Source organism: Paraburkholderia nodosa DSM 21604, from assembly GCF_000519185.1.
In the GTDB taxonomy this organism is placed as follows: Bacteria; Pseudomonadota; Gammaproteobacteria; order Burkholderiales; family Burkholderiaceae; genus Paraburkholderia; species Paraburkholderia nodosa.
In genome coordinates, this window is record NZ_JAFA01000002.1 from 342,347 (window position 1) to 431,002 (window position 88,656).

Consider the following 88,656-nt stretch of genomic DNA (forward strand, 5'->3'; position numbering starts at 1 on the left):
CTCGGCACGGCGTTCGCGATCACGTCCGCAAGCGTAGCCGGCAGGGTGGCTTGCGTCGTCATGCGCCCTCCCCAGACGCGTCCAGGGGCGTGACGTCGATTTGCACGCGCAACTCGGGCATGTAGTCGATGACCACGCTCGCAGGCTGGCCGGATTCGTCCACGCACGCGAGCGCTTCGAGCAGCGGCAGCACGCGCGCGGCGGGATTGTTGGTGCGCAGCGCTTCGAGTTCGGGCGAAGCGAGGTGCGTCGCGAGCGCTTCGGTGAGCGTCACGTCGAGGCGCGCGAGCGTCGTCGCGCTCGCCTGCGGCGCGAGCACGAGCGCGACGCCGAACGCATCGGCCACGGGACGCAACGCGTGCAGCGGCTCGGGATAGTCGGCGTCGTAGGCGATCAGCAAGGTGGGCACGCCATCCACGGCCACCTGGCACGCGCTTTCGAGCAGCCCCGCTGCAAAGCTGCCGTCGTGCGCGCACAGCACGTTCGACGTGGCGCGGTCGCGCGTCGCGATGCTCCAGTAGCCCGCGGGCGCGTTGTGCACCGAGTTGTGAAAACGCGTGGGCGAAAGCAGGCGGTCGTCGCCGGCAAGCGCGTCGCAGATTATGTGGCAGTTCTGACCATCTCCACCCGAGGCCGCGAATACGGCGGCAAGCGTCGTCGCGTCGCGGCCGCTCGCCGCGACGGCTTCGTGGCCCACGGCGAGCGCGGTCTTGACGACGGCCCCGGTGCGGCGGCGCTCGGCCGCCGGCAGCCCCTCGGGCGGCGGCAGCACCGTGCGTGCGCTCGCGTAGGGCGTACGCGCGGCGAGCACGTCGGCCGTTTGCGGCCAGTTGGCGAGACCCGGACCGATCACGCCGACGCTTTCGATGAATGCGGAAAGTCTCATGGCGGTCATCCGTGATGTGCGCGGTCCGCGCGGCCGAACAGGAGGCTGCAGTTCGTCCCGCCAAAACCGAATGAATTGCTCAGTGCGGCGCCCACCTGCGCCTCGCGGCTCTCCAGCACGTAGTCGAGGCCGAGCGCGGCGTCGGGTTGCGTGGTGTTGACGCCGGCGGGTACGAAGCGATGGCGCAGCGCGAGCGCCGCGATCACGGCTTCGAGCGCGCCCGCCGCGCCGAGCGTATGCCCTGTCGCGCCCTTGGTCGAGCTGCACGGCGTGCGCTCGAACAATGCATTGATCGCGCGGCTTTCGGCGACGTCGTTGGTCGGCGTGGCTGTGCCATGCAGATTGATGTAGCCGATGTCGCTGGCGGCCACGCCCGCGGTGGCAAGCGCCTGCGCCATCGCGGCGCGCGCGCCGAGCCCTTCGGGATGCGGCGACGACATGTGATGCGCGTCGCTCGATTCGCCCACGCCGAGCAGCAGGATGGCGTCGTCGTCCAGCGTGTCGGGCGTGCGCTCGAGGAAGGCGAACGCCGCGGCCTCGCCAATCGAAATGCCGTTGCGGTTCACGTCGAACGGGCGGCACGGATCGCGCGACAGCAGTTCGAGCGAGTTGAAACCGTACAGTGTCGTCAGGCACAGCGAATCGACGCCGCCCACCACGGCCGCATCGATCAGCCCCGCTTCGATCATGCGGCGCGCGGAGCCGAACACCTTCGCGCCCGAAGAACAGGCGGAGGAAATCGACGTGGCCGGCCCGCGCAGACCGAAGTACGCGCGCACGAACGAGGCCAACGCGAACGGGTTGTGCGTCTGCGCGTAATGAAAGCCCGGCTTGAGCGCGCCGCTTTCCAGGTCGCGCTGCCGGTAGGCGTTTTCGGTTTCGAGAATGCCCGAGGTGCTGGTGCCGACGAACACACCCACGCGCTCGGCGCCATACCGCGCGACGGCGGCCTCAATGTGTTCGGCGAAACCATCCTGCGTGAAGCCGATCTGCGCGAGACGGTGGTTGCGGCACGCGTAGTCCGCGAGATCGGCGCGCAGCGTCTCGCTCTCGAGGCCCGCCACCTCGCCTATCCACGTATCGAGGTCCGCGCGCGCGAAGTCGCAGCGCGCGAGGCCCCCGCGCTTGCCGCGCAGCGCGTCGAGCGTCGCGTCGAGCCCGCGCCCGAGGCAGCTGGTAGCGGTGAAATGCGAAAGGATCAGTGGTTTCACGTCAGTCGTTCCGTTGGCGCAGCGGTGGAATCAGGGTTGACCGGCTTCGCCGTCGAGGCACGCGCGCAGTGTGGTCCACTGCAGCTGGCGTTCGGCGGCGGCGCTCAGGAGCGGCGGCAGCACGTCGAGCACGAGCGGCTTGCCGCGCGCGTCGCGCGCCGCGTGGCCGTCGTGCACGAGCAGGATATCGCGCGCAGCGAGGCCATCGAGCAAGCGGTGCGTGACCTTGCCGGCGTCTTTCGCGCAGGTGTCGAAGCCGCGCCGCGTCCAGCTCGCGAGGTGCAGGCCGAGGCCGCACAGCACCGGCTCGAGGAACGGATTGCGCAGGCCCGCCGGTGCGCGGAAAAAGCGCGGCGGCGTACCCGCGATTTCGGTGAGCGTGCGCTGCGCCGCCGCGATCTCGCGCTTCATCACCAGCGGCCCCGAGAGCGAAAACGTATGCCGATGGCGCTGGCTATGGTTCTCCACGGCGTGGCCGCGCGCCACGATCGCTTCGACCAGATGCGGGTAGCGTTGCGCCAGCTCGCCGATACAGAAGAACGTTGCGCGCGCGTCGAAACGATCAAGCAGGTCGAGCACGCGCGGAGTCACTTCGGGGTCCGGACCATCGTCGATGGTGAGCGCGATGCGCTGCCCCGCGTGTTCGGGCAGGCGCGTCCAGTTCGGGCCGAGCAGCGCGCTGCGCGGCCACAGCCCCGCGGCGGTCAGCGCGAGATGCGAGGCCACCACGCTGCCCGCGGCCCACGGCCACGCGTGCGGCTGCGCGACCAGGGCGGCGGCCGCGCCCGCATGCAGCGCCGCCGCGCCGCCAATGAAGGGCGACGGCTTCCAGCGGCGCGCCGTGGCGGACGCGGGCGTCACACGCGTAGCGGGCAACGAAGCCGAGTTCATGCGCGGCCTCCGTGCGGGTGGGTCATCTGTGCGCGTTCGGTGCGCGGGCGCGCGGGCCGCTGCTGCTCAGGGGTATCGGCGGCCACGTGCGCCTCAGCGCTGCTGCGCACGAGCGGCGGCGCGAGAATCGCCGCGAACACGAGCGCGAGCATCGCGCCAGGCCCGACCGTCAGCCCGAACGTTTCGAGCAGCGGCACATGAGACAGCGAGAGCAGGCCGAAGCCCGCCACCGTTGCGAGATTGGCGACGAGCAGCGAGACGAGCGTGCGCGGCGTGATGCCCGCTTCGCCGTCGCGCTTGCAGAAGAACAGCGCATAGTTCGAGCCCACCGCGACGATGAGCAGCATGCCGACCAGATGCAGAATGGTGAGCGATACGCCCGCCAGCGCGAATCCCGCCGCCACGACCAGCACCGCCGCGACGAGCGGCGCGAGCGCACGCGCCGCGCGCGAGACCGAGCGCAGTGCGAATACCAGCAGCGCGACAATGACGACGAAACCCGCGAGCGAGAGGCGAATATCTTCGTGCACATAGTCCACGTACATGCGGTCGGCTTCGGCCTTCATGTCGACGAAGAGTGCGCCCGGCACGTCCGCACGGGCGACGGCGTCGCTCACGGAACTGGCGTCGAGGCTCGGCGTATTCACGGCCTGGGCGGCCTGTGCGCTTTGTGAATGGCGCGGCGCGCGCAAGGCGAGCATGGCGCTCCATTGGCCGTCGCGCTGGGTCAGGAGCGCATCGACGGCGAGCGCCATCGACGTGTCCTTGAGGTCCGCGCGCGTGATGAGCGGCGCGTTGCGCGCCGCCTCGACGTCGGCGAGGAACGGCGTGAAGGCGTCGGGCCTCACGTCCACCGGCTGGTTCCTGATCGCCGCCTGCAGGCGCGCCGCGAGCACGTCCTTGCCGGGCAGGCTCGCGAGACGCGCACGCTGGGTGGCGTCGCTCGGCAGGTAGCGCGCAGGGCTCTCAAAGCCGCCCAGCACGCCACGGTCGACCAGCGGCTGCAACTGCGCGCCGACCTTCTCCGCGCCTTCGAGCGCGGCCTGCTCGCTCGCGGCCGGAATCACCACGAGATAGCGCACGTCGGGCGCGCCCACGTCGGCGCGCAGGCGCGTATCGAGCGCCTGGCTCGCGGCGGGCACGGGGCTCAAGGAGGAAAGCTCGTGGCTCCAGAGGTCGTCGCGATGCAGCCAGAGCGACGCCAGCGCGGCGAGCACGAGCGCCGCGAGCGGCCAGCGCAGGCGCGGCGCGGCGTGAGCCAGGCGCGCCAGCGCCGCGCCGATGCGCGACACATCGCGGATCGCGACTGCGCCGCCACACAGCCGCGGCAGCACGAAGCGCGTGACGAGCGCGGCGCTTACGAGGCCCGCAATCGAATAGAGCCCGAGTTGCACGAGGCCGGGGAAGCCCGAGAACAGCATCGTCGCGAAGCCGCACACCGAGGTCAGCACACCAAGGCGGATGGTCGGCCAGTAAGCGGCGAGCCAGGCGCGCATCGTCTCGCGGCCCTGCGGTGTGCCGCGCGGGCCGCCCTGCGACGACTGCACGAACAGATAGATCGAGTAGTCCACCGCCTCGCCCATCAGCGTCGTGCCGAAGCCGAGCGTCAAGCCATGCACCGTGCCGAACACGAGCGAAACCGTGGCAATGCCCGCCGCCACGCCCGAGAACACCGGCAAGAGCCCGAGCCCCAGCGTGCGCGGCGAGCGGTACAGCGTGAGCAGCAGCGCGACGATCAGCACGAGGCTCAGGGTGGAGAGGCGTTCCACGTCATGGCGAATGGCGTCGCGCGTGGCGACCCCGAACACGCCCGGCCCTGTCAACGATACCTGGTATGCCGAAGCATTGGGCAAGGTGCGCGTGGCGGCGGCGAAGGCGGCGCGCACGGCGTCGATGGCGTGGGACTGGGCGTCGGTGTCGGAGCCGGCGGCCGCCGTTTGCGCCACCAGCACGGCGCGCCGGCCGTCGCGCGAGGCCCATACGCCGCCGCGGCTCGCAGGCTGCGCCGCGCTGTCGAGCTGGCCGACCATCGCCGCCACTTCGCCCGTCGGGTCGCGCGGCAGCAGGTCCTTGGCAACCAGCCCCGCCGACGAAGTCAGCAGATCGAGGCTCTCGCCCAGCGCCTCGTGCAGCCCCTGATCCGTGAAGTGTTGCGGCGTGACCGCGGGGCTCAGCACATAGCGGTGCGCGAACATGAACTGCTCGTCGCGCGCGTCGTTCTGGCCCGAGCCGTTGTGAATCGCCACGAATTGCGGGTCGGCGCGCAAGCTCGCCGCCACGCGGCGCGAGAGCTCCGCGCGCGTGCTCTCGTAGCCGCCGTCGATACCGATGAGAATGAGCCGGGAAGCCAGACCGTCGCGCAGTTGATCGACGAGCACTTGCTGCGTGGGGCTCGGCGAGCGCGGCAGAAACGCCGAGAGATCGGCGGTGAAGTTCGCGCGGCCGATCGCCACCGCGCACGCGACGAGGCACAGCAGCCACACCGCAACGGCGCGGCGCTGCACGAGCGCGAAGCCGCGCGCAAGGACCGGATGGGCGCGCGGGTCCATCAGTTCGCGTCCGCGGTAAGGGCGTGCAGGCGCATCACCGAATGATCGCCGTCTGCCTGCTGGATCGCGACGCTGCGCATCGCGTCGCGCGTGCCGTCTATCGTGATCGTGCTCACCACCTTGCGCATGCGCGAGTCGAGCGGCGTGAGCGTGAGCGTCCAGTCATCGCCCTCACCCGTGAGCGCGACCTTGTACACCTGCTCCAGCGCGAAGCGGTTGCCCGCGAGCGTCGCACGGATGCTCTCGATGAACGCGCCCAGCTCCGGATAGCGCGCGAGCGCCAGCGTGTATTTGTGGTTCTCGCGCTGCACGGTCAACATGTCGCCATCCACCACGAGGTGCTCGGGCTTCGGGTTCTGCGTGATCTTTTCCAGATGATCGGGCGCGACGAACACGAGTTCGCCCGACGACTCCACGGGCTGCGTGGCGATCGAGAGGTACTTCGTCTCGGTGAAGCTCGCGCGGCCGGACTTGTGCTGCGCGAGCGTGGACATCAGGCGGTCGAGCGTCCAGGCGGGCTGCGCCGTTTCGGCAGCCTGTGCCGGCACGACAGGCGCGGCCGCCGTCATAATGGAAGCGGCGATGAAAGCGGCGCTCGCCAGCACACGCAGGCAGCGCGCGCGCAAGGTTGCGAAACGGCGGTTCGCGCTCATGCGTCGGTCACCTCGCGCACGGGAAGCTCGGCATGGGGGCGCGTCTCGCGGCGGCGCAGCGGGGCCGGCGCCGGCGCACGGGGCGCAACGCTTGCCGGTGCCGGCGCGGGTGCCGGTGCGCCAGCCTTCGCGCCCTGCATGCCGCCCTGCCAGAAGTCGTAGTAGTTGAACCAGTTGTACGGCGCCATGCGGCAATAGCGGTCGAGCAGCGTGACGTAGCGCACGAGCGCCGCGTCGATGGCGCGCTGGCGCGACTCGCGCGGCACGTCGGTGAAGTCCGCCAGCGTTTCGAAGTGCACGTCGTAGCGGTTGCCGCCGCGATACAGGCCCGTCATGAAGAGCACCGGGCGCTTGAGCATCGCCGCCATGTAGAGCGGCCCGAGCGGGAACGCCGCCGGCTCGCCGAGAAACGCCATGCGCCGCATGGTGGCGGTGTCGCCGGCGAGCAGCGTGCGGTCCGCGAGCATGCCCACCATGCAGTTCTGGTCAAGACGCTCGTGCACTTTCAGCATCGAACCGACCTGGCCGAGCCCGATCACTTCGGGCTTCGCCGCGGGATTCACGGCGGCGAGTGTCGCGTTGATCTTCTGCGCGTTCTCTTCGTACATCGTCACGACCACGCGCAGGTCGGGCCGCGTGCGGCCGAGCGCACGCACGATCTCGAAGCTGCCGAGATGCGCGCCCATCAGGAACACGCCGCGCCCCTTGGCGAGCGTCTCGTCCACGAGCGTATGGCCGTGCGGGCGGATATCGAACATGTCGAAGCGCGCGTTGGCCAGATAGATGCGGTCGTGGATCGTCGAGGCAAACGTGAACACGTGTCGGTACACGTCGCGCCAGTGCGCCGGGCGGCCCAGCACGCGGCGCAGGTAGTCGCGCGAGGACGCGCACGCGCGCGGCGAAAACAGCACGAAATACAGCGCGATCAAATGCAGCAGCGCGCGGCCCGCGCTGCGGCCGAGGCGCAGCGAGAGCCACGTCATGACGCGCAGGAGCAGCGTGTTGCTGCGCTCCTGCTGGTTCGCCCAGTCGGTGCGCTTTGTCATGGCTGCGCTCCGGTTTGCGCGGTTTGCGTGCTCGCGCGCGTGATCGGCTCGGCGCCGGGTGCGTCGGCGGGTTCGTCGCTGATGACGCCGCTCGCGACATCGCGCGCGCCCGCACGCAGCGTGAAGCGGATCGCGCCGCTCGCCGCCGCGTCCCAGGCGAGGTCGAGCGTTTCGCCGGGCGCGGCCGGGCTCAGGAATTTCGCGGTGCTGAGCTTGAACGTGGTGAACGGCCGGTTCAGCGCGTCGCCGATCGCGTCGATGGCGTGATCGAGCAGCACGACGCCGGGCACGATCGGGTGGCCCGGGAAGTGGCCGGGCAGTGCGGGATGATCGGCGGGAATCGTGAACGAAAGCGTGGACGCCGGTTTGGCCAAAACGTCGCCCGCTACCTTCGCGGCCGGCGCGAGGCCGCCGCGCATCTGCCGCGCGACGAACGCCGCGAGCACGTCGTGCGGCAGCTTGCCGGTGTCGTTGCGCGGCAGCGCATCGACGAACAGCAGCGGACGCGGCAGAAACGCGCGATCGATGCGCTCGCGCAGCGCGCGCTGCAGCCCGGCGAGCGCAAGCGTCGGCGCGACCACGAGCGCGACGAGGCGCTGCACGACGTCGTGGCCCGTGTGCGCGTCGTGCTCGAGGTGGTCAGGCATGAAGAACACGCCGTCCACCACGCCCGGAATCGCGTTGAGCTGATGGTTGAGGTAGGCGAGCGAGGTCCGTTTGCCCGCGATGTTGATGAGGTCAGCCTTACGCCCGTGCAACAGGAAACGCTGCGCATCGAGCAGTTCGATGGCGTCGCCCATCGGCACCGGCGCTTCCACGTGGCCGCCCGAGACCCACATCGTCGGGCCTTCGTCGTCCGGAGCCGCGCTTTCGCGCGCTTCGAAACGAACCTTCGGGAACAGTTGCCACGTCGCCCCCTTCGCGGTGCGGCGCGTGGCAATCTGGCCGGTTTCGGTGCTGCCGTAGATTTCGACGAGCGGCGCCTTCAGGCGGGCTTCCGCTTCGAGCGCGAGCTTTTCCGAGAGCGGCGCGGTGGCGGAGAGCACCAGCTCGGCCTGCGGCAGCGCGTGATCGGTGGCGAGCAGCGCACGCAGATGGATCGGCGAGGTCACGAGCACGCGCGGGTGCGGCACCGCTTCGAGTTCATCGCGGATATCGACGGGATAGAACGGCAGCCGGTTGCTGAACGCGAAGCCGCCGATCAGCGGGAGCAGCACGGTCACCTCGAAGCCGTACATGTGCTGCGGCGGCACCGTGCCGACGATCGTGCAGTCGTGCGCGCCCACCAGGCCGTGCCGCTCGGCCGCCGCGCGCACGCCCGCCACCAGCACGCCCCACGTCTTGCCATGCGGCACCGGCGCGCCGGTGGACCCCGACGTGAACACGTAGGCCATGACGCGCGAGGCGTCGATCTGCGGGACGACGAACGGCGCGTCCCCGTCGGCTTCCTGCTGGGCTTCGGGCCAGGCGAAACGCGGCAGGTCAATCGCGCAATCGGGCGCGTCGTGCAGGCAGAACGCGTCGGGGGCGAACGCGGCGAGCTGGCGCACCGTCTCCGGCGTCTGCGTGGAGGGCAGCAGGCTGATGCGGCCGGAGACGAGCGCCGCGCACAGGCCCACGGTGAAGCGGTAGCGGTCGCGGCAGACGTTGAACACGTGGCCGCCCGCCGGCAGCGCCGCGGCCACACGCGTGACATCGGCGAGGAACGCGCGCACCGTGACGGGCGCGCCGTCGCGCCAGGCAATGACCTGGTCGGGCGACGTATGAAAAACGAGCGGATGTGTCTGCATAACTTCAGTCAATACGGATTCCTGCGTTGTTCCCTGCCTGGCCTCAGGCTGGCGAGCGGCATCCATGATCAGGAATGCTCCGCGTGCGCCTGGCTCGTCTGCCGGTATGCGCGAATCGCGTCGAGCATGCCGGCATTCGGCTCGCCAGGCAGCACGAAACGCCTGCATGCGTGCTCGGCGACGAACATCACCGCCACGAGCGGCAACGCCAGATAGTTGGCGAATGTCGACCAAGCGACGATCGGTGCAACCGCGAACATCAGCGTCGAAACGCCGGCAATCGCGACGAAAAAGAGCGTCCACGCGAGCGTGATCTGGCGCGTATAGCGCGCGACGGCCGGCGTCAGCGCGCCGCCGTGGATCATCGACGCGAACTGCGTGCAAAGCGGCACGCGCCCCGCCGCGAGCGTGCGCCCGAACAGCAGCGCCATCGCGAGGTTGAAGCTGACATGCTCCAGATACAGTCCCCATTCAAAGTGCAAAGCAAGCGGCGTGCGCATGAACCATAGCGCGAGCACCACGAGCGTCCAGAGCGGCAGCAGCCACGCCCGGCGCGGCGAGCTCGCGGCGGCGGCCAGCGCGATTGCGAGCGGGGGCACGAGCGCCATGGCAAGGCCGAAGCCGTGCGCGCCCGGCGTCGCCACCGCGTAGTGCGCCCCGACTTGCCAGGCGGCCACCGCCGCCACGCCAAGCGCCGCGCGCGCCACCGCAGCCACGGCGCTCATCGCCCGCCTCCGCGTACGCGCGCGCCAGCCTGCCGTGCGCACGGCGCCGGCGGGCGTATGGCCCCGGTGCGCCCCAGGGCGGTCTGGCTGAGCGAAGAAGGCATCTGGCAAATATCGCAAATGAAGTCGTAAGTGAATCGTAGGGTGTGGCAAGCGCCACGAAACATCATAAGAAAGGCAAGTATCGGGCCGGTTTCTTGCAAGCCTGTTCGGGCACGCACATTTTAAGATTGGCGGGACCCGATCACCTGTCCTGCCAGACGCCGGTTTGTAACTGAATGTTCGGAATCGCGCCAGGCAGGGCTTTTGTCCGATCCAGACAGGCCCGAAGCCGTGCAAGCGTCTCGCGCGTTCCGATCCCAAAAATGCGCGCCGCCTGGCACCGACCCTCTGTAACCCTTTCGTCTGGGAGCACGGTATACGCACCGATACCCTTCACTTAGAATCCTGGTAACTTTTACATCAAACGAACCCTAAAAACGGGCGGCCGCCGCTTTTGGCCCGCACGCCCGGAGAGCCCACGCATGATGAACGCACTGGAACAAGAGCTCGCCACGCAGATCGTGAAAGAGCTGAATCTCGAAGATGTCTCGCTCGACGAAGTGAGCGCCGACACCCCGCTCTACGGCGAAGGCTTCGGGCTCGACTCGATCGACATTCTGGAAATTGCGCTGCTGATCTCGAAGAAGTACGGCTTCGAACTGCGCTCGGACAATCCGGAAAACGAAAAGATCTTCGCGACGCTCGGCACGCTGGCCGCCTATGTCGCGGCGCACCGCGTGCGCTGACGTGCGCGGCGCGCGGTGCCATGACTGCCGGCGCTGGCCAGCACCTGGCCAGGATTGAGGGAGGAAACCCCATGCGTGCACTCGTGACAGGCGGCAGCGGCGCACTCGGGCAGGCCATCAGCGTTGCGCTCGCGCAGGCGGGCCACGAGGTCTGGGTGCACGCGAACCGGCGGCTGGCCGAGGCCGAGGCCGTCGCGCAGCGCATCGTCGCGGCGGGCGGCAGCGCGCACGCCATTGCCTTCGACGTGACCGACGCCGACGCGGCCGAAGCCGCGCTCGCGCGGCTAGTGGAAGACGCGCCCGTGCAGATCCTGGTGAACAACGCGGGCATTCACGACGACGCGCCGCTAGTCGGCATGCGGCGGGAGCAATGGCACCGCGTGATCGACGTCTCGCTCAACGGCTTTTTCAACGTGACCCAGCCGCTTCTCATGCCGATGATCCGCACGCGCCGCGGACGCATCGTCAACATCGCCTCGCTCGCCGGTGTGATGGGCAATCGCGGCCAGGCGAACTACGCGGCGGCGAAGGCCGGCCTGATCGGCGCGACGAAATCGCTCTCGCTGGAGCTGGCTTCGCGCGGCATCACCGTGAACGCCGTGGCGCCCGGCATTATCGCCACGCCGATGGCGGAGCACGCGTTTCCCGCCGAGCGCATCAAGCAGCTCGTGCCCGCGCAGCGCGCGGGCCAGCCGGCGGAAGTCGCGGGCATGGTGGCGTACCTGGTGTCCGACGCGGCCGCCTACGTAACAGGGCAAGTGCTCTCGATCAACGGCGGCCTGGCTTGAACACGCGGCGCGTTTTCCGCTGCTGCATCCTCTGAGGAAATACGAGTGTCTGTGCAACCCTTCGACGCAAAGCGGCAGTCGCGCTCCGCGCCCGGCACAAGCACGGGCGCGAGCGCCGAAGCATCCGGATACGAAGTCCCCGCGCACGATGCGCCGGACGCCCGCCCCGGCGGTTATGCGCGCGCAGCGGCGCGACCTAGAATTTTTTCAGGGTCTCACGCTGTAGAGGCGCCTGCTGCCATGTCCACGCCTTCGTCCACGCATCTCGTCCTGATCCCGAGCTACAACCCGGGCGCCAAGCTCGACGAGACCGTGCGCGGCGCACGCGCGCAATGGAACCCCGTGTGGGTCGTGGTGGACGGCAGCACGGACGGCAGCGCCGCGCGCCTGCAGGCCATGGCCAACGACGACCCCGGCCTGCACGTCATCGTGCTGCCCGACAACCGGGGCAAGGGCGGCGCGGTGCTCGCGGGGCTCGAAGCCGCCGCGGCGCGCGGATTCACGCACGTGCTGACGATGGACTCCGACGGCCAGCACCCCGCCGCGCTGATTCCCGAATTCATGGCCGCCTCGCAGGCCGCGCCCGAAGCCATGGTGCTGGGCCTGCCGAAGTTCGACGCGAGCGCGCCGCAACTGCGCGTGCAGGGACGACGCCTCTCGAACCTCTTTGCCGACTTCGAGACGCTGTGGGCCGGTATCGGCGATTCGCTTTACGGCTTTCGCGTGTATCCGATCGCGCCGCTCAAGGCGATCATGCACAGCCAGACGTGGATGCGCCGCTTCGACTTCGATCCCGAGGCCGCCGTGCGCCTGTGCTGGGCCGGCGTGCGGCCGATCCAGATCGAAGCACCGGTGCGTTATTTCGGCGCCGATGAAGGCGGCGTTTCGCATTTCAACTACGTGCGCGACAACCTGCTGCTCGCGGGCATGCATCTGCGACTCGTGAGCGGTTTAGCGCTGCGCCTGCCGCGCTTGATCGGCAGGCGCCTGCTGCCCTGATTCCTTGTTGGCCGGTTACGCCGTGGCGCGCTGCGTGGCGCTGGTGCGGTAGTCGGCCAGCAAGCGCTCCTGCTTTTTCCCGGCCGCCGCGAGATTGCGCGCCTTGACGTGGCCGAAGCCGCGAAACTCGTCGGGCAGCGCCGCCAGCTGCAGCGCGGCGGGCAGGCGCTGCGCGTCGAGGCTCGCGCAGAATTCGTCCACGAGCGCCACGTATTGCGCAATCGAGCGGCGTTCGTCGCGACGCTCTTCGGTCTTGCCGAACACGTCGAACGGCGTGCCGCGGAGCCCCTTCATGCGGGCCAGCGTGCGCAACACCGGCAGCACCCACGGACCGAAACGGCGCTTCACGAGATGACCGTGCTCGTCGCGCTTCGCGAACAGCGGCGGCGCGAGCCAGAAGTTCAGCTTGTAGTCGCGTCCCGGCTCGCCCTCGAACTGCTCGCGCAGCTTCTGCAGATACGCAGGATCGGCATACAGACGCGCGACTTCGTACTCGTCCTTGTAGGCCATGAGCTTCGCGAGATTCACGGCGACGGCGCGCGTGAGCGGCAGCTTCGCGTCGCCGCCGAGCGCCGTCTCTTTCACACGAATGCGCTCGATCACACGGCGATACTGCTCCGCATAGGCGGCGTTCTGATACGCGGTGAGCAACGCTTCGCGCGCGGCAATCAGCTTGTCGAGCGATTCGGGCATGCGCAGAACGATGGCTTGCGCTTCTGCCGGTGTTTTGGTGAGCGCGCGCACGACCGCCTCGCCGTGATGCGCGACGTAGCGCCCCCAGTTGAACGCCTGCTGGTTCTTTTCCACGGCCACGGCGTTGAGTTCGATCGCACGACGAAGATGCGCGAGTTCGAGCGGCAGCCAGCCCTTTTGCCACGCATAGCCCAGCAGCAGCGGGTTGCTGTAGATGGTGTCGCCGAGCAAGGCCAGCGCGAGCGCATTGGCGTCCACGAACGCACAGCCCTCGCCGATGCTCGCGCGCAGTTCATCCTCGGTTTGTGCGCCCGGGAACGTCCACTTGGGGTTCTTGACGAATTCCGCAGTCGGCGTCGCGCCGCTGTTGATCGCCGCGACCGTCACGCCATGCTGGGTGCGCGAGAGCACGTCGCCCGAAGCGGAGACGATCGCGTCGCAGCCGATCACGAGGCGCGCCTCGCCCGTGGCGATGCGCGTGGCGTGCAAGGCGGCGGGCGTCGCCGCCACCTGCACGTGGCTCAGCACGGCACCGCCCTTTTGCGCGAGCCCGGCCATGTCGAGCACGGTCACGCCCTTGCCCGCAAGATGCGCGGCCATGCCGATCAGGCCGCCGATCGTCACGACACCTGTGCCGCCCACGCCCGTCACGAGAATGCCGTAAGGCTTCGCCAGTTGCGGGAGCACCGGCATGGGCAACGCGTCGAAATCGATCGATGCGGCGCTGGACACATTCGCCGCGCGCGGCTTGCGCAACTGCGCGCCCTCGGCCGTCACGAAGCTCGGGCAAAAGCCCTTCACGCACGAGAAGTCCTTGTTGCACGACGACTGGTTGATCTTGCGCTTCGTGCCGAGCGGCGTCTCGAGCGGCTCGACGGAAAGGCAGTTCGACTGCACCGAGCAGTCGCCGCAGCCCTCGCACACGGCGTCGTTGATGAACGCGCGGCGCGCCGGGTCGGGATAGGCGCCGCGCTTGCGGCGGCGGCGCTTTTCGGTGGCGCAGGTCTGGTCGTAGATCAGGACGGTGGTACCGGCGATTTCGCGCAGCGTGCGCTGCACGCTATCGAGCTGGTCGCGATGGTGAACATCCACGCCTGCCGGCAATACGATCTTCGCGTCGTATTTTTGCGGCTCGTCCGTGACGATGACGATGCGCTTCGCCCCTTCGGCATGCACCTGATGCGCGATCTGCGGTACGGTGAGCACGCCGTCCACGGGCTGGCCGCCCGTCATCGCCACCGCGTCGTTGTAGAGAATCTTGTAGGTGATGTTGGCGTTCGATGCGATGGCCGCACGAATCGCCAGCAGTCCTGAGTGAAAGTAGGTGCCGTCGCCGAGGTTCACGAACACGTGCTGGTCGCCCGAGAAGTGCATCTGGCCGAGCCACGCCACGCCCTCGCCGCCCATCTGGCTGAACGTTTCGGTCTTGCGGTCCATCCACATCGACATGTAGTGGCAGCCAATGCCCGCCAGCGCACGCGAGCCTTCGGGCACGTTCGTCGAGGTATTGTGCGGACAGCCCGAGCAGAACCACGGCTTGCGCTCCACCGTCACGCGCGGCTTCGCTGCCTCGCGCTCCTTCGCCTCGATGATCGCCACGCGCGCGAGCATGCGCGCGCGCACTTCCTCGGGCACGTCGGCGCGCGCGAGACGCCGCGCAATCGCCTTGGCGATCAGCGCGGGCGAGAGTTCGTAGTGCGCGGGCAGCAGCCAGTTGCCGCGCGGCACCGACCATTCGCCGCCTTCGTTGTCGCGCTCGTCGAATTTGCCGTAGATCTTGGGGCGCACGTCTTCGCGCCAGTTGTATAGCTCTTCCTTGAGCGCGTATTCGAGAATCTGGCGCTTTTCCTCGACCACGAGAATTTCTTCGAGCCCGGTGGCGAAGCCGCGTGCGTCCTGCGCATCGAGCGGCCACACACAACCCACCTTGAGCACGCGCACGCCGATCTGCGCGCAGGTTTCGTCGTCGAGGCCGAGGTCGGTGAGCGCCTGGCGCACGTCGAGATACGCCTTGCCCGCGGTCATGATGCCAAAACGTGCACGCGGCGAATCGATCACCACGCGGTTCAGGCGGTTCGAGCGCACATAGGCGAGCGCGGCGTACCACTTCTCGTCGAGCAGGCGCGCTTCCTGAGCGAGCGGCGTGTCGGGCCAGCGGATATTGAGGCCGCCTTCGGGCACGGTGTAGTCGGCGGGCGTGACGATTTCCACGCGGTCCGGGTCGAGGTCGATCGACGCGGTCGATTCGATCACGTCGGTCACGCACTTCATGGCGACCCACAAGCCTGAGTAGCGGCTCATGGCCCAGCCGTGCAAACCGTAGTCGAGATACTCCTGCACGTTCGCGGGATAGAGCACGGGGATGCCCGCCGCGATGAGCGCGTGCTCGGACTGGTGCGCAACCGACGACGACTTGGCCGCGTGGTCGTCGCCCGCGAGCACGAGCACGCCGCCGCGCGCGTCGCTGCCCGCGGAGTTGGCGTGCTTGAACACGTCACCGGTGCGGTCGACGCCGGGGCCCTTGCCGTACCACATGCCGAACACGCCGTCGCGCTGCGCGCCGGGCCAGAGATTGATCTGCTGCGTGCCCCACACGGCGGTCGCGGCGAGGTCTTCGTTCACGCCGGGCTGGAACACGACGTCGTGGGCCTGGAGATGCTTTTTCGCCTTCCAGAGCGACTGGTCGAGCGCGCCGAGCGGCGAGCCGCGATAGCCGGAGACGAAGCCCGCGGTATTCAGGCCGGCCTTGCGGTCGCGCGCCTTTTGCAGCATGGGCAGGCGCACCAGCGCCTGGGTGCCGCTGATGTACACGCGGCCTTTTTCCAGCGTGTATTTATCGTCGAGCGAAACGGATGCGGCTAGCGATGCGGCGTCTACGGCGGCACGGTCTGGGGCGTTCATGGCGGGGCTGTCTCCGGAATCGGTACTTCATCGGTACGTTTTCCGGGCGAGTATAGGAAGCCGATATGCCATCGTAAAATCACAAATTGGCAACGCTGGTATGCGAAAAACGGATGGCTGAACGCGATGGAGGTCGCGCATCGAGGGGCGCTTGCTCAAGCGCCTCGGGCATTTGCCGTTAACACACGGGACCAGCAACCCCTCATTCCGGAGTCCCGCTTGCACGCGAAACCACGCGCTCTGCCATCTGCATCTGTCTTGTTCGGAACCCTGGCCGCAACCGTGCTGATCAGCGGCTGCGTCTCAAGCCCCCGCGTCGCCACCGCACCCGCGCGCCCCACGACCGTGGTCGTCGCTCCCTCGCCGCCGCCCCCGCCTGTCGTCGTCGCGCAACCCGTTTATGTGCCACAGCCGTACGACGCCTACGTTTCGGTCGTGCTCGACCGCGACGTGGTCTACGCCGGCGGCAGCACGTATATCTGGATCGCGGGACCGGACGGCCACCGCCAGCGCCGCTACTATGGCCGCGGCGACCTGCGCGGCGAAGTCCTGCACCGCCGCGCGGAACTGCGCGTGGTGATGGCGCACAACGAAGGCCATCTGCCGATGCAGCACGCGCGCATGCCCGAGCCCCAGCGCGTGCGCGTGACGATGCAGCCGCACGGCGCGCCGCCCCATGGCTACCGCCCGCAGCCGGGCGGGCATCCGCCGGCGCACACCGCCCAACATCACCCGCCGCCCGCGCCGAACCGCAACGCGAACGCCAGCGCCAATGCGAATGCGAATACGAATGCCGGCCATCATCGCCGCCCCGATGGTCACCCCAACGGCGCACCTGCGCCGCGTTTCGCGGGCCAGCCGCCGCATGCGGTTAATCCCGGCTAAGACCGGCTGAAGTTCGAACCGTCGGCCAGCGTTCGCTGGCCGGCCTCAAAGGCGTCCCAGGCCCCTCTGGCGGCGCTTCCCCCCTTGCCTCACCTGCCGCCCTCCGCTGTGCGGCTATAGTTGCGTCCCCAAAAATTCCCGCCTGACGCGCATCCTCGGTACAACACCGCCGCGACGAAGTGTCGCGATATATATCACATCGCGATATAATCCCTCTTCTTTGGGCGGCGCCGAGCCGTCTGCGCTCCCCATCCGTTTCAAATCCGTTCCGAATCGTGTCACGCTTCAAGGTCCTTCGCTGGCTCACCCGCTTCACCCCCTCCAGGGTCACCATCACATGGCGCGAGCGCCTGCGCTCGGGCGGCGGCGCGCTGGTCGGCATCGCGCTGACGGGCGCGCTCGCGCACCGGCTGCCTGGCGGCGATCCGAGCATTCCGTACCTGATCGCCCCCATGGGCGCCTCCGCGGTGCTGCTGTTCGGCGTGCCCGCCAGCCCGCTCGCGCAGCCCTGGTCGATCATCGGCGGCAACCTCGTTTCCGCCACCGTGGGCGTGACCGCCGCGATGTGGATCCATGACCCCGTGCCGGCCGCCGCCGTGGCCATCGCCGTAGCCATCGTCGCGATGTTTACGCTGCGCTGCGTGCATCCGCCTTCGGGCGCGGTCGCGCTGACCGCGGTGCTGGGCGGCCCGGCCGTGCATGCGCTCGGCTATGAATTCGTGTTCGTGCCCGTCGCGCTCCAGTCGTTCCTGCTGCTCGGCGGCGCGCTCGTCTATCACGCCGCCACGGGGCATCGCTACCCGCACGCCGCGCGGCGGCCGCAGGTAGCAGGTCCCGCCCCCGCGCAGGCCGGCTTCACGCGCGCCGACCTCGAAGCCGTGCTGCGCGAGCGCGACGAAATGCTCGACATCGACACCGACGACCTCGAAGCCGTGCTCCAGGACGCCGAAATCCGCGCGTACGCGCGCAGCTTCGGCGAACTGACGTGCGCCGATGTCATGTCGGCCAATGTGGTGAGCATCACACCCGCGACGACCGTGGGCGAAGCACGCTCGCTGCTCAAGCGCCACGACGTGAAGGCGCTGCCCGTGGTGGACGCGCATCGTCAGGTGAAGGGCATCGTCACGCGCGCCGACCTCGCCGCCGACGGACGCGAACGGCACCCGCTGCGTCTCATGCTTTATGCGATCGCGCGCCTGTTCCGGCCGCACGCCGAGTCCGGCCAGAACGTCGGCACGCTGATGACCACGCATGTGCTGACCGTCGCGAACACGACGCCGATCGTCGAACTCGTGCGTATTTTTGCGGGCCGCGGGCACCATCATGTGCCGGTGGTCGATCACGAACGCAGGCTCGCGGGCATCATCACGCAGGCCGACTTGATCTCGGGGCTCTATCACCAGGCGAAGGCGCCGCAGCAGGCGCCGGCCTGAGCCGGTTAGCGGCCGGACTTGTGGCCGGCATCGCGGCCATACACCTGGCCGCGATGCTGATGTGGCGGGCGTTTTCGGGAAGAAATATCATATCGTGATATATTAGGAGACTAAACCGTTCCAGGGACTCCCGATGAAAAAAAGCGCGCGCGACCTCGACAAGGTCGACTTCGAACAGCTGTCCGAATTTCGCTACCAGATGCGCCGCTTCGAGCGCTTCTCGGAGCAGGCTGCGCAGGTCGAGGGCATTACGCCGCTGCAATACCTGCTGCTGCTGCATGTGAAGGGCTACCCAGGCCGCACGTGGGCGACCATCGGCGAGCTGGCCGAGCGTTTGCAGGCGCAGCATCACGGCGTGGTGGCGCTCGTCTCGCGCTGCGAGGCGATCGAGCTCGTTGAGCGCCGCGTGAGCGAGCGTGACCGCCGCCAGGTGGAAGTGCATCTGCTCGCCGCCGGCGAAAAGCTGCTCGCGCGCCTGGCCGAACTGCATCGCGCCGAGTTGAGATCGCTCGACGGCGCATTCACCATTCCGCATATCGATCTTTAGGGCCTGCTCACATGAATAACGGGCTTGCGAACATACCTTGCCGGCTGCGGTGCAAGGAGCGCGACGCGCCGTTTGGCCGAGCCAAACAAGCCACGCGCGACGCCGCAATGCGGCCGGCAAGGTACGTTCCCCAAACTAAACAATTTCATCCCAGGGGCTGGCCGCCAGAAGGGCCGATCGCTGCGTCATGCTCCTCACGAATACGTCGAGTATTCGTTTCGTCGCAATCCTTGCGTTCGGCCCTTCTGGCGGCCAGCGCAAGCGCGTTATTCATGTGAACAGGCCCTAGAGACCATGCATTCCGACGATTCCCACAAGCGCGACTTTTCGGCGAACGCACGCCTGCCCGGCATCAGCGTGCTGGCCGCAGTGATCGGCGCACTGGCCACGCTCGCGGCGTTCGTGCTGCTGAGCCTGATCCACTGGTTCACGAACCTGTTCTTCTTCGGCCAGTTCTCGTTCGCCGACCGCTCGCCGGCGCTCAACACGCTGGGACCGTGGGTCATCGTCGTGCCTGTGATTGGCGGGCTGATCGTCGGGATGATGGCGCGCTTCGGCTCCGAGAAAATTCGCGGCCACGGCATTCCCGAAGCCATCGAAGCCATTCTGTTCGGCAAGAGCAAGATGTCGCCGAAGGTGGCCGTGCTCAAGCCGCTTTCGTCGGGCATCGTGATCGGCAGCGGCGGCCCGTTCGGCGCGGAAGGCCCGATCATCATGACGGGCGGCGCGCTCGGCTCGCTGCTCGCGCAGTGCGTGCGTGTCACCTCCGCCGAGCGCAAGACGCTGCTCGTGGCGGGCGCGGCCGCGGGCATGACCGCCGTGTTCGGCACGCCGGTCGCAGCCGTGCTGCTCGCCGTCGAACTGCTGCTGTTCGAATGGCGCCCGCGCAGCTTCCTGCCCGTGGCGCTGGCGTGCGCGGTGGCCGGCTTCGCGCGCTCCGTGTTCTTCGGCACGGCGCCGCTCTTCCCCATGCAGACCCTGCCGCCGCACGCGGTGGCGCTGTTTTCGTGCATCATCGCCGGGCTGCTGGCGGGCGCGCTTGCGTCGGGGCTGTCGGCGGCGCTCTACAAGGTCGAGGACCTGTTCGGCCATCTGCCGCTGCACTGGTCGTGGTGGCCGGCCATCGGCGGGCTCGTGGTGGGCATCGGCGGCTTCATCGAGCCGCGCGCGCTAGGCGTGGGCTACGACGTGATCGGCGATCTGCTGCATCAGCACATCATTCTTCAGGTCGCCATTGCGATTCTGGTGGTGAAAGCCGTGATCTGGGTCGTGGCGCTCGGCTCTGGCACCTCGGGCGGCGTGCTCGCGCCGCTGCTCATGCTCGGCGCGGGGCTCGGCTCGGTGCTCAGCCACGTGCTGCCCGGCAGCGACCCGGCGCTGTGGCCGCTCGTGTGCATGGCGGCGACGCTCGGCGCCACGCTCGGCGCGCCGCTCACGGCCATCGTGTTCGCATTCGGCCTCACCCACGACACCAATGCGCTGCTGCCGCTGCTCACGGCCACGCTGGTCGCGCACGGCTTCGCGACGGTCGTCATGAAGCGCTCGATCATGACCGAGAAGATCGCGCGCCGCGGTTATCACATCTATCGCGAGTACGGCGTCGATCCGCTCGAACGCCATTACGTCGATGAAGTGATGACCCGTACCGTCGATACGATCGACGCGAGCGTCACCGTGCGCGAAGCCCTCGACCGCTATTTCGGTTCGACGCAGCAGCGCCGCGCCTTCCCGGTGCTGCGCGACGGCGCCGTGCTCGGCGTGGTGGATCGCGCGATGCTCGACGCCGTGCGCGCGAGCGCCGCGATCGAGGAACTCGACACGCCGCTCGGCTCGTTGCTCGCGCAACGTTCCCCCGACATGGCGCTGCCCGCGGAGACCTGCCGCCAGGTTGCCACGCGCCTCGCGATTCATGGGCTCGAACGCCTGCCCGTGGTGGCCGACCGCGAATCGCGGCAGCTCGTGGGCATCGTCTCGCGCAGCGACCTCGTCAAGCTCTCGCTCTCGCACTTCGAGGAAGAGCACAAGAAGGAGCGCTTCCGCCGCATTCCCATGGGCAACAGCAAGCGGCGCTTTCCGCCGGTGCGCAAGGCTGGGTGAGACAGACGGCGCGCGTCTACTGATGCAGCGCCAACCCCTTCACGGCCTTGTCCACCGCGTTTTTCGGACCGTATAGCGCGATTCCCACCAGATCGGGATTCTCCGGGTCCTCGGCGCGAAAGACCTCGCGGTTCGCCGCGTCGTGGCCCGTCGAAAACATGGCGTGCACATACGGCACGATCGTGAGTTCGCGCGACACGCCGCGCCGCAGCGCCGCCTGCAGACCCTCGACATCCGCGCCATAGATCATCATCGGCTGGCCCAGCATCCTGCCGTAGCGTTGCCCGCGCGCGTCTTCGTAGGGCTCGCCAAGCGCTTCGGGCACCGCCGCCGCAATGCCCGTGGCGAGAAACGCGGTCACATTGAGCTTCTGCCACACCGCGAGGTTTTCCCGCACGACCAGCGCGACTTTCGTATCGAACATGCTGCCTCCTTTTTCGAGGCAGTCATGATCCGCGAGACGCGGCGGCGAGTCTGGAACGTTTGTGCACGGCGGCGGCGTCCGCAAAGCGCGCGTCTCAGTGCAGATGCCGCAGCTTGTCCGGATTGCGCATCACGTAGATGGCCGTGACCTTGCCGCCTTCGATCTCGAGCGCGGTGGTCTGCAACTCGCCATCGGCCTCGCGCGTGACAAAGCCGGGCAGTCCGTTGATGAAACCCGCGCGCACGAACGTCGAGCCATTCTTGCGAAACAGGTCGGCTAGCTGCGCGTGCAGCTTCATCACACGCTCGAAGCCGAACACCGGGTGGCCGAGCGCCGGGCGCTTGCCGCCGCCGTCCGCATGCAGGCTCACGTCGTCGGCGAGCATGGCGCCCAGCGCGCTCATGTCGCCGCTGCGCGATGCCGCGAAGAACGCCTGCGCCAGTTCGAGGCCGCGCCCTTTCTCCACATGAAAACGCGGGCGCGCTTCTCTCACGTGAGCGCGGGCGCGCGCCGCGAGCTGGCGGCATGCGGCGCTCTCGCGCCCGATCGTGGCCGCGACTTCGTCGAACTCGAGCCCGAACACGTCGTGCAGCAGGAACGCCGCGCGCTCGAGTGGCGAAAGGCGTTCGAGCGCGAGCATGAGCGGCAGCGTGACGTCCTCCTGCTCGTCCTCTTCGACGACCGGGTCGGGCAGCCACGGACCGACATAGGTTTCGCGCTGATGCCGCGCCGACTTGAGCTGGTCGAGACACATGCGCATCACCATGCGGCGCAGGAAGGCCTCGGGCACGCGCACCTCGTCGCGCTCCACGTCCGCCCAGCGGATGAACGCATCCTGCACGATGTCCTCGGCGTCGGCGACCGAGCCGAGCATGCGGTACGCCACGCGGATCAGCTTGCGCCGCAGCGGATCGAAACTCGCCGCGGCGTCCCTCAGGCCCGGGTCCGTCATGCGGCGACCATCTTTTTGGCCATGGCCTTCGCCGCCGCCGGATCGACCCACAGGCCGAAGCCGACCGCAAGGCGGTTCCAGCCGTTGATCACATTGATCATCAGCGTGAGCTTCACCTGCTCCTCCTCGGTAAAGTGGCCGGCGAGCGCCGCGCGCGCCTCTTCCAGCGCATGACCCTCGCAAAGGCGCGTGAGGGCCTCGGTCCAGCCGAGCGCCGCGCGTTCGCGGTCGGTGTAGCACGGCGCCTCTTTCCACGCGGATAGCAGGTAGAGACGCTGTTCGGTCTCGCCTTCCTCGCGTGCGTGGGCGGTATGCATGTTAAGACAATTCGCGCAGCCGTTGATTTGCGACGCGCGCACCTCCACCAGCGCAATGAGGCTCGGCTCGAGGCTCCCGGACACGGCGAGCGAAGTGCCCATCCAGGACTTCATCAGGGTCGGGGCGGCGGCGAACAGGTCGAGCTTGGCAGTCATGGTTCCATCTCCTTTCGGTTGGGTTGCCATGACATGACGAGACAGCCTGGGCCGCGTGTGACATTGGGGCGAAAAAAGTTTCGGCGCGGCAATTGTGCCGCCTCGACCAGTAGCGCGCGGCCGGAGGCGGCGAGTCACGCTGCATCACTCTTTGCCGGACTGCGCCGCGGCTTGCTCGATGACCTTTGCCACTTCCGCCGGATGCGACATGTAGACCACATGGCTCGAGTTGATCTCGACCGTCTTGCTGCCCGCACGCTGGGTCATGAAGCGTTCCAGATCGGGATTGATCGCGCGGTCCGCCGTCGCCACGACAGCCCAGCTCGGCTTCGTTCTCCAGGCGGCGTGCGTGATCGGAACGCCGAACGACTGTGCGGCGGGCGTCACCTGCGAGATGGCCATGAAGCGGGCCTCGGCGGCGGGCAGGTCGGCGGCGAAATCCGCGTGGAAATTCGCCGGGTCGATATACAGGTGGCCGTCGGCCGTGGCCTTGATCGCCTGGGTGGCCGGCGGCGTCTTCTTCGTCAGTTCGAGCGGCGATTCTCCCGTATCCGGCTGGAACGCGGCCACATAGACGAGACCCGCGACCTTGTCGTCGTTGCCCGCCTCGGTCACGACCGCGCCGCCGTAGCTATGGCCGACGAGGATACTCGGGCCATCCTGGGCATCGACGACACGGGTCGTCGCCTTCACGTCGTCGTCGAACGACGTTTCCGGCTCCTGCACCACGGAGACCTTGTAGCCGTCGCGCGTGAGGATCTTCGACACGGCCTGCCAGCCCGAACCGTCGGCGAAGTAGCCGTGCACGAGCACGATGTTTTTGACCGGCGCGGCCGTGGCGGCCTGCGCGCCGAGCGCGGCGGCGGAAAGGGCAACAGCGGCGGCGATGCAGGTTACGTATGAGGAAATCTTCATTTTGATGCTCCGGGGAGTGAGGTGATTTGAGAACTCGACAGGCATTGCCTGTTCGATGTAGCCATCCTACTAGTAGGATGGTAGAAAGGCAAGAAAATTGTTGGAGTGGCTTGGGGGTGGCAATTGGTCCCCGGTCCGCGTAAGCTATCGGTAATTCAACCGACTAGATGGTAGGCGAAATGACAGTAAGTGGAGAACTGACGGCCGACAGGATCATTGCGGCGGGACGGCAACTCATCATGCGGCGCGGCTACAACGGGTTTAGCTACGCCGACATCGCGGATGCGATCGACATTCGCAAGGCCAGCATTCACCACCATTTCCCCGCCAAGACAGATCTCGTCGTCGCCGTGCTGAACGAGTGGCAGGAAGCGCTCGACGCCGATGTGGCGGCGCTGGAGGCGAGCGGCGCTGACGCCATCGCACAGCTGCGCGCCTACATCGGCCATTGGGAGCGCTGCATTGCGGACGACACGGCTCCGTTCTGTGTCGCGGGCATGCTGGGCGCCGAGCTCCCTTCGCTGCCCGAAGAAGTGGCTCAAGGGGTGAAGACGTTCTTCGATCACCTGACTGCGTGGCTTGAACGGGTGCTCGAAGCCGGCGTGAACGGCGATCTCCTCAAACTGGATTCGTCGGTTCACGCCGAAGCGGCCACGCTCGTCTCGCTGGTCTATGGCGCCATGCTCGCCGCGCGGGCGTATGCGAACGTCGAGCTGTTCAAGCAGGTGACCGAGGGCGCGGTCGAAAGACTGGTGAAGCCTCGCAAACGCACGCGTCAGGCGATCGAGTAGCCGCCGTCGGCGACCAGAGCGTGGCCCGAAACGTAGCTCGAGTCGTCGGAGGCGAGGAACGCCACGATCGTCGCCATCTCTTGCGCCGAGCCCCAGCGGCCGGCCGGCGAGCCGGCGGCGAACTGCTGCTGCACTTCGGCCGATGGCCAGATGCCGCGATGATGGAACGGCGTCTCGATCAACCCCGGGCACAGTGCGTTCACGCGGATGCCTTGGCGGAACCATTCGATCGACGCCGATTTGGTCATGCCGACTACCGCGTGCTTGCTGGCGATATACACCGACGCGTTCCCGAAGCCGATCAGCCCGCCCATCGAGGCGTTGTTGATGATGCTGCCCGAGCCTTGCTCGAGCATGACCTGCGCTTCGTATTTCATCGAGTTCAGCACGCCGCGCACGTTCAGCTCGAAGACCATGTCGAACCTTTCGGAGTCCTGTTCGATGAGCGGTGCAAATACGCCCTCGGTTCCCGCATTGTTGAAGGCGATGTCAAGGCGCCCATAGGTCTGCACCGTGTAGTCGACGAGACGCTTGATGTCGGCTTCTTTCGAAACGTCCGCCACGAAGGCCGACGCTTCGCCACCCTCGGCCGAAATTTGCTCCACGAGCTGGTCGAGTTCGTCCTTGCGGCGCGCCGCCACGACGACCTTTGCGCCGCGGTGGGCGAGTTCGACAGCCGAAGCCCGGCCGATACCGGAGCTTGCGCCGGTCACGAGCGCAATCTTGCCTTCGAGCTGCCGTTGTGTGTTGATCATGTTCATGATGTCGTCCTTTGTTCCAGTGGAGATTGCGCAGGGTCTGGCGCGCTGTTCACGGCTACGTTGCCTCACGCCTGGAACGAAGTATGGACAGCCGGCGCTCGAAGATGAATGGAATAATCACGCATTCACAATTCCTCATTTGGGAATTTTCCACGACAATGAGTCATCACTCTCAGTGCAGGAACAATCATGCTCAATCGCCTTGATCTCCTGAGGATCTTCCTGGCCGCCTCGTCGTGTACGAGCTTTCGCGAAGCCGCCGCGCGACTCGGCGTTTCGCCGCAAGTGGTCACGCGTGCGGTGCGTGAGCTGGAGGAGCAACTGAGAGAAACCCTGTTCCACCGGAATACGCGACGCGTGCAGATCACGACGTTCGGCCAGTCGTTCGCCGCCCATGCTCAGGCTGCGCTCACGGGCGTCGACAGTCTGTTCGGCCAGGCAAGCATCAGTGACGACGCAATGGGCGTTGTGCGCATTACCGCGCCGTCAGCCCTGGGTCGCTACTACGTACAGCCGATCCTGATGGAATTGATGGCCCGTCATCCCGGTCTGATTGTCGACCTCAGACTCTCGGACGCCCCCTCGGCCGTCGTGGACGAGCAGATCGACGTAGGCGTGCGCGTGGGCGCAATTGGCGACAACCGGTTTGTCGCACGTGCTATCGGTCCACTACCGGTATGGACAGTCGCCTCACCGGCATTGATCCAGAGAGTAGGAGAACCAGGGAACCTGAAGGACCTCGAAGCGCGGCCTGTGACGTGCCTGATCGACTCCGCAAGCGGTCGTCCGTGGCCATGGATGTTCCGCGGAGAACGTCACTTCCAGCCTTCTGCGCCCGCATTCGTAACCAATGACACTTCTGTGGAAGTCGAAGCGGCGTGCGCGGGAATTGGCTTCAGCCAATGTACCGAATATCTGATTCGGCCTTACGTTCAGCGAGGTCAACTCGTCCGGCTTCTACCCCGCCTCGATCCCGAGCCCTGGAAACTATTCGTTTACCGTCCCCAACGCGGCCCGGTATCGAGGCGAATTCGTGTCGTATTCGACGAGCTGGTCGCCAGTCTTCCCGTGGCAACGTTGCGTGAGTAGCTGGCGCGCGCTCTGAAGAACGAACGTCAGTTCAACACGAAAGCGAATACTGAAACCCGGCTAGACACGCGTCGCCAGCAGTTTGATCCCGGCGATCCCGAATACGACGGCCAGGCATCCTTCCAGCGCGCGACGGGTCCGCACGTACATCCTGCGAGCCGAATCCGTCGAAAAGAGGACGGCATAACCGCCGAACACCAGGCATCCGATGGCCGCGCAGCCGGCGATTACGGCACCATGGGCAGATCCCGTGCCGTTCGACGACAGCGCGACGATGGAAACCCACACGAGGATCGCTTTTGGATTGGTGAGATGGAGCATCGCGCCGCGGAGGTAGACGCTCGTCAATGTCGGTGCTCGTTCCACCTTCTCTACCGAGGCGGCGGCGGTCGAAAGCGCATTGCGGCCGGATTTGAAGGCGAGCCACAAGAGATATAGACCACCAAAGATCTTGATTGCGATGATGAACTGGGACCAGGCGATCAGGGCAGCCGACACGCCTAGCGTGGCCACCGTCGCCCAACACATCGATCCCGAGATGACACCGAGTGCGAACATCATCGCCGCTTTACGGCCGTGACTGGCCGCGATGGACAAGATTGCAAGGTTGCTCGGCCCGGGACTCGCGGTGCCGACGAAATACGCCGCATAGGCAAGCAGCAGGTTGGTCGAGAAGAAGGCGTTTCCAGTCATGATGGGAAGAGGCTGAATAGGTCGTTAGTCAAAGAACGAAGCGCTTGCCCACCGCAGACGATACGACTCGATCCTTGAACCGTGTCGCCAGTGCGCCGATTGCCCGCCAGCCGGTGCAATGCGCGGGGGCGATCAGTGCAAGATTGAACGGTTCCAGCGCTTCGACAGTGTCCGGAATGATGCTTTCCGTTGCACCTGATAAATGGAAGCCGCCCAGCACTCCGTAGATCGGCACGTCGGGGAAGCGATTGCCCGCATGAGTCAATACGTTGATGAGACCTGCGTGTGAACAGGCTGTAAACACGAATAAACCCTTGTTAGCGATATGCACGGCAACATATCGTTCATCCACGAGCGTTTCGTCCAACTCCCATTCACCGTCAGGGCCAAGCCTGTGCTGGCCGGGCATGCCGCGCTCGAAGCTTGTCACACGCGGGATTTCTCCGCTGATGTAGAACGACTTCGACAGAACCGACTGTTCAACTCTCGTAATAACGAGTTCCGCACCGTTACCGGCAAGCACCTGCTGTCCCGGAATGTCCTCCATCGGCATCATGCGGCCCTGCGGATTCCTGACCGCTCGCGATGCGAACATCTCTGGATGCATATAGGTTGGGACAGGCTTTCCACCGTTTGCCAGCGTGATCATCTGCAACGCCCGTGGCATTGCAGCGGCGTGATCCCAATGCCCATGGGAAAGCACCATCGCGCCGACCTTGCCGAGGTCGAGGCCGAGCCTGACGACGTTACGTTCGAATACCCACTCGTCGGGCCCCGTGTCGAACAGAAGCGAGTGCGAGGTGTCGCCAGTTCGGGCGGTAATCAGACAGGACAAGCCGTGAGCGGCGCAACAAAGACATCCTCCACCAAGCCATTTCATCCCGCGCCGCCAGGCCCCGGCAACCTCCGTTTCCACGTACGGTGGATTCGATGAAAGGATGTCGGTAACGTTATCGACGATGACCGTAATCTCCAGGCTGTCGATTGACTCAATCATCTCTGCACTCCTTAGTACTGATCAGTCCCGCAGCAAACCTTCCGCCAGCAGTGCTGCCCTGACGCGCGGGCGACCCGCCGCACGTTGCTGAAACGCGGTGATCGCGGGCAGCGGCGATAAATCCATGCCAACGTGCCTTGCCCAGTTTGTCACGGTGAAAAGATAGGCGTCGGCTACCGAGAATCGCTCTCCCAGCAACCATGGCTGGTGCGTCAGGGAGCAACGAGTTAATTCATCGACCAACGGCGCTGCAGCCCGGCACGCTCCAGCGCTTGCTACTGGGGGGAAGGCGGATTCAAGAGCTTGCTCAACGGCTTTAGCGGGCCTATTGGGAGGAGCGAAAATGTCATCAAGTGCGTTTGCCCCAAGGGCAGCGCCTCGAGCATTTCATGCGCTTGATTGACGTCCGTCACGTTCAGGATGAACACCACCCCAAGTCCGGTCTTGCAGTGAATACCACTGGTCAATCTTGCCCTCGAGGTAGAGCTGCGCCGTCTCGCGCACTTCGGTCGGAAGAATGCGTTGGACAAGTTGCATGTCCGTGCCTGGCGGAAAAGTGCCAATCGCCAGAATCTTCGTGGTTGGCGTGGCAGGCATAGGCGTGGTTTGCGACATGGAAACTCCAGCAAAAGCGACCAGCACAGCGGCTATGGTCAAATTAAGAAGAAGGCGTTTCATTCAGCGTCCCGTTACCGTGGTGTGAGCCGCCAATGCTCCGGCCCAATGGCTGGTGCCAAGGTATCATCGCTATTCGCAAGCGGCTATTCATCACATTGTTGACGGGCCATGAAGCAGAACTTCACAGTCAGGCAGGGCGCGCTGGACGGCGTGGAGGTGTTCCTGCGCGTTGCACAGCATCGCAGTTTTCGCAAGGCGGCCGCGGAGCTCGGTGTGACGCCCTCGGCTATCAGCCAGACGGTGCGTGTACTCGAAGCGCGCATTGGCGCGGCGCTCTTCATCCGCAACTCGCGCAGTGTCGGCTTGACCGAAGCCGGCGAAAAGTTTTTCGCGCGCGCCAAGCCCGCCTTCGAGGAACTGGTCGCCGCCAGTGAGGTGGCGCGTGGACTCGGCCAGCGGCCGGCTGGATTGCTGCGTCTCTCGGCGCCGCGCGCGGTGATCCCCACTCTGCTGGAACTGGTCACATCGTTCTGCCGGGCTTATCCCGAGGTCGAGGTGGAGCTTGCTGCGAGCAAGGAGGTGACCGACCTTGCTGCCGAAGGATTCGACGCCGCCGTCCGGCAGGGGCATCTCGTTGCTCCCGACATGGTCGCGGTGCCAATGACGCCGCCATTCCGTCTCATCGTCGTCGGCAGCCCTGCCTACTTCGCCGGGTTCAACCCGCCGACGCACCCGAACGACCTGCGCCAGCATGCCTGCTTGCGATGGCGGCGGTCCAACGGCGCGCTTGCCCTATGGTCGTTCAACGACGAAGACCAGCCGATCGAGATCGCCGTATCCGGTCCCCTCATTGCCAGTGACTTTCCCACCGTGCTTGCCGCTGCGTTAGAAGGCCTGGGCCTCGCCCAGGTCCCCGAGCCTCTGGCCGCTGCCGGGTTGAGATCGGGAGAACTGACCGAGGTGCTAGAGGCCTACGCGCCCGTGAGGCCGGGGGTATTTCTCTGCTATCCGGACCGCCGGCAGGTCATGCCGAAGCTGCGCGCGTTCATCGATCATATGAAGAGCCGCACGACGGGCGATGGAAAAGTTCGCGTAAATGCTGACGCGAAACGCGCGGGGTCGCGAAAAGGAGGCTGATTCCGCAAAGCATTCACCAACGCCCAACGCTAACAAACATCCCCCATGCCGCGCAACACGAAGCGCGTGCACCATCGTCCTACAATGTCGCAGTAGCCACACTTCGCCACGACATCATCGGCGCAAACCTCACTTTCCCAGGAGCAGACGATGCCAAAGATGCACGTAGTGCAGGTAGCAAAACCGGGCGCCCCTCTCGAACTGGTCGAGCGCGATATTCCCGAGCCGCCCGAGGGGCACGTCCTCGTCAAGGTGCAGGCCTGCGGGATTTGCCATAGCGATTCGCTCACGAAAGAAGGCCAGTGGCCCGGCCTGCAGTTTCCTCGCGTGCCCGGCCATGAAATCGCCGGCGTAGTCGAAAAGCTTGGCGCGCGCGTCGACGATTGGAAGGTCGGACAGCGCATCGGCGTGGGCTGGCACGGCGGCCACTGCGGCCATTGCGAACACTGCCGCCATGGCGACTTCGTGCTCTGCAAGAACGGGCAGATTCCCGGCATCAGCTACGACGGCGGCTATGCCGATTACATGGTGGCCCCGCAGGAAGCGCTCGCGCGCATGCCCGACGACCTCTCCGACGTCGACGCCGCGCCGCTCCTGTGCGCCGGCATCACCACCTTCAACGCGCTGCGCCACAGCGGCGCACGCGCGGGCGATGTCGTGGCGATCCTCGGCATTGGCGGTCTCGGCCATCTCGGTGTGCAGTACGCCCGCAAAATGGGCTTCGTCACCGTGGCCATCGCGCGCGGGCAGGACAAGGCGCCGCTCGCGAAACAGCTCGGCGCGCATCACTACATCGACAGCGCCTCGCAGGACGTCGCGCAAGCCTTGCTCGCGCTGGGCGGCGCGCGCGTGATCCTCGCCACGGCCACGAGCGGCAAGGCCATGAGCGCTGCGCTGGGCGGCCTTGGCCTGAACGGCAAGATGATCATGGTCGGCGTGTCGCAGGAGCCGGTGGAAGTGCCGATCACGCAGTTCATCATGGGCCGCCACTCGGTGCAGGGCTGGCCCTCTGGCACCGCCGCCGATTCTCAGGAAACCCTGGCATTCAGCGCGCTCTCGGGCGTGAAGCCGATGATCGAGGAATATCCGCTGTCGCGCGCGGCGGAAGCCTATGAGCGGATGATGAGCGGCAAGGCGCGCTTTCGCGTGGTGCTCAAGCCCGGCGCCTGAGTGGCATCGAGGCGAAGTGCGGTGCGGTGCTGCGAGGCCGGCGCCGCACGACTTTGCACTACCGTCCCGCTTGCGGCCCGGCTTCGTCCTTCGCGAGGCCGGTCTCGTCGACATAGCGATCGACAGCACTGCTTACGGTCGGATCGAAGCGGTCCGGGCCGATGTCTTCGAGCAAATCGAAGCGCTTGAGCTTGTCGCGCACCGGGTCCTTCATCTCCGCAAAATGCAGCGCGATGCCCTGCTCGCGCAACGCGTGGGCCAGTTCGCGCAGCATGTCGGCAGACGTGACGTCCACACTCGTCACGGGCTCCGCCGCCACCACGACACGCCGCACCGGCGTGGGCGACGCTTCCACCGCTTCCATCAGGCGCTGCTGGAACAACTCGGCATTCGCGAAGAACAACGGCGCGTCCCAGCGAAACAGCACGAGTCCCGGCGTGCGCACCGCTTCGGGATAGCGCTCGATGTCGTGATAGCCGCGCACCCCCTCCACGCGGCCGAGCACCGCGAAATGGGGCCGCCAGCCGTCCCAGAGGAATTCGATCACGGCGATCAGGACGGCGAGGCCAATGCCGGGGATCGCCCCGAAAACCGCGACCGCCACGAAGCAACCGATCGACAGCCAGAACTCCCACTGCTGGATCCGGTAGATGCGTTTGAGATCCGTGATTTCGAACAGCCCGAGCGCGGCGGCGATCACCACGGCGCCGAGCGCGCTATTGGGCAAATAGCGCAACAGATTGGGCGCGACCAGGAGCAGCACCGCCACGGCGAGCGCACCCACTACGCCGGTTAGCTGCGTGCGGGCGCCTGCGGCTTCGGCAACCGGCGTGCGCGATGAGCTACTGCTGATCGGGAAGCCCTGGAACAAGCCGGCCGCGAAGTTCGCCACGCCGAGTCCCACCATCTCCTGGTTCGGGTCGACGCGCGCGTGAAAGCGCGCCGCATAGGTGCGCGAGAGCACACTCGTATCGGCGAAGGCGATCAACGCGACGGCCGCGCCGCCCAGGACGATCTTGACCAGGTCCGCGTTGGCGACCCACGGCAGCGAGAGTCCAGGCAAGCCCTGGGGAATCGTGCCCAGCACTTTCACGCCCATGGCGTCGAGATGGAAGAGACTGACCGAGAGCGTGGCCACGACCACGGCGATCAGAATGCCGGGCACTTTGTCGAAGCGCTTGAGCACGAGGATCAACACGAGGCTTCCCGCGCCCACGGCGAAGCTGTACCAGTTGGCCTCGCCGCGCGCGAGCGCCTGGGCGAGGCTGAGCAGGTCTCTCATCGGGCCCTGCTCGTCGATGGAGACGGCGAAGAGCTTCGGTAACTGGCTGATGAGCACGGCGAGCGCAATGCCGTTCATGTAGCCGTATCGAATGGGCTTGGACAGCAGTTCCGTGATGAAGCCGAGGCGCAACAGCCCCATGACGACGCAGACGAGCCCGGAAACGATCGCCATCATGCTCGCCACGCCGATGGCGCGTGCGGGGTCGCCGCCTGCGACCTGCACCACCACGGCGAGTATGGGCGCGGCAAGCGCGGAGTCGGGGCCGAGCACGAGAATGCGGCTGGGCCCGAAAATGGCGTAAGCCAGCAGCGGAATGATCGTGGCATAGAGACCGTAGACACCGGGCACGCCCGACGCCGCCGCGTAGGCAATGCCGACCGGCACGAGCATGGTGGTCAGCACCAGTCCCGCAGCGAGATCGTTGAGCAACCAGGCGCGTTGATAGGTCTTGAACAACGTGACGCCGGGCAGCCAGCGCAGCCAGGGCCGACTTGCGCTTGCACTGGCGGGCTGCGCGTGGGGGGATACGGGTCTTTCCATTTCCATTGGCCGGTTAATTGTCGTGGGAATGCTGGCGCTGGGAATCGTGGAGCCGACGGCGTGCGCTAAAAAGCATAGTTGAAATAGGCGTGTCACAAAAGCCGCACTCCGCTGTCTTGCCCTGGGGATCCTGAGCCCTGATGCACGCGACCCTTCCGCACTTTTTCGGGCATCGCCCGCCGGCGCTGCGCCAACCGGGTGCGCCGCAGCGACTACCGCACTGCTGCGGTGCACAACGCGTTGCGCTCCGCATTTCCGCACGGCGCGCCCGAAACCCCATCCGGCACGGCTTTGCGGACAACGGACAAACTGGCACGCACCTTGCTGAATCCTCATGCGCGCCCAGCGATGGCGCGCAATGCACCGATTAACCGTCGAAGACGTCATGCCGACGACCACCGAATCCCCATGCTGCGCGTACTACTCGTAACCGACACCGACAAGCCTATCGGCGACCTGCGCGACGCGCTCGCCAAGCTCGGCTACGACATGCTCGCCGAGCCCGCGACGCCGCAGGCGCTGCATCGCGTCGTCGAGCGCGAACGGCCCGACGTCATCATCATCGATACGGAGTCGCCCTCGCGCGACACGCTCGAACAGCTCGCGGTGATGAACGCCACCGCGCCGCGCCCGGTGCTGATGTTCAGCCACGACGCCAACCAGCAACTGATCCGCTCGGCCGTGAATGCGGGTGTGACCGCGTACCTCGTGGAAGGGCTCGCGAGCGAGCGCCTCGCGCCGATCCTCGAAGTCGCGCTCGCGCGCTTCGCCCAGGAAGCGCAGTTGCGCGAGCGTCTCACGCAGGCCGAGAACGAACTGGCCGAGCGCAAGCTGATCGACCGCGCGAAACGCATCCTGATGGAGCAACAGAAGCTGACCGAGCCCGCCGCCTACGCGGCGCTGCGCAAGCGCGCGATGAACCAGAGCGTGAAGCTCGCCGAGGTCGCCCGCCAGATCGTCGCGCTCGCGCAAGCCCAGGAACGACCCGATTGAGCAGGAACGAAGCGCCGCCTATGAACGCCACCCCCACCCTCGCCGCGCCCGAGAAGACCCATCTGAAGATCGGCTTCGTGCCGCTCGCCGACGCCGCGCCGCTCGTCGCCGCGAAGCTGCTGGAGTTCGGCCACGCGCACGGCCTCACGCTCGAACTCTCGCGCCAGCCCTCGTGGGCCGCGCTGCGCGACAAGCTGCTGTCCGGCGAACTCGACGCCGCGCATTCGCTTTACGGGCTCGTGTATGGCGTGCAGCTCGGCCTGGGCGGCCCGCAGACCGACATGGCCGTGCTGATGGTGCTCAACCGCAACGGCCAGGCAATTTCGCTCTCGAACCGTCTCGCGGATGCGCTCGCCGAACACGGCTCGCTGCCGCGCGCGCTCGCGACGCTAGCGCGCAAGCCCGTGTTCGCGCAGACCTTCCCCACCGGCACGCACGCGATGTGGCTGTACTACTGGCTCGCTTCGCAGGGCGTGCATCCGCTGCGCGATATCGAGAGCGTGGTGATACCGCCGCCGCAGATGGTGGCCGCGCTCGCCGAAGATCGCCTCGACGGCCTGTGCGTGGGCGAGCCGTGGCCAGGGCTTGCGCAGCAGCGCGGCGTGGGACGCACGATCATCGCGAGCGGGGCGATCTGGCCGGATCATCCCGAGAAGGTGCTCGCCTGCCGGCGCGATTTCGTGGAACGCCATCCGAAGACGGCGTGCGCGCTCGTGCAGACGATGCTCGAAGCGTGCCGCTGGCTGGATGGCGAAGGCAATCGGCGCGAGATTGCGCAGTGGCTCGCGCGCCCGGAGATGCTGGGTGTAGACGCCGCGCTGATCGCGGCACGGCTCGAAGCGGACGCGGCATCACGCACGCCGGGCATGAAGTTCTTCGAGGAAGGCCGCGTCAACTATCCGCACGAATCCGAAGGCGTGTGGTTTCTGACGCAGTTCGAACGATGGGGCATGCTTGCGCGCCGAAGCGACTACCGCGAGATCGCGCGCGGCTTGAACCAGACGGCGCTGTACGGGCAAGCGGCGGCGGCGATGGGAATCGCGCTGCCGGCCGGGACGGCCACCGCGCCGTTCGTCGATGGACGCGTTTGGGACGGAGAAGACGCGGTGGGATATGTGGAGGGGTTCGGTATCAAGGCGTAAGCGCGGCTGGCCGCGCTCAGCCTGTCACTTCACGACGACCTGCGTATGCCCCACGACAGGCGGCTTCTCGAAGTACGGACCGACGAGGCGCCGCCATTCCTGAAAGTCATCCGACTCGCGAAAGTGCACCATGTGATCCTCGACGGTATCCCACTGCACGACGAGCACATACTGGTTCGGCTCTTCCACGCCGCGCTGCAGTTCCACGCTGCGGCAGCCGCGTGCGCGGTGAAAGAGCGGCAGCGCCTGCGCCACGTTTGCCTCGAATTCGGCGTTCTTGCCTGCGCTCACCGTGATGTGCGCCATCTCGTAGACCATCCTGTTCTCCTTGTGATTCGTGTTGATTTGCGTTGATTTGCGTTGATCCGCTACTGCAGTCAGTGTGTGTTCAGCCGGTCGATCACTTCGTCCGCGATCGCGAGCGAAGCCGTCAGCCCCGGCGACTCGATGCCGTAGAGGTTCACGAGCCCGCTCACGCCGTGCTCGCGCGCGTCCTGGATTACGAAGTCGCCGCCGTGCTTGCCCGCGGCCAGCTTCGGGCGAATGCCAGCATAACCCGGTTGCAGCGCGTCGTCAGGCAGCGCGGGCCAGTAGGTGCGAATCGCCTCGTAGAATTTCGCCGCGCGGCCCGGGTCCACGGTGTAGTCGATCGTGTAGATCCACTCCACGTCGGGACCGAAGCGTGCCTGGCAGCCAAGGTCGATCGTCAGGTGCACGCCCAGCCCCCCTTCCTCCGGCACCGGATAGATGAGCCGCGAAAACGGCGCCGCGCCCGCAAGCGAGTAGTAATTGCCCTTCGCGTAGCGCCCCGGCGGGATCGATTGCGCCGGCACGCCTTCGATGCAAGCCGCGACCGGCTGCGCGTAAAGGCCCGCGCTGTTCACCACGCGCGTGGCGAGCAATTCCATCGGCTCGTCGCCGCCTACTTTCAGGAGCGTCGGCCGGCCTGGCCGCGCGAGGCCGCCCGTGACCGGCGAGCAAAACGCGAGCATGCCGCCCGCCGCTTCGAAGTCGCCCTGCAGCGCGAGCATCAACCCGTGGCTGTCGACGATGCCCGTGGAGGGCGATTCGAGCGCCGCCACGCACTCGAGCGCGGGTTCCCGTGCGCGCGCCTCGCCGCGGTCGAGCCAGCGCAGGTCGTCCACGCCGTTGGCGGCCGCCGCCGCGCGAATCGCACGCAGCGCGTCGAGTTGCCCTTCGTGCGTCGCGACGATGAACTTGCCGCAACGGCTGTACTCCACGCCCTTCTCTTCGCAATACGCGTAAAGCTTGTGCTTGCCTTGCACGCACAGCCGCGCCTTGAGCGAGCCTTGCGGGTAGTAAATGCCCGCGTGTATCACTTCGCTGTTGCGCGAGCTGGTGCCCGTGCCGATGGCGTTCTCGCCCTCGACGAGGACCGTTTCCCAGCCCTGCTGCGCGCACGCGCGCGCAACCGCGAGACCGACCACGCCCGCGCCGATCACGACGCAATCGACCGTATCCATCATGAAACTTCCTTCCTCGTCACACGAGTGCTGTTTCGACTGGCGCTATTTTGCCCAAATCGCTCGCCTTCCGTGAAAGGATGCGCACCATGAAAAAAACGCCGCCCGATCGGTCGATCGGGCGGCGTCAAACAACTACCGGAGATGATGAAGCTAGCGGTGCATTAGAAGTGCGTATGCAGGCCCACGCGCGCAACCGCCTGGCTCTGACCGCTCGAAGCGCCATCCGAGGAGTTCATGCCGTTGATCTGCGCAAGACCGCCCGAGCTGGCGCGCTGGTACACGCCCAGCACGTACACGCTGGTGCGCTTGGAAAGCGCGTAATCGACGATCGCCGCGACCTGGTGCGCGTGATTGTTGTCGACCACGTCGTTGCCCTTCATGTACATGTACGACGCGCCGGCGCTGAGTGCAGGCGTGAAGTTGTAGTGCGCGCCCACCGAGCCCTGATACACCGAGCCGCCGTTGGCCGAGTTGTGCACGGTGGTGAAGAGCGCGTTCGTGATCCAGCCGCCGAAACGGTAGTGCGCGCCGATACCCCAGTTACGCACGCTCACGTCGCCTTCGCCCGTCACGACCGTCTTGAGGTTCGTATAAGCCGCGTTCACGCCGAACTCATGCGCCGAGTAGTTCAGCGCGAAGCTCGTGCCGTTGGCCGTACCGATCGAGCCGGCCACGCCACCGAAGCTGTACATCGCGCCCGCGCTGAAACCGCCGAACGTCGGCGACAGATACTTCACCGAGTTGTTGACGGTTTCGCCAGCCATGCGGTCCCAGTCGAACGACCCGGTCGGGTTGTTCGGCAGCGCGAGCTTCTGGAACGGACCCGCGCGGAAATCGTAGAAGTGGCCCGAGAGCTCCGCCGGATCGTTGCCCGCGAAATACAGCGAGTCCGTCATGAAGTCGTACTGGTTACCGAGCGTGAGCTTGCCCAGCTTGTCGTTGCTCAGACCCAGAATCGACGTACGGCTGAAGAGACTCTTGTTCGGCATGAAGGCGCCGTTGTCCACCTGGAACTGGTTGACGAGCTGGAAGAAGGCCTTCGTGCCGCCGCCCAGGTCTTCCGTGCCGGTCATGCCCCAGAGGTTCGGGCCGTTCACGCCGTCGTCCATCTTGACGTTGTGCTTGCCGCCCTGGTTGCTCACGTAGGTAATGCCCGTGTCCATCATGCCGTAGAGCGTGACACTGCTTTGCGCGAACGCCGGTGCAGCGCATGCCATCACACCGATGGCCCCCGTAATCGCCAATGCAATTTTTTTGTACTGCTTATGATCCTGCATTCTCCAAGTCTCCTGTTTTGAACAAACCTGTTTATTCGAGCATCGAAGGTTAGCGCTCTCGCCGCCCCGAGATCTGGCGAGCCGCAAGCAAGCGCGCGGCATGTGGGGCCACGCGGGTCAAACGCGCTCGAGTGGGCGAAGCGCCCGCCCGAACGCAAAAGCGATTCAGGACATCAATCGGTCAGGCAAACGCTCAGACCGCGTCGGGCACCTTGCGCGTCTTCAGGAACGCTTCGAGGGTTTCGCCGCGCATGCTCGCGTACATGCCAAGATTCGTGATCTTCACGACGCGCGCGAACTTTTCGAGCACGAAGAAGCACACGCCGTATTGAATCAGGCCGAGCCAGTCCGTTGCGTCGACGAGCGCGCGCTCCTCGCTGGTGAGCGCGGCGGCATCGTAGGCGGCCTTGCGGTCGCGCAGCCACAGTTCGCGCGCTTGCGGCAGGCGCATTTCCCAGAAGAAGCGATTCAGGCGCATGGCCTTCATGCTCTGGCGAATGTCGAAGGGGTACGTGCCCGTCAGTTCCTCGATGCCAACCAGTTGCGGATTCATTGCTGGCCCTCTTCCTCGTACACCGTGACCGCCATCGCCGTGCTGGTCGCGAGATAGTAATTGCGATGGACTTCGCGGATCTTGCCGCCCAGCGCCCCGCGCATGGCGAGCCACATGATCGTCTCCACGCTTTCCGCGCCGCCGAGGCGCACGTAGTCCACGTGCTTCATGCGTGCGAGGCGCTCCGGATCGTTCACGATCAGGTCGAGGAACTCCATGTCCCATTCGGTGTTGTTGTAGCCGCTGCGCTCGCCGTGCACCTGGTGCGAAAGCCCGCCCGTGCCGACCACCACCACGTCGAGATCCTGCTCGAACGATTCGATCGCGCGGCGCAGCGCCTGGCCGATCCGGTAGCAGCGGTTGGCCGTGGGCAGCGGATACTGGAGCACGTTCACCTGGATCGGCACCAGCGCCGCGGGCCAGCCGCCTTCGTGCGGCAGCATGAGCGAAAGCGGCGAGTTGCAGCCATGGTCGAGCGGCTTGTCCTGGAAGATCGTGAGATCGAACTCGTCGTTTACGAGTTGCTCGGCGATATGGATCGCGAGATCGGGGTGACCCGCGATGTCCGGCAGCGCGCGCTTGCCCCCGCCTTCGTCGGCGAACTCGTGCCTGGCAGAAACGCCCAGCGCGAACGTCGGGTAGCAGTCGAAGAAGAAGCTGTTGGCGTGGTCGTTGTAGAACATCACGAGCGCGTCCGGCTTGCGACCGGCGAGCCACTGCGCGACCGGTTCGTACCCCTGGAAGAGCGGCGCCCACGCGGGTTCTTTCTGCTTGCCCTTGTCGTATGCCATGCCGATTGTCGGCACGTGCGATGTGCCGATGCCGCCCACTATTCTTGCCATGATCTTGCCCTCTGCTGCTGTTCATGCGGCGCACTCGCGCCGCGCTGGACCGGATGCGTCGACAGACGCCTTCGATCCAGCACTTGGGATACGAAATTACAAAAACGCCGCCCGAACCGTAAGCAAGGGTTAACCACGAATTTTTCCCTTTCCCTCATGAATTCAAGGCTTGTGCGCGCTTGCGCACACTCGGCCGATCGCGCAAACCCGCGCGCCGCAACGGTTTTTGGTATCCTGAAACACCATTGCGGGAACTGCGGCCGATCCGGCCCGGCAACCCTCTCATAAACGAAACAGATATCAAAAGAACGAACTCGCAAGGGCCACGCGCGCCATACGCCGCGCGCCTCGCCTGTTGCGATTCACGCATGACATGAACGGGACGACCCAGCAAACCATCGTGCAGGCGCTGCGCACGCGCATCCTCTCCGGCGAACTCGAGCCCGGCGAGCGGCTCGTCGAGGCGCAGCTCGCCGAGCGACTCGGCATTTCGCGCACGCCGCTGCGCTATGCGCTGAGTGTGCTCGCGACCGAAGGCCTCGTCGAGCGCTCGGGCGCGCGCGGCTACACCGTGCGGCGCTTTTCGGTGACCGACGTGCTCAACGCGATCGACGTGCGCGGCGTACTCGAAGGGCTCGCCGCACGCACGGTTGCCGAGCGCGGCGTGGACGCGGCGCTCGCGCGCGCGCTCGAAGACTGCCTGCGCGAAGGCGACGCGATTTTCGCGGCCGGCGTGCTCGACAGCGAAGCGGAAACGCGCTACGCCGCGATGAACGGCCGCTTCCACGCACTGATTGTGCAAGCGGCGCACAATCTTGCGGTGAGCGCCGCGCTAGGGCTCAACGACAAGATTCCATTCGTCTCGCCGGGCACGGTGGTGTTCGACAAGGCCGCGCAGCAGCGCCAGTTCATGATGCTTTCGTATGCGCACCGCCAGCATCACGCCATCGTCGGCGCGCTCGTGAACGGCGAAGGCGCACGCGTCGAGGCGCTGATGAAAGAGCACACGCATATTTCGAAGGAGAGCCTCAATCTCTCGGTTGACCGGCTGCATCTGAGCGCGGCCGGCAACGCCGCCGCCGCAGTTGGCACGGTTGCCACGGTCGCCGCATGAGACACGGCGCGTATCCCACCCAAAACGACATGATCGAGCCGTGAGCCAGCCCGAACTCCTGAACCTCGCGCATCTGCGCGCTTTTCGCCTCGTTGCCGACACAGGCAGCGCCACGCGCGCCGCTTCGGCCCTGTATCGCGCGCAATCGGCCGTCACACGCTCGGTGCAGGAACTGGAGACGGCGCTGGGCGCGCCGCTCTTCGAGCGCAAGCCTTCGGGCATGCTGCCCACGGCCGTGGGCCGCGTGGTGCTCGAGCGCTGCGCGCGCATTTTCGGCGAACTGGAAGAACTCGCGCAGTGGTGCGCCGCGCGCCAGGCGCGCCGGCGCGCGTTGAGCGAAGGCACGCTGCCCGCGTATCTGCTCAACACGCGGCGGCTGCAGCTATTCGTCGCTCTCGCGCGGCACCGCCATATGCCGAGCACGGCCAATGCATTCGGCATCAGCCAGCCCGCCGTGAGCAGCGCGATGCGCGTGCTCGAAAGCGGCTCGGGTGTCACGCTCTTCCATCGCGGGCCGCGCGGCGTGCTGCTCACGGCCGAGGGCGAGACCTTCCTGCTGCACGTGCGGCGCGCGCTCAACGAACTGCGCCACGTGCCCGACGATATCGCGGCGCTGCACGGCAACATCCAGGGCGCGGTGACGGTGGGCGCGCTGCCTTTGGGCCGCACGCTGATCCTGCCGGCCGCCATCGCGCGCCTTTCCGCGCAGCATCCGGGCGTGCGCGTGGTGACCGACGAAAGCGCTTATGAACTGCTCGTGGCGGGCCTGCGCGCGGGCGACGTGGACTTCGTGCTCGGCGCGCTGCGCGAAAACGATGCGGCAAGCGGCCTGGGCAACGAACGATTGATGTCGGAGGACATGGTCGTGCTCGCGCGGCGCGATCATCCGCTCGCGAAAAAGCACGGCCTCGCACTGAACGATCTGCGTGATGCGCAGTGGATACTTTCGCGCACGCATTCGCCCTCGCGCGGGCTGCTCGAAGCGCAGTTCCGCCGCGTGAAGCTCAAGCCGCCCCTGCCCACCGTCGAAACCGCCGATCTCGCCGTGATTCGCGGGCTACTGCTCGGCACGGACATGATCACGGCGCTCTCGGCGCAGCAGTTGCACTACGAAATCGAATCGGGGCAGTTGGTGATTCTCGACGTGCCGCTGCAGCACACGCGCCGCGATATCGGGCTTACGCTGCGCGCGCAGGGCTCGCCCTCGCCTGCGGCACGCGCGCTGATCGACGCGATCCGGCTCGCGGTGATGGATGTTGCGCCCGCAACGCGCGTGGTGGAGGGGCGGCGCGCGGGGTGAATCCGCACCTGCATGAGACGATCATCAGCGACAATCGAAAGTCCGTAGTGCAAAGCGTTGCGGTCGTTCAGTCCAGGCGCTTTTCAAACCAGTGATGGGCATACGGTTCGGCGTTGAATGCATCGACTTCGACGAATCCTGATTGCCGATATAGCGATATCGCCTCGCGCAGAGTTCGATTCGTCTCTAGACGGATAACGCGCGCTTTGGCCTGCCGGGCACGTTTCTCCGCCTCGGCAATCAACCGGCGGCCGACGCCCATGCCGCGCGCGGAAGGACTCACCCACATTCGCTTGAGTTCGGCCGGGGACTTCTTGTGAAACTTCAGCGCGACGCAGCCGATCGGGTCTCCATGGAGTCTCGCGACGATCAACGCACCTGCGGGCGCCGTCAGTTCGAGAGCATCTGCCGACAGGCTCATGGACGGGTCGAATCCTGCTTCAAAGCGCTGGTCGAGTTCGCCGAAATACTGTTCAAAACACCACCGCGCGTCATCGCTATCAGGGTTCTCAAGCGCAAAATGCACGAGCGATGCCTGTAGCAAACGCTCGACCTCAGACATGGCTTCAATCAGTCGCCGACGCTGCTTGTCGCCGAGAGGTTCGAGCACGCGTAAAGCGACCGCGTCGGAGAGCCGTTCGAGTTCATCCCTTTCGACGAGACCCTCCTCAGTCAGGCACGCCCGGCGAACCCGGCGGTCGTTCGAATCAGTGAGGACAGCGACAAGTTTTTGCCGCTCAAGTGACGCCAGGGTACGGCTGACATAACCCGAATCAAGATTTAGCCGCGCGCGAAGCGTACGAATATCCGCTCCTTCGACACCGATCTCCCACAGCAGGCGCGATTCACCCATCGGGCGGCCTCGTCCGAGGAAATGATCGTCGATAGCGCCGATGCTTTCAGCGACGATGCGATTAAAGCGACGAATCTGGGGAATCGAGGACGAGCTCATATCTCTGACTTTAGTCAGAGATATTGCATCCGTCAACCTCGAGCCGAGGAATGCGGTTCTTTCTGCGCGGGACCGGCCGTGGTTGAAATGGAGGCGGTAGTATTGCCAGCGGATATTGAGTGGGGGCAGCCGTGAATCAGGAAAACGCGTTAGATGGTGCGGTGGCAATCGTGCCGGCGCAAACCGCGCTTCTCGTCATGCACTATCAGACCGACATTCTCGGGCTCTTCCCCTCGGTCGCGCCGGCCTTGCTTGCCAATACGCGCAAGCTCTGCGACGCGGCGCGGACCAAAGGCGTCAGCGTTTATTTCGCCAACCTCCGCTTCAGTCCGGGCTATCCGGAAGTCAGCCCATTGAACAGGAACGGGCAGGGAATCAAGCAACTCGGTCTCTTCGTCGACGACCAGACCTCGCCGGAGTTGGGCCAGCGGGCTTGCGAACCGGTCATCGTTGCGCACCGGGCCAGCGTGTTCTTCGGCACCGATTTGCAGGCGCGACTTCTCGCACAAGGTGTCGATTCGCTGATTATGGTCGGCATTGCATCGACCGGCGTTGTGCTGTCGTCGGTCGCGTATGCGAGCGACGCGGACTTCCGCCTGTACACGGTCAAGGACTGCTGCTACGACCCAGATCCGGTGGTACATGAACATCTGTTCTCCACCGCATTCGATTCGCGCACCACGGTACTCTCGCTCGCGGACGCCTTGCTGCTGCTCGCCTAGACGTTCGGCGTCCGCTCTCGAACCCATCTGGGCCAGTCGAGTGACCTCGATCGCACGGTTCATGCAACGGCGGAAAAGCGATCCGTTGACGTCATTCGAATCGCGCCGAGACACGCATGCATTGCCCCACTCGTTGACTCGACACGTGCGATGCCAGGGTTAACCTCGATAAATATATGCATAACGCACGCCGTAATACTGATTCTTACATCGAGACTGGCCCGTTGGAGATGAGAACGCTAACGTTTGCGCAAAGACTACGGGTAGCCGGGGACCACACAATCACTTTCCGGAGTCATTGCGCTCGCATCACGCTCGCCGCTTTTGTCGGCATCCTCGCGGGATGCGGAGACGCCGTTTCGGATTCGGACATCCAGTTCGTCACGGCCGCAATGCCGGCGCAATTCGAGGCGTTCCGCATGTACGGCGCGGTCCCCTTTCGCGACGGCTCACCCGGTTTGTCCGCTCATGCCCCAGCCCGGCTCCAGCAGGGCTGCGAGGCGGTCGTTCGTTCGGCGAAGGGCAGTTTTCGCGAGTCGGTGGTCCTCGATAGCGAATCGGCCGAGTACTTCGAACTCGATGTTTCGCGTACGGCTGACGGATGGACTGTGACAACCGACAGCCTTGCCGCACCGAGCGGCAACTCCGTGGGGCTTCGCACCCAGTTCACGAACTGCCTGACTGCAATCAAGGACAAGCTGCGGGCCCAGCCGGACTCGATACAGTGAGCCATGGTCCCGCATGGCGAACGGGTAGCGTCCGTCCGCCAGCAACGCTATGCCCGCCATGAAAGCGCCATCGTCGGAAGCGAGATAGCGCGCGGCCGGTCAGTCGAACTTGACCAGATCCTGGAAAACCAGCTGCGCCCACGTGTTGCCGCGTGCCTGGACGAGGAGACCGCCCTCGCCGATCTTCCCGAGTTCGACCGGCGCGAACCCGAGCCGGTCGACGAGGACCGACACCGAAGCGCTAGCTGCGTCGTCGTCGCTAGCGACGAACACGACCCGCCGGCCGCCATGCGGCGTCGTTGGCCCCTGCGCCAGCGTGGCTGCGGGCAGGTGGTTGAAGGCCTTCACCAGCTTCGCGCCCGCAAACGCCTTTGCAACGGCCGCGCTCGAAGGCAGATCGTCCAGCTCCTTCACAGGGACGCCGTACGCGTTCATGGCGTCGATCACGATCTTCCCCTGCCAGCTTTCGGCGGCCCGGGCGACGTCCTCGTGAGCCCCGAAGGGGACAGCCAGGATGACAACGTCAGCCTCGATCGCTTCCTCGATCTGCTGCGGAACCAGCGACGGCCCAATCTGCGCTGCGCGCGAGTCGACCGGCCGCCTGCCTGCCACGGCGACCTTGATGCCCTGATCGGCGAATGCCTGCGCGATGGCCGTGCCGATCTTGCCAAGCCCGATGATTGCGTAGCTCATTGAATTTTCCATTAGTCATCCTCTATAAGAGAAAGGTCAATTTTGCGGACGCTGGGGCTCGGGCCTCAGACCTGGCCGATGCCACCGTCATTCATCAAATCCGCGCCCGTCATATACGAACTCTGTTCGGAGGCGAGAAAGAGTGCCGCGCCGGCCATCTCCTCGGCCCGGGCAAGTCGACCGAGCGGGACCATGCTTTGGTACATGCTCACCAGATCCTCGCGTGTCACCGACTGGCCGTCGAGAATCGGCGTGTCGGTGACGCCAGGGCTGAGCATGTTGACGCGAATGCCGCGATCCTTGAATTCGGCGGCCCAGGTGCGCGCATAGGATCGCAACGCCGCCTTGGTCGCCGCGTAGGCGGTATGCCCGGGAATGCCCATGACGTGGATGGCCGAAGAAACCAGAATGATCGAACCACCCCCTGTCATCATCGGCAGCAACTTCTGCACCAGAAATACGGGGCCGCGCGCCATGAGGTTGAATGCCTTGTCGAAATGCTCTGGCGTGATGGTGTCGATCGAAGCCTGCTCGGTAAAGCCCGCGTTCGACACGATGATGTCGACGACACCCTTTTCTTCCCTGACTGCCGCGGCGACGCGGTCGAGGTCATCGAGATTCGCAGCGTCGGCCTGGATCGCGGTAACGTTGCGTCCGATCAGTTTGACGGCCTCGTCAAGCTGGCCTCGCCGCCGGCCGAAGATAAAGACGTGAGCGCCTTCGGCGACGAACCGCTGGGCGATCGCCAAGCCGATACCCGTCGTTGCGCCGCTAATGACGGCAACCTTGCCTGTGAGAGTGGACATTGAAATTTTCTGCCTCGTGGTGAACGGTAGAGACATCGTAATTGCCGCCCCCACGAATGATAATTAGCGGAGTTATCATGAGATTTATTCTTCCAGAGAATGGGTCTCACGAGAGACATGCAATGGATCGGTTTCACGAATTGAACGCCTTCATCGCCGTTGTCGAAGCGGGCGGCTTTTCCGCCGCCGCGCGTAGAACCGGCGATTCACAGTCCGCCATCAGCAAGGCGATCGGCGCGCTGGAAAAGCGCCTGGGCGTGCTGCTATTGAACCGAAGCACACGCAGCGTGACCCTGACGGATCAGGGGCAGAAATACTACGAGCGGACCAAGCCGTTGCTGGACGAGATCGAGGTAGCCGACAACGAACTGAGCAGCACCACGCTCGATGTCTCGGGCCTCGTCCGGATCGCCGCCGCCTCGACGTTCGGCCGGCTGCACGTTCTCCCGCTCATTCCCGAACTGCTGTCGCGCCATCCTGGGCTTCGGGTCGATCTCGTGTTGTCGGATTTCGTCCGCGATATGGTGGAGGATCGAATCGATCTCGCGATTCGAGTGGGCACCGTCAACGATCCGGATTCGGTCGTAAGAAAAATCGCCAGCACCCCGCTGGTCTGTGTGGGATCGCGCCGCTATTTCGAGCAACACGGCATCCCGAAGAATCCTGCGGATCTCGCCGGGCACAATTGCCTCGTCTACGGCGGTCTGATGGAATCGGCGAACTGGCCGTTTCACGGGCCGCAAGGCCGGTTCAGCGTACCGGTGCGAGGCAACCTGTCGTCGAATAGCGTCGAGACGATCCGGTCGGCCGTGCTCGCGGGTGTGGGAATCGGCCTCTTCGCGAAGCTCTCGCTGACCGATGAACTCAAGGATCCCGACATCGTCACCGTGCTGGACGACTTCATTGGGGACGCCCGTGATGTCAGTATCGTCTGGCCGAGGCGTCGTTTCGTGCCTGCGCGCGTGCGCCGGATCACCGACTTCTTTGCGGCTGCGCTGCCGCAGCGCTTGTAGAAGCGCGACGGCTTCAAACGCACGAGGTCACGCAATGCTCGCAAGCTGCGCGCGGCGAGCGCCTGCGTCGTTCGACATCGATTCGCGCACGTGGCGCGCGAATTCCTGCGCCGCGGGCTGAACCGTTGCGGGCAAGCGCAGACAGATCGCGAACGGCGGCAGCGCGGGCAAGCCGGTTGCTCGAGGCGCGAGCGTCTCGAGGTCGGCTGGCACCGTAGAGGCGAGCCAGGTCGTGATCGCGAGGCCCGCACGCACCGTCGCGGCGGTCGCCTCGATGTTGCCGCTCTCGAAGACCGTGCGCCACGCAATGCCCTCGTCCGCGAGCGCGCCGAGTACGACCGGCCGGAAGGCACATCGCTCGTCCACCATCGAAAGCGGCAGCGGCCGCTTCTGCCAGGCATCGCTGCCGCGCCCCCTGACCCACACCAACGGCTCGATGCGGACCACTTCGCCTTCGGCTTCGCTCGCGACATATTCGACCAGCGATATATCCACGCGGCCGCTGTGCACTGCTTCGCTCAATTCCGGCGACGCCGCACACACAAGCGAAATCTCCACTTGCGGATGCGCATCGGCGAACGCCTTCATCGCGGGCGCGAGCGGTGTCACGAGATCGTACGGCACGCCCACGCGCAGGCTGCCGCGCAGTGATCGACCGGTCATGTCGGCCCAGATTTCGTCGTTCAGCTGCAGCAGCTGGCGCGCCTTCACGAGAAATGGCTCGCCATGGCGCGACAGCTCCAGCTTGCGCGTCTTGCGCACGAACAGCTGGCAATCCAGCACCTCTTCGAGACGCTTCACCTGCTGGCTCACGGCGCCTTGCGTCATGTGCAGCAGATTCGCGGCGACCGTCATGCTGCCGCTATCGGCGACGGCAACGAAGGTGCGGATCAGATCGAGGTCGAGGTTTCGGCTCATTGACGCATTATGCCGCGTAATGGATCGCATCAGAATTATTGCCTTTGATGAAGCGTCGGCGATCCGTACAGTGCAAGTTTCATCCGCTCGACTCCGCACCCATGACCTCGATCCTGCCGCTTCTCCTGTTTGTCGTCATTGCGACCGTGACACCCGGCGGCGCCACGACGCTCGCCACCGCTTCGGGCGCGCGCTTCGGCTTCGCGCGTTCGATTCCGCTGATGCTCGGCATCGCGATCGGCCTGGCCGTGCTCGCCGCCGTCGCCGGGTTCGGGCTGGGCGGTCTGCTGCTCGCACTGCCGTCGCTGCAAACGGCCGTCAAGGCAGTCGGCTCCGCCTATCTGCTGTGGCTCGCGTGGCGCATCGCGCGCAGCGGGCCGCCGAACGCAGGCAACGGCCCCGCGCACCCCATCACGCTCGTCAACGGTTTCCTGCTGCTCTGGCTCAACCCGAAAAGCTGGGCGATGACGGTCGGCGCGGCGGCGTCGTTCGCGCTGCTCGCAAGCAGTCCGAACCGACTCGCACTGCTGCTCGGCGCCGTGTTCGGCGTGGCCGCGTGCGTCTCGCTCGCACTGTGGTGCGCGCTCGGCGTGCTGCTCGCCCGGCTCTTTCGCACGCCGCGCCACTGGCGCATCCTCAATCTCGCGATGGGCGTACTGCTCGCCGCATCCGTCATTCCAGCATGGAGATAACGATGCCTGGTCATCCGTTTGCCGAATCGTTCGACCTTGAAGCCGCGTTCGCCGACGTGTCCGATCACTGGTCGCCGAAAGTTGTCGCCCAGGTCAACGATCAGTACGTGAAGGTCGCCAAAGTGCGCGGGCAGCTCGTGTGGCACGACCACGAGCACGAGGACGAACTATTCTTCGTCGTGCGCGGCCATCTGAAGATCGAGTATGAAGGCGGGCGTGTCGTCGATCTGCCCGCGGGCTCGATGCACGTCGTGCCGCGCGGCACGCTGCACAATCCAGTCGCAGAGGACGAATGCTGGATCGTGCTGATCGAGCCCGCGCAGACGATGCATACGGGACGCGTGGAATCGCCATTGACGCGGACGATCGAAGAGCAGTTGGGCAGCTCACACTGAGACTGCCCAGCCCCCCGGACATCGACAAGACGGATTCAAACGAACACCTTTGGCAGCCGGCTGGGTTGAGCGCGAAGATACTGCTTCGGCGCCCTGACCTGAGCCCCGAAGTGAGCGGCAGCGTGCCAGGGCCAGCGCGGGTCGAAGAGCACGGCACGGGCCAGCGCGACCAGATCGGCGTCTCCCGTGCTGAGGATGGATTCGGCTTGTTCGAACTCGGTGATCATGCCGACGGCGATGACAGGAAGCGTCGTCGCCTGCTTTACAGCCCGCGCGAAGGGAACCTGATAGCCGGGCCCGACCGGAATTTGCGCGGCTGGATTCGAGCCGCCGCTCGAGACATTGATCGCGGCACAGCCTCTGGCCTCCAATGCGCGGACAAAAGCGATCGCGTCGTGCACGGACCACCCGCCGTCCACCCAGTCAGTCGCGGAGATCCGCATCGTCACGGGGCGATCATGCGAAAACGCATCTCGCACAGCGTCGAATATTTCGAGTGGAAAGCGCATCCGGTTTTCCAACGAGCCGCCGTACTCATCGTCCCGGTGGTTCGAGAGCGGCGAGAGAAATTGATGGAGCAGATAGCCGTGCCCACCCAGGATTTGAATGAAGTCCAACTCAAGCCGGGAGGCGCGTCGCGCTGCTGCCGCGAAGGCGTCGCGAATGGCAGCCAGGCCGTCGCGGTCCAGGGCGGTGGGCGGTGTCTCACCGGCCGCAAAAGCGACCGGGGATGGGCCGTAGGTGTTCCAGCCATTTGCGTGATCATGAAGAATCTGTGCGCCGCCGTCCCATAATTTCTGCCGAGACCCTTTTCGGCCAGCATGGTTGAGCTGGATGCCAATCGGCGTGTCAGACCAGCGCCGAATGCCCCGCAGCACGCGCGCCATGGAAGTTTCGCACTCGTCCGAATAGAGCCCCACGTCGCCATAGCTCGTGCGCCCCTCGGGCGTGACCGCCGTCCCCTCGATGGTCAGCGCCGCCGCACCTGAAAGCGCCAGCTGGCCGAGATGAATCAGGTGCCAATCGTTCATCTGCCCGTCTTCGGCCGAGTACTGGGCCATCGGGGCGATTACGATCCGGTTGGCCAATGTCAGGTTGCCGACTTGTATCGGCGTGAACAGCATTGGATGGCTCAAACCGGTGCCAGTTGTTGCTGTGCCGCTAATGACGGCGGCTTTGTCTGCGAGAGTGGACATGGAAATCTTCTGCCGGGTGATGAGTAACAGGTAGATCGTAGTGGCCACATAGGGAAGCGATAATTCGCAGATTCTTCATAAGGCCAATTCCCCACGAGAATAGCCATGAGCGGCGGGTTGTGGCCGCCTGAGCGGTTATGCTGTTCGTCAGCGCAGGAGGCAACCATGGCAGAAACATGGCAATTCCAGGTCCGCATCACCGTCGTGCCCGCGTTGGCCGATGCGCTGCGGGCGAGTAGCCCCTATGAGGGTCGCGACTTGCTCGAAGCCGTCTTGCGCGAGTACAACGCCGCTTTGAAGTGCCAGTTCGACGCATTCGCCGACTATGTCGAAGAGGCGGAGCGTGCCGGGCGGGACCGCCATCCGTTGTATCAATGGACGAAAGAGACGATCGCCAATCCCGGGAAAAAGGCGAAGTACCTGACGTCATTTGCGTTGTACGTTGGCGGCGAAGAGGTCTACGACCGGGAAAGCGCCGACGGGCTGTATGCGCGGCTCTCGGCCCTCGCTGGCCGGGTGGGCATCGAAAGCGTGAACCGGTTCGATACGAACCCGGCCAACAATCCGCAGCCTCCCGTGCGCCAGTGAGACAGACACCGGTTCTGCCGCATCGCATCATCGTGATGGGCTACCCAGGGGCTTCGCACTTGCGCCAGGTAGCACTCAGAACCGATGCTGAACGCCGGCCGTCATCCCTGTTTGCGTGTCGGCCGCACCGACGAGGTCGCGCGACAAGCCCACCTTCTGACCGTGCTGAGCCATCGCATATCCGCCGGAGACATAGAGCAGCGTCCGTTTGGAAAGCGAGTATTGCCCGCGCAGCGAGAACAGCGTCGGATCGGCGTCGCTCGCTCCTTTGATGTTCTGATGATAGATCGCGCCGAGCAGCGTGAAGTACGGGTTGAAATCGTACGAGCCGCCGATCCAGTACATATCGCTTTGCAGCGTTGCCGCCGCAGTCCTCAATGTCTTGCGATAGTTCCGGTAACCGGCCATCGCCTTCGCCGCGCCGAAGTCGTATGAAAGACCAGCGTGGATGCCCTGAATGTAGCGGGTCTGATCGACGGGCGTGACACTGTCCGCCGCGCCGTTTTGTCGATCGTAGGTGACCACGGCAGCGAACGGACCGCCGGCGTAGCCGAGCGCGAAGTCGTATTTCGAACTCGTCTTCATGCTCCCCGGCACATTGCCGAACCCATACAGCGCGCCCAGCTTGATGCCGGAGAATTCGCCGTCGTAGCGCACGGCGTTGGCCGAGCGGGTGAACAGACCGTCTTTGCGGCCGCCCGTCGCGCTCGATGATGTCGCCCATGAATAGTTCGGCGCATAGCCCATCGGGTCGAACGGCAGCATGTAGTCGTACGTCACCGTGAAGGTGCGCCCGAGCGTCAACTGCCCGAAACGATTTTTCAGCCCGACCGTAGCGCGCCGGTCGAAGATGGCGCCGGGGCCGTCGTCGAAGGTGCCGTTCGCGATGTTGATGCCGCTTTCGAGCTGGAATACCGCCTTCAGCCCGCCACCCAGGTCCTCGACGCCGCGCAGACCCCAGCGCGACGTATTCTTGCCGCCCGAAACGAGCCGTGCAGAACCACCGTTTGCGCTGGTGTGATTCGCGTATTCGACGCCCGCATCGACGATCCCATAGAGGGTGACCGTTGATTGCGCCTGCGCGACGGCGGCGATGCCCGCGCATGATAGACCCAACATGGTTGTTCTTGTGATAGGCGACTTCATTGTCTACTCCCAGTTTCTGCGTTGGATTCCGGTGGCGGCATGCGCCAACCCACGGTTACTGCGGCTGCAAACAAGCCTGAATCGCACGAGCCCCTTGTCAGCCCGCCTGGGCAAAGGCCCAGCAGTTGTTCGCCGGCAGTTCGAGCCAGTGCTCGCCGGCGGCGCGCGGCTGCACGCCGAAGGCACGCAAGCGCAGTTCGCCGCAATGGAACAGGTATTCCCAGCGATCGCCGAGAAACATCGACGTGACGAGTTCGGCGCGCAAGCGGTTCTGCCCGGGACCATCGACAACCTGAAGACGCTCGAGCCGGATCACCGCTTCGACTGCCTGACCGGGCGTAAGCGCTTCGCGCGCGGATGCCCGCAACGTCCAGCCCGCGCCGCTCAATACAACATGGCTCGGTTCGACAGCGCAGACGCGACCTTCGAAGCGATTGTTGCTACCCATGAAATCGGCGGCGTACAGCGTGCGGGGCGAATCGTAGAGGTCTGCCGGCGAGTCTTCCTGTTCGATGCGACCGTTGCGTAGCAGCAGGATGCGATCGGACATCGCCATGGCTTCGGTCTGGTCGTGGGTCACGCATAGCGCCGAGAGGCCGAGCGTGACGATCAGCTCGCGCAGCCATGCGCGAGCTTCCTCACGAAGCTTCGCGTCGAGGTTCGAAAGCGGTTCGTCGAGCAGAATCACCGGCGGGTTGTACACGAGCGCCCTCGCGATGGCGACGCGCTGCTGCTGCCCACCCGAGAGCTGATGGGGATAGCGCGCCGCGAGAGCACCGAGGCCGAGTTGATCGAGCGCGGCCTGAACCCGACGCTTGCGCTCCGGGACCGACACGCGACGCAGCTTGAGCCCATAGCCGACGTTTTCGGCCACGGTGCGGTGCGGCCACAGAGCGTAGGACTGGAACACGAGACCGAGCGAGCGCTGCTCGACGGGCAGATCGATGCGGGCCGCGCCGTCGAAGAAGACGCGTTCGTCCAGCTGGATGCGACCTGATGAGGGCTGTTCGAGACCGGCCACCGCACGCAGCAGCGTGGTTTTGCCGCTGCCCGATGCGCCGAGCAGACATACGACTTCACCCGCCTTCAGTTCGAACGAGACGCCCTCGAGGATCGGATGCGCGCCGTAACTCAGATGGAGGTCGTTGACCGAGAGCTTATCCATGCAATTTCACTCCGAAGCGCAAGGCCACGGCGAGACCGGCGCCGACCATTGCGATGTTGATGACGGAAAGGGCAGCGACTTGATCGACAGACCCTGCTGCCCACAGTGAGACGAGCAGCGCGCCGATGACCTCGGTGCCGGGGGAAAGCAGGTAGACGGCGGTCGAATACTCGCGCTCGAAGATCATGAAAATGAGTAGCCACGCGGCGAGCAGTCCGAAGCGCACCAGCGGCAGCGTGACGTCGAGGCTGACGCGCGCCCGTGTGCCGCCGACGCTGCGTCCGGCCTCTTCGAGCTCGGGGCCGACCTGCAGCAGCGCGCTCTGGATCAGGCGCATGCCATAGGCGAGCCACACAACGGTGTAGGCCACCCAGATGCTCCACATCGAGTTCTTGAGTTCCTTGAGGCCCGGGACGAAGAGGAAGACCCACAGGAACGCCAGTCCGGCGAGCAGGCCTGGCACGGCGCGCGGCAGCAGCACGATGTAATCGAGCAGGCGGGCGGCCCAGTCATGCTGGCGATGGCCCGCGAAGGCGACCAGCGTGTAGAACCCTACCGCGAGCGCGCCGCCCAGCACGCCGATGCCGAAGGTGTTGAAAATGGCCCGCACCAGATTGCTGTGCTCGAACAGTTCGGAGAAGTTCGCGAGAGTCAACGTCTCGGCGAGGTCCACGCCTTCGCCCCAGTGAGTGACGAATGCTCGCAGCACGATGCCGGAAAGCGGCACGAAGATCGTGAGCAGCAACCAGAGCGCGACGACGGCGAGCGCGACCCAACGCCATGTACCGAGTGCCAGCACGGTCTGCCGCGTGGCTTTGCCCTTGAGAGTGACGAAGCGATTGGCGCTCTTGAGCAGATGCCGTTGCAGCAGCACGAGCGGAAAGGTCACGGCGATGATGCACACGGCGACCGCGGCCATCAGGTGATACGAGGGCACGCCGAGCTTGTTGGTGAGCTTGTAAAGGTAAGTGGCCAGCACGAGATGCCCTTCGGGGTCACCGAGGACGAGTGGCAGACCGAACACCTCGAAGCCGAGGAAAAACACCAGTACGCCGGCAAAGAGCAGCGCGGGCATGCTCATGGGGAGGCTCACGTCGAGGGCCACGCGCAGCGGCCGGGCGCCCGATACGCGCGCGGACTCCTCGACGTCGGAGCCAAGGTTGCGCAAGGCCGCCGCGGCATAAAGATAGACATGCGGCACGTGCGTCAACCCGACGATCACGGTGATCGCGAAGACCGAATACACGTTCCAGGGCGTGCCCTCCATGCCGGTCAACTGCTTCCACCAGATCGAGTAGAAGCCGGCTGGGCCTGCGGCGATCACGTAACCGAAGGCGAGCACCATCGGCGAAACGAAGATGGGCGTGAGCAGGACCGGTTCGAGCCAGCGGCGTCCTGCCAGATCGGTGCGCACCATCAGGAAGGCCAGGATGCCGCCGAGCGGAATGGAGATGAACAGCATGCCGCTCGCGATCGTGAAGGAGTTGCCCGCGGCCGACCAGAAATCGGGGTCGGTAAAGATGAACGCGAAGCCGGCCAGGCCGAAGGTGCGGCTCGCGTCAAAGAAGGGGGCGCTCAACAGACTCTGGAACACGATGAGCGCAACCGGTAGCGCGACAGCGACGGTCAGTACCGCGATGACGAGCCAGCGTAGCAAGCCAGCCAGGGGGCGCAGCGGCCCCTCGGGCAGCGCCGGAATATCGCTCTTCTCCCTGGCATGGAGCGGCACCGCGGCCGGGATGGGCGCGCGTCGTGAAAGCATGAGGGTCCTCCTGCGGCACGCGGCCGCATATCGAAAAGGGAAACAGGGAGAGCGCACCGTGAAGCGCCCGGCGCTTCACGGCGTTCGCCGTGTCAGGCGTGCGCTAGCGCTTGATCGACTGTTGCCATTGCCTGAGAAATTCGAGGCGCTTGGCCTGGTCGAGATAGACGAGCAAGCCGGAACCGACCGGAATCGGCTTAAGCGAATCGCCGAGCTGTTCGGTCAAGCCGGCCATCGAAGTCTCGCCGGTCACGTCGGCGCGGATCGAGAAGAGGTTCGCTTCGTTCGCGATCAACGTTTGACCGCGCTTCGAGAGCACGTAGTCGACCCACAGACGCGCTGCATTGGGGTTCTGGGCCTTCTTCGAAATGGTGAGCAGGCGGCTGACCACCTGCGTGTAATCCTTCGGGTAGACATAGCCGATGGATGGATCTTTTTTGGCCTTGCTATACGCATAGGATCCCAAAATATTGTAGCCAAGCAGATTTTCGCCGGAGGAGATGCGCTCCATCATGGCGCCGGTACTCGACTGCAGCTTCGGACCGGTCGCGCCGATTGCCCGCACGAGTGCCCACGTGACCTGAGGGTTCACGCGTGCATCCTGGGTCAGATAGTTGAAGCCGGTACCCGATTTCTCGATGTCATACGTGGTGACCTTGCCCTGGTAGCGTGCCGGCTGGGTCTGTAACAGCTTGATCAGGTCGGCGCGCGTCTGCGGTACCTCGCCTGCCGGCATCAGGCGTTTGTTGTAGACGATCGCGAGGGGCTCGAAGGTCGTGCCCCAGGCCTGCTTCTGATATTGCGACCACGCCGGCAGATGCGGGGTCTCAGGCGACTCGTAGGTCGCCATCAGACCGTCGTTGACGAGCTTGATCTGCAGGTCCATGGCCGAGCTCCAGAGCACGTCGGCGCTCGTGCTGCTCGCGGCGTTCTCGCTGATGAAGCGGTTGTAGAGCTCGGTGCTGTTCATGTCGTTGTATTCGATTTTCACGCCATACAGGCTTTCGAAGTCCTTGATGAGGGGCTTCGCGATGGCGGCATCCGTCGCGGCGTAGATGATCAGTTTTCCTTCTTTTTTTGCGCCTTCCACCGAGGCTTGATAGTGGCTCGGGTATCCGGCAGGAACCTGCGCCCAGACCGGGCTGACGGTGAGTGCAAGAGCGAGCGTAGCGGCACAGCGTTTGAATGACATCGGCATGTCTTCCTCCAGGTCAAGACGGGCTTTTATCTTGTGTTGGCGAATGGTAAGGTTCAAATGCTTTCTGTACGCTTTCAGCCATGGCGAAAACTGGAAGGAAAACGAATGATTTATCTCATGGATTTCCCTGGGGGCGGCGATGCGTGTTTTGCTTGTTGAAGACAATCCGATCCTGTCCCGTTCACTGACCGATGCGCTCTCCAGCGCGCATCTGACGGTCGACTGCATGCATGACGGCGAGTCCGCCGATCACGTGCTGCGCACCCAGGACTACGCGCTCGTGATCCTCGACCTCGGGTTGCCCAAGCTCGACGGTCTGGAAGTGCTGCGCCGGCTGCGCGCGCGCCGCAACACGGTACCGGTGCTGATTCTGACCGCGCACGGATCGGTGGAGGATCGCGTGAGGGGACTCGATTTCGGCGCCGACGACTATCTGGCCAAGCCCTTCGAGCTGAGCGAACTGGAGGCACGTACGCGTGCGCTGATACGACGCAGCCAGGGGCAGGACTGTCTGCGCGTGGCCTGCGCAACACTCGTCTACGACGCCGCCGACCGCGGCTTCAGTCTCGAAGGCGAGCCGCTCCCTCTCCCGCCGCGCGAGCGCGCGGTGCTCGAAGTGTTGATCCTGCGCAATGGCCGGGCAATCAACAAGGAGACGCTGTCGGAGAAGATCTTCGGCATTGACGAATCGGTGAATGCCGAGGCAATCGAAATCTATGTGCATCGGCTGAGAAAAAAGCTCGAAGGCAGTGCCGTGGCGATCGTGACGCTGCGCGGGCTCGGCTATCTGCTCGAAGCGAGGCAGGCATGCACGCCCGCCTGAGGGCACCCGATCTGCGTATGCGGATGTCGCTGTGGCTGCTGCTGCCGCTGCTTGGCCTGCTCGCGCTGGATGCGTGGCTCACCTATCAGCGCGCAATGCAGTCGGCCCATGCCGCGTTCGACCGCACGCTCGAGTTTTCGCTGCGTTCGATCCGCGAGGGGGTGCACCTGCGCGAGGGGCGGGTCCATGTCGATCTGCCTTATCTCGCGCTAGAGATGTTCGAATCCAGCAACGACAGCAAGATCTACTACCTGATTCGCGAAGAGGCGGGTCAGGACGCACGGCCTGTCACCGGCTACGCAGACTTGCCGCAGCCTGCGGGGCACCGTCTCGATCCTTTCGCGACACACTTCTACGACACGATCTATCGGGGCGTGCCCTTGCGCATGGCCTTACTGCGTTTGCCCATTCACGACGTGCCCGCCGCGCAGACGCGCATGGTCCAGATCATGGTTGGCGAAACCATCGAACCACGTCAGGCGCTGGCGCAGCAGATCCTGATCGGTTCGCTGCTTCAGGAGGGGCTGCTGGTCGTGCTCGCGCTCGGTATCGTCTGGCTCGGCGTCGGGCGAGGCCTGCGTCCGCTCAACCGCCTTTCGGCAAAGGTCGCGGCGCGCAGCGAGGACGACGCCGCGCCACTGGCGGCTTCGGGCCTGCCACGCGAGGTCATGCCGCTTGTCGAGGCGATCAATCAGTACATCTCGCGCTCGCGGCGCATGCAGGAATCGCGTCGGCGGTTTTTTGCCGATGCCGCGCATCAGTTGAAGACCCCGTTGGCGGTGATTCAGGCGGAAGCGGAACTGGCTCAGCGCGGCAACCTCGACGCCAGCACCGGCCTGCATCTGCGGCGCCTGAACCGGGCGGTACGCCAGGCGGTGCGGGCGGTGCAGCAGTTGCTTTCGCTCTCGCGGCTCGATGCCGGCTGCGATCAGGCGGCGAAGCGGGCACCGATGCTGCTGCACAAGATCGCGCGCAGCGTTACGCTCGACTGGTCACCGGTGGCGCGATCACGCGGCATCGATCTCGGTTTCGACCAGCAGGACGCGGTCGAACTGGTGGGTCACGGGGACCTGTTGAAGGAGCTGATCGGCAACCTGATCGACAATGCGATCCGTTATTCGGCAGACGGCGCGGTCATCACGGTGCGTGTGGGGCGGCGCCATACCTGTGCCGTGCTCGAGGTCACCGACAACGGGCCGGGCATCGCCCGGCACGAGCGCGAAGTCGTGTTCGAACGCTTCTACCGCTGCGAATCGACGCAGAACGTAGAAGGCAACGGGCTGGGGCTCGCGATCGTCGCGGAGATCGCGCGCGTGCACGAGGCACGCGTTACACTCGACGAAGCGCCCGGCGGAGGTCTCGCAGTCAGTGTCGCGTTCCCGGCTGGAGCGCCCATTGCACCGGGCACGACCGCGAGCGCGACCACTGCCGCGCCCGCACAACGGGCACCCAGGCAGGGAGTTTCATGAAACAGGCGATTCAACATGGCGGCGCCTGCGCCAGTCGATATTTGCTGCTCCGCAAAAAAGAGTGCGCGCGCTAACATTGCCGCGAACGGGCAATGAGCGTGATCTAATACCCGCGCAACATTGCGAACAGCCTTGTCGCCGCAATGGCAGACGGCTTTGGTTAGAATCGGTTGTCGATTCGACTATTCATTTTCTTATCGGAGGCGAGCGTGCCAGGTTTACTTCCCAATGTCGACCGCGAGGGGCTCCTCGAATATTCAGTGGTTTACACCGACCGCTCGATCAATCACATGTCGCAGCTCTTTCAGGGCGTCATGCGAGATATCTCAAGCTCCCTGAAAAAAGTCTACAACGCGAAGTCGGTCGTTGTCGTCCCGGGCAGCGGGACCTTCGGCATGGAAGCCGTTGCCAGGCGGTTCGCGACGAACAAGAAGTGCCTCGTCATTCGCAACGGCTGGTTCAGTTTCCGCTGGTCGCAGATTTTCGACATGGGCAGCATTCCCTCTGAATCGATCGTGCTGAAGGCGCGTCCGGTCGAACAGGGAAGGCAGGCCGCCTACGCACCGCCGCCGGTCGAAGAAGTCGTCGCGGCGATCAGGGAGAACAAGCCCGATCTGGTCTTTGCGCCGCATGTCGAAACCGCATCCGGAATGATGCTGCCCGATGCGTATTTGCGCGCGGTGGCCGATGCCGTGCATGCCGTAGGCGGCATGTTCGTACTCGACTGCATCGCCTCCGGTACGGTCTGGGTCAACATGGAGAAAAGCGGCGTCGATATCCTGATCAGCGCACCGCAAAAGGGTTGGAGCGCTTCACCCTGCTGCGCGCTCGTCATGCTCAACCCGCTCGCCCGCGAACGAATCGACGCCACGACCAGCACCAGCTTCGCCTGCGATCTTCGCAAGTGGCTGCAGATCATGGAAGCCTACGAGAGCGGTGGATTCGCTTACCACGCAACCATGCCCACGGACAGTCTCGCGACGCTGCGCGACGTGATCAAGGAAACCGAAGCATACGGCTTCGACAAGGTAATGGCGGAGCAACTCGAACTCGGCAAGCGCATTCGTTCGCTGCTGGTTAGCAAGGGCTTCCGAAGCGTGGCGGCCGAAGGCTTCGAGGCGCCCGGCGTCGTGGTCAGCTACTCGGACGACGACGGCATACGATCCGGCAAGAAGTTCGCCGACGCCGGCCTGCAGATCGCGGCCGGTGTTCCCCTGCAATGCGACGAGCCTGAAGACTTCAAGACCTTCCGCATTGGATTGTTCGGCCTCGAAAAACTGCATGACATCGAAGGCGCGGTCGCAAGGTTCGCGAAGGCGTTGGACCGGATTCTTTAACCCGCTTTTCCTCGGGGCCCGCGACGCGCTTCCTTAGGTCATCGCGAAACAAAACGAGCGCCTTTGCGGCGCTCGTTGTCGTTCTTGCTGCGGTGCGCTTCGTGTAAAGCCATCGAACGTTGCAGACTCAAGCGTCTGCCGGTGTGTCGACGTAGCGCAGGCCCTTTTCGGCAAGGCGCTCGCGCATGCCGTAATAGTCGAGGCCGAGCGTGCCGCCCGCGAGCACCGCACGCGTCTTTTCTTCCTTGGCGAGGCGCGCCTGGGTCGCCTCCACGACCTTCGCCACCGTGGCGAACGGCACCACGACCACGCCGTCGTCGTCGGCCACGATGACGTCGCCCGGATGCACGATCTGCTGTGCGCACACCACCGGCACGTTCACCGATCCGAGCGTTTCTTTCACCGTGCCTTGCGCCGAAACGGCCTTCGACCACACCGGGAAGTCCATCGCCTTCAGTGCGCGCACGTCGCGGCAACCCGCGTCGATGATCAGGCCGCGCACGCCGCGCGCCGCGAGCGAGGTGGCGAGCAGCTCGCCGAAGTAGCCGTCTTCGCAGGGCGAGGTGGGCGCGGCCACGAGCACGTCGCCTTCGCGACACTGCTCCACGGCCACGTGCAGCATCCAGTTGTCCGAGGGCGGCATGAGCACGGTCACGGCCGGGCCCGCAATCGCGGCGCCCGAATAAATGGGCCGCAGATACGTGGCGAGCAGGCCGAGACGGCTTTGCGCCTCGTGCACGGTGGCCGTGCCGGCTTGCTTGAGGATTTCGATGTGACGCGCGTCGGCGCGCGGAATCTGGGTGACGACGACACCACGTTTCATGACAGATCTCCCACCACTGCGGGCGTCAGGCGCATATAGCCTTCCGCGTATTGAATGTCGCGCTTCGCCGTAATGCCGATGTTGCGCTTGGCCTGCACGCCGCGCTGTTGCGCGACACGCGTGTAGTACTCCCAAAGGTGTTCCTGGCCCGCCATGCATTCGATGGCGCGGCGCTTCACGTCCCACACTTCGGTGATGTCGAGGAAGGTGTCCGGAATCCACTCGCACTGCTCGGTCTGGTGCGGTTCGAACGCGTAGACCGGGGGCGCGCCGACGATCTTCTGCCCCGGATTGTGGCCTTCGGCCTGGGCGATGATGCGCGCTTCCTGCGCCACGTGCATCGCGAGCGGGTGATCGAAGTTGTACGGGTCTTTCTGCGAGTGGCTCAGCACGAACGCGGGCTGCACGTCGCGATAGACGTCGACGAGGCGCAGGAGCGCTTCATCGGAAACGCGCAGCGGGTAATCGCCCAGATCGAAGAACTCGCATTCCGCGCCAAGAATCCCGGCGGCGGCGAGCGCCTCCTCGCGGCGCGCGGCTTTCACTTTCTCGATGGTCATGTCGGGGCCCTTGCGCCAGAGCTTCGCCGACTCGCCGCGCTCGCCAAACGAGAGGCACACCACCTTCACGCGATAGCCGTTCTTCTTGTGCAGGGCAATCGCACCGCCCGCGCGCCATACGAAATCCGCGCTGTGCGCGCTGACCACGAGCATCGATTTTTCAGTCATTTCCGGTTCACCAGACGTCGAACATCACGAAGCCCCATTGTAGGTTTGCGCGCGCCGCGCGAACCAACGAAAGGACTGCCGAAAGGCATCGAATCTGCTTATCGGCGCCGCATGGAACGCGCCTCGAATTCGGGCCGGGCCGCGTCTCGCCCATGCGGCGGCAAGCGCCGCGCGGCACATTGGTTGAGCGCGCAACGACGCGGGATGAAGCCGCACGCTCGCGTGGCGAACTCAAATCTTGTGGCCCCGAATTTCCCAACCTTTCGTTGCGCCCACATCGAATGCCTCGCACTGAAATTGTTGCGTAAACGCTGAATACACCTACTGACAGCAATATTTAAATAACACGCATTCTCATTTGCAATACAATCCGCATACTTTTCCGGGCCGCTCATGGGGCCAGTTCCGCGAGCCCTGTCTGACCGGCAAAGCATAACCATTCGCCCGGAGCCTGAGCGCAGCACCAAGGCATCACGGAGCGCCAGCGCTACCTTCGCTACGAACCCTTTTTATGTCCGCATCCCGTTTGCACTCGCCTTTCAATTTGCCTTCGCGCCTCCCCGCTTCCCGCGTCACGATCCTCGCCGCCATCGCCGTCGCCTTCAGCCTGCCCGCCGCAGCGTTCGCGCAAACCGCCGAGGCGCCCACCGCAGCGAGCGGCGCCGCCGCAACCGGTAGCGCCAGCAACGCCACGCTGCCCACCGTGAAAGTGCAGGCGTCCCAGGAAACGCAGCCGGGCGACCTGCAGCCGACCTTCGGCGGCGGCCACGTGGCGCGCGGCGGCGACTTCGGCGTGCTCGGTTCGCAGAAGAACATCGACGTGCCGTTCAGCATGACGACCTACACCGCGAAGCTGATCGAGGATCAGCAGGCGCGCACCATTGCCGACGTGCTCTCGAACGATCCGGCCGTGCGCACCGCCTACGGTTACGGCAACTTCCAGGAGGTGTACGTCATTCGCGGCTTCACGCTCGACAGCGACGACATCTCGCTCAACGGCCTGTATGGCATCACGCCGCGCCAGCTCGTCGAGACGGCTGCGCTCGAGCGCGTGGACATCTTCAAGGGCGCGAGCGCATTCCTGAACGGCGCGGCGCCCAACGGCACCTCGATCGGCGGCAGCGTGAACCTGCAACTGAAGCGCGCCGACGACAAACCGCTCACGCGCGTGACGCTCGAAGGCAGCGCCTCGGGCGAGTTCGGCACGCATATCGACGTGGGCCGCCGCTTCGGCGACAACGACCAGTTCGGCATTCGCGTGAACCAGTACAACCGCGACGGCGAAACGAGCATCGACAGCGAAATGCGCCGCGCCAACCAGACGGCCGTGGCGCTCGACTGGCGCGGCGAAAAGCTCCGCCTCGAAGGCGACTTCATGTATCAGCGTCAGCACGTTTCGGACGGCCGCCCCGTCGTCTACGTGCTGGGCGACGAGATTCCGGGCGTTCCCTCGGCCACGCACAACTATGCGCAGACCTGGTCGTATAGCGACGCGGAAGACACCGTCGGCATCCTGCGCGCCGAATACGACTTCCTGCCCGGCTGGACCGCGTATGTGACGGGCGGCGTGCGCCACACGAACGAGCACGGCGAATACTTCTCGCCCTACTACACCGATCCCTCGACCACCACCGGCTCGCGCCTGGGCGTCGTGCGCAAGGAAGGCGCGACCTCGGCGGAAACGGGCGTACGCGGCCACTTCAACACCGGCCCCGTGAGCCATTTCGTGACTGCGGGCGCCTCGATCGTGCGCGTGGAAACGCAATCGGGCTGGACGCTTTCCAATTCGTTCCCGACCAGCCTCTACAGCGGCGTGCAGGTGCCGTATCCCGCGACGGCCTATCAGGCCGGCATGGACGGCAACCCGCCGATCACGGCGCTGAACCTGATGCGCAGCGTCTCGGCCTCGGACACGCTCGGCTTCTTCCACGACCGCGTGCTGTTCACGGTGGGCGTGCGTCACCAGGAGATTCTGTCGAACGGCTACTCGTCGTCGACGCTGCTGCAGACCTCGAACTACAACGACTCGATCACCACGCCGCTGTTCGGCCTCGTCGTCAAGCCGTGGGAGAACGTGTCGATCTACGCGAACCGCAGCGAGTCGCTTTCGGCGGGCGGCATTGCGCCTCAGGGCACGACGAACTACGGCGACCAGCTCGCGCCGGAGCGCACGAAGCAGTATGAAGTGGGCGCGAAGTACGACAACGGCAAGTACGGCGCGCAGCTCGCGCTGTTCCAGCTCGAAAAGCCGCAGACCTACACCAACAGCGCGGGCGCCTATGTGGCGAACGGCAACGAGCGCCATCGCGGCGTGGAAGCGTCGGTGTTCGGCGAGGTGTACAAGGGCGTGCGTTTGATCGCGGGCGCAACCTATATCAACGCCGTGCAGCTCGACACCGCAGGGGGTTCGACCGACGGCAAGACGCCGGTCGGCGTGCCGAGCTTCCTGCTCAACCTGGGCGCCGAATACGACGTGCCCGGGGTGCAGGGCCTCACGCTTTCGGCGCGCTGGACGCATACGGGTCCGCAGTATTTCGATGCGGCCAACACCATGTCGATCAAGGCGTGGGACACGGTGGACATCGGCGCGCGCTACGCGACGAACGTGTTCGGCCGTCCGACTACGTTCCGCGCCAATGTTTATAACCTTGCCAATAAGGCGTACTGGTCGTCGACCAACGGTGGTTATCTGACGATGGGCGCGCCGCGCACCGTGCTGTTCTCGATGACGACGGACTTCTGACCGGCGATCGTCAGCGCGTAGCTAGATGGACGAAGGGCCTGGCAGTTCATCTGCCAGGCCCTTTTTTGCTGTTGGCGTATGTGTGTGGGCAATCGACGGTTGTTACCCACCCACCACCGTAATCGCAAATCCGTCCCAGCCTTTGCTACCCACCGTCTGCACAGCCGTGGTCGCGAGCCGTTTGTCGTTTCCAAGCATGTCGAAGTAGCGGCGCAAGCCGACCACGTCGTCCTCGTGATGCGCGGGGTCGGCCACGCGCCCTTCGCGCACCACGTTATCGGCCACGATCACCGTACCCGGACGCGAAAGCTTCAGCACGCGTTCGAGGTAGTTCGGGTTATTGCTCTTGTCCGCGTCGATAAACACGAAGTCGAACGGCGGCACGCCTTGCGCGATGAGCGCATCGAGCGATTCGAGCGCGAGGCCTGTGATGACCGTCACCGTCGCATCGAGCCCCGCCCTCGCGATGTTCGCCCGCGCAACGGCCGCGTTTTCCGGGCTGAATTCGAGCGACACCATCGCGCCGTCGTCGGGCAGCGCGCGCCCGAGCCAGATCGCGCTATAGCCGCCCAGCGTGCCGATTTCCAGTATGCGTCGCGCGCCCTGAATGCGCGCGAGCAGATGCAGAAACTTGCCCTGATTCGGTGCCACGTTGATCGCGCGAAGGCCCGCCTTGGCGCTCGCCGCGAGCGCGCCGTCAAGCGCATCGTCGGGACCGATCAGCCGGTCGCAGAACCAGTCGTCCACTGCCTGCCACGTTTGCTCGTTCATCACCCTGCTCCGTTTCTGGATCAAGCCGCCAAGGTTACCTCACCCGCTCGCGACACTGCACAAGCGCGAAGCCGTTGCGCGCCTCGTCGATTCGATATCCTTAGTAATTGCATGAACCGGAAGGCTGGCTGTTGACGCACCACCTCCGGCGCCCGCGTTGCGCGTTTGCAACGCCGTCGCGCTTTGTTGCGCGTACAGGAAGTGTCAAGCGCTCCGACCCGCCGGCCCAACCCATGCGCCCAACTGTCAAACCAGTCGCGAAGCCGCGCCAGCCCGTCATCTGCGCGCGATACGCAACGGGCATAAACACGTGCATTCATAGGGCGCGATCCACAGCTCTCCGCTAAACTCCACCACACATTGACGCCGTTTCGAGATAACGACTGGCCGCGCCACGCCGCCAGTATCCTTGGTCGCTGTCTTTGCGGGATAAAGATAGCCACTGCGAAGAAGACAAAGGGCTGTTGCGATGCGACTATCCGTTCAAGTTGGGCTGGGCGCGCTCGTCGCCGGACTGCTGCTAGGGGCGAGCCTTTTCGCAGTGGACAAATCGGCTGTCGCGGCTACGCAGACGACCAGGGCGGCAGCGCCGGGAGCAAGCGATGTTCCCGCCGCCGCGTCGGTTGCGGCCTCCGCTCCGGCTGCGGCTTCCGCCGCCGTCACGGGGCCCGTTGTCATCCAGACGGCCCCCGGCGCCGTCATTCCCGAGCCTGCCGCGTCGGTGCCGCTCGGGCAGCCGCGCACGCGCACATTCACGTTGCGCCAGATGGGTGCGTACGGGCCGATCCCGCTGCGCGGCCTCGATCCCACCGCCAGCATGAACGTCGACGTGCGCACCGACGAAGTCGTGACCGGCGCGAAGCTCAAGCTCGTCTACACCTACTCGCCCTCGCTGATCTGGTCGCTTTCGCATCTCAGGGTGTTTGTGAACGGCGAAGTGGTCGCGACGATTCCGCTCGTGAAGGAGACGGCCGGGCAGGTCGTGACGAGCGAGATCGATCTCGACCCGCGCCTTTTCACCGACTACAACCGCATCAGCGTGCAGATGATCGCGCACTACACGCTCGATCATTGCGAGGATCCCTATCATTCGAGCCTCTGGGCCGACGTGAGTCCCGACACGTCGCTCACGCTCAACACAGCGGGCATCGTGCTGCCCGACGACCTCGGGCTCTTGCCTGTGCCGTTCTTCGACCGCCACGACAACCGCCTCGTGCGCGTGCCCTTCGTGCTCGCCGCCAACGCGGGCGTGCCCGTGCTGCACGCGGCGGGCGTCGTCTCGTCGTGGCTTGGCGCGCTCGCGAGCTATCGCGGCTCGCGCTTCCCGGTCTCGCGCACCGTGCCGCCCGACGCCAACGCCATCGCGCTCGTGCTGCCGGGCCAGGTGCCCGAGGGGCTGAAACTGCCGGAGATCAAGGGCCCCACGGTCTCGGTCATGGCGAACCCGGCCGCCGATCCGCAGTCGGGCCGCAAGCTGCTCGTGCTCGCGGGCCGCACGCCCGAGGAACTGCTGAACGCCGCCTATGCGGTCGCGCTCGGGCAGGCCGGCATGGCCGGCAGCAGCGTGATGGTGAAATCAATCGATCTCGGCCCGGCGCGCAAGCCCTACGACGCGCCGAACTGGGTGCCCACCGACCGCCCTGTGCTGTTCCGCGAGTTGGTGACCGACCCGCAACAGCTCCAGGTGTCGGGCTACAACCCGCCCGCGATCCGCGTGAATCTGCGCGTGCCCGCCGACCTCTATGCGTGGGCGCGGGGCAACGTGCCGCTCGACATCCGCTATCGCTACACGGCGCCTTCCGCGTGGAACGACTCGGTGCTCAACGTGAGCATCAACGATCAGCTCGTGCGCTCGCAACGGCTGCGGCCCGTCACGCGCGCCTCCGACGAAGCGCGCATCAACGTGCCGCTGCTTTCGGGCTCGGACACGCGCGCCGCCGCCAATCTGGAAATCCCCGCGTTCCGCGTGGGCAGCGACAACCAGTTCCAGTTCCAGTTTCATATCGATTCACAGAAGACGGGGCTGTGCACCTCCACCGCCACCGATGTCGCGCGCGCAGCCGTCGATCCCGACTCGGTCATCGACTTCAGTGGCTTCGCACACTACACGGCGCTGCCCAACCTCGCCTTCTTTGCGAACAGCGGCTTTCCGTTCACGCGCATGGCCGACCTTTCCGACACGGCTCTCGTGATTCCGGACGAACCCGACACGAAGGATCAGGAAGCCGTGCTCACGCTGCTCGGCCACATGGGCCAGTGGACCGGCCTGCCCTCGCTGCGCCTGACGATCGTGCCCGCCAGCCAGGTGGACAGCGTGGGCGACAGCAACCTGCTCGTGATCGGCTCGGGCTCGGGCGCGCAACTGCTCGAGAAGTGGGGCAAGGACCTGCCGCTTCTCATCGAGCGCGGCAGGACCGAGGTGACCACGCGCGACCAGCGCACCGGCTGGCCCGGCTGGCTTGGCGGCACCGAGGACGAAGACCCGACACCGTCGGGCCGCTCGATCGTCACGCTCGGCGGACCGATGGCGGCGCTGATCGGCTTCGAGTCGCCTCTCAAGTCGGGCAGGAGCGTGGTGGCGCTCGCCGCCACCTCGTCCGCGCAGCTCGGCGACGTGCTCGACGCGCTCCAGGACGGCGGCAAGATCTCGCAGATGCACGGCGATCTCACGCTCGTGCGCTCCGGTCAGGTGGAGGGCCTGCGCGTGGGCAACCGCTATTTCGTCGGCGATCTGCCGTGGTATGCGCGCGCCTGGGTGTTTATCTCGCGCTACCCGGCACTGATGGCGCTCGCGGGCATTCTGGCCGGTCTGATCGTTGCGCTCACCGTGTTCTGGGCGCTCGGCCGCATGGCCTCCCGCCGCTCCGGGACCTGACGATGCGCCCGGGCTTGGCTACGCTCGCGCCCGCTCTGGCGCCACGGCTCATGCGCTGGCTCGCGGCGGGCGCGCTCGCCTGCGCGCCGCTCGTGCCGCTTGCACCGCTCGCAACACTGGTGCTGCTGATGCCGGCTGTGCCAGCGCACGCGGCCGCGCCAGCCGCCAATGCCAGCGCAGCAAAATCCGCCAGCCCCGCGGCCTGCGCCTGGCCCGCTTGGAATGCGTTTCGCAGCACGCTGCTGAGCGCCGATGGCCGCGTGATCGACGCGAGCACGCCGCGCCAGGTGACCGTTTCCGAAGGGCAGTCCTACGCGCTCTTCTTCGCGCTGGTCGCGAACGACCGCGCGAGCTTCGACAAGGTCCTCACGTGGACCGAAAACAATCTCGCGCAGGGCGACCTCGCCACCCATCTGCCTGCATGGATCTGGGGGCGGCGCGACATCGGCGATGACGGCAAGCCGGTTGCGGCGTCGGCAGCATCTGGCAGTTCAGGCGCCGCACATGCCGGCGAGCCGCAGTGGGGCGTGATCGACAGCAACCCCGCCAGCGACGCCGACCTCTGGATCGCCTACACGCTGCTCGAAGCCGGACGCCTCTGGAACGAGCGCCGCTACACCGCGCTCGGCACGGTGATGGCCCGCAACATCGTGCGCGAGGAAACCGCCGTGCTGCCAGGTCTTGGCCGCACCGTGTTGCCGGGACCCGTGGGTTTTACGATCGGCAAGGACGGCTGGCGCCTGAACCCGAGCTACGTGCCGCTTCAGGTCATGCGGCGCTTCATGCTCGCGCTGCCGGAGGCGGGCGAATGGAAGGCGCTGCTCGCTTCGTCGGCGAGACTCGTCAACGAGACTGCGCCCAAGGGCTACTCGCCCGACTGGGTGGAATATCACGCGAAAGGCGGCTTCGCCCCCGACGCGCAAACGCACGCCGAAAGCGCGTACAACGCGATCCGCGTGTACCTGTGGGCCGGCATGCTCGCGGGCGACGACCCGCTGCGCGCCAGCACGCTCGCCACCTTCAAGCCGCTCGCGGACTTCGTCGGCGCGCATGGTTTTCCGCCCGAGCGCGTCGACACGACCACGGGCACGCCGGGGCCGAACGAGGGCAACGGCGGCTTTTCCGCCGCGGTTGCGCCGTATCTGGCTGCGCTCGGCCACAGCGATCTCGCGAACGCCCAGGCCGAGCGCAGCCGCACGCTCGCGCAGAAGTCGCCGCCTGGCTACTACAGCAGCGTGCTGATGTTGTTCGGGCTCGGCTACCTCAACGGGCTCTACCATTTCGACGCGCAAGGCCGCGTTGCCCCAGCATGGACGAGCGCATGCCCCACGCCGCGCTGAACGCCCTGGCGTCCGCCCGCCGCGCTGCCCAGGTGCGCAGCGCGCGCCGTGAGGCGCGGCGCGCGGCTGCGCACGCTTTGCGACGCGAGGCGGTTTCACGCATGCCGCAACGCTTGTTGCCGAACAACGCACCGCGTCTCGCACCAAAACTCGCACCGACACTCGCGCCGATCGTCGCGCTGCTCTTCGCGGCCTCGCCGTATCTGGCCTCGGCGCAGGCAGGCCCACAGCCAGCGGCCAACGCCGCCACGCCCGCCGCCCAGGCCGCGCAGCTGCTCTCGGCCGCACGCATGTGGGAAGGCAAGAATCGTCCGGATATCGCACGCGGGCTCGTGCAAAAAGCGCTGCTGTTCGACCCGCAGCAGCCCCAGGCGCTCGCGTTGCTCGGCGAAATCGAGCTGCGCTCGAACCGCCCGGCCGAAGCCGCGAAAATCCTCGCGCAGCTCAAAAAAATCGCGCCCAATGCGAGCGCAACGAAAGAGCTCGACGACGCCTACCGCGTCGCCACGAGCGGCAAGATGGAGATGGCCCAGATCCGCCTGCTCTCGGCCGCCGGCAAGAGCGAGGAAGCTTCGGCGCGCCTGCTCAAGCTGTTTCCGAACGGCGCGCCCGCGGGCGATCTCGCGGGCGACTACTACCGCATCCTGGCCGGCACGACCGCGGGCCGCGCGCAGGCGATCAGCGAATTGCGCACGCGCGTGAAGCAGAATCCGAACGATCCCCGCCTCGCGCTGATCCTCGGCGATCTGCTCACCGACCGTGCCGACACGCGCATGGAAGGCCTCAACCTCATCTATCACGTGTACCAGCGGCAGGACAGCAACCGGGCGTTCGCGCTCGAACTGTGGCGGCGCGCGCTCGCGAGCGCCGGGCACGACGATCCCGCCTATTACGTGTGGTATCTGCGCTATCTGCAGGAAGTGCCCGACGACTCCGACGCGAAGCAGACCGTCGCCGATCTCGGCAAGAAGCTCGGCGCGAAGGGCCAGGCGCAGGCGCAAGCCCTGGCGCAGAACCCATCGGCGGTCATTAGCGCGCCGCCTGGCAGGGCCGCGGGCAACGCGCGAGCGTCCACCCAGGCGCGTGCGCGCCCCCGTCCCGGCCCCGGCGCCGCCGATCGCGCGCGCGGCCTTGCGCAACTCGATCGCGGCGATCTCAAGGACGCCGAAACCTCGCTGCAAAGCGCGCAGCGCGCGAACCCCAACGACGGCGAAACCATCGGCGCGCTCGGCCTCGTGCGGCTGCGCGAAGGCCGCCACGACGAGGCGCGCGAGCTGTTCGCGCGCGCCCTCAAGCTCGACCCGGACAACGCCGGCAAGTGGCGCAGCCTCGAAAAGACGGCCACCATCTGGGGCACCATTGCGAAGGCACGCGAGGCGAATTCGCAGGGCAAGCCGGAAGAAGCCGAAACACTCGCGCGCGCGGCGCTCAAGCTCGATCCGGGCAACACGACCGCCAGCGATATCCTCGGCAACGCGCTCATTGCGCAGAAGAAGTGGCCCGAAGCCGAAGCCGTGCTGCGCCCGCTCGTGAACGCCCCCAAGCCCGACATGGATGCGCTGCGCGGCCTCGTGACGGTGCTGCGCGAGACAGGACGCGAAGGCGAGATCGAGCCGCTCATCGCGGCCACGACGCCGCGCGTGAGCGGCTCGAGCGCCGAGCAAAAGCAGTTGCACGCGGAACTGCTCTCGATCCAGGCGGACCAGCTGCTCGCGGACAATCGCAAGAGCCCCGCCATCGCGAAACTCGAAGAGGCCGTGCGACTCACGCCCGACGACGCCTGGACGCGCTTCACGCTCGCGCGCCAATACCGCGACCTCGGCCTGCCCGCACTAGGCCGCCAGGTGATGGAAGACGGCCTGAAGGTCTCGCAGGCGCCCGACATGCGCTATGCCACAGCGCTCTATCTGAACTCCGTAGACGACGTCGACGCCGCCGCCGCGCAGCTCGACGCCGTACCCGCGGCCGAGCGCAGCGAAGGCATGCGCGAACTGATGGGCAATCTCGCCGCGCAGAAGAAGATCGCCCAGGCCCGCCAGCTCATCGCTCAGGGCAAGGAAGACGAGGCGCGCGCGCTGCTCGATTCCGCGGCCGCCGACGCGAACGCGGCCAACGACCCGCAGATGCTCGCCACGGTCGGGCGCGAGTGGATCGCGACAGGCGAGCCGGACCGGGGCCTCAAGCTCGTGCAGGACTGGCTCGCGGCGCACCCCGACGACCCGGCGGCCAACGGCGCGCGCGTGCGTTACGGCGAGCTGCTGGCGGCGGCCAACCGCGACGACGCGTGGGCGAACTGGATCGACGCCACGCGCGATCAGCCCGGCATCACCGGGGAGCAACTGGCCAGTCTCGACGACCAGGAGCTGCGCCTCGTCGCGCGCGAAACCGACCGTCAGATCGAGGCGGGCGACTTGACGGGCGCCCGCCATACGCTCGACGCCGTGCCCGACCGCCTGAAGACGACCAAACGCTGGCTGCTCGAAGACGTCGATCTGCGCGAAGCGAAGGGCGACTACAAGGGCGCGATGGCTTCGGCGCAGAAGGTGCTCGTGACGCAACCCGACGACGCCGATGCACGCCTCGCCGTTGCGCGTATGCTGGAGCGCATGGGCCGAGACCGGGAGGCCGCCGACATGGTGCGCGCAGTGCTGGCCGACACCGCGGAGAACGACATCGACACGCGCCTTGCCGTGGCGCGGCGCTTCACCGCGCTCGGGCTGAACGACGAGGCTTCCGCCGTGGTCGATCCGTTGCGCGAGCAGTATCCGGACAACCCGGACATTACGATCCAGGCGGGGCGCGTTGCGCAGGCGCGCGGCAATTACAACGAAGCCGCGAGCCTCTATCGGACCTCGCGCACGCAGGAAGTGGCCGAAGGCACGCAGCCCGACGCCGACGGCACGACGTCGGCAGGCCGCGCGCTGCAAAGTCTGGAAGACCGCAAGCAGGGGCAGGTCGCGACCGGCTGGTATCAGTCGAACCTCTCGGGCGACCCCGGCATTTCCGAGCTGCACGCCACCGAAGTCCCGCTATACGTGCGCATTCCTGATGGCTATACGGGCCACTATTTCTTCCACGCCGATACGGTCTATCTGAACGCGGGCACGCTGCCCGGCAACGACCTCGACATCGCGTACAAGTACGGCAAGATCGCCGCGCTCGGCAACGCCGGGCTCGGATCCGTCAACGAGACCGCGACGGGCGTCGCGCTCGCGGCGGGTTACGAGTTCAGCGGTGCGAACAATAGCTGGCGCGCCGACATCGGCAGCACGCCGGTGGGCTTCCCGATCACGAGCGTGCTGGGCGGCATTCAGTATCGCCACGACTTCCAGAGCGGTTCGTCGCTCTCGCTCGACGTCTCGCGCCGTCCTGTGACCGCCAGCCTGGTTTCCTATGCGGGCGGCATCGATCCGGTCACGGGCGAGAAATGGGGCGGCGTGGTGCGCAACGGCTTCACCGTGCGCGGCGCGCAGGACTTCGGGCCCGGCACGATCTTCACGAGCATTGGCTTCGGGCTGCTGACCGGCACCAACGTGGAGACCAACCAGGAGTTCAAGGTTCGCAGCGGCTACGACTGGTCGGTGTTCAAGCGGCCAGACCAGATCGTGTCGAGCGGCCTCACGCTCAATTACTGGAAATACTCGAAGAACGAACACAACTACACGTTCGGTAATGGCGGCTACTACAGTCCGCAAAGCTATTTCTCGGTCAGCATTCCGCTCGACTGGACCGGCCGCTACAAGAAGCTTTCCTGGGAGATCGACGGATCGGTGGGCATGTCGTTCACGAACGAGAACGAGTCGCCGTTCTACCCGACGCGCCCAGGTCTGCAGGCCCAGGCGCTCGCGTTCATGAGCGCCAACGACCTCGGCTCGCCGTTCTTCGGCGGCGGCTCGGGCGGCGGCTTCAGCTATACGGTCGAAGCGGCGGCCGAATATCGCGTGACGCCGCACTTCGTGGTGGGCGGCCGCTTCCGGCTCGACCGCTCGCGCGACTACGCGCCGAACGTAGGCGTGCTTTACCTGCGCTACTTCTTCTCGCCGCAGAAGGGGCCGGTGCCGTTCCCGCCGCGGCCGGTCGTCCCTTATTCGGCCTACTGACATGGCCATTGAACGAGCGCGCATGACGACGATGAAATCCGCGAGACGAGCGACACGATGAACGATCCCGCCACCCTCCCCGCTGCGCCCGCCGGCGCCGGCCGCGATACGCGCCGCTCGCTGTTCTCGCGGCTCGCGCGCCGCGAGCCGCTCGCGATCGACGGCCTGCCGGCCTCGCTCGCTTCGCTCGGCGCGGGCCAGGTGCACGTGGTCTACGCGAGCGCCTCGCCCGCGCGCGACGCACTGTTCTGGCAAACCGCCGCCGCCGCGCTCACGGGTCCCGCCACCGTACTTTCCACGCGCGACGGCGCGAGCCTCGCGGCCACGCTGCGCGATCATGGTGTCGATCTCGACAAGAGCGGTTCGACGCATGCATGGGCAAACGTCTGCGCGCTGCGCCCACTGCCGGAGCGCGACGGCGCGCAAGTGCTGATCGAAGCGCTCGACGCGCTCGCCGCGCAGTGCGCCGCGCCCGAAAGCCAGTTTTTCATCGAAGGCGCGGAGGCGTTCTTCAACTGGCAGGACCCCGCCGCACTCGCAGGCCAGGGCGCGCAGCTCGCGGGCTGGTGCGCGCAGCATCGTTACGGCGTCCTGATGGTGGCAGCGCCCCCCGGCCTCGGCGACGATCAGGAGCATCCCGAACTCGCCGCCTTCCAGGCGCGCTTCGCGGGCGCCGCGCAATTGCACCAGGTGCAGGGACAGTATCACTGGGAAGTCGCATTCTGGCGCGCGGGCGATGCCGTGCACGGCAGCCGGAGCGTACCGCTGCGCTTTTCCGCCGCCGATCACCGGCTCACGGTTTCCGGCGGCACCTTCGAAACCGAGATCGGCGAGGCGGGCCTGCTCGCGCCCGACGAAGGCCGTGTGATCGTTTCGCGCGACGCGATGTTGCACGAGCGCGTACTGCCGCAGGCCTGGCAGATCGTCGATAACAACGAGGCCGCGGTGGCCGCCGCGCGCACCTCGGTCGCGGCCACGGTGATTCTCGATTTCAGCGTGAACCGCGACCTCGAAATGCTCGCGGAGCAGGTTCACACGCTGCGCCTGCAGTGCGGCGAAGCGCTCAAGATCATCGTGCGCGAGGACGCCGTGGCCATGCGCTACGAGTCGCTCATGCTCAACCTCGGCGCAAACCGCGTGATCGCACGGCAGACGCCGCTCGCGCAGGTCGAGGCCATCGTCGACAGTCTGCTGGGCCAGGTGTATTCCCGGCCCATGCCTGCCGATTACCGCGCGGCGCTTGCCGCCGTAGTGCATGGCGAGGAGAGCGGTTACGTGGGCGCGGCGCACTTCGTCGAACTCGTAGGCGCGGCGGTGGAGCGCAGCCGCGTGATCCAGTTGCCGAGCGTGCTGATTCGCCTCGCGCTGATGCCGGAAGTCGCGCATGTGGATGCGCTCAAGGCGTGCCATCTGCGCCGCGCGGGCGACATCGTGACGGCGAGCGGCGACAGCCTCTACGTGTTCTTCTTCGCCTGCCGCATGAGCGACGCCGACGCCGTGTGCCAGCGCGTGTTCCAGCGGCCGCTCGCCGAGCTGTTCCAGGGCGAGGAGCGCTACGGCGACGGCCGCGCGATCACGGAGGCGCTGGCCACGCTCGGCGACGAAATCGACACCACGCCGCCGCCCGACTATTCGGGCTGGCTCGCGATCAACGAGGGGCAGCCCGCCGCGCCCGCGGCCGTCTCCGTGCGGGCCAACGGCCAGACCGTGCCGCCAGCGGCGGCTGCCGCGATCGCACCGGGCACAGCAACGGCTGCGGCAACAGAAACCGCAGCGCCGCAACCCGCGGTGCCAGTCGACATCGCTCCCATAAACGGCGACCTGTTGCCCGCGCTCGACGCCGCCGCGCGCACCGACAACGCGAAACCGCGAGCCGCGCCGCAGCGCGCGCCGCTGCCGCTCAAAGCATAGGAGAGCGACATGAACATCTTCCTCGGTTACTTCGTCTGGGGCTTGATACTCGGCGTGCCGCTCTACTGGATCGGCTGGCGTCTGCGTCTTGGGCGCTTCGTGCCCATGTGGCTGCGCCCCGCGCGCTCGCGCCCGCTCCAGTTGCCGCCGCAGGTCGACGCCCTGCTGATTCGCGGCCAGCGCCGCTTCAGCCAGACGGGGCCGCGCCGATGAAAACCATCGCCATCGTCTCCAGCGTGGGCGGTGCGGGCCGCACCACCCTCACCGCGGCGCTCGCCGGTCTGTTGGCGGCGCGCGAACATGTTGCGCTCGCCGCGGAATGCGACCCGCGCAACGTGCTGGCGCTCCATTTCGGGCTGCGCGAGAGCGCGCGCGAAGGGCTCGTCACGCATCTGGCGGGCGGTCCCGGCGCCGGCGACGCCTGGTCGCGCGCTGCGCTGCAAAGCGACGACGGCGTGCTCGTGCTGCCATGGGGCAGCCTCACTGATGGCAACGCCTCCGACGACCCGCGCGACGACGACGCCAGCGCCCGGCTCGACGCGCGCCCCGGCTGGCTGCGCGAACTGCTCGCCCGCGTGGACCTGCCGGCGCATACGATCGCGCTCGTCGATGCGGGCACGTGGCCGTCGGCGCACGCGCGCCAGGCGATCGACGCCGCCGACCTCGTACTCGGCGTCCTCACACCGTGCGCCACCGCGTGCGCGACGCTGCCGCGCCTGATCGCCGCGCTCGTGCGCGCGCAAAAGCGCAGCGTGTTTGTCGCCAATGCGGTGGTGCCCGCGCGCCAGTTACACATGGACGTCGTTGCGCTGCTGCGCGCGCGCCTCGGCGCCGCGATGCTCCCGTATCTCGTGCATGCGGACACCGGCGTGCCCGCCGCGCTCGCCGCCGGCGAAAACTTCTGCCTGAGCGCACCCAGCTCACAGGCCGCGCACGATCTTCACGGCATCGCCTCGTGGCTCTCGCACTGGAGCACGGGCGCGAGCCTCGACGCACCCGACGAACTGCTCGCGCAACACGTTGCGCGCGGGAGCACGCCATGATCCGCGAGCGCATCGTCGCCCTGTGGACGGCGTTCTGGGCCTCACTGCGCCGCCTGAGCGCGCCCGAGATCAATCTCGCGCCCGATGCGCCGGGCGGCCAGTGGCTGCTGCGCGCCTTCTTCCGGCCGCCGCGCCCAGGCCAGCGCGACGTGCCCGCGCTCGCCTTCGCGCGGATCGGCAAGGACATCGGCCAGCGGCTGAACATGGGCCGCGACCGCAGCGTCGGCGCGTGGCTCCTGCGCATCTTCCTGCGCCCGCGCCGCGCGCGTCAGCGTCTCGCCGCCGATCTGCGCAAGCTTCACAAGGCGCCGCAAGGACACCATCGCTTCGCGCTGCGCGCGTGGCTCGCCAGACGGCTCGAACCCATCTATCGCAGCGCCTCGCGCGCGAGCGCGGCGGTCGGCTCCCGTCTGCCCGACGTGCCGTGGGAAGGCATCGAGCAGCAGCTCGAGAAGCTTTCGGCGGCACTCGACAGCGTGCCCTTCCTGCGCCAGGGCCTCTTGTGGCTCGCATTCGTCGCGGCTGTCGCCGTGTGCACGACGCCGCTGCCGTTCGCCGGCCAGGTGCTGCTGTTCCTGCTCGTGTACGTCGTGGTGATGATCGCGCGCCGCCTGCCGGGGCGCCTCGCCACCATGCTCATGGTGATGCTATCGATCCTCATGACGGGCCGCTACGTCTGGTGGCGCAGCACGCAAACGCTGCATCTGTCGAGCCCCGCCGAGGCCGTCGTCGGCTACATCCTCTATGCGGCCGAGCTCTACACGTGGATCGTGCTGATCTTCGGCTACGTGCAGACCGCCTGGCCGCTGCGCCGCAAGCCGCAGCCGCTGCCCGACGACCCGGCCGACTGGCCGACTGTCGACCTCTACATTCCGACCTACAACGAGCCGCTTTCGGTGGTGCGGCCAACCGTGTTCGCGACAAGCTCGATCGACTGGCCGCGCGACAAGCTGCGCGTCTACATTCTCGACGACGGCGACCGCGACGAATTCCGCGACTTCGCGCGCGAGGCGGGCGTGGGCTACCTGCGCCGCGACGAACACACGCACGCGAAGGCCGGCAACATCAATCATGCGATGCCGCTCACGCAGGGCGAGTACATCGCGATTTTCGACTGCGACCACATTCCCACGCGCTCCTTCCTGCAAACGACCGTGGGCGTCTTTCTCGCCGATAAAAAATGCGCGATGGTGCAGACGCCGCACCACTTCTTCTCGCCCGATCCGTTCGAGCGCAACTTCGACACGTTCCACCGCGTGCCCAACGAAGGCAGCCTGTTCTACGGGCTGATCCAGGACGGCAACGACTTCTGGGACGCCACGTTCTTCTGCGGCTCGTGCGCGGTCATCAAGCGCGCGGCGCTCGAACACATTGGCGGCATCGCGACCGAGACCGTGACCGAAGACGCCCATACCTCGCTGCGGCTGCATCGCCACGGCTATACGTCGGCCTATCTGCGCACCGTGCAGGCGGCGGGTCTCGCCACCGACAGCCTCGCCGACCACATCGGCCAGCGCATTCGCTGGGCGCGCGGCATGACGCAGATCTTCCGCATCGACAATCCGTGGATCGGCAAGGGACTCTCGTTCTTCCAGCGCATGTGCTACAGCAACGCCATGCTGCACTTCTTCTACGGCTTCCCGCGGCTCATCTTCCTCGTGATGCCGGGCGCGTACCTGTATTTCGGACTGCACGTGATCAACACGCCGGCCCCCGTGATCCTCGCCTACGTGGTGCCGTATCTGGTGATTGCCGCGATCGCCAACTCGCGCATCCAGGGGCGCTACCGCCATTCGTTCTGGGCCGAGGCCTACGAGTCGGTGCTCGCGTGGTACATCGTGCTGCCCACCACCATGGCCTTCATCAACCCGAAGCTCGGCAAGTTCAACGTGACCTCGAAGGGCGGTCATATCGAGCACGAGTATCTCGACTGGACGATCTCCAAGCCCTATCTCGTGCTGCTCGCGATCAACGCGTTCTCCGTGCTCGCGGGCATCGGCCGCCTCACGATCTGGCGCACCGAAGAGCCCGCCACCGTGTTCATGAACCTCTTCTGGGCCGCCGTGAATCTCACCGTGCTCGGTCTCGCCCTGGGCGTGGCCAAAGAGGCGAAGCAGGTACGCGTGGCGCACCGCATTCCGCTGCGCGTGCCCGCCATGCTCACGCTGCCCGACGGACGCACGCTCGCCTGCAAGACCGAGAACTATTCGATGGGCGGCCTCGGTCTCATGCTGCCCGCCGACGCCGTAGCGAAGCTCGAGCCCGGCGAGCGCATCAACGTGACGCTCGCGCGCGGCGTGCTGGAGCACGACTTCCCCGCCGTGGTCGCGCGTCTGGCCGACCGGCGCCTCGGCGTGCGCTTCGTCGGCATGACGGTGGAGACGGAGCGCAAGCTCGTGGAATGCACGTTCGGCCGCGCCGATGCCTGGCTCGAGTGGGAGGACGTGCCGCCCTCCGATGCGCCGCTGCACGGCCTCGTTCAGTTGATCGAGCTGAGCTGGCAAGGCTACATGCGCCTCATCGACGCGTTCTTCGACGCTCTGGAAAGCTTCTTCACGCGACGCCGGGCCGGTCAGGTCCGCCAACCCTGATAACCGGAACCGCCGCTACCCCCTGGAACGCGAAACACTATGGGTCTCTGGAATCTCTACTTCCTCGCCAAGCTGTACCTCTACTCGATCGGCACGCTCAAGCCCGAGTGGTGGATGAACTTCGCCTTCGTCATCCTGCTGCTCGTGCCGCTGCACAACCGGTGGCTGCGTATTGCGCGCGATGTGATCGCCGTGATCGTGGGGATCGCCATTGCGTACCACGAGTCGAGCATGCCCGACATCGGCCGGGCGATCTCGCAGATCCCCGTGCTCCTCACCTTCACGCCCTCGTACATGTTCGAGCTCACGCGGCGCGTGATTTCGCTTTCGATGGTCGTGTCGGCGGTGATCGCCGTGCTGCTCTACTACCTCATCAACCGCTGGGTGCGCGTGACGACGCTCGTGCTGATCGCGCTCGTCGCCATGCCGGTCTGGCAGGGGGTGGGCACGTTCGTGGCGAACGCCACCGCCAACGCTTCGCTCGCCAGCAACGGCGACGAGGACGGCGGCACGGGCAAGAAGCGCGACGAGCAGTCGGGCAGCTACGACCAGCAGCTCGCGGCGTTCCGCGCCAACGAGGAAGGCCGGCACGTGAACTTCACGCCGCTCACCACCGATGCGAACGCCCAGTTCGACATCATCGTCGTGCACATCTGCTCGCTCTCGTGGGACGACATGGACGTCGTGAAGATGCGCAACAACCCGCTCTTCTCGCGCTTCGACTACATCTTTCAGAACTTCAGTTCCGCCGCGAGCTATAGCGGGCCCGCCGCGATCCGCGTGCTGCGCGCGAGCTGCGGGCAGGAGCCGCACAAGGCGCTCTACGACCCCGCGCCGCCCGAGTGCCACCTGTTCGTGCAGCTCGCGCAAGCGGGCTACAAGCCGCAGGCGCTGCTCAACCACAACGGCCGCTTCGACAATTTCCGCAGCACGGTGACCAATGAAATCGGCGTGCCGGGCGTGACGATTCCGTCGAACGACGGCCTGCCGGAAGCGATGAAAGAGTTCGACGGCTCGACACTGGTCGGCGACTACGACGTGCTCGCGCGCTGGTACAAGCAGCGCATCGCCGCCGGCGGCGGCCCGGTCGCGCTCTACTACAACACGGTCTCGATGCACGACGGCAACCGCCTGCCGCCTCCGAACACCAAGCTCACGAGCCTGCAGTCGTACCCGATCCGCCTGCAGAATCTGCTCGGCGACGTCGACAAGCTGATCAATCTCGTCGCGCAATCGGGTCGGCGCGCCGTCATCGTGTTCGTGCCCGAGCACGGCGCGGCGCTGCGCGGTGAAGAGAACCAGATTGCCGGCATGCGCGAGATCCCCACGCCGAACATCGTCCACGTGCCGGTGGGCGTGAAGGTGGTGGGTCTGCCGGCCGGCAGCGAGCACACCGGCGGCGTGACGACGATCGACACGCCCACGAGCTATCTCGCGCTCGCGCAGCTGCTTTCGAATCTCGTGGCACACAGCCCGTTCGCCACCGGCGCGCCGCCGCTCGCGCAGTATGCGAACAACCTGCCGCAAACGCGCATGGTCGGCGAAAACGAAGGCACGGTGACGATGACGACGCCCACCGGTTATGTGATCCATACGCCGGACGGCGTGTGGGTGGAGGGCAAGTAATGGCGATACGCTTGTGGGGGGCCGGTCGGCGTTCGCGCAGTGGTCCCGCGCTGCCGGGCGATATCGATGCGCTCGCGCGTCTCGTCGAGGGCGTGGACCGCGAGCGTTATCTCGACGTTCAAGCCGAAGACGCCTGGCAGGCGGCCGCGAAGCGCTGGCCGCTCGTGGCAGCCGTGCTGGAGCTGCCGGTTGCCGGGGAAAAAGGCTGAGTTAGCGCGAACTCGCCTCTGCGGCGCGATCACGATCCGCCGTGCGCCACGCGTTGCGCGAGGACACAGCGCTCGAGCGGCATACAGGTCAGCGAGCGGCCCGTGGGTGCGATGTAGCGCCGTTCGAATGCCTCGGGTTCGGGATGGTCGAGCACGCGCCAGCCGTAGGGCGCGAGAAACGCGGGCAGCGTCTGCGGATCGAGGCCGAAGCGCCAGATCCGCTGCTGCTCCACGAAACGTCGATACATGGCGGGCGCGCCGTAAAGCTCGCGGCCTTCGAGAAAGTCCTGGCGCACGTAGGTCAGCGCGAGCCGGCTGCCCGGCGCGGCCGTCGAAAGAAAATCGAGTGTCGTGCGCACGCTCGCTTCGTCCAGATACTGCGTGACACCTTCCCAGATGAAAAACGTGCGCCGCGTGCGTTCGTAGCCCTGCATGGCGAGCGCCGCCGCGATGGGTTCGTGCTCGAAGTCGATCGGAACGAGCCTGACATGCACAGGCACGTTGCCAAAGCGGGCCGCTACCCGCCGCCGCTTCGCCTCGATGTTCGCGGGCTGGTCCAGCTCCCATGCGGGCAGCGCCGGGCCAGGCTCCCGTCCTGGCCGGAAAGCACGCGTATCGAAGCCCGCGCCCAGGTTGACGAGCGCCTCTACGGGCGCCGACGCGTCCTGCAGTGCCTCGTCGATATAGCGCTTGCGGCACAGCATGCCGCCCCAGAGGCCGGGATATTTCCGCTCGGTCGCCTGCATCATCCAGCGTGCGATACGCGGGCCACAGCAGGCCAGAAACGCTCGCGCCGCAGCCGGCAGAAAAGCGGCGGCAAGCGCATCGTCGACGATGCGCTCCGCGCGCGGCAGCTTTTGCTCGACGGCGACCAGCGTAGTGGGACCCGTGCCGGTGCGCGCCGCTTCGCGGGTCATCGCGCCAGTTCCTCAGTGATCCTGATGATCCATCATCTGACGCGCCTGGACGTCGGTAACCGTATCGAACAACGCCTCGGCACGCGCCAGTTCGTCCAGCGCGTGGTCGAGCCGCGATTGCGCGGCGCCATAGCCAAGCGGCGCTGCCACGTGGTCGTGGGCATCGGCACGCAGGGCGCGAAATGCCCGGTCGACGTTGCGGCTCGCCTCAAAAAAGCGTTGCGCGGCCTCGGCCTCTTGTGAAGGGATGTGAATCGCCATGGAAGAGTTCCATTGTGAGCTGTGTCCAGTCTCCCGCCCGGGAGACGTGGCGCGTTCTTGCGCCGCCAAGCCGTGAAGACGCCGTGTGCTCGGCAGGCGGCACGTCGAAGAGATCGCGCGTGACGCCGCGCGCTTGCTGCGCGCAGGCCTCGCTGCGCACGCGTTTGGTGAGATCTGCGTAGGTGTCGAAGTCGCCCATGCGCGACGCCTCGTGAATGGCCGCGAGGTCGCGCGCCTTGACGAGCGTGGGCTGCGTGAGCCGCACAAAGTACGGCGCCTCCAGCTCCGCCGTGAACACGAGCGGATGGCTTTTGCCGCCCGCCTGGGCGGCGCGCTCAACGCAATCCACCACCACCGTGCCCTGCGAGCGTCCTGGCGGCTTCCCCGTGCTCACGCTGCGCAGCCGCTCCGGAACCACCCGCAGCGAACTGCCGACGCTCAGTTCAGTTGGCGAGACGCACACGAGCGCGTAGTGATGCTCGCGCCCGGCGCCCGAGGGCAGCGTGGCGCTGCTCGTGACGAACACGTGCTGCGGAAGCTGGCGCACCTGGCCGCTCGCATCGACCCACGCATTCCAGACGACCACGGCGGCACGCTTGCCGCGCTTGTCTTGCGTGGCGCGCGGGCGGCTTGCCGCCGGCGAGAACAGGGCGAGAAGCGAACCGGTGCGCAGCGCGGCGACTTGAGCGCTGCTGCCGAGCGACTGGCCGATGCCCCACAGGAAGCGCCCGCCGCCTTGCCGACGCTCCCACTCCTTGCGCAGGATCAGTGTGGGGAGATCAACGCCAGCCTCTGGCCCGATGCGGGACCAGCAAAACGTGGGCGGTAGGTGTTTCAGTGCCATCGACTTCCTCGGAATGCAGCCGCCCGCCGATTTTGACGGGCAATTCAATAACCGTTACTGTATAGGTATAATGCATGACATGGAAGCCCCAGATACTTATTTTCCGGTGCAGGAACTGCTGCGGCGGTTATCGGACGATTCACGCTCTGCCAGCGAAATTGCGCGGCTTTCCGGAGTCAGCCAGCCTACTGTCTCGCGTCTTCGCACGTCGAACGGGCGGCGGGTACGCCGGAGCGCGTCATTCAATAAGCTATGCAGTTTCTATGGCGTGCAGGCGCCGCCGTCCAGTCGTCACGCGGCCGCCTACAACGAATTGCTGCGCAATGCGATCGTCGAGGCGTGGGACGGCTCGGAAGAGCACGGCCGCGCGCTGCTCGTCGTCATCAAGGGATTGAAGGAACTGAGGGAACGGGCCGCGTAGATTCGCCTGGGTGGGCTTAGGCGGCGTGTTGTGCACGAGGGCGCGAAAGGTAACCATCCATGGGAAATTCGCCGCGAATTTCGAGGCTACAGGGCCGCCACGAACCGTGCGGAGGCCATGACCGGCCGGCCAATCCCCATATGTGGCGACCTTTGCGTTTCCCTGTGCCGCGGGTGACTCAAACGTATGATGTGAGGGCACACACGCCAGCCGTCCGTGTGCAATGTTCGATACTTGCCACCAGAGCGCTGCCTCCATCATGTCCGCCGACACTGCCCCCACCCACACGAATGCTCCCGCCACGCTGCGCGGCCAGTGCCTTTGCGGCGCCGTGCGCTACGCGGTAGCCAATGCGTTCCGCTACGCGTTCCATTGCCACTGCTCGCAGTGCCGCCGTGCCACGGGTTCCGCGTTCAAACCGTTCGCGGGCATCGAAAGCGAGGCGCTGCGACTCACCGGGGGCGCAGGGCAGACGCTGGTCTACGGCGATCCGCAGGCCGCCCACGACGTGCATTGCGGCCGCTGCGGCTCACTGCTCTATTCAGTCGTGCGCGAAGGAGCGTATGTGCACGTAACGCTCGGCACGCTGACCGATCCGCCGGACATCCGCCCCGCCGGCCATATCTTCGTGCGCTCGAAAGCGCCGTGGTTCGAGATTGCCGACTCGCTGCCCCAGTACGACGAATTCCCGCCCTGACGCCGCGCGTGTCGTGTGCATCGCGTGACTTTCAGCAGGCGAGCATGGCAGCGGCCATACCGGTATCACTGTGCTACTGCCTGTGGTCGCGTTGATCGGCTAGTCTCGAAGCGTCCTTCCTCTTGTCACAAGAACGGCGAGCCCCATATGGACTCCATGACGATCGAGACGTACACGAGTGGCGCCGCAGGCTACGCAGCCGAATGGGCGAACCAGCCTGCGCCAGACGACCTCTATGCGCGTCTCATGCAGTATTTCCGACCCCAGGGAAGGACGGTGGACATCGGCTGCGGATCGGGGCGCGACGTGGCGTGGCTGAACGCCCATGGTTACCCCACCGCGGGCTACGACGCGTCGGAGGGTCTGATCGCAAAGGCCGCCACTGAACACCCGCAGTACGCCTTCGGTCTGGCCACGTTGCCTGAACTAAAGGGGGTGCCCGCCGCGAGCTTTGACAACGTCCTCTGCGAGACCGTGATCATGCATTTGCCTGTCGCGCAGATCGGCCCGGGCTGCCGCCGCCTCGTCGAACTGCTCGAGCCCGGCGGCGTGCTCTATCTGAGCTGGCGCATAACCGACGGCGACAGCGCGCGCGACCCAGCGGGACGTCTATATAGTGCGTTCGACCCGGCGCTCGTCACCGCCGCACTCGAGGGCATGACCATCGCGCTCGACGAGGAGGCGGTCAACCGGTCCTCCGGCAAACGCGTTCAACGGATTGTCGCGATTCGCGCGTGAGCGCTGCCATGCATGGCGATCGGACAACGGGGAATTAGCGGGGAATAACAGCGCGTCATAGGCCAGGCGAGTGACAAATACGTGAACTTCTCGCTTGAAAAATGGTCTAAGGGACTCATGTAGGAAATATGTAAGGCGGAGCGCTAGCAAACGGTACGACCCTGAAGGCGGACAATGTGCCGCAAACACGACGATTCGGGTTGCCTCGCATGCCGTAACGCACTACCATACGCGGTCTTTCTGCATTGCACGAAAATCCAGGCTGCCACGTCGTCAGACGTTTGGCGCTCGCTTGGCGGGACCGGCATGCGCCCCCGCCCACTCCCCTGCAATTTCGTCATCGCCAGGACGCCACGCCGCTGGCGCGTGACCTTTTTTGCCCTTGTCGGGCTATCCCTTCGAGGAGAATGTATTGACAAGCCATGACCGGGACGACGCGCTGACCTCGTCTGCCCGCCCCGCACGCCGCTCGTCCAAAGACAAGACCGGCGATACGACGCCCATGGACGCAGGCTCGCAACTCGAAAAACGCCAGCATCAAATGCGGGCGCTCATCAAGCTCGGCCGCGAACGCGGTTATCTGACCCACGCGGACATCAACGACCATCTGCCCGACAACTTCGCGCAGACGGCCGCGCTGGAAACGATCGTCGCCACGTTCAACGACATGGGCGTGCAGGTGTACGAACAGGCGCCCGACGCCGACACGCTGCTCCTGAACGAAGATTCCCGCGCCGACCGGCAGGCCGACGACGAAGCCGACGAAGAAGTCGAAGTCGCGCTCTCGACCGTCGACTCCGAATTCGGCCGCACGACCGACCCGGTGCGCATGTACATGCGCGAAATGGGTTCGAGCGAGCTGCTCACGCGCGCCGGCGAAATCGAAGTGGCGAAGCGCATCGAAGACGGCCTCCAGGAAATGATCCAGGCGATCGCGGCATGCCCGTCGATCGTCGCGACCATCCTCGCCGACGCCGACCGCGTCGCGGCTGAAGCGATGCGCATCGACGAACTCGTCGACGGCATCGGCAGCGACGAAGCCGCGCAGGAACCCGCCACGGCGGCCGACGCAGACGCGAGCGAAGAAGTCGAAGTCCAGGCAGCGGAAGAAGAAGAGTCGGACGACTCGAGCGACGACGAAGACAGCGACGCCGACAACAGCAAGGCCAACGAAGCCCTGCTCGCGCAGCTGAAGGCAGACAGCCTCGCGATCTTCGCGCGCGTTCGCACGCTGTTCGAACAGATGGCCTGCACGTCGGACGCCAATGCGCGCGCCTCGGCTGCGGAGATGAAGATCTGCGCCGACATCCAGACGGAACTCGCGCCGATCCGCTTCACGGCTCGCACCATCGACCGCCTGTGCTCGCTGCTGCATGATCAGGTCGCGCAGATTCGCGCGATCGAGCGCAATGTGCTCTCCATCGTCGTCGATCGCTGCGGCATGCCGCGCGAAGCCTTCGTCGAGCAGTTCCCGGGCCACGAAACCGATCTGGACTGGGGCGTGCGCGCCGCAGCCGCGTCGAGCAAGTACGGTCCCTCGATCGAGCGCAGCCTGCCGGCTATCCAGGCAGAGCAGCGCAAGCTCGCCGAGATCGAAGCGGCTGCATCGCTGTCGCTGCAGCAGATCAAGGCGATCAATCGCCGCATGACCGTCGCCGAATCGAAGATGCGTCAGGCGAAGGGCGAGATGGTCAAGGCCAACCTGCGTCTCGTGATCTCGATCGCGAAGAAGTACGTGAACCGCGGCATGCAGTTCCTCGACCTGATCCAGGAAGGCAACATCGGCCTGATGAAGGCGGTGGACAAGTTCGAATATCGCCGCGGCTGGAAGTTCTCGACGTACGCGACGTGGTGGGTGCGTCAGGCCGTGACGCGCGCGCTCGCCGACCAGGCGCGCACGATCCGCGTGCCGGTGCACATGATCGAAACGATCAACAAGCTCAACCGCATTTCGCGCGAGATCCTGCAGCAAACGGGCATGGAAGCGCATCCGGCGGACCTCGCCGCGCGTATGGGCATGACCGAAGAGAAGGTGCGCGGCATCCTCAAGATCGCCAAGCAACCGGTCTCGCTCGAAAGCCCGGTAGGCGACGACGGCGACGCGACACTCGGCGACATGATCGAGGACGCAGGTTCGGCTTCGCCGGCCGATGCCGCGATCCACGCGAACATGCGCGCTGCCATCGACGAGGCGCTCAAGGCGCTCTCGCCGCGCGAAGCGAAGGTGCTGCGCATGCGCTACGGCATCGACACGACCTCGGACCACACGCTCGAGGAAGTGGGCAAGCAGTTCGACGTGACGCGCGAGCGTATCCGCCAGATCGAAAGCAAGGCGATGCGCAAGCTGATGCACCCGAGCCGCGCCGACAAGCTGCGTCCGTTCCTGGAGCGCTAAGCAGTTTTATTGCTGCGCTCTCCGGAGCTGGATTGAAAAAAAGCCCGTCACCTTCCGGTGACGGGCTTTTTCTTTATGCGACGCGAGTGCCGGTCAGTCCGTGCCGTACTTCGGCGAGTGCGGACCGTAGAGCAGGCCCGTCGGCGGGCCCGCGTGCAACAGACGGTAGCTCGTGATACCGGCGATATCGTGGCTCTTGTCGGTGAGCGAATTCGCGATCTGCTTGACCGCCGCCATCACCAGCATGCCAATCAGGCCGCCGCCACTGCTGTTGTTGCCTTCGTTGCTGCTGGCGCTTGCCGCGCCTTGCCACAGCACCTTGCCGGTTTTCAGATCGACGAGTTTCGCCGTCGCCGTCACCACCGTCGCGCTGTCGATCACACGATATTGCGTCCCGAATTGCGTGATCTTCGAGTACACGACCGCGTCGGCGCCGAAGATCTCGCGCAACTTCTCCGGCGGGGTCTGCTGGATGTCGCCCGCCGTCGTCAGTCCATTCTGCTTGAACGTTTCTTCCATGACCGCGACCGGAATCACGTAGTAGCCCGCCTCGGCGAGCGGCATTGTCATCTGGGAGAGCATGCTGTTCGACGCATTCACATCCGTCGTCGCATTGTCGGGCGGCAGTACGAGGATCGAGCGCGGGCGCGCATTCTTGAATGCCGTGTAGTCCGCGTGCTTGACCGGCTGTGCACAGGCGGCCAGCAATGCGAGCGCGGACAGGGCCAGCCAGAGCTTGAGAGTTGAAAATCTGGTCATTTCGGTGCGCTCGCTTATTGTTGTTTCGGTTTCTTCATGAGGAAGTCCATATAGGTCGACGACTCCGGGAAGAGGTGCTTCTCGGCGTCGAATTCCTGCATGGCTTGCGTGTCGTTGCCGACGTTCGCGTAGAGCAAGCCCAGTTGCGCATGGAATCCGGGCGGCGGCATGTTGCCCTTCGCGCGGATCTCCTGCAGCGACTTCTCGAGCACATCGATCTGTTGCTGCGGCGCCTTCTCTCCCTTCAGGTAGTCGTAGACCTCAGGCTGATAGCCGCTCCACTGGTAGAGCGGCGGCGTGGTGTTCGCGCAGCCTGCGAGCAGCAGCGTTGCCGCCGTGATGGGCAGGCAGAGTCCCCGAAGCGTGCCGATGTATTTCATGAAAACCCCGTATGAGTAGTTGTTCTGATCTAGCGTGAAGCGCGGACGACGTGGGCGGTCAGTGAGCGGTGCGCAGCGCGCCCGCGTCGACCTGGTCGGCCAGATGGTTGACCGCTTCCTGGATCGCGAGCTCGAGCACCTTGCCATTGAGCGTCGAGTCGTAGCTCGCGGTGCCGCCAAAGCCAACGATCTCGCGGTTCGAAAGGCTGTACTCGCCCGCGCCCTGCGCCGACGCGACGACTTCCGAAGTCGTGGTATCGACAACGTTGATGCTCACCTTCGCGTAAGCGATCTGGTTTTTACCGCTGCCGAGAATGCCGAACAGTTGGTGATCGCCGACTTCCTTGCGACCGAACTCAGTGACGTCGCCGGTAATGACATAGTTGGCGCCCTTGATCGCCTGGGCTTTCTTGGTGAAGCCCGCTTCCTGGCGGATCTCGTCGAGGTTGTCGCGATCGAGCACGCTGAAGCGGCCGCTTTGCTGCATCGACGTGATCAGGATGGTCTTTGCCTGGCCGCCGAGGCGGTCGATGCCGTCGGAGAAGATGCCGCGCATGTAGCTCGAGCGATTGTCGAACTTGCCGACTGCGATCTGTACCGGCTTGCCGACGGCAGGGCGCTGCGCGCTGGCGACTGGCGGCACCGGCAGCGAGCGCGACGACTCCGTCGCGCATCCGCCAAGGGCCACGATGGCGACGGCGGCAAGGACCGCACCGCACGTTTTGGACGATTTCATGAATTCTCCTTGTTGTCAGGACAGAAACGGCTGGACAAGGGGAGATTGGCGAGATGCGGTACCAGACGGCGGCGGCGGCGTGCACGCGGAGCACGCAGGGCGTCCTCGCAAGCGTCGTTGCGGCGGAGATAGAGGGCGCAGTGCGTCGCTGCGCGCGCAGTCATTCCAGCGGTCGTGCATGTTTCTCGCTTCCCGCACGCGAGCGCATGCGTGGAAGCTCCCCGGTTCTTATTGGTGTAGCGTGTGGTCTTTAGTTGGTAGTTAATGACTACACACGCATGTATCGGCCGGGTTAGGGAGAAACTTTAGGAAAGCTGCAATTTAATGCGAATTGGATTTTTATTTGCGCGATTTCTGAGGCGTATTGACGCACGCATGAAATGCTATTCAAAGCGGTTTGGAGATTTTCGCTTTGGCTATCGACCGCGAATAAATCAGGTCGCTGGGAATGATCGTTTTTTCTTGCGCCCAAAACGCCAGAACCCCGGTGCTCTCTGGGAGACACCGGGGTTCTGGACGTTACAGCATAAGGAGCCTGACGATTACCTACTTTCACACGGGCAATCCGCACTATCATCGGCGTGGAGCTGTTTCACGGTCCTGTTCGGGATGGGAAGGGGTGGGACCAGCTCGCTATGGTCATCAGGCTTGACGGGTTGCTGCGTCGCGGTGTTATCGCGCCACAGCCAATCGGGAAGAAGCGTAAAGAG

The 88,656-nt window shown here is 65.8% G+C and carries 80 protein-coding genes, 1 rRNA gene and 1 pseudogene (1 of these 82 running past the window's edge); 38 read left to right on the forward strand and 44 right to left on the reverse strand.

The window, feature by feature from the left end:
* From A3CW_RS0104085 to A3CW_RS0104125, 9 genes and pseudogenes are all read right to left on the reverse strand, one after another.
* A protein-coding gene (locus tag A3CW_RS0104085; protein WP_211254037.1) for a hotdog family protein crosses the window boundary here: on the reverse strand, positions 1 to 62 show its start. It extends 463 nt beyond the left edge of the window; 62 of the gene's 525 nt are visible here — the first part of the coding sequence; the start codon lies at positions 60 to 62; its stop codon lies off the left edge, out of view.
* Positions 59 to 886, reverse strand: coding sequence for a beta-ketoacyl synthase chain length factor (locus A3CW_RS0104090; protein ID WP_028202429.1), 828 nt, complete (start codon positions 884 to 886; stop codon positions 59 to 61). The genes A3CW_RS0104085 and A3CW_RS0104090 overlap by 4 nt, the downstream gene beginning before the upstream one ends.
* Before the next feature lie 5 nt (positions 887 to 891).
* Positions 892 to 2,097, reverse strand: a complete 1,206-nt coding sequence (locus tag A3CW_RS0104095; protein WP_028202430.1) for a beta-ketoacyl-[acyl-carrier-protein] synthase family protein — start codon at positions 2,095 to 2,097, stop codon at positions 892 to 894.
* A gap of 30 nt (positions 2,098 to 2,127) precedes the next feature.
* Positions 2,128 to 2,988: a polysaccharide deacetylase family protein gene (locus tag A3CW_RS0104100; protein WP_028202431.1), complete on the reverse strand. Its 861-nt coding sequence runs from the start codon at positions 2,986 to 2,988 to the stop codon at positions 2,128 to 2,130.
* A complete protein-coding gene (locus A3CW_RS45165) occupies positions 2,985 to 5,537 on the reverse strand; it encodes an MMPL family transporter (RefSeq protein ID WP_051481213.1) in 2,553 nt (850 codons plus the stop codon). Before A3CW_RS45165 ends, A3CW_RS0104100 begins: the two co-directional genes overlap by 4 nt.
* Positions 5,537 to 6,190 (reverse strand): outer membrane lipoprotein carrier protein LolA, encoded by a 654-nt coding sequence (locus tag A3CW_RS0104110; protein WP_028202432.1) that lies wholly within the window; start codon positions 6,188 to 6,190, stop codon positions 5,537 to 5,539. Before A3CW_RS0104110 ends, A3CW_RS45165 begins: the two co-directional genes overlap by 1 nt.
* A gap of 89 nt (positions 6,191 to 6,279) precedes the next feature.
* Positions 6,280 to 7,236: pseudogene (locus tag A3CW_RS45170) on the reverse strand (LpxL/LpxP family acyltransferase); the annotation flags it as partial.
* Entirely contained in the window at positions 7,233 to 9,026 is a 1,794-nt protein-coding gene (locus tag A3CW_RS45175; RefSeq protein WP_051481214.1) for an AMP-binding protein, read from the reverse strand. The pseudogene A3CW_RS45170 and the gene A3CW_RS45175, both read right to left, overlap by 4 nt.
* 68 nt (positions 9,027 to 9,094) lie before the next feature.
* On the reverse strand, positions 9,095 to 9,751 hold the full coding sequence (locus A3CW_RS0104125) for a COG4648 family protein (protein WP_028202433.1): 657 nt from the start codon (positions 9,749 to 9,751) through the stop codon (positions 9,095 to 9,097).
* Positions 9,752 to 10,278: 527 nt separating this feature from the next.
* Between A3CW_RS0104125 and A3CW_RS0104130 the strand changes: the two genes are divergently transcribed.
* The 3 genes from A3CW_RS0104130 to A3CW_RS0104140 all read left to right on the forward strand — a co-directional run bounded on the left by A3CW_RS0104130 (position 10,279) and on the right by A3CW_RS0104140 (position 12,326).
* Positions 10,279 to 10,539 carry a phosphopantetheine-binding protein gene (locus A3CW_RS0104130; RefSeq protein WP_028202434.1) on the forward strand — a complete coding sequence of 87 codons (261 nt, stop codon included), beginning with the start codon at positions 10,279 to 10,281 and terminating at the stop codon, positions 10,537 to 10,539.
* Positions 10,540 to 10,610: 71 nt separating this feature from the next.
* A complete protein-coding gene (fabG, locus tag A3CW_RS0104135) occupies positions 10,611 to 11,327 on the forward strand; it encodes a 3-oxoacyl-ACP reductase FabG (RefSeq protein ID WP_028202435.1) in 717 nt (238 codons plus the stop codon).
* Positions 11,328 to 11,567: 240 nt separating this feature from the next.
* Positions 11,568 to 12,326, forward strand: coding sequence for a glycosyltransferase family 2 protein (locus tag A3CW_RS0104140; RefSeq protein ID WP_028202436.1), 759 nt, complete (start codon positions 11,568 to 11,570; stop codon positions 12,324 to 12,326).
* Positions 12,327 to 12,341: 15 nt separating this feature from the next.
* Here the strand turns inward: A3CW_RS0104140 and A3CW_RS0104145 are convergent, their stop codons facing one another.
* Positions 12,342 to 15,920, reverse strand: a complete 3,579-nt coding sequence (locus tag A3CW_RS0104145; RefSeq protein WP_028202437.1) for an indolepyruvate ferredoxin oxidoreductase family protein — start codon at positions 15,918 to 15,920, stop codon at positions 12,342 to 12,344.
* A gap of 258 nt (positions 15,921 to 16,178) precedes the next feature.
* On the opposite strand from A3CW_RS0104145, the gene A3CW_RS50080 reads away from it, so the two are divergent.
* The 4 genes from A3CW_RS50080 (at position 16,179) to A3CW_RS0104165 (ending at position 20,882) form a co-directional block, all read left to right on the forward strand.
* Positions 16,179 to 16,805, forward strand: a complete 627-nt coding sequence (locus A3CW_RS50080) for a hypothetical protein (RefSeq protein ID WP_051481215.1) — start codon at positions 16,179 to 16,181, stop codon at positions 16,803 to 16,805.
* Between the two features lie 275 nt (positions 16,806 to 17,080).
* Positions 17,081 to 18,238, forward strand: coding sequence for an HPP family protein (locus A3CW_RS0104155; protein WP_028202438.1), 1,158 nt, complete (start codon positions 17,081 to 17,083; stop codon positions 18,236 to 18,238).
* A 133-nt stretch (positions 18,239 to 18,371) separates the two neighbouring features.
* A complete protein-coding gene (locus A3CW_RS0104160; RefSeq protein ID WP_028202439.1) occupies positions 18,372 to 18,785 on the forward strand; it encodes a MarR family winged helix-turn-helix transcriptional regulator in 414 nt (137 codons plus the stop codon).
* A gap of 294 nt (positions 18,786 to 19,079) precedes the next feature.
* Positions 19,080 to 20,882, forward strand: a complete 1,803-nt coding sequence (locus A3CW_RS0104165) for a chloride channel protein (protein WP_028202440.1) — start codon at positions 19,080 to 19,082, stop codon at positions 20,880 to 20,882.
* A 16-nt stretch (positions 20,883 to 20,898) separates the two neighbouring features.
* Here A3CW_RS0104165 and A3CW_RS0104170 read toward each other — a convergent pair whose 3' ends face one another.
* The 4 genes from A3CW_RS0104170 to A3CW_RS0104185 form a co-directional block, all read right to left on the reverse strand.
* On the reverse strand, positions 20,899 to 21,306 hold the full coding sequence (locus tag A3CW_RS0104170) for a DUF2000 domain-containing protein (protein WP_028202441.1): 408 nt from the start codon (positions 21,304 to 21,306) through the stop codon (positions 20,899 to 20,901).
* Between the two features lie 94 nt (positions 21,307 to 21,400).
* Positions 21,401 to 22,258 carry a sigma-70 family RNA polymerase sigma factor gene (locus A3CW_RS0104175; RefSeq protein WP_028202442.1) on the reverse strand — a complete coding sequence of 286 codons (858 nt, stop codon included), beginning with the start codon at positions 22,256 to 22,258 and terminating at the stop codon, positions 21,401 to 21,403.
* Complete coding sequence (locus A3CW_RS0104180; protein ID WP_028202443.1) at positions 22,255 to 22,731, reverse strand: carboxymuconolactone decarboxylase family protein; 477 nt, start codon at positions 22,729 to 22,731, stop codon at positions 22,255 to 22,257. The genes A3CW_RS0104175 and A3CW_RS0104180 overlap by 4 nt, the downstream gene beginning before the upstream one ends.
* A gap of 144 nt (positions 22,732 to 22,875) precedes the next feature.
* Positions 22,876 to 23,646, reverse strand: coding sequence for an alpha/beta hydrolase (locus A3CW_RS0104185; protein WP_028202444.1), 771 nt, complete (start codon positions 23,644 to 23,646; stop codon positions 22,876 to 22,878).
* 179 nt (positions 23,647 to 23,825) lie between these two features.
* Between A3CW_RS0104185 and A3CW_RS0104190 the strand changes: the two genes are divergently transcribed.
* Complete coding sequence (locus tag A3CW_RS0104190; protein ID WP_035512260.1) at positions 23,826 to 24,437, forward strand: TetR/AcrR family transcriptional regulator; 612 nt, start codon at positions 23,826 to 23,828, stop codon at positions 24,435 to 24,437.
* Here A3CW_RS0104190 and A3CW_RS0104195 read toward each other — a convergent pair.
* Positions 24,422 to 25,198 carry an SDR family NAD(P)-dependent oxidoreductase gene (locus A3CW_RS0104195; protein WP_028202446.1) on the reverse strand — a complete coding sequence of 259 codons (777 nt, stop codon included), beginning with the start codon at positions 25,196 to 25,198 and terminating at the stop codon, positions 24,422 to 24,424. The two genes, A3CW_RS0104190 and A3CW_RS0104195, sit on opposite strands and share 16 nt — an antisense overlap.
* 189 nt (positions 25,199 to 25,387) lie before the next feature.
* Between A3CW_RS0104195 and A3CW_RS0104200 the strand changes: the two genes are divergently transcribed.
* Complete coding sequence (locus A3CW_RS0104200; protein WP_028202447.1) at positions 25,388 to 26,287, forward strand: LysR family transcriptional regulator; 900 nt, start codon at positions 25,388 to 25,390, stop codon at positions 26,285 to 26,287.
* Positions 26,288 to 26,347: 60 nt separating this feature from the next.
* Here A3CW_RS0104200 and A3CW_RS0104205 read toward each other — a convergent pair whose 3' ends face one another.
* From A3CW_RS0104205 to A3CW_RS45185, 4 genes are read right to left on the reverse strand one after another with little or no spacing between them, the layout of a single operon-like run.
* The gene (locus tag A3CW_RS0104205) at positions 26,348 to 26,980 is read right to left on the reverse strand and encodes a LysE family translocator (RefSeq protein ID WP_028202448.1); all 633 of its coding nucleotides are present in this window, start codon (positions 26,978 to 26,980) and stop codon (positions 26,348 to 26,350) included.
* Between the two features lie 28 nt (positions 26,981 to 27,008).
* A complete protein-coding gene (locus A3CW_RS0104210) occupies positions 27,009 to 27,977 on the reverse strand; it encodes an MBL fold metallo-hydrolase (RefSeq protein WP_035512263.1) in 969 nt (322 codons plus the stop codon).
* 21 nt (positions 27,978 to 27,998) lie between these two features.
* Positions 27,999 to 28,322: a glutathione binding-like protein gene (locus A3CW_RS54240; protein ID WP_081771514.1), complete on the reverse strand. Its 324-nt coding sequence runs from the start codon at positions 28,320 to 28,322 to the stop codon at positions 27,999 to 28,001.
* Positions 28,323 to 28,364: 42 nt separating this feature from the next.
* Positions 28,365 to 28,655: a hypothetical protein gene (locus tag A3CW_RS45185; protein ID WP_245623529.1), complete on the reverse strand. Its 291-nt coding sequence runs from the start codon at positions 28,653 to 28,655 to the stop codon at positions 28,365 to 28,367.
* Between the two features lie 108 nt (positions 28,656 to 28,763).
* On the opposite strand from A3CW_RS45185, the gene A3CW_RS0104225 reads away from it, so the two are divergent.
* Complete coding sequence (locus tag A3CW_RS0104225) at positions 28,764 to 29,732, forward strand: LysR family transcriptional regulator (RefSeq protein WP_028202450.1); 969 nt, start codon at positions 28,764 to 28,766, stop codon at positions 29,730 to 29,732.
* 150 nt (positions 29,733 to 29,882) lie between these two features.
* Entirely contained in the window at positions 29,883 to 30,902 is a 1,020-nt protein-coding gene (locus tag A3CW_RS0104230) for an alcohol dehydrogenase (RefSeq protein ID WP_028202451.1), read from the forward strand.
* Positions 30,903 to 30,960: 58 nt separating this feature from the next.
* Here A3CW_RS0104230 and A3CW_RS0104235 read toward each other — a convergent pair whose 3' ends face one another.
* Positions 30,961 to 32,727, reverse strand: a complete 1,767-nt coding sequence (locus A3CW_RS0104235; RefSeq protein WP_051481216.1) for a SulP family inorganic anion transporter — start codon at positions 32,725 to 32,727, stop codon at positions 30,961 to 30,963.
* Between the two features lie 408 nt (positions 32,728 to 33,135).
* Here A3CW_RS0104235 and A3CW_RS0104240 point away from each other — a divergent pair, with 408 nt between their 5' ends.
* Positions 33,136 to 33,720 carry an ANTAR domain-containing response regulator gene (locus A3CW_RS0104240; protein ID WP_028202453.1) on the forward strand — a complete coding sequence of 195 codons (585 nt, stop codon included), beginning with the start codon at positions 33,136 to 33,138 and terminating at the stop codon, positions 33,718 to 33,720.
* A gap of 20 nt (positions 33,721 to 33,740) precedes the next feature.
* Complete coding sequence (locus A3CW_RS0104245) at positions 33,741 to 34,862, forward strand: CmpA/NrtA family ABC transporter substrate-binding protein (protein WP_028202454.1); 1,122 nt, start codon at positions 33,741 to 33,743, stop codon at positions 34,860 to 34,862.
* A gap of 24 nt (positions 34,863 to 34,886) precedes the next feature.
* Here A3CW_RS0104245 and A3CW_RS0104250 read toward each other — a convergent pair whose 3' ends face one another.
* From A3CW_RS0104250 to A3CW_RS0104270, 5 genes are all read right to left on the reverse strand, one after another.
* Positions 34,887 to 35,180 carry an antibiotic biosynthesis monooxygenase family protein gene (locus A3CW_RS0104250; protein WP_028202455.1) on the reverse strand — a complete coding sequence of 98 codons (294 nt, stop codon included), beginning with the start codon at positions 35,178 to 35,180 and terminating at the stop codon, positions 34,887 to 34,889.
* A 59-nt stretch (positions 35,181 to 35,239) separates the two neighbouring features.
* A complete protein-coding gene (locus A3CW_RS0104255; protein WP_028202456.1) occupies positions 35,240 to 36,349 on the reverse strand; it encodes an NAD(P)/FAD-dependent oxidoreductase in 1,110 nt (369 codons plus the stop codon).
* Positions 36,350 to 36,510: 161 nt separating this feature from the next.
* A complete protein-coding gene (locus A3CW_RS0104260) occupies positions 36,511 to 37,626 on the reverse strand; it encodes a porin (protein ID WP_081771515.1) in 1,116 nt (371 codons plus the stop codon).
* A gap of 193 nt (positions 37,627 to 37,819) precedes the next feature.
* The gene (locus tag A3CW_RS0104265) at positions 37,820 to 38,179 is read right to left on the reverse strand and encodes a protocatechuate 3,4-dioxygenase (protein WP_028202458.1); all 360 of its coding nucleotides are present in this window, start codon (positions 38,177 to 38,179) and stop codon (positions 37,820 to 37,822) included.
* A complete protein-coding gene (locus A3CW_RS0104270) occupies positions 38,176 to 39,021 on the reverse strand; it encodes a gallate dioxygenase (RefSeq protein ID WP_028202459.1) in 846 nt (281 codons plus the stop codon). Before A3CW_RS0104270 ends, A3CW_RS0104265 begins: the two co-directional genes overlap by 4 nt.
* Positions 39,022 to 39,394: 373 nt before the next feature.
* Here A3CW_RS0104270 and A3CW_RS45190 point away from each other — a divergent pair, with 373 nt between their 5' ends.
* Positions 39,395 to 40,135, forward strand: coding sequence for a GntR family transcriptional regulator (locus A3CW_RS45190; protein WP_051481217.1), 741 nt, complete (start codon positions 39,395 to 39,397; stop codon positions 40,133 to 40,135).
* 40 nt (positions 40,136 to 40,175) lie between these two features.
* Positions 40,176 to 41,435: a LysR family transcriptional regulator gene (locus tag A3CW_RS45195; RefSeq protein ID WP_051481218.1), complete on the forward strand. Its 1,260-nt coding sequence runs from the start codon at positions 40,176 to 40,178 to the stop codon at positions 41,433 to 41,435.
* A gap of 67 nt (positions 41,436 to 41,502) precedes the next feature.
* Here A3CW_RS45195 and A3CW_RS0104285 read toward each other — a convergent pair whose 3' ends face one another.
* Positions 41,503 to 42,387, reverse strand: coding sequence for a bifunctional helix-turn-helix transcriptional regulator/GNAT family N-acetyltransferase (locus A3CW_RS0104285; RefSeq protein WP_028202460.1), 885 nt, complete (start codon positions 42,385 to 42,387; stop codon positions 41,503 to 41,505).
* Between the two features lie 131 nt (positions 42,388 to 42,518).
* On the opposite strand from A3CW_RS0104285, the gene A3CW_RS0104290 reads away from it, so the two are divergent.
* A complete protein-coding gene (locus A3CW_RS0104290; protein WP_028202461.1) occupies positions 42,519 to 43,109 on the forward strand; it encodes an isochorismatase family cysteine hydrolase in 591 nt (196 codons plus the stop codon).
* Positions 43,110 to 43,285: 176 nt separating this feature from the next.
* Complete coding sequence (locus A3CW_RS0104295) at positions 43,286 to 43,837, forward strand: hypothetical protein (protein ID WP_154677852.1); 552 nt, start codon at positions 43,286 to 43,288, stop codon at positions 43,835 to 43,837.
* A gap of 99 nt (positions 43,838 to 43,936) precedes the next feature.
* On the opposite strand, the gene A3CW_RS0104300 is transcribed toward A3CW_RS0104295, so the two are convergent.
* A complete protein-coding gene (locus A3CW_RS0104300; protein WP_028202463.1) occupies positions 43,937 to 44,530 on the reverse strand; it encodes an NADPH-dependent F420 reductase in 594 nt (197 codons plus the stop codon).
* A gap of 65 nt (positions 44,531 to 44,595) precedes the next feature.
* The gene (locus A3CW_RS0104305; RefSeq protein WP_028202464.1) at positions 44,596 to 45,336 is read right to left on the reverse strand and encodes an SDR family NAD(P)-dependent oxidoreductase; all 741 of its coding nucleotides are present in this window, start codon (positions 45,334 to 45,336) and stop codon (positions 44,596 to 44,598) included.
* Positions 45,337 to 45,458: 122 nt separating this feature from the next.
* Between A3CW_RS0104305 and A3CW_RS0104310 the strand changes: the two genes are divergently transcribed.
* Entirely contained in the window at positions 45,459 to 46,349 is an 891-nt protein-coding gene (locus A3CW_RS0104310; RefSeq protein ID WP_028202465.1) for a LysR family transcriptional regulator, read from the forward strand.
* Between the two features lie 27 nt (positions 46,350 to 46,376).
* On the opposite strand, the gene A3CW_RS0104315 is transcribed toward A3CW_RS0104310, so the two are convergent.
* Positions 46,377 to 47,267, reverse strand: coding sequence for a LysR substrate-binding domain-containing protein (locus A3CW_RS0104315; protein ID WP_028202466.1), 891 nt, complete (start codon positions 47,265 to 47,267; stop codon positions 46,377 to 46,379).
* Between the two features lie 101 nt (positions 47,268 to 47,368).
* Here A3CW_RS0104315 and A3CW_RS0104320 point away from each other — a divergent pair, with 101 nt between their 5' ends.
* Together A3CW_RS0104320 and A3CW_RS0104325 are read left to right on the forward strand one after the other, a co-directional pair.
* Complete coding sequence (locus A3CW_RS0104320) at positions 47,369 to 47,959, forward strand: LysE family translocator (RefSeq protein ID WP_028202467.1); 591 nt, start codon at positions 47,369 to 47,371, stop codon at positions 47,957 to 47,959.
* Between the two features lie 2 nt (positions 47,960 to 47,961).
* Positions 47,962 to 48,354, forward strand: a complete 393-nt coding sequence (locus tag A3CW_RS0104325; RefSeq protein WP_028202468.1) for a cupin domain-containing protein — start codon at positions 47,962 to 47,964, stop codon at positions 48,352 to 48,354.
* 35 nt (positions 48,355 to 48,389) lie between these two features.
* Here the strand turns inward: A3CW_RS0104325 and A3CW_RS0104330 are convergent, their stop codons facing one another.
* Complete coding sequence (locus A3CW_RS0104330) at positions 48,390 to 49,490, reverse strand: NADH:flavin oxidoreductase/NADH oxidase (protein WP_028202469.1); 1,101 nt, start codon at positions 49,488 to 49,490, stop codon at positions 48,390 to 48,392.
* 225 nt (positions 49,491 to 49,715) lie between these two features.
* Between A3CW_RS0104330 and A3CW_RS0104335 the strand changes: the two genes are divergently transcribed.
* Entirely contained in the window at positions 49,716 to 50,138 is a 423-nt protein-coding gene (locus A3CW_RS0104335) for a hypothetical protein (protein WP_028202470.1), read from the forward strand.
* Between the two features lie 75 nt (positions 50,139 to 50,213).
* Here the strand turns inward: A3CW_RS0104335 and A3CW_RS0104340 are convergent, their stop codons facing one another.
* The 4 genes from A3CW_RS0104340 to A3CW_RS0104355 all read right to left on the reverse strand — a co-directional run bounded on the left by A3CW_RS0104340 (position 50,214) and on the right by A3CW_RS0104355 (position 55,403).
* A complete protein-coding gene (locus A3CW_RS0104340) occupies positions 50,214 to 51,284 on the reverse strand; it encodes a porin (protein WP_028202471.1) in 1,071 nt (356 codons plus the stop codon).
* A gap of 97 nt (positions 51,285 to 51,381) precedes the next feature.
* Positions 51,382 to 52,449 carry an ABC transporter ATP-binding protein gene (locus tag A3CW_RS0104345; protein ID WP_028202472.1) on the reverse strand — a complete coding sequence of 356 codons (1,068 nt, stop codon included), beginning with the start codon at positions 52,447 to 52,449 and terminating at the stop codon, positions 51,382 to 51,384.
* Positions 52,442 to 54,190, reverse strand: a complete 1,749-nt coding sequence (locus tag A3CW_RS0104350; protein WP_051481227.1) for an ABC transporter permease — start codon at positions 54,188 to 54,190, stop codon at positions 52,442 to 52,444. The genes A3CW_RS0104345 and A3CW_RS0104350 overlap by 8 nt, the downstream gene beginning before the upstream one ends.
* A gap of 124 nt (positions 54,191 to 54,314) precedes the next feature.
* On the reverse strand, positions 54,315 to 55,403 hold the full coding sequence (locus A3CW_RS0104355) for an ABC transporter substrate-binding protein (RefSeq protein WP_407669695.1): 1,089 nt from the start codon (positions 55,401 to 55,403) through the stop codon (positions 54,315 to 54,317).
* Positions 55,404 to 55,548: 145 nt separating this feature from the next.
* On the opposite strand from A3CW_RS0104355, the gene A3CW_RS0104360 reads away from it, so the two are divergent.
* The 3 genes from A3CW_RS0104360 to A3CW_RS0104370 all read left to right on the forward strand — a co-directional run bounded on the left by A3CW_RS0104360 (position 55,549) and on the right by A3CW_RS0104370 (position 59,038).
* Positions 55,549 to 56,232: a response regulator gene (locus A3CW_RS0104360; protein WP_028202475.1), complete on the forward strand. Its 684-nt coding sequence runs from the start codon at positions 55,549 to 55,551 to the stop codon at positions 56,230 to 56,232.
* Positions 56,229 to 57,701: a sensor histidine kinase gene (locus A3CW_RS45200; RefSeq protein WP_081771520.1), complete on the forward strand. Its 1,473-nt coding sequence runs from the start codon at positions 56,229 to 56,231 to the stop codon at positions 57,699 to 57,701. The genes A3CW_RS0104360 and A3CW_RS45200 overlap by 4 nt, the downstream gene beginning before the upstream one ends.
* Positions 57,702 to 57,910: 209 nt before the next feature.
* Positions 57,911 to 59,038 (forward strand): aminotransferase class V-fold PLP-dependent enzyme, encoded by a 1,128-nt coding sequence (locus A3CW_RS0104370; protein WP_028202476.1) that lies wholly within the window; start codon positions 57,911 to 57,913, stop codon positions 59,036 to 59,038.
* A 127-nt stretch (positions 59,039 to 59,165) separates the two neighbouring features.
* Here A3CW_RS0104370 and A3CW_RS0104375 read toward each other — a convergent pair whose 3' ends face one another.
* A complete protein-coding gene (locus A3CW_RS0104375; RefSeq protein ID WP_028202477.1) occupies positions 59,166 to 59,861 on the reverse strand; it encodes a 4-carboxy-4-hydroxy-2-oxoadipate aldolase/oxaloacetate decarboxylase in 696 nt (231 codons plus the stop codon).
* A complete protein-coding gene (locus A3CW_RS0104380; protein ID WP_028202478.1) occupies positions 59,858 to 60,589 on the reverse strand; it encodes a PIG-L deacetylase family protein in 732 nt (243 codons plus the stop codon). The genes A3CW_RS0104375 and A3CW_RS0104380 overlap by 4 nt, the downstream gene beginning before the upstream one ends.
* A 511-nt stretch (positions 60,590 to 61,100) precedes the next feature.
* Here A3CW_RS0104380 and A3CW_RS0104385 point away from each other — a divergent pair.
* Entirely contained in the window at positions 61,101 to 63,332 is a 2,232-nt protein-coding gene (locus tag A3CW_RS0104385) for a TonB-dependent receptor (protein ID WP_035512265.1), read from the forward strand.
* 102 nt (positions 63,333 to 63,434) lie between these two features.
* Here the strand turns inward: A3CW_RS0104385 and A3CW_RS0104390 are convergent, their stop codons facing one another.
* A complete protein-coding gene (locus tag A3CW_RS0104390; RefSeq protein ID WP_028202480.1) occupies positions 63,435 to 64,103 on the reverse strand; it encodes an O-methyltransferase in 669 nt (222 codons plus the stop codon).
* A 469-nt stretch (positions 64,104 to 64,572) separates the two neighbouring features.
* On the opposite strand from A3CW_RS0104390, the gene bcsB reads away from it, so the two are divergent.
* From bcsB to bcsR, 9 genes are read left to right on the forward strand one after another with little or no spacing between them, the layout of a single operon-like run.
* Positions 64,573 to 66,978: a cellulose biosynthesis cyclic di-GMP-binding regulatory protein BcsB gene (gene bcsB / locus A3CW_RS0104395; RefSeq protein WP_028202481.1), complete on the forward strand. Its 2,406-nt coding sequence runs from the start codon at positions 64,573 to 64,575 to the stop codon at positions 66,976 to 66,978.
* A gap of 2 nt (positions 66,979 to 66,980) precedes the next feature.
* Positions 66,981 to 68,318 (forward strand): cellulose synthase complex periplasmic endoglucanase BcsZ, encoded by a 1,338-nt coding sequence (gene bcsZ, locus A3CW_RS0104400; RefSeq protein ID WP_028202482.1) that lies wholly within the window; start codon positions 66,981 to 66,983, stop codon positions 68,316 to 68,318.
* On the forward strand, positions 68,300 to 72,418 hold the full coding sequence (locus A3CW_RS0104405) for a cellulose synthase subunit BcsC-related outer membrane protein (RefSeq protein WP_245623530.1): 4,119 nt from the start codon (positions 68,300 to 68,302) through the stop codon (positions 72,416 to 72,418). Before bcsZ ends, A3CW_RS0104405 begins: the two co-directional genes overlap by 19 nt.
* A 57-nt stretch (positions 72,419 to 72,475) precedes the next feature.
* The gene (gene bcsE, locus A3CW_RS50085) at positions 72,476 to 74,329 is read left to right on the forward strand and encodes a cellulose biosynthesis protein BcsE (RefSeq protein ID WP_051481220.1); all 1,854 of its coding nucleotides are present in this window, start codon (positions 72,476 to 72,478) and stop codon (positions 74,327 to 74,329) included.
* 9 nt (positions 74,330 to 74,338) lie between these two features.
* Entirely contained in the window at positions 74,339 to 74,542 is a 204-nt protein-coding gene (locus tag A3CW_RS0104415; RefSeq protein WP_028202484.1) for a hypothetical protein, read from the forward strand.
* The gene (gene bcsQ, locus A3CW_RS45210) at positions 74,539 to 75,372 is read left to right on the forward strand and encodes a cellulose biosynthesis protein BcsQ (protein WP_051481221.1); all 834 of its coding nucleotides are present in this window, start codon (positions 74,539 to 74,541) and stop codon (positions 75,370 to 75,372) included. Before A3CW_RS0104415 ends, bcsQ begins: the two co-directional genes overlap by 4 nt.
* Positions 75,369 to 77,963: a UDP-forming cellulose synthase catalytic subunit gene (bcsA, locus tag A3CW_RS0104425; protein ID WP_028202485.1), complete on the forward strand. Its 2,595-nt coding sequence runs from the start codon at positions 75,369 to 75,371 to the stop codon at positions 77,961 to 77,963. The genes bcsQ and bcsA overlap by 4 nt, the downstream gene beginning before the upstream one ends.
* 39 nt (positions 77,964 to 78,002) lie before the next feature.
* Positions 78,003 to 79,589 (forward strand): cellulose biosynthesis protein BcsG, encoded by a 1,587-nt coding sequence (gene bcsG / locus A3CW_RS0104430; protein WP_028202486.1) that lies wholly within the window; start codon positions 78,003 to 78,005, stop codon positions 79,587 to 79,589.
* Positions 79,589 to 79,798, forward strand: coding sequence for a BcsR/BcsP family cellulose biosynthesis protein (gene bcsR / locus A3CW_RS0104435; protein ID WP_051481222.1), 210 nt, complete (start codon positions 79,589 to 79,591; stop codon positions 79,796 to 79,798). Before bcsG ends, bcsR begins: the two co-directional genes overlap by 1 nt.
* Positions 79,799 to 79,827: 29 nt before the next feature.
* Here the strand turns inward: bcsR and A3CW_RS0104440 are convergent, their stop codons facing one another.
* The 3 genes from A3CW_RS0104440 to A3CW_RS0104450 are packed head-to-tail and all read right to left on the reverse strand — an operon-like array spanning position 79,828 to position 81,820.
* Positions 79,828 to 80,715, reverse strand: a complete 888-nt coding sequence (locus A3CW_RS0104440; RefSeq protein WP_028202488.1) for an SAM-dependent methyltransferase — start codon at positions 80,713 to 80,715, stop codon at positions 79,828 to 79,830.
* Positions 80,716 to 80,727: 12 nt separating this feature from the next.
* Positions 80,728 to 80,976 (reverse strand): hypothetical protein, encoded by a 249-nt coding sequence (locus A3CW_RS0104445; protein ID WP_028202489.1) that lies wholly within the window; start codon positions 80,974 to 80,976, stop codon positions 80,728 to 80,730.
* On the reverse strand, positions 80,924 to 81,820 hold the full coding sequence (locus tag A3CW_RS0104450; RefSeq protein WP_028202490.1) for a hypothetical protein: 897 nt from the start codon (positions 81,818 to 81,820) through the stop codon (positions 80,924 to 80,926). Before A3CW_RS0104450 ends, A3CW_RS0104445 begins: the two co-directional genes overlap by 53 nt.
* 79 nt (positions 81,821 to 81,899) lie before the next feature.
* On the opposite strand from A3CW_RS0104450, the gene A3CW_RS53035 reads away from it, so the two are divergent.
* The 4 genes from A3CW_RS53035 to rpoD all read left to right on the forward strand — a co-directional run bounded on the left by A3CW_RS53035 (position 81,900) and on the right by rpoD (position 86,071).
* Positions 81,900 to 82,241 (forward strand): helix-turn-helix domain-containing protein, encoded by a 342-nt coding sequence (locus A3CW_RS53035; protein ID WP_028202491.1) that lies wholly within the window; start codon positions 81,900 to 81,902, stop codon positions 82,239 to 82,241.
* Positions 82,242 to 82,500: 259 nt separating this feature from the next.
* Complete coding sequence (locus A3CW_RS0104460; RefSeq protein WP_028202492.1) at positions 82,501 to 82,938, forward strand: GFA family protein; 438 nt, start codon at positions 82,501 to 82,503, stop codon at positions 82,936 to 82,938.
* Between the two features lie 147 nt (positions 82,939 to 83,085).
* A complete protein-coding gene (locus tag A3CW_RS0104465) occupies positions 83,086 to 83,676 on the forward strand; it encodes a class I SAM-dependent methyltransferase (RefSeq protein WP_028202493.1) in 591 nt (196 codons plus the stop codon).
* Positions 83,677 to 84,088: 412 nt separating this feature from the next.
* Entirely contained in the window at positions 84,089 to 86,071 is a 1,983-nt protein-coding gene (gene rpoD, locus A3CW_RS0104470) for an RNA polymerase sigma factor RpoD (protein ID WP_028202494.1), read from the forward strand.
* A 93-nt stretch (positions 86,072 to 86,164) separates the two neighbouring features.
* On the opposite strand, the gene A3CW_RS0104475 is transcribed toward rpoD, so the two are convergent.
* From A3CW_RS0104475 to rrf, 4 genes are all read right to left on the reverse strand, one after another.
* On the reverse strand, positions 86,165 to 86,830 hold the full coding sequence (locus tag A3CW_RS0104475; RefSeq protein ID WP_028202495.1) for a DUF799 domain-containing protein: 666 nt from the start codon (positions 86,828 to 86,830) through the stop codon (positions 86,165 to 86,167).
* Between the two features lie 14 nt (positions 86,831 to 86,844).
* Positions 86,845 to 87,210 carry a DUF4810 domain-containing protein gene (locus A3CW_RS0104480; RefSeq protein WP_028202496.1) on the reverse strand — a complete coding sequence of 122 codons (366 nt, stop codon included), beginning with the start codon at positions 87,208 to 87,210 and terminating at the stop codon, positions 86,845 to 86,847.
* A gap of 58 nt (positions 87,211 to 87,268) precedes the next feature.
* Entirely contained in the window at positions 87,269 to 87,946 is a 678-nt protein-coding gene (locus tag A3CW_RS0104485; protein ID WP_028202497.1) for a CsgG/HfaB family protein, read from the reverse strand.
* Between the two features lie 533 nt (positions 87,947 to 88,479).
* A 5S ribosomal RNA gene (gene rrf / locus A3CW_RS0104490) occupies positions 88,480 to 88,593 on the reverse strand.
* Positions 88,594 to 88,656: the final 63 nt, after the last annotated feature.

Excerpts from the sequence above, each read along its gene's own strand:
- A3CW_RS45175 (WP_051481214.1), bottom strand. The coding sequence starts at position 9,026 with ATGCAGACACATCCGCTCGTTTTTCATACGTCGCCCGACCAGGTCATT.
- A3CW_RS0104245 (WP_028202454.1), top strand. The coding sequence starts at position 33,741 with ATGAACGCCACCCCCACCCTCGCCGCGCCCGAGAAGACCCATCTGAAG.
- A3CW_RS45165 (WP_051481213.1), bottom strand. The coding sequence starts at position 5,537 with ATGGACCCGCGCGCCCATCCGGTCCTTGCGCGCGGCTTCGCGCTCGTG.
- A3CW_RS0104255 (WP_028202456.1), bottom strand. The coding sequence starts at position 36,349 with ATGATGGATACGGTCGATTGCGTCGTGATCGGCGCGGGCGTGGTCGGT.
- bcsA (WP_028202485.1), top strand. The coding sequence starts at position 75,369 with ATGATCCGCGAGCGCATCGTCGCCCTGTGGACGGCGTTCTGGGCCTCA.
- A3CW_RS0104235 (WP_051481216.1), bottom strand. The coding sequence starts at position 32,727 with ATGGAAAGACCCGTATCCCCCCACGCGCAGCCCGCCAGTGCAAGCGCA.
- A3CW_RS0104130 (WP_028202434.1), top strand. The coding sequence starts at position 10,279 with ATGAACGCACTGGAACAAGAGCTCGCCACGCAGATCGTGAAAGAGCTG.
- A3CW_RS0104140 (WP_028202436.1), top strand. The coding sequence starts at position 11,568 with ATGTCCACGCCTTCGTCCACGCATCTCGTCCTGATCCCGAGCTACAAC.
- A3CW_RS53035 (WP_028202491.1), top strand. The coding sequence starts at position 81,900 with ATGGAAGCCCCAGATACTTATTTTCCGGTGCAGGAACTGCTGCGGCGG.
- A3CW_RS0104335 (WP_028202470.1), top strand. The coding sequence starts at position 49,716 with ATGGCAGAAACATGGCAATTCCAGGTCCGCATCACCGTCGTGCCCGCG.
- A3CW_RS0104320 (WP_028202467.1), top strand. The coding sequence starts at position 47,369 with ATGACCTCGATCCTGCCGCTTCTCCTGTTTGTCGTCATTGCGACCGTG.
- A3CW_RS0104440 (WP_028202488.1), bottom strand. The coding sequence starts at position 80,715 with ATGACCCGCGAAGCGGCGCGCACCGGCACGGGTCCCACTACGCTGGTC.
- A3CW_RS0104390 (WP_028202480.1), bottom strand. The coding sequence starts at position 64,103 with ATGAACGAGCAAACGTGGCAGGCAGTGGACGACTGGTTCTGCGACCGG.
- A3CW_RS0104310 (WP_028202465.1), top strand. The coding sequence starts at position 45,459 with ATGGATCGGTTTCACGAATTGAACGCCTTCATCGCCGTTGTCGAAGCG.
- A3CW_RS0104305 (WP_028202464.1), bottom strand. The coding sequence starts at position 45,336 with ATGTCCACTCTCACAGGCAAGGTTGCCGTCATTAGCGGCGCAACGACG.
- A3CW_RS0104325 (WP_028202468.1), top strand. The coding sequence starts at position 47,962 with ATGCCTGGTCATCCGTTTGCCGAATCGTTCGACCTTGAAGCCGCGTTC.
- bcsE (WP_051481220.1), top strand. The coding sequence starts at position 72,476 with ATGAACGATCCCGCCACCCTCCCCGCTGCGCCCGCCGGCGCCGGCCGC.
- A3CW_RS0104485 (WP_028202497.1), bottom strand. The coding sequence starts at position 87,946 with ATGAAATCGTCCAAAACGTGCGGTGCGGTCCTTGCCGCCGTCGCCATC.
- bcsR (WP_051481222.1), top strand. The coding sequence starts at position 79,589 with ATGGCGATACGCTTGTGGGGGGCCGGTCGGCGTTCGCGCAGTGGTCCC.
- A3CW_RS0104240 (WP_028202453.1), top strand. The coding sequence starts at position 33,136 with ATGCTGCGCGTACTACTCGTAACCGACACCGACAAGCCTATCGGCGAC.
- A3CW_RS0104340 (WP_028202471.1), bottom strand. The coding sequence starts at position 51,284 with ATGAAGTCGCCTATCACAAGAACAACCATGTTGGGTCTATCATGCGCG.
- A3CW_RS0104100 (WP_028202431.1), bottom strand. The coding sequence starts at position 2,988 with ATGAACTCGGCTTCGTTGCCCGCTACGCGTGTGACGCCCGCGTCCGCC.
- A3CW_RS0104165 (WP_028202440.1), top strand. The coding sequence starts at position 19,080 with ATGCATTCCGACGATTCCCACAAGCGCGACTTTTCGGCGAACGCACGC.
- bcsQ (WP_051481221.1), top strand. The coding sequence starts at position 74,539 with ATGAAAACCATCGCCATCGTCTCCAGCGTGGGCGGTGCGGGCCGCACC.
- A3CW_RS0104190 (WP_035512260.1), top strand. The coding sequence starts at position 23,826 with ATGACAGTAAGTGGAGAACTGACGGCCGACAGGATCATTGCGGCGGGA.
- A3CW_RS0104475 (WP_028202495.1), bottom strand. The coding sequence starts at position 86,830 with ATGACCAGATTTTCAACTCTCAAGCTCTGGCTGGCCCTGTCCGCGCTC.
- A3CW_RS0104250 (WP_028202455.1), bottom strand. The coding sequence starts at position 35,180 with ATGGTCTACGAGATGGCGCACATCACGGTGAGCGCAGGCAAGAACGCC.
- fabG (WP_028202435.1), top strand. The coding sequence starts at position 10,611 with ATGCGTGCACTCGTGACAGGCGGCAGCGGCGCACTCGGGCAGGCCATC.
- A3CW_RS0104285 (WP_028202460.1), bottom strand. The coding sequence starts at position 42,387 with ATGAGCTCGTCCTCGATTCCCCAGATTCGTCGCTTTAATCGCATCGTC.
- A3CW_RS0104195 (WP_028202446.1), bottom strand. The coding sequence starts at position 25,198 with ATGAACATGATCAACACACAACGGCAGCTCGAAGGCAAGATTGCGCTC.
- A3CW_RS0104125 (WP_028202433.1), bottom strand. The coding sequence starts at position 9,751 with ATGAGCGCCGTGGCTGCGGTGGCGCGCGCGGCGCTTGGCGTGGCGGCG.
- A3CW_RS0104465 (WP_028202493.1), top strand. The coding sequence starts at position 83,086 with ATGGACTCCATGACGATCGAGACGTACACGAGTGGCGCCGCAGGCTAC.
- bcsG (WP_028202486.1), top strand. The coding sequence starts at position 78,003 with ATGGGTCTCTGGAATCTCTACTTCCTCGCCAAGCTGTACCTCTACTCG.
- bcsB (WP_028202481.1), top strand. The coding sequence starts at position 64,573 with ATGCGACTATCCGTTCAAGTTGGGCTGGGCGCGCTCGTCGCCGGACTG.
- A3CW_RS0104260 (WP_081771515.1), bottom strand. The coding sequence starts at position 37,626 with ATGCAGGATCATAAGCAGTACAAAAAAATTGCATTGGCGATTACGGGG.
- A3CW_RS0104360 (WP_028202475.1), top strand. The coding sequence starts at position 55,549 with ATGCGTGTTTTGCTTGTTGAAGACAATCCGATCCTGTCCCGTTCACTG.
- A3CW_RS0104205 (WP_028202448.1), bottom strand. The coding sequence starts at position 26,980 with ATGACTGGAAACGCCTTCTTCTCGACCAACCTGCTGCTTGCCTATGCG.
- A3CW_RS0104300 (WP_028202463.1), bottom strand. The coding sequence starts at position 44,530 with ATGAGCTACGCAATCATCGGGCTTGGCAAGATCGGCACGGCCATCGCG.
- A3CW_RS0104295 (WP_154677852.1), top strand. The coding sequence starts at position 43,286 with ATGCATAACGCACGCCGTAATACTGATTCTTACATCGAGACTGGCCCG.
- A3CW_RS0104415 (WP_028202484.1), top strand. The coding sequence starts at position 74,339 with ATGAACATCTTCCTCGGTTACTTCGTCTGGGGCTTGATACTCGGCGTG.
- A3CW_RS0104110 (WP_028202432.1), bottom strand. The coding sequence starts at position 6,190 with ATGAGCGCGAACCGCCGTTTCGCAACCTTGCGCGCGCGCTGCCTGCGT.
- A3CW_RS0104180 (WP_028202443.1), bottom strand. The coding sequence starts at position 22,731 with ATGACTGCCAAGCTCGACCTGTTCGCCGCCGCCCCGACCCTGATGAAG.
- A3CW_RS45185 (WP_245623529.1), bottom strand. The coding sequence starts at position 28,655 with ATGAAACGCCTTCTTCTTAATTTGACCATAGCCGCTGTGCTGGTCGCT.
- A3CW_RS0104170 (WP_028202441.1), bottom strand. The coding sequence starts at position 21,306 with ATGTTCGATACGAAAGTCGCGCTGGTCGTGCGGGAAAACCTCGCGGTG.
- bcsZ (WP_028202482.1), top strand. The coding sequence starts at position 66,981 with ATGCGCCCGGGCTTGGCTACGCTCGCGCCCGCTCTGGCGCCACGGCTC.
- A3CW_RS0104230 (WP_028202451.1), top strand. The coding sequence starts at position 29,883 with ATGCCAAAGATGCACGTAGTGCAGGTAGCAAAACCGGGCGCCCCTCTC.
- A3CW_RS0104480 (WP_028202496.1), bottom strand. The coding sequence starts at position 87,210 with ATGAAATACATCGGCACGCTTCGGGGACTCTGCCTGCCCATCACGGCG.
- A3CW_RS0104460 (WP_028202492.1), top strand. The coding sequence starts at position 82,501 with ATGTCCGCCGACACTGCCCCCACCCACACGAATGCTCCCGCCACGCTG.
- A3CW_RS0104315 (WP_028202466.1), bottom strand. The coding sequence starts at position 47,267 with ATGAGCCGAAACCTCGACCTCGATCTGATCCGCACCTTCGTTGCCGTC.
- A3CW_RS45190 (WP_051481217.1), top strand. The coding sequence starts at position 39,395 with ATGAACGGGACGACCCAGCAAACCATCGTGCAGGCGCTGCGCACGCGC.
- A3CW_RS0104445 (WP_028202489.1), bottom strand. The coding sequence starts at position 80,976 with ATGGCGATTCACATCCCTTCACAAGAGGCCGAGGCCGCGCAACGCTTT.
- A3CW_RS0104375 (WP_028202477.1), bottom strand. The coding sequence starts at position 59,861 with ATGAAACGTGGTGTCGTCGTCACCCAGATTCCGCGCGCCGACGCGCGT.
- A3CW_RS0104270 (WP_028202459.1), bottom strand. The coding sequence starts at position 39,021 with ATGGCAAGAATAGTGGGCGGCATCGGCACATCGCACGTGCCGACAATC.
- A3CW_RS0104145 (WP_028202437.1), bottom strand. The coding sequence starts at position 15,920 with ATGAACGCCCCAGACCGTGCCGCCGTAGACGCCGCATCGCTAGCCGCA.
- A3CW_RS0104210 (WP_035512263.1), bottom strand. The coding sequence starts at position 27,977 with ATGATTGAGTCAATCGACAGCCTGGAGATTACGGTCATCGTCGATAAC.
- A3CW_RS0104090 (WP_028202429.1), bottom strand. The coding sequence starts at position 886 with ATGAGACTTTCCGCATTCATCGAAAGCGTCGGCGTGATCGGTCCGGGT.
- A3CW_RS0104185 (WP_028202444.1), bottom strand. The coding sequence starts at position 23,646 with ATGAAGATTTCCTCATACGTAACCTGCATCGCCGCCGCTGTTGCCCTT.
- A3CW_RS0104405 (WP_245623530.1), top strand. The coding sequence starts at position 68,300 with ATGCCCCACGCCGCGCTGAACGCCCTGGCGTCCGCCCGCCGCGCTGCC.
- A3CW_RS0104225 (WP_028202450.1), top strand. The coding sequence starts at position 28,764 with ATGAAGCAGAACTTCACAGTCAGGCAGGGCGCGCTGGACGGCGTGGAG.
- A3CW_RS0104265 (WP_028202458.1), bottom strand. The coding sequence starts at position 38,179 with ATGAATCCGCAACTGGTTGGCATCGAGGAACTGACGGGCACGTACCCC.
- A3CW_RS0104380 (WP_028202478.1), bottom strand. The coding sequence starts at position 60,589 with ATGACTGAAAAATCGATGCTCGTGGTCAGCGCGCACAGCGCGGATTTC.
- A3CW_RS0104160 (WP_028202439.1), top strand. The coding sequence starts at position 18,372 with ATGAAAAAAAGCGCGCGCGACCTCGACAAGGTCGACTTCGAACAGCTG.
- A3CW_RS0104200 (WP_028202447.1), top strand. The coding sequence starts at position 25,388 with ATGCTCAATCGCCTTGATCTCCTGAGGATCTTCCTGGCCGCCTCGTCG.
- A3CW_RS0104355 (WP_407669695.1), bottom strand. The coding sequence starts at position 55,403 with ATGTCATTCAAACGCTGTGCCGCTACGCTCGCTCTTGCACTCACCGTC.
- A3CW_RS0104175 (WP_028202442.1), bottom strand. The coding sequence starts at position 22,258 with ATGACGGACCCGGGCCTGAGGGACGCCGCGGCGAGTTTCGATCCGCTG.
- A3CW_RS0104450 (WP_028202490.1), bottom strand. The coding sequence starts at position 81,820 with ATGGCACTGAAACACCTACCGCCCACGTTTTGCTGGTCCCGCATCGGG.
- A3CW_RS0104345 (WP_028202472.1), bottom strand. The coding sequence starts at position 52,449 with ATGGATAAGCTCTCGGTCAACGACCTCCATCTGAGTTACGGCGCGCAT.
- A3CW_RS0104385 (WP_035512265.1), top strand. The coding sequence starts at position 61,101 with ATGTCCGCATCCCGTTTGCACTCGCCTTTCAATTTGCCTTCGCGCCTC.